At 65.9% G+C, this 110,607-nt stretch carries 120 protein-coding genes and 3 tRNA genes (2 of these 123 only partly in view); 59 read left to right on the top strand and 64 right to left on the bottom strand.

Features of this window, described 5'->3' with window-relative positions; translation table 11 throughout:
- The 3 genes in view from EI982_RS03505 to EI982_RS03515 are tightly spaced (at most 48 nt apart) and all read right to left on the bottom strand, a layout consistent with a single transcriptional unit that may run on beyond the window.
- Nucleotides 1-608, bottom strand: the 5' portion of a protein-coding gene (locus EI982_RS03505; protein WP_157688158.1) for a sulfite exporter TauE/SafE family protein. The gene continues 379 nt to the left of window position 1, outside the view; the window shows 608 of its 987 coding nt (coding positions 1-608); it begins with the start codon at nt 606-608; its stop codon lies off the left edge, out of view.
- A 30-nt stretch (nt 609-638) separates the two neighbouring features.
- Nucleotides 639-1,202 carry a carboxymuconolactone decarboxylase family protein gene (locus EI982_RS03510; protein ID WP_157688159.1) on the bottom strand — a complete coding sequence of 188 codons (564 nt, stop codon included), beginning with the start codon at nt 1,200-1,202 and terminating at the stop codon, nt 639-641.
- Nucleotides 1,203-1,250: 48 nt separating this feature from the next.
- The gene (locus tag EI982_RS03515; protein ID WP_157688160.1) at nt 1,251-1,472 is read right to left on the bottom strand and encodes a hypothetical protein; all 222 of its coding nucleotides are present in this window, start codon (nt 1,470-1,472) and stop codon (nt 1,251-1,253) included.
- A gap of 106 nt (nt 1,473-1,578) precedes the next feature.
- Between EI982_RS03515 and EI982_RS03520 the strand changes: the two genes are divergently transcribed.
- The 3 genes from EI982_RS03520 to EI982_RS03530 all read left to right on the top strand — a co-directional run bounded on the left by EI982_RS03520 (nt 1,579) and on the right by EI982_RS03530 (nt 3,582).
- Nucleotides 1,579-2,592: an NAD(P)/FAD-dependent oxidoreductase gene (locus tag EI982_RS03520; protein WP_157688161.1), complete on the top strand. Its 1,014-nt coding sequence runs from the start codon at nt 1,579-1,581 to the stop codon at nt 2,590-2,592.
- A 140-nt stretch (nt 2,593-2,732) separates the two neighbouring features.
- The gene (locus EI982_RS03525; protein WP_157688162.1) at nt 2,733-3,038 is read left to right on the top strand and encodes a putative quinol monooxygenase; all 306 of its coding nucleotides are present in this window, start codon (nt 2,733-2,735) and stop codon (nt 3,036-3,038) included.
- Nucleotides 3,039-3,225: 187 nt separating this feature from the next.
- A complete protein-coding gene (locus EI982_RS03530; RefSeq protein ID WP_157688163.1) occupies nt 3,226-3,582 on the top strand; it encodes a DsrE family protein in 357 nt (118 codons plus the stop codon).
- A 184-nt stretch (nt 3,583-3,766) separates the two neighbouring features.
- On the opposite strand, the gene EI982_RS03535 is transcribed toward EI982_RS03530, so the two are convergent.
- From EI982_RS03535 to EI982_RS03545, 3 genes are all read right to left on the bottom strand, one after another.
- Nucleotides 3,767-4,042: a MoaD-like domain-containing protein gene (locus EI982_RS03535; RefSeq protein ID WP_157688164.1), complete on the bottom strand. Its 276-nt coding sequence runs from the start codon at nt 4,040-4,042 to the stop codon at nt 3,767-3,769.
- A gap of 108 nt (nt 4,043-4,150) precedes the next feature.
- On the bottom strand, nt 4,151-5,131 hold the full coding sequence (locus EI982_RS03540; protein ID WP_157688165.1) for an alpha/beta fold hydrolase: 981 nt from the start codon (nt 5,129-5,131) through the stop codon (nt 4,151-4,153).
- 87 nt (nt 5,132-5,218) lie between these two features.
- Nucleotides 5,219-5,671, bottom strand: a complete 453-nt coding sequence (locus EI982_RS03545; RefSeq protein ID WP_233255282.1) for a hypothetical protein — start codon at nt 5,669-5,671, stop codon at nt 5,219-5,221.
- Nucleotides 5,672-5,840: 169 nt separating this feature from the next.
- Between EI982_RS03545 and EI982_RS03550 the strand changes: the two genes are divergently transcribed.
- Nucleotides 5,841-7,265 carry a dihydrolipoyl dehydrogenase gene (locus tag EI982_RS03550; RefSeq protein WP_157688167.1) on the top strand — a complete coding sequence of 475 codons (1,425 nt, stop codon included), beginning with the start codon at nt 5,841-5,843 and terminating at the stop codon, nt 7,263-7,265.
- Here EI982_RS03550 and EI982_RS03555 read toward each other — a convergent pair.
- Together EI982_RS03555 and EI982_RS19120 are read right to left on the bottom strand one after the other, a co-directional pair.
- Nucleotides 7,259-7,558, bottom strand: a complete 300-nt coding sequence (locus EI982_RS03555) for a helix-turn-helix domain-containing protein (protein ID WP_157688168.1) — start codon at nt 7,556-7,558, stop codon at nt 7,259-7,261. The genes EI982_RS03550 and EI982_RS03555 overlap by 7 nt on opposite strands.
- Before the next feature lie 100 nt (nt 7,559-7,658).
- Nucleotides 7,659-8,006 carry a DUF3179 domain-containing (seleno)protein gene (locus EI982_RS19120; protein WP_394352061.1) on the bottom strand — a complete coding sequence of 116 codons (348 nt, stop codon included), beginning with the start codon at nt 8,004-8,006 and terminating at the stop codon, nt 7,659-7,661.
- On the opposite strand from EI982_RS19120, the gene EI982_RS03565 reads away from it, so the two are divergent.
- The 4 genes from EI982_RS03565 to EI982_RS03580 all read left to right on the top strand — a co-directional run bounded on the left by EI982_RS03565 (nt 7,946) and on the right by EI982_RS03580 (nt 11,307).
- Nucleotides 7,946-8,845 carry a universal stress protein gene (locus EI982_RS03565; protein WP_157688170.1) on the top strand — a complete coding sequence of 300 codons (900 nt, stop codon included), beginning with the start codon at nt 7,946-7,948 and terminating at the stop codon, nt 8,843-8,845. The two genes, EI982_RS19120 and EI982_RS03565, sit on opposite strands and share 61 nt — an antisense overlap.
- 144 nt (nt 8,846-8,989) lie before the next feature.
- Nucleotides 8,990-10,285 (top strand): Glu/Leu/Phe/Val family dehydrogenase, encoded by a 1,296-nt coding sequence (locus tag EI982_RS03570; protein ID WP_157688171.1) that lies wholly within the window; start codon nt 8,990-8,992, stop codon nt 10,283-10,285.
- A 365-nt stretch (nt 10,286-10,650) separates the two neighbouring features.
- Nucleotides 10,651-10,881: an AF_0619 family ribbon-helix-helix protein gene (locus EI982_RS03575; RefSeq protein WP_157688172.1), complete on the top strand. Its 231-nt coding sequence runs from the start codon at nt 10,651-10,653 to the stop codon at nt 10,879-10,881.
- A 9-nt stretch (nt 10,882-10,890) separates the two neighbouring features.
- Nucleotides 10,891-11,307, top strand: coding sequence for a PIN domain-containing protein (locus EI982_RS03580; protein ID WP_157688173.1), 417 nt, complete (start codon nt 10,891-10,893; stop codon nt 11,305-11,307).
- Nucleotides 11,308-11,656: 349 nt separating this feature from the next.
- Here the strand turns inward: EI982_RS03580 and EI982_RS03585 are convergent, their stop codons facing one another.
- The 3 genes from EI982_RS03585 to EI982_RS03595 form a co-directional block, all read right to left on the bottom strand.
- Nucleotides 11,657-11,821, bottom strand: coding sequence for a hypothetical protein (locus tag EI982_RS03585; RefSeq protein WP_157688174.1), 165 nt, complete (start codon nt 11,819-11,821; stop codon nt 11,657-11,659).
- Nucleotides 11,822-12,027: 206 nt separating this feature from the next.
- Nucleotides 12,028-12,351, bottom strand: coding sequence for a DsrE family protein (locus tag EI982_RS03590; RefSeq protein ID WP_157688175.1), 324 nt, complete (start codon nt 12,349-12,351; stop codon nt 12,028-12,030).
- Nucleotides 12,352-12,390: 39 nt separating this feature from the next.
- Nucleotides 12,391-12,681 (bottom strand): DUF7553 family protein, encoded by a 291-nt coding sequence (locus tag EI982_RS03595; RefSeq protein ID WP_157688176.1) that lies wholly within the window; start codon nt 12,679-12,681, stop codon nt 12,391-12,393.
- Nucleotides 12,682-12,943: 262 nt separating this feature from the next.
- On the opposite strand from EI982_RS03595, the gene EI982_RS03600 reads away from it, so the two are divergent.
- Nucleotides 12,944-13,579: an IS6 family transposase gene (locus EI982_RS03600; RefSeq protein WP_157688177.1), complete on the top strand. Its 636-nt coding sequence runs from the start codon at nt 12,944-12,946 to the stop codon at nt 13,577-13,579.
- A 78-nt stretch (nt 13,580-13,657) separates the two neighbouring features.
- Here the strand turns inward: EI982_RS03600 and EI982_RS03605 are convergent, their stop codons facing one another.
- The 5 genes from EI982_RS03605 to EI982_RS03625 all read right to left on the bottom strand — a co-directional run bounded on the left by EI982_RS03605 (nt 13,658) and on the right by EI982_RS03625 (nt 18,450).
- Nucleotides 13,658-14,431: an SAM hydroxide adenosyltransferase gene (locus EI982_RS03605; RefSeq protein WP_157688178.1), complete on the bottom strand. Its 774-nt coding sequence runs from the start codon at nt 14,429-14,431 to the stop codon at nt 13,658-13,660.
- Nucleotides 14,432-14,456: 25 nt separating this feature from the next.
- A complete protein-coding gene (locus tag EI982_RS03610; protein WP_157688179.1) occupies nt 14,457-15,662 on the bottom strand; it encodes a methionine adenosyltransferase in 1,206 nt (401 codons plus the stop codon).
- Nucleotides 15,663-15,880: 218 nt separating this feature from the next.
- On the bottom strand, nt 15,881-16,699 hold the full coding sequence (locus EI982_RS03615; protein ID WP_157688180.1) for a nucleoside phosphorylase: 819 nt from the start codon (nt 16,697-16,699) through the stop codon (nt 15,881-15,883).
- Nucleotides 16,700-16,729: 30 nt separating this feature from the next.
- On the bottom strand, nt 16,730-17,344 hold the full coding sequence (locus EI982_RS03620; RefSeq protein ID WP_157688181.1) for a class I SAM-dependent methyltransferase: 615 nt from the start codon (nt 17,342-17,344) through the stop codon (nt 16,730-16,732).
- Nucleotides 17,341-18,450 (bottom strand): cysteine desulfurase family protein, encoded by a 1,110-nt coding sequence (locus EI982_RS03625; protein WP_199243718.1) that lies wholly within the window; start codon nt 18,448-18,450, stop codon nt 17,341-17,343. Before EI982_RS03625 ends, EI982_RS03620 begins: the two co-directional genes overlap by 4 nt.
- A 160-nt stretch (nt 18,451-18,610) precedes the next feature.
- On the opposite strand from EI982_RS03625, the gene EI982_RS03630 reads away from it, so the two are divergent.
- Nucleotides 18,611-18,940 (top strand): ArsR/SmtB family transcription factor, encoded by a 330-nt coding sequence (locus EI982_RS03630; RefSeq protein ID WP_157688183.1) that lies wholly within the window; start codon nt 18,611-18,613, stop codon nt 18,938-18,940.
- On the opposite strand, the gene EI982_RS03635 is transcribed toward EI982_RS03630, so the two are convergent.
- A complete protein-coding gene (locus EI982_RS03635) occupies nt 18,937-19,626 on the bottom strand; it encodes a hypothetical protein (protein WP_157688184.1) in 690 nt (229 codons plus the stop codon). The genes EI982_RS03630 and EI982_RS03635 overlap by 4 nt on opposite strands.
- A gap of 32 nt (nt 19,627-19,658) precedes the next feature.
- Nucleotides 19,659-19,919 (bottom strand): glutathione S-transferase N-terminal domain-containing protein, encoded by a 261-nt coding sequence (locus EI982_RS03640; protein ID WP_157688185.1) that lies wholly within the window; start codon nt 19,917-19,919, stop codon nt 19,659-19,661.
- A gap of 426 nt (nt 19,920-20,345) precedes the next feature.
- Between EI982_RS03640 and EI982_RS18660 the strand changes: the two genes are divergently transcribed.
- The 3 genes from EI982_RS18660 (at nt 20,346) to EI982_RS03655 (ending at nt 22,478) form a co-directional block, all read left to right on the top strand.
- On the top strand, nt 20,346-20,549 hold the full coding sequence (locus EI982_RS18660) for a hypothetical protein (protein WP_157688186.1): 204 nt from the start codon (nt 20,346-20,348) through the stop codon (nt 20,547-20,549).
- Between the two features lie 16 nt (nt 20,550-20,565).
- Complete coding sequence (locus tag EI982_RS18665) at nt 20,566-21,060, top strand: hypothetical protein (protein ID WP_157688187.1); 495 nt, start codon at nt 20,566-20,568, stop codon at nt 21,058-21,060.
- Between the two features lie 845 nt (nt 21,061-21,905).
- A complete protein-coding gene (locus EI982_RS03655; protein ID WP_157688188.1) occupies nt 21,906-22,478 on the top strand; it encodes a hypothetical protein in 573 nt (190 codons plus the stop codon).
- Between the two features lie 101 nt (nt 22,479-22,579).
- Here the strand turns inward: EI982_RS03655 and EI982_RS03660 are convergent, their stop codons facing one another.
- Both EI982_RS03660 and EI982_RS03665 read right to left on the bottom strand, forming a co-directional pair.
- On the bottom strand, nt 22,580-23,164 hold the full coding sequence (locus EI982_RS03660) for a hypothetical protein (protein ID WP_157688189.1): 585 nt from the start codon (nt 23,162-23,164) through the stop codon (nt 22,580-22,582).
- Between the two features lie 48 nt (nt 23,165-23,212).
- Nucleotides 23,213-23,590 (bottom strand): hypothetical protein, encoded by a 378-nt coding sequence (locus EI982_RS03665; protein WP_157688190.1) that lies wholly within the window; start codon nt 23,588-23,590, stop codon nt 23,213-23,215.
- Between the two features lie 135 nt (nt 23,591-23,725).
- On the opposite strand from EI982_RS03665, the gene EI982_RS03670 reads away from it, so the two are divergent.
- The 5 genes from EI982_RS03670 (at nt 23,726) to EI982_RS03690 (ending at nt 28,311) form a co-directional block, all read left to right on the top strand.
- The gene (locus EI982_RS03670) at nt 23,726-24,214 is read left to right on the top strand and encodes a hydrogenase maturation protease (RefSeq protein ID WP_157688191.1); all 489 of its coding nucleotides are present in this window, start codon (nt 23,726-23,728) and stop codon (nt 24,212-24,214) included.
- A 64-nt stretch (nt 24,215-24,278) separates the two neighbouring features.
- A complete protein-coding gene (locus tag EI982_RS03675; protein WP_157688192.1) occupies nt 24,279-25,406 on the top strand; it encodes a hydrogenase small subunit in 1,128 nt (375 codons plus the stop codon).
- 2 nt (nt 25,407-25,408) lie between these two features.
- Nucleotides 25,409-25,651, top strand: coding sequence for a hypothetical protein (locus EI982_RS03680; protein WP_157688193.1), 243 nt, complete (start codon nt 25,409-25,411; stop codon nt 25,649-25,651).
- 1 nt (nt 25,652) lies between these two features.
- Nucleotides 25,653-27,629, top strand: coding sequence for a nickel-dependent hydrogenase large subunit (locus EI982_RS03685; RefSeq protein ID WP_199243720.1), 1,977 nt, complete (start codon nt 25,653-25,655; stop codon nt 27,627-27,629).
- Nucleotides 27,630-27,633: 4 nt separating this feature from the next.
- The gene (locus tag EI982_RS03690; RefSeq protein ID WP_157688194.1) at nt 27,634-28,311 is read left to right on the top strand and encodes a hydrogenase maturation protease; all 678 of its coding nucleotides are present in this window, start codon (nt 27,634-27,636) and stop codon (nt 28,309-28,311) included.
- Here the strand turns inward: EI982_RS03690 and EI982_RS03695 are convergent.
- From EI982_RS03695 to EI982_RS03715, 5 genes are all read right to left on the bottom strand, one after another.
- Nucleotides 28,296-28,637 carry a DUF7124 domain-containing protein gene (locus tag EI982_RS03695; protein ID WP_157688195.1) on the bottom strand — a complete coding sequence of 114 codons (342 nt, stop codon included), beginning with the start codon at nt 28,635-28,637 and terminating at the stop codon, nt 28,296-28,298. The genes EI982_RS03690 and EI982_RS03695 overlap by 16 nt on opposite strands.
- Before the next feature lie 200 nt (nt 28,638-28,837).
- Nucleotides 28,838-29,608: an ATP-binding protein gene (locus tag EI982_RS03700; RefSeq protein WP_157688196.1), complete on the bottom strand. Its 771-nt coding sequence runs from the start codon at nt 29,606-29,608 to the stop codon at nt 28,838-28,840.
- Between the two features lie 133 nt (nt 29,609-29,741).
- A complete protein-coding gene (gene hypE, locus EI982_RS03705; RefSeq protein ID WP_157688197.1) occupies nt 29,742-30,779 on the bottom strand; it encodes a hydrogenase expression/formation protein HypE in 1,038 nt (345 codons plus the stop codon).
- The gene (gene hypD / locus EI982_RS03710; RefSeq protein ID WP_157688198.1) at nt 30,776-31,942 is read right to left on the bottom strand and encodes a hydrogenase formation protein HypD; all 1,167 of its coding nucleotides are present in this window, start codon (nt 31,940-31,942) and stop codon (nt 30,776-30,778) included. The genes hypE and hypD overlap by 4 nt, the downstream gene beginning before the upstream one ends.
- Complete coding sequence (locus tag EI982_RS03715) at nt 31,935-32,309, bottom strand: HypC/HybG/HupF family hydrogenase formation chaperone (RefSeq protein ID WP_157688199.1); 375 nt, start codon at nt 32,307-32,309, stop codon at nt 31,935-31,937. Before EI982_RS03715 ends, hypD begins: the two co-directional genes overlap by 8 nt.
- Before the next feature lie 57 nt (nt 32,310-32,366).
- Between EI982_RS03715 and hypF the strand changes: the two genes are divergently transcribed.
- From hypF to EI982_RS03735, 4 genes are all read left to right on the top strand, one after another.
- The gene (gene hypF, locus EI982_RS03720) at nt 32,367-34,727 is read left to right on the top strand and encodes a carbamoyltransferase HypF (protein ID WP_157688200.1); all 2,361 of its coding nucleotides are present in this window, start codon (nt 32,367-32,369) and stop codon (nt 34,725-34,727) included.
- A gap of 158 nt (nt 34,728-34,885) precedes the next feature.
- Nucleotides 34,886-35,275 (top strand): tRNA (N6-threonylcarbamoyladenosine(37)-N6)-methyltransferase TrmO, encoded by a 390-nt coding sequence (gene tsaA / locus EI982_RS03725; RefSeq protein WP_199243721.1) that lies wholly within the window; start codon nt 34,886-34,888, stop codon nt 35,273-35,275.
- A gap of 46 nt (nt 35,276-35,321) precedes the next feature.
- Complete coding sequence (locus tag EI982_RS03730; protein ID WP_157688201.1) at nt 35,322-35,690, top strand: winged helix-turn-helix transcriptional regulator; 369 nt, start codon at nt 35,322-35,324, stop codon at nt 35,688-35,690.
- A gap of 44 nt (nt 35,691-35,734) precedes the next feature.
- Entirely contained in the window at nt 35,735-36,484 is a 750-nt protein-coding gene (locus EI982_RS03735) for an ABC transporter ATP-binding protein (RefSeq protein WP_157688202.1), read from the top strand.
- On the opposite strand, the gene EI982_RS03740 is transcribed toward EI982_RS03735, so the two are convergent.
- From EI982_RS03740 to EI982_RS03755, 4 genes are all read right to left on the bottom strand, one after another.
- Nucleotides 36,481-37,326 carry an ABC transporter permease gene (locus tag EI982_RS03740; protein WP_157688203.1) on the bottom strand — a complete coding sequence of 282 codons (846 nt, stop codon included), beginning with the start codon at nt 37,324-37,326 and terminating at the stop codon, nt 36,481-36,483. The two genes, EI982_RS03735 and EI982_RS03740, sit on opposite strands and share 4 nt — an antisense overlap.
- Before the next feature lie 15 nt (nt 37,327-37,341).
- Nucleotides 37,342-38,427 carry an ABC transporter substrate-binding protein gene (locus tag EI982_RS03745; protein ID WP_157688204.1) on the bottom strand — a complete coding sequence of 362 codons (1,086 nt, stop codon included), beginning with the start codon at nt 38,425-38,427 and terminating at the stop codon, nt 37,342-37,344.
- Nucleotides 38,428-38,720: 293 nt separating this feature from the next.
- Complete coding sequence (locus EI982_RS03750; protein ID WP_157688205.1) at nt 38,721-39,683, bottom strand: hypothetical protein; 963 nt, start codon at nt 39,681-39,683, stop codon at nt 38,721-38,723.
- Nucleotides 39,684-39,872: 189 nt separating this feature from the next.
- Complete coding sequence (locus EI982_RS03755; RefSeq protein WP_157688206.1) at nt 39,873-40,865, bottom strand: AAA family ATPase; 993 nt, start codon at nt 40,863-40,865, stop codon at nt 39,873-39,875.
- A gap of 2,378 nt (nt 40,866-43,243) precedes the next feature.
- Here EI982_RS03755 and EI982_RS03760 point away from each other — a divergent pair.
- The 3 genes from EI982_RS03760 to EI982_RS03770 all read left to right on the top strand — a co-directional run bounded on the left by EI982_RS03760 (nt 43,244) and on the right by EI982_RS03770 (nt 45,801).
- Nucleotides 43,244-44,083, top strand: a complete 840-nt coding sequence (locus EI982_RS03760) for an IS5 family transposase (protein ID WP_199243722.1) — start codon at nt 43,244-43,246, stop codon at nt 44,081-44,083.
- Nucleotides 44,084-44,329: 246 nt separating this feature from the next.
- Complete coding sequence (locus EI982_RS03765; protein ID WP_157688208.1) at nt 44,330-45,286, top strand: hypothetical protein; 957 nt, start codon at nt 44,330-44,332, stop codon at nt 45,284-45,286.
- A 167-nt stretch (nt 45,287-45,453) separates the two neighbouring features.
- Nucleotides 45,454-45,801, top strand: coding sequence for a hypothetical protein (locus EI982_RS03770; protein ID WP_157688209.1), 348 nt, complete (start codon nt 45,454-45,456; stop codon nt 45,799-45,801).
- 549 nt (nt 45,802-46,350) lie between these two features.
- Here EI982_RS03770 and EI982_RS03775 read toward each other — a convergent pair.
- Nucleotides 46,351-46,425: transfer RNA gene (locus EI982_RS03775), tRNA-Arg, on the bottom strand.
- A gap of 259 nt (nt 46,426-46,684) precedes the next feature.
- Between EI982_RS03775 and EI982_RS03780 the strand changes: the two genes are divergently transcribed.
- Together EI982_RS03780 and EI982_RS03785 are read left to right on the top strand one after the other, a co-directional pair.
- Nucleotides 46,685-47,296 (top strand): RAD55 family ATPase, encoded by a 612-nt coding sequence (locus EI982_RS03780; protein WP_157688210.1) that lies wholly within the window; start codon nt 46,685-46,687, stop codon nt 47,294-47,296.
- 38 nt (nt 47,297-47,334) lie between these two features.
- Nucleotides 47,335-47,757 carry a CoA-binding protein gene (locus EI982_RS03785; protein WP_157688211.1) on the top strand — a complete coding sequence of 141 codons (423 nt, stop codon included), beginning with the start codon at nt 47,335-47,337 and terminating at the stop codon, nt 47,755-47,757.
- Nucleotides 47,758-47,766: 9 nt separating this feature from the next.
- Here the strand turns inward: EI982_RS03785 and EI982_RS03790 are convergent, their stop codons facing one another.
- From EI982_RS03790 to EI982_RS03810, 5 genes are read right to left on the bottom strand one after another with little or no spacing between them, the layout of a single operon-like run.
- On the bottom strand, nt 47,767-48,084 hold the full coding sequence (locus EI982_RS03790) for a DUF5798 family protein (RefSeq protein WP_157688212.1): 318 nt from the start codon (nt 48,082-48,084) through the stop codon (nt 47,767-47,769).
- 46 nt (nt 48,085-48,130) lie between these two features.
- On the bottom strand, nt 48,131-49,177 hold the full coding sequence (locus tag EI982_RS03795) for an ABC transporter permease (RefSeq protein ID WP_157688213.1): 1,047 nt from the start codon (nt 49,175-49,177) through the stop codon (nt 48,131-48,133).
- The gene (locus EI982_RS03800; protein WP_157688214.1) at nt 49,170-51,032 is read right to left on the bottom strand and encodes a PrsW family glutamic-type intramembrane protease; all 1,863 of its coding nucleotides are present in this window, start codon (nt 51,030-51,032) and stop codon (nt 49,170-49,172) included. Before EI982_RS03800 ends, EI982_RS03795 begins: the two co-directional genes overlap by 8 nt.
- Entirely contained in the window at nt 51,029-51,925 is an 897-nt protein-coding gene (locus EI982_RS03805) for an ABC transporter ATP-binding protein (protein WP_157688215.1), read from the bottom strand. Before EI982_RS03805 ends, EI982_RS03800 begins: the two co-directional genes overlap by 4 nt.
- A gap of 47 nt (nt 51,926-51,972) precedes the next feature.
- On the bottom strand, nt 51,973-52,713 hold the full coding sequence (locus EI982_RS03810; RefSeq protein WP_157688216.1) for a competence/damage-inducible protein A: 741 nt from the start codon (nt 52,711-52,713) through the stop codon (nt 51,973-51,975).
- Nucleotides 52,714-52,901: 188 nt separating this feature from the next.
- Here EI982_RS03810 and EI982_RS03815 point away from each other — a divergent pair, with 188 nt between their 5' ends.
- Nucleotides 52,902-53,174 carry a hypothetical protein gene (locus EI982_RS03815; protein ID WP_157688217.1) on the top strand — a complete coding sequence of 91 codons (273 nt, stop codon included), beginning with the start codon at nt 52,902-52,904 and terminating at the stop codon, nt 53,172-53,174.
- On the top strand, nt 53,171-53,653 hold the full coding sequence (locus EI982_RS03820) for a hypothetical protein (protein ID WP_157688218.1): 483 nt from the start codon (nt 53,171-53,173) through the stop codon (nt 53,651-53,653). The genes EI982_RS03815 and EI982_RS03820 overlap by 4 nt, the downstream gene beginning before the upstream one ends.
- 24 nt (nt 53,654-53,677) lie before the next feature.
- Here the strand turns inward: EI982_RS03820 and EI982_RS03825 are convergent, their stop codons facing one another.
- Entirely contained in the window at nt 53,678-54,538 is an 861-nt protein-coding gene (locus tag EI982_RS03825) for a 3-hydroxyacyl-CoA dehydrogenase family protein (protein ID WP_157688219.1), read from the bottom strand.
- Between the two features lie 182 nt (nt 54,539-54,720).
- Between EI982_RS03825 and EI982_RS03830 the strand changes: the two genes are divergently transcribed.
- The 6 genes from EI982_RS03830 to EI982_RS03855 all read left to right on the top strand — a co-directional run bounded on the left by EI982_RS03830 (nt 54,721) and on the right by EI982_RS03855 (nt 60,719).
- Entirely contained in the window at nt 54,721-56,310 is a 1,590-nt protein-coding gene (locus tag EI982_RS03830; RefSeq protein ID WP_233255285.1) for a protein kinase domain-containing protein, read from the top strand.
- A 75-nt stretch (nt 56,311-56,385) separates the two neighbouring features.
- The gene (locus tag EI982_RS03835; RefSeq protein WP_157688221.1) at nt 56,386-57,198 is read left to right on the top strand and encodes a class I fructose-bisphosphate aldolase; all 813 of its coding nucleotides are present in this window, start codon (nt 56,386-56,388) and stop codon (nt 57,196-57,198) included.
- Entirely contained in the window at nt 57,198-58,046 is an 849-nt protein-coding gene (locus tag EI982_RS03840) for a class 1 fructose-bisphosphatase (RefSeq protein WP_157688222.1), read from the top strand. Before EI982_RS03835 ends, EI982_RS03840 begins: the two co-directional genes overlap by 1 nt.
- Before the next feature lie 95 nt (nt 58,047-58,141).
- Nucleotides 58,142-58,543, top strand: a complete 402-nt coding sequence (locus EI982_RS03845; protein WP_157688223.1) for a DUF5658 family protein — start codon at nt 58,142-58,144, stop codon at nt 58,541-58,543.
- 36 nt (nt 58,544-58,579) lie between these two features.
- On the top strand, nt 58,580-59,410 hold the full coding sequence (locus tag EI982_RS03850) for an HpcH/HpaI aldolase/citrate lyase family protein (protein ID WP_157688224.1): 831 nt from the start codon (nt 58,580-58,582) through the stop codon (nt 59,408-59,410).
- Nucleotides 59,411-59,465: 55 nt separating this feature from the next.
- The gene (locus EI982_RS03855; protein WP_157688225.1) at nt 59,466-60,719 is read left to right on the top strand and encodes a Glu/Leu/Phe/Val family dehydrogenase; all 1,254 of its coding nucleotides are present in this window, start codon (nt 59,466-59,468) and stop codon (nt 60,717-60,719) included.
- 23 nt (nt 60,720-60,742) lie between these two features.
- On the opposite strand, the gene EI982_RS03860 is transcribed toward EI982_RS03855, so the two are convergent.
- Entirely contained in the window at nt 60,743-62,155 is a 1,413-nt protein-coding gene (locus EI982_RS03860; RefSeq protein ID WP_157688226.1) for an erythromycin esterase family protein, read from the bottom strand.
- A gap of 150 nt (nt 62,156-62,305) precedes the next feature.
- On the opposite strand from EI982_RS03860, the gene EI982_RS03865 reads away from it, so the two are divergent.
- From EI982_RS03865 to EI982_RS03885, 5 genes are all read left to right on the top strand, one after another.
- A tRNA-Arg gene (locus EI982_RS03865) sits at nt 62,306-62,378 on the top strand.
- A gap of 114 nt (nt 62,379-62,492) precedes the next feature.
- The gene (locus EI982_RS03870) at nt 62,493-62,750 is read left to right on the top strand and encodes a DUF7553 family protein (RefSeq protein WP_157688227.1); all 258 of its coding nucleotides are present in this window, start codon (nt 62,493-62,495) and stop codon (nt 62,748-62,750) included.
- A gap of 134 nt (nt 62,751-62,884) precedes the next feature.
- Nucleotides 62,885-64,783: an arginine--tRNA ligase gene (locus EI982_RS03875; RefSeq protein WP_157688228.1), complete on the top strand. Its 1,899-nt coding sequence runs from the start codon at nt 62,885-62,887 to the stop codon at nt 64,781-64,783.
- A 40-nt stretch (nt 64,784-64,823) separates the two neighbouring features.
- Entirely contained in the window at nt 64,824-65,426 is a 603-nt protein-coding gene (locus EI982_RS03880) for a thermonuclease family protein (RefSeq protein WP_157688229.1), read from the top strand.
- A 198-nt stretch (nt 65,427-65,624) separates the two neighbouring features.
- Nucleotides 65,625-66,248: an METTL5 family protein gene (locus tag EI982_RS03885; protein ID WP_157688230.1), complete on the top strand. Its 624-nt coding sequence runs from the start codon at nt 65,625-65,627 to the stop codon at nt 66,246-66,248.
- A 40-nt stretch (nt 66,249-66,288) separates the two neighbouring features.
- On the opposite strand, the gene EI982_RS03890 is transcribed toward EI982_RS03885, so the two are convergent.
- From EI982_RS03890 to EI982_RS03900, 3 genes are all read right to left on the bottom strand, one after another.
- Entirely contained in the window at nt 66,289-67,953 is a 1,665-nt protein-coding gene (locus EI982_RS03890) for a rhomboid family intramembrane serine protease (protein WP_157688231.1), read from the bottom strand.
- 92 nt (nt 67,954-68,045) lie between these two features.
- Nucleotides 68,046-68,324, bottom strand: coding sequence for a UPF0058 family protein (locus EI982_RS03895; protein WP_157688232.1), 279 nt, complete (start codon nt 68,322-68,324; stop codon nt 68,046-68,048).
- Between the two features lie 167 nt (nt 68,325-68,491).
- Nucleotides 68,492-68,704 carry a ribbon-helix-helix domain-containing protein gene (locus tag EI982_RS03900; RefSeq protein ID WP_049936177.1) on the bottom strand — a complete coding sequence of 71 codons (213 nt, stop codon included), beginning with the start codon at nt 68,702-68,704 and terminating at the stop codon, nt 68,492-68,494.
- Nucleotides 68,705-68,875: 171 nt separating this feature from the next.
- On the opposite strand from EI982_RS03900, the gene EI982_RS03905 reads away from it, so the two are divergent.
- From EI982_RS03905 to EI982_RS03945, 9 genes are all read left to right on the top strand, one after another.
- Entirely contained in the window at nt 68,876-69,469 is a 594-nt protein-coding gene (locus EI982_RS03905; protein ID WP_157688233.1) for a sulfite oxidase-like oxidoreductase, read from the top strand.
- A 36-nt stretch (nt 69,470-69,505) separates the two neighbouring features.
- Nucleotides 69,506-70,843 carry an isochorismate synthase gene (locus tag EI982_RS03910; RefSeq protein WP_157688234.1) on the top strand — a complete coding sequence of 446 codons (1,338 nt, stop codon included), beginning with the start codon at nt 69,506-69,508 and terminating at the stop codon, nt 70,841-70,843.
- Nucleotides 70,840-72,612 (top strand): 2-succinyl-5-enolpyruvyl-6-hydroxy-3-cyclohexene-1-carboxylic-acid synthase, encoded by a 1,773-nt coding sequence (gene menD, locus EI982_RS03915; RefSeq protein WP_157688235.1) that lies wholly within the window; start codon nt 70,840-70,842, stop codon nt 72,610-72,612. Before EI982_RS03910 ends, menD begins: the two co-directional genes overlap by 4 nt.
- 37 nt (nt 72,613-72,649) lie before the next feature.
- Nucleotides 72,650-72,997: a hypothetical protein gene (locus EI982_RS03920; RefSeq protein WP_157688236.1), complete on the top strand. Its 348-nt coding sequence runs from the start codon at nt 72,650-72,652 to the stop codon at nt 72,995-72,997.
- 38 nt (nt 72,998-73,035) lie between these two features.
- Nucleotides 73,036-73,974 (top strand): 1,4-dihydroxy-2-naphthoyl-CoA synthase, encoded by a 939-nt coding sequence (locus EI982_RS03925; protein WP_157688237.1) that lies wholly within the window; start codon nt 73,036-73,038, stop codon nt 73,972-73,974.
- Between the two features lie 64 nt (nt 73,975-74,038).
- Nucleotides 74,039-74,536: a hypothetical protein gene (locus EI982_RS03930; RefSeq protein ID WP_157688238.1), complete on the top strand. Its 498-nt coding sequence runs from the start codon at nt 74,039-74,041 to the stop codon at nt 74,534-74,536.
- Between the two features lie 58 nt (nt 74,537-74,594).
- A complete protein-coding gene (locus tag EI982_RS03935; protein WP_157688239.1) occupies nt 74,595-75,770 on the top strand; it encodes an inorganic phosphate transporter in 1,176 nt (391 codons plus the stop codon).
- Between the two features lie 40 nt (nt 75,771-75,810).
- Entirely contained in the window at nt 75,811-76,752 is a 942-nt protein-coding gene (locus EI982_RS03940) for a 1,4-dihydroxy-2-naphthoate polyprenyltransferase (protein ID WP_157688240.1), read from the top strand.
- Nucleotides 76,749-77,819 carry a mandelate racemase/muconate lactonizing enzyme family protein gene (locus EI982_RS03945; protein WP_157688241.1) on the top strand — a complete coding sequence of 357 codons (1,071 nt, stop codon included), beginning with the start codon at nt 76,749-76,751 and terminating at the stop codon, nt 77,817-77,819. Before EI982_RS03940 ends, EI982_RS03945 begins: the two co-directional genes overlap by 4 nt.
- A gap of 126 nt (nt 77,820-77,945) precedes the next feature.
- On the opposite strand, the gene EI982_RS03950 is transcribed toward EI982_RS03945, so the two are convergent.
- The 3 genes from EI982_RS03950 to pyrB form a co-directional block, all read right to left on the bottom strand.
- Nucleotides 77,946-78,833 carry a hypothetical protein gene (locus tag EI982_RS03950; RefSeq protein ID WP_157688242.1) on the bottom strand — a complete coding sequence of 296 codons (888 nt, stop codon included), beginning with the start codon at nt 78,831-78,833 and terminating at the stop codon, nt 77,946-77,948.
- A 340-nt stretch (nt 78,834-79,173) separates the two neighbouring features.
- A complete protein-coding gene (pyrI, locus tag EI982_RS03955) occupies nt 79,174-79,665 on the bottom strand; it encodes an aspartate carbamoyltransferase regulatory subunit (RefSeq protein ID WP_157688243.1) in 492 nt (163 codons plus the stop codon).
- Entirely contained in the window at nt 79,662-80,576 is a 915-nt protein-coding gene (gene pyrB / locus EI982_RS03960; RefSeq protein WP_157688244.1) for an aspartate carbamoyltransferase, read from the bottom strand. Before pyrB ends, pyrI begins: the two co-directional genes overlap by 4 nt.
- 212 nt (nt 80,577-80,788) lie before the next feature.
- Here pyrB and EI982_RS03965 point away from each other — a divergent pair, with 212 nt between their 5' ends.
- Entirely contained in the window at nt 80,789-81,838 is a 1,050-nt protein-coding gene (locus tag EI982_RS03965) for an RNA-guided endonuclease TnpB family protein (RefSeq protein ID WP_157688245.1), read from the top strand.
- 83 nt (nt 81,839-81,921) lie between these two features.
- On the opposite strand, the gene EI982_RS03970 is transcribed toward EI982_RS03965, so the two are convergent.
- The 4 genes from EI982_RS03970 to EI982_RS03985 all read right to left on the bottom strand — a co-directional run bounded on the left by EI982_RS03970 (nt 81,922) and on the right by EI982_RS03985 (nt 85,094).
- Nucleotides 81,922-82,407, bottom strand: coding sequence for a GIY-YIG domain-containing protein (locus tag EI982_RS03970; RefSeq protein WP_157688246.1), 486 nt, complete (start codon nt 82,405-82,407; stop codon nt 81,922-81,924).
- 2 nt (nt 82,408-82,409) lie between these two features.
- The gene (locus EI982_RS03975; RefSeq protein ID WP_157688247.1) at nt 82,410-82,595 is read right to left on the bottom strand and encodes a hypothetical protein; all 186 of its coding nucleotides are present in this window, start codon (nt 82,593-82,595) and stop codon (nt 82,410-82,412) included.
- The gene (locus EI982_RS19215) at nt 82,580-83,092 is read right to left on the bottom strand and encodes a DUF7504 family protein (protein ID WP_449271827.1); all 513 of its coding nucleotides are present in this window, start codon (nt 83,090-83,092) and stop codon (nt 82,580-82,582) included. Before EI982_RS19215 ends, EI982_RS03975 begins: the two co-directional genes overlap by 16 nt.
- Before the next feature lie 1,929 nt (nt 83,093-85,021).
- Nucleotides 85,022-85,094, bottom strand: a tRNA-Arg gene (locus EI982_RS03985).
- Nucleotides 85,095-85,203: 109 nt separating this feature from the next.
- Between EI982_RS03985 and EI982_RS03990 the strand changes: the two genes are divergently transcribed.
- Entirely contained in the window at nt 85,204-85,632 is a 429-nt protein-coding gene (locus EI982_RS03990; protein WP_157688248.1) for a high-potential iron-sulfur protein, read from the top strand.
- Nucleotides 85,633-85,731: 99 nt separating this feature from the next.
- Here the strand turns inward: EI982_RS03990 and EI982_RS03995 are convergent, their stop codons facing one another.
- Both EI982_RS03995 and EI982_RS04000 read right to left on the bottom strand, forming a co-directional pair.
- Entirely contained in the window at nt 85,732-86,424 is a 693-nt protein-coding gene (locus EI982_RS03995) for a type 1 glutamine amidotransferase domain-containing protein (RefSeq protein WP_157688249.1), read from the bottom strand.
- Nucleotides 86,425-86,632: 208 nt separating this feature from the next.
- Nucleotides 86,633-87,010 (bottom strand): universal stress protein, encoded by a 378-nt coding sequence (locus tag EI982_RS04000; protein ID WP_157688250.1) that lies wholly within the window; start codon nt 87,008-87,010, stop codon nt 86,633-86,635.
- 338 nt (nt 87,011-87,348) lie between these two features.
- On the opposite strand from EI982_RS04000, the gene EI982_RS04005 reads away from it, so the two are divergent.
- Nucleotides 87,349-88,497, top strand: a complete 1,149-nt coding sequence (locus EI982_RS04005; protein WP_157688251.1) for a M20 family metallopeptidase — start codon at nt 87,349-87,351, stop codon at nt 88,495-88,497.
- Here EI982_RS04005 and EI982_RS04010 read toward each other — a convergent pair.
- From EI982_RS04010 to EI982_RS04030, 5 genes are all read right to left on the bottom strand, one after another.
- Nucleotides 88,470-89,525 (bottom strand): GNAT family N-acetyltransferase, encoded by a 1,056-nt coding sequence (locus EI982_RS04010; protein ID WP_157688252.1) that lies wholly within the window; start codon nt 89,523-89,525, stop codon nt 88,470-88,472. The genes EI982_RS04005 and EI982_RS04010 overlap by 28 nt on opposite strands.
- Before the next feature lie 12 nt (nt 89,526-89,537).
- Nucleotides 89,538-89,981: an Hsp20/alpha crystallin family protein gene (locus EI982_RS04015; protein ID WP_157688253.1), complete on the bottom strand. Its 444-nt coding sequence runs from the start codon at nt 89,979-89,981 to the stop codon at nt 89,538-89,540.
- Between the two features lie 97 nt (nt 89,982-90,078).
- The gene (locus EI982_RS04020; protein WP_157688254.1) at nt 90,079-90,267 is read right to left on the bottom strand and encodes a hypothetical protein; all 189 of its coding nucleotides are present in this window, start codon (nt 90,265-90,267) and stop codon (nt 90,079-90,081) included.
- Nucleotides 90,268-90,359: 92 nt separating this feature from the next.
- Nucleotides 90,360-91,343: a sodium:calcium antiporter gene (locus tag EI982_RS04025; protein WP_233255287.1), complete on the bottom strand. Its 984-nt coding sequence runs from the start codon at nt 91,341-91,343 to the stop codon at nt 90,360-90,362.
- Nucleotides 91,344-91,617: 274 nt separating this feature from the next.
- The gene (locus EI982_RS04030; protein ID WP_157688255.1) at nt 91,618-91,998 is read right to left on the bottom strand and encodes a winged helix-turn-helix domain-containing protein; all 381 of its coding nucleotides are present in this window, start codon (nt 91,996-91,998) and stop codon (nt 91,618-91,620) included.
- A 158-nt stretch (nt 91,999-92,156) separates the two neighbouring features.
- On the opposite strand from EI982_RS04030, the gene EI982_RS04035 reads away from it, so the two are divergent.
- Nucleotides 92,157-92,813 (top strand): helix-turn-helix domain-containing protein, encoded by a 657-nt coding sequence (locus tag EI982_RS04035; protein ID WP_157688256.1) that lies wholly within the window; start codon nt 92,157-92,159, stop codon nt 92,811-92,813.
- 70 nt (nt 92,814-92,883) lie between these two features.
- On the opposite strand, the gene EI982_RS04040 is transcribed toward EI982_RS04035, so the two are convergent.
- From EI982_RS04040 to EI982_RS04055, 5 genes are all read right to left on the bottom strand, one after another.
- Nucleotides 92,884-93,330, bottom strand: coding sequence for a pyridoxamine 5'-phosphate oxidase family protein (locus tag EI982_RS04040; protein ID WP_157688257.1), 447 nt, complete (start codon nt 93,328-93,330; stop codon nt 92,884-92,886).
- 75 nt (nt 93,331-93,405) lie between these two features.
- Nucleotides 93,406-93,576, bottom strand: coding sequence for a DUF7560 family zinc ribbon protein (locus EI982_RS18260; RefSeq protein ID WP_199243725.1), 171 nt, complete (start codon nt 93,574-93,576; stop codon nt 93,406-93,408).
- An 86-nt stretch (nt 93,577-93,662) separates the two neighbouring features.
- Nucleotides 93,663-94,490 (bottom strand): ZIP family metal transporter, encoded by an 828-nt coding sequence (locus tag EI982_RS04045; protein ID WP_157688258.1) that lies wholly within the window; start codon nt 94,488-94,490, stop codon nt 93,663-93,665.
- 109 nt (nt 94,491-94,599) lie between these two features.
- Entirely contained in the window at nt 94,600-96,120 is a 1,521-nt protein-coding gene (locus EI982_RS04050) for a globin-coupled sensor protein (RefSeq protein ID WP_157688259.1), read from the bottom strand.
- An 85-nt stretch (nt 96,121-96,205) separates the two neighbouring features.
- On the bottom strand, nt 96,206-97,084 hold the full coding sequence (locus tag EI982_RS04055) for a universal stress protein (protein WP_157688260.1): 879 nt from the start codon (nt 97,082-97,084) through the stop codon (nt 96,206-96,208).
- A 313-nt stretch (nt 97,085-97,397) separates the two neighbouring features.
- Here EI982_RS04055 and psmA point away from each other — a divergent pair, with 313 nt between their 5' ends.
- A complete protein-coding gene (gene psmA / locus EI982_RS04060; RefSeq protein WP_157688261.1) occupies nt 97,398-98,192 on the top strand; it encodes an archaeal proteasome endopeptidase complex subunit alpha in 795 nt (264 codons plus the stop codon).
- Between the two features lie 40 nt (nt 98,193-98,232).
- Here psmA and EI982_RS04065 read toward each other — a convergent pair whose 3' ends face one another.
- The 4 genes from EI982_RS04065 to EI982_RS04080 form a co-directional block, all read right to left on the bottom strand.
- Nucleotides 98,233-98,583 carry a helix-turn-helix transcriptional regulator gene (locus EI982_RS04065; RefSeq protein ID WP_157688262.1) on the bottom strand — a complete coding sequence of 117 codons (351 nt, stop codon included), beginning with the start codon at nt 98,581-98,583 and terminating at the stop codon, nt 98,233-98,235.
- Nucleotides 98,584-98,640: 57 nt separating this feature from the next.
- Nucleotides 98,641-99,429 carry an NRDE family protein gene (locus tag EI982_RS04070; RefSeq protein WP_157688263.1) on the bottom strand — a complete coding sequence of 263 codons (789 nt, stop codon included), beginning with the start codon at nt 99,427-99,429 and terminating at the stop codon, nt 98,641-98,643.
- A gap of 33 nt (nt 99,430-99,462) precedes the next feature.
- The gene (gene folP, locus EI982_RS04075; RefSeq protein WP_157688264.1) at nt 99,463-101,904 is read right to left on the bottom strand and encodes a dihydropteroate synthase; all 2,442 of its coding nucleotides are present in this window, start codon (nt 101,902-101,904) and stop codon (nt 99,463-99,465) included.
- 70 nt (nt 101,905-101,974) lie between these two features.
- Nucleotides 101,975-103,786, bottom strand: a complete 1,812-nt coding sequence (locus tag EI982_RS04080; RefSeq protein ID WP_157688265.1) for a flippase activity-associated protein Agl23 — start codon at nt 103,784-103,786, stop codon at nt 101,975-101,977.
- 90 nt (nt 103,787-103,876) lie between these two features.
- On the opposite strand from EI982_RS04080, the gene ribH reads away from it, so the two are divergent.
- Genes ribH through EI982_RS04095 form a run of 3 tightly spaced genes read left to right on the top strand, consistent with a single transcriptional unit; the run spans nt 103,877 to nt 107,433 of the window.
- The gene (ribH, locus tag EI982_RS04085) at nt 103,877-104,287 is read left to right on the top strand and encodes a 6,7-dimethyl-8-ribityllumazine synthase (protein ID WP_157688266.1); all 411 of its coding nucleotides are present in this window, start codon (nt 103,877-103,879) and stop codon (nt 104,285-104,287) included.
- Nucleotides 104,284-105,480 (top strand): pyridoxal phosphate-dependent aminotransferase, encoded by a 1,197-nt coding sequence (locus tag EI982_RS04090; RefSeq protein WP_157688267.1) that lies wholly within the window; start codon nt 104,284-104,286, stop codon nt 105,478-105,480. Before ribH ends, EI982_RS04090 begins: the two co-directional genes overlap by 4 nt.
- Nucleotides 105,481-105,534: 54 nt before the next feature.
- Nucleotides 105,535-107,433 carry a DEAD/DEAH box helicase gene (locus EI982_RS04095; RefSeq protein WP_157688268.1) on the top strand — a complete coding sequence of 633 codons (1,899 nt, stop codon included), beginning with the start codon at nt 105,535-105,537 and terminating at the stop codon, nt 107,431-107,433.
- Between the two features lie 101 nt (nt 107,434-107,534).
- On the opposite strand, the gene EI982_RS04100 is transcribed toward EI982_RS04095, so the two are convergent.
- Entirely contained in the window at nt 107,535-108,431 is an 897-nt protein-coding gene (locus EI982_RS04100) for a DUF4349 domain-containing protein (protein ID WP_157688269.1), read from the bottom strand.
- Nucleotides 108,432-108,708: 277 nt separating this feature from the next.
- Here EI982_RS04100 and EI982_RS04105 point away from each other — a divergent pair, with 277 nt between their 5' ends.
- Both EI982_RS04105 and EI982_RS04110 read left to right on the top strand, forming a co-directional pair.
- The gene (locus EI982_RS04105) at nt 108,709-109,452 is read left to right on the top strand and encodes a DUF7260 family protein (protein WP_157688270.1); all 744 of its coding nucleotides are present in this window, start codon (nt 108,709-108,711) and stop codon (nt 109,450-109,452) included.
- 56 nt (nt 109,453-109,508) lie between these two features.
- Nucleotides 109,509-110,607 carry the 5' portion of an aminotransferase class V-fold PLP-dependent enzyme gene (locus EI982_RS04110; protein WP_157688271.1) on the top strand. It continues 2 nt past the right edge of the window, so the window shows 1,099 of its 1,101 coding nt (coding positions 1-1,099); its start codon is at nt 109,509-109,511; only part of the stop codon is in view: it crosses the right edge, with 1 base visible at nt 110,607.

The raw sequence follows: 110,607 nt of genomic DNA on the forward strand, positions 1-110,607 counted from the left end.
AAGGTCGCGCCATCGGCCGCCTCGACGACCGTCGTACCCCGGCCCGCGTTCTTTCGTTCGAGGAACTCGTTTTCTTCCTCGCCGGGAACGCACTCTTCCGGCGGGTCGTGGAGGCCGAGGAAGGCCCCGAGTCCGAGGAGGCCGACGCCGAATGCGAGCGTCAGAAGCGTCGTCGGAACGTAGTGCGCGGCGAGTGCGCCAACGACGACGGACGGGACGGCACCGAGGAGAAGCCACTTCGCCGTCGCGTAGTCGACGACGCGCTGCCGGACGTAGTTCAGGAGGCCGTTCCCCATGCCGAACACCTCGGTCATGAGCCCGGCACCGATGGCCTGCGCCGGCGACAGGCCGACGACGAGAATGAAGAAGGGGCTGAAAAAGAGGGCACCCGAGACGCCCGAGGAGAGCGCGATCATCGAAAAGAGGATCGATGCCGGGAACACCCACCAGTGCGCGAGGAACTGATCGACGGGAAACCCGGCGGGAAACGAGAGACTCGCGAGTAGCGATCCAGCCGTCCCGACATCGAGTGTTCCAAGCGCGACGAGCGGAACCCCCACTCCGAGTACAGCGACGAGGTGCCCAGCACCGACGGCGCGATCATCCATCATGTATGTCACCGGGAGTTCATCGAGCAGTCACGCGTCATCGAATAACTCCGCCACGGTGTCAGGATCGGGATGCCAGCCGACGAACTCGCCGCCTTCGAAGGGCAGATCGACGGACGCAATGTAGTTGCACAGGCCGACGTAGAAGTCGACGAGGAGGCCGATCGCGACGATCTCCGCCGACGAGTAGTGTCGTTCCAGCGCGTCGTGGATGGGGCCGGTCACGGTCCCCGATTCGACTGCGCGGGCGTACTGGAGCAGGACGAACTCCGCGTCGTCGAACGGCGAGAGGTCGTTGCCCCCGATCGCTCGCATCTCCTCGATGGTAACGCCCTTGTCGCGGGCGATGTCGACGTGCTGGTGCCACTCGTATCGGGCGCCGCGTGCTCGCGCCACGGTGAGGATGACCAGTTCCTTGCGACGCTGACCGAGCTGTTCGTACAGCGTGTTCAGATACTCGAGCGTCGCCTGGAGAATTTCGGGGTTGTGCGCCCACACCCGGAAGATGTGGCGGTCACCGAGGTAATCGTCCGTGAACAGGTAATGGTACTCTTCCGGAATCTCGTCCAGTTCGAGTAGTGGTAGTCGTGACATTGGTTTCGTCTATTTGTGGTTTGATTGGTTACGATACTATCCAGTGATTCACGCGAGGATGCCGGTCCCCAGGAACCCGACGAGGACGACGCCGTAGACCCTGTGAAGGATCATTCCCGGCGTGGCGTGGTCGTTCGGTTCGCCACCAGCGAATTTCTCGACGAGAGCAGCCGTCGGCTGTGAGTCGCCATCGCCTGGCATCATCATTACGGCGGTCATGACGATCGTCGCGAGCAACCCACCGACCAAGCCAGCGGTGATCGAGGCCATGAGACGGTGTACGGTACGACAGACGTGTATTAAACCGAAGCGCGGGCGTTTAACGCCGGCACACACTCGGGATAGTACGTTTAGATCCCCCACCGACGGTCGTCGTATGGCTGTAGACCAGCAAGCGTACGAAGTCGTCGTCGTCGGTGGCGGACCAGCGGGGCTGTCGACGGCACTGTACAGCGTGCGACTCGGGCACGAAACAGCACTCGTCGACCGTGGCGGGGGCCGGGCAGCGATGATGAAAGACGTTCACAACCTCGTCGGAACGACCGAAGAGACGAGCGGGATGGAGCTCCTGCAGATCGGGAAGGAGCAACTGGAGGAGTACGGCTGTACGGTACTCTCGGATCGAATCGGATCGGCCGGCCGGACTGACGACGACCGGTTCCGCCTGTGCGGCACCGACGTGGACTACGTGGCCGACGCGGTCGCGCTGGCGACGGGCATGAACGACGTGCGACCGGACCCGCCGCTCCCTCGAACCGGTCGCGGGCTCCACTACTGCCTCCACTGTGACGCACACATGTTCGCGGACGAGTCCGTGTACGTGATGGGGTACGGCGAGAGCGCGGCCCACGTCGCTGCAATCCTGCTCAACTTCACCGACGAGGTCGACCTACTGACTCGGGGTGACGAGCCAGCGTGGAGCGACGACACCGACGAGATGCTCGACACACATCCGATCGACGTGATCCACGAGGACGTGACCGGTGTCCAGAACGGGAGCGACGGATGGCTGAAGGCGCTGGAATTCGAAGGGGGAGCCGTCCGCGAGTACAAGGGTGGCTTCGCGCTGTACGGCGCCGACTACAACAGCGGGCTCGCGACCGACCTCGGCTGTGAACTGAACGACGACGGGACCGTGGAGGTAGACGACCACGGGCGGACGAGTGTCGACGGCGTCTACGCGATCGGCGATCTCACACCCGGGCACAACCAGGTGCCGATCGCGCTAGGAGACGGCGCGAAAGCGGGGATTTCGATCCACTGGACGTTGCGGGATTTCCCGCGAGATCCCGACCTCGTCGAGGAACAGGGGCCCGTTCGAAGCGACGAAGTGCCCGGGATGCCGGACGAACTCCTCGAACAGGCCACCGAGTTCCACACGTACGATTAGGTGTGTGAGTCCGTCGTCGATCCCCGCGGCGGTCGCCACACCGCGGAACCCCGGCGAGGATGCGAACCGATCGATCTCGTGCAACGGTGCCGCACGCCTGCCGGGCCTATATACACCCTCGCCGTTCGGGTAGGAGTGCAATGCTCGTCGTCCATGCGACGTTTCCGATCGATCCGAACCACCGCGACCGAGCGGTCGAACTGATGCGAGAGCTCGCCGAAAAGTCCCGGGCGGAGGATGGAATCATCGACTATCGGGTCAACACGGATATCGACGACCCGAACCTGTTCCGGTTCGTCGAACGGTACGAGAGCGAAGCGGCGTTCGGCGCACACGTCGAAACGGATCATTTCGGCGAGTTCGAGGCGGCACTCCCCGAGTTGCTCGACGGTGAGCCCGACGTAACCCGGTTCGACGTCGAGAGCGTCAGCGACGTCGAACTCTAGTCCTTCCGGCCGCACGTCGGTCGAATCCCGAAACCCATCCCCGACCGCGGTCTCTACTCGACTGGCCTCGAAGTCCCAGTATCGAGTCTGGCCTTCGACGGGGGCCTTTTAAATCGAGTGGGACCAGGTGTGCGGATTGCACAGCCACGCGTCCCCTATATGAGGCGGCGGCGTACCAGGAGCCGGAATGGTGAAAGCAGCAGTTATCGTTCTCGCAGGCACCGACTCACACGCCGACCAAGGCCGTCTCGCGAACGGGCTCGAAACGGCCAAGGAGTTCGCCGAGACGGACGGCGACGACGTCGAACTCATCTTCGACGGAGCCGGGACGCAGTGGATTCCCGAACTCGAAGACGAGGACAGCGACTACCACGAACTCTATCGGACGGTTCGGGACGATACCTCCGTCTGTGACTACTGCGCCGGCGCGTTCGGCGTCGACGACATCGTGAACGACGCCGGACTGGTCACGCTCGACGACCACGACGGGCACCCGAGCATTCGGTCGCTCGTCGCCGACGGGTACGAAGTTATTACTTTCTGATAACTGTCGTCTCTAACACCGCGCGTGAACGTAGAGACGGACCATTCGAGGACAGTCAGTCGATTGCGGACTACCGACGATTACGGATCGTCGTCCAGCGTACGACGAACTGATTCGATACGTGATCGGATCGACCGACACTCAAGTGTCGAGTATAAATTAGAGATACGTTTTACTGCGGCGCTTATCCGCCGGCACGCATCGCTTTCTGGGCGAAGCGTTCGATAAGCGAATCGAGGGCGTTGGGGTCACCCTCGAAGATCAGGTCGACCTGCGTCAGCGAAACGGACGGGCCGATCCCGACGGTCTGTGAGGAGAGCGTCGCCGTCCAGTCGTCGGCAGCGACGCGGTCGTCGTCGACCCGTTCTGCGCCCAGGTTTTCGAGATAGGTGATCGCGAGCCGTTCCGAAATACCGCGGAACGAACGCTCCCGTCGCACCCAGTTCTCGTTCGCACTCATGCGCTCTGCATCCCCCGAAGAGGAATTCGTGCTCGGAAATCCATACCGTCGATGGAAGCTCCGGTATAAAAAGCCACGCGGCGGCGTGCAACGACGGTACACGACCGATCACAGGATTTCGGGGAATCCCATGTACCGGTCGGCGAGGACGTCGGCGCCCTGGTGTTCGGTGACGAAGTCGATGATCGCGTCGGCGCCGAGGTGGGGTTGATCCACCAGCGCGAGGTGGCCCGCCTCCTGGAGTGGCTGGATGCGAACCGGTGCGTTCGTAATGTCGTATCTGAATCGGAACCGGATCGCCGAGTCCATCATGATGTCCTGCAAGCCCCAGAGGAGCATCGTCGGGGCGGTGATATCCTCGTAGGGAACGTCGAGCATCCAGTCGGGGTCGAGCGACGCCCCACGAAGTGCGAGGGCGCGAATGGCGTCGAGTTTCGGCGAGCCGTAGCCGGCGTCGCCGTTGAGCTGTGAGCCGCCAGCGGCGTAGTCGACCGTCTCGTACGGTTCGCGGAGTTTCCGCAGGTCATGGGTCGTCCGTGCCGTCGGAACGTCTTCTTTGACCGCCCCGCCCCGGAAGTTGCTCGGGTCGTGCACCATCGTCCGGAGGGTCTGGACGAGTTTCATCGGGAAATCCGCGACGGCCTTCCGGAACTCCTCCTCGTCGTCGACGAAGGCCAGCCGGCCGATGGATTCGATCTCCGCGACCGGCCAGTTGTCGTAGGCGACCGGGTCGACGGCGACACAGATGTCCGTCTTGTCCGGGTAGCGAGCGGCGAAGTCGAGCGCGATACCACCGCCCCAGTCGTCGCCGGCGACGATCATCGAGTCGTGGCCCCACTCGTCCATCAACTCCGCGATGATGTGGGAGTCGTTCTCCCAGGAGTACTCCCAGTCGTCCAGTGGTTTGTCGCTCTTTCCCATACCGATGAGGTCGATGGCGTACGTCTGGAAATACGGCGAGAGGAGGTCCTGAATCGGTTCCCACTGGGAACTGTTGGTGGGCACGCCGTGGACCATCACGATCGGTGGTCCCTCGTCGCCGTCCGTTCGGTAGTGGATCTCGTGTCCGCGTACGGTTGCTGTTGGCATTGCACATACTCGGACGCAGCGTGGTATCTAATACCTGAAGCGACGTTGGGACGGCGTTGCACAGACGACGGCGGAGGGAAAAACGACCTACGTCGACATCGCGTACGCGATGGCGAGGGGAATCGCGTAGACGACGTGGCCGATCGTCGAGACGATCGTCGCCGGGAACGCGACGTTCGGGAACGGGGGCGCAGCGGGGAAGCCGACGGCGGCGAGCCACAGCGGCATCACGAGCGCCGCGAGGACGAGCGTCGTCAGGATGCCGTAGACGACGCCCAGACCGATCGCTCCGGTGAACTCACGGGCAGGTTCGCGTAGCGGTCCGAACTGGACGAGCGCGACGTACACGAGACCGAGGACGACACCGTGGAACTGGTGGATCGCCCAGCCTGCGAGCAACGCCGGGCCGTCGATACCGTACATGGCCGGGATTACCACCTCCAGCAGCGGGGCCGGCATGACGAACATCATCATCAGCCCGAAGAGGATGCTCCCGACGAACCCGCCGGCCGCTCCGGCGATCCATTGATCCGACGTCACGGACGATACTGACGAGGCCGTTGTGGTTTCAGTAGCCATAGTTATCTCCACTCCTGATCACGTGCTCTGGACTAATAATCAATTCGCTAACCATTTGGTGAGTAGGTTACCACGAGGAAATGTCGGAATGCAACCGGACGTTCATACTCGAAGACGTGTGAACGGACGTATGGAAGAGTTCGACTTTCTGGTGATCGGCTCCGGGTCGGGTCTCGACGTCGCCAACGTTGCAGCGAATCAAGGGCAGTCCGTCGCCGTGGTCGAGAAGGGGCCACTGGGCGGCACCTGTCTCAATCGCGGCTGTATCCCATCGAAGTTACTGCTCTATCACGCGGACGTCCTCGAAACGGTCGAGCGTGCCGGGGCGTTTCACATCGACGCTCGCGTCGAGGACGTCGGGTTCGCCGACATCGTCCGGGAAGTGAACGAGGAAGTCGAGGCGGACGCGGAATCCATCCGACAGGGCCTTCGCTCGTCGTCCCAACACAGCCTGTTCGAGGGAGAAGGACGGTTCGTCGACGACCACACGGTCGAAGTCGTCGACGGCGAAGACGACGGGGCCCGACTCCGGGCCGAGACGATCCTCATCGCGGCGGGATCACGGCCGGCGATTCCGTCTATCGACGGTATCGACGAGGTCGATTATGTGACGAGCACGGAGGCGCTCCAACTCGAAACGCCCCCGGACCATCTCGTGATCGTCGGCGGTGGCTACATCGCGGCCGAACTCGGCCATTTCTTCGGGACGTTCGGCAGCGACGTGACGATCATCGGCCGTCGACCGAACCTGCTTCCGGAGGCCGACGACGAAGTCGCCGAATCCTTCACCGAACGGTACGCCGACCGATTCACCGTCCACACCGGCCACACTGCGACCGCAGTCTCCGAGAGTAGCGGAACCGTGTCCGTCGAGGCACAGCCGTACGAATACGGAGACGATGGGGGTATCGTCGACGACGACACAAGCGTCACCGTGACGGGCGACGAGTTGCTGATCGCCGCCGGGCGCGTGTCGAACGCCGACACGCTGAACCTCGATGCCACGGGGGTCGAAACCGACGAGCAGGGGTTCGTCGAAACCGACGAGTACCTGCGGACGGCCGCCGACGGCGTGTGGGCGCTTGGCGATATCGTCGGCGAGTACCTGCTGAAACACAACGCCAACCACGAAGCACGGACCGTCGCGCGAAACATCTTCGGGAGCGACCTCGAGCCGATCGATTACAGCGCGATGCCCTTCGCCGTGTTCGCCTCGCCGGAAGTGGCTGGCGTCGGCGCCAGCGAGAGCGACCTCCGAGCCGAGGGACGGGACTACGCGACCAACACCTACCGATACGAGGAGACCGCCCGCGGCGACGCGATGAAAGCCGAAGGCTTCGTGAAGGTGCTCGTCGACCTCGACGGGGAAATACTCGGTTGCCACATCGTCGGCCCCGACGCCTCAACGCTCGTGCAGGAAGTCGTCGTCGCGATGACGGCCGGCACCGGAACCGTACAGGACATCCGCGAGAGTATTCATATCCACCCGGCCCTCCCCGAAGTCGTCCAGCGGGCGTTCTCCGGGCAGTTCACCCGCGGCGGACACGATCACTGATTGCGCGGGGTGGACTGGGCTGGTCCCCTTCTCGTACCCCTAGGCGGTCGTAGCGAGTAGACGCGCTGTCGGGCGTCGGCGAACGAGATTCGGGAGGTCACCACATCCTGGTCTTCGAGTTTCCGCAGTGCGTAACGAACTGTTCGGTCCGGAAGTCGCGTCGATTCGACGAGTTCCGCCTGTGTGAGACGGCCCTCGTACTCCAGCGTCTTGGCGACCAGTTTCGCGCTCGGCGGGAGTGCTCGTAACGACGATAGTTCCGGCGACGACGGGACGGTAGTCTGACCAACCATTAGTATCAGCGACGACGGGAACAGTATTAACCCCGTATCGGCTGTGCATTGGAGCTACACGCTCGGATTTGGCCGTCTCATACGAATCTTCGTAACCGTATCACGCGCTCGATGTCGCCTCCGACGTGAACACGCGGGTATCCGGTCTGAACGCCGCCCAGCTGAACCAGAAGAGGTCGTCCCAGTGGGGATGTCGGTCGAGCGTCCGCCCCGCGAGCTCCCCAGCGACGGCCTCCCCCGAGAGTGTCCAGTACGTCCCAGTCTCGTCGTCCCGAGCGACGGCCTCGCCCGGACCGTCAGGCGCGGGACGGAACGTGAGGACCTGCTCCCCGACCCGTCGATGAACGGACCCGCTGATTTTTGTAAGTCGACTCTGATGTACGGAGTATGCATTCGCCGTCGCTGGGTGGATTACTCGCAACCGACGGTGAGACGCCCGATGCGACATCCCACGTGGTAGGGCGATTCGATGGGAATCAGATTCTCGTTCCGCTCCTCACCCGAGCGGTTCCTGCGCTGACCGATCAGTTGAAAGTCGCAACGACGCTCGCACGCGCGACGGACGCCTCGCTGACGGTCATCAATCCGGTTAGTACTATCTCAGGGATACCTAACGAATATCATCACGAGATATCCGACGGCGACGAAGCCGACCTTCTGGAGTGGGTGTTCGATCAGACCACCGAGTCGCTTCCACGAGTGAACGGGGATTGTGTCTACACCCGCGGTGTCGTGACCGGCGTCCTCCAAGCAGTCAGAACGCGAAACGTGGATACCCTCATCGTGCCCGGGAGCAGCCGTGAGCGTCGCCTCCGCATGGGCATCACCGAACGGATTGCGGCCCACGCCGATGCAGACGTGGTCGTCGTGAACGGTCGGACCGGATTCACGGATCCGGCATCGATTCTCCTCCCGATTGCTGGCGGCCCTCACTCGGGGCTAGCCGCCGATGTGGCAGCCTCTATCGCTACCGGCTCCGACGCTTGGATCGACATCCTACACGTCATCGACGATGACGCACCCGATCAGCGGCGAAACGAAGCCGAAGAGTTGGTAGACGACATCTACCGTTGGATCGGCCGCCCGGACACTACGACGAAGTGGGTGCTCGAGACGACAGACACTCTGGCGGCGATCACCGACCAATCGCGGTGCTACGACCTCACGATCATCGGCGCTCCGACGAAAGGCCGTCTGCGGAAGTTCATGTTCGGGTCGACGAACCAATCCGTCCGGAAACATGCCGGAAGCGTCGTGCTTTCGGCCCGAAACAACAGTCGACGCTAATCCGAATTCGCCGCAGAGAGCTGTGCGGTGTGTGACCTCGTTGTAGTCTCGGTCCGGGATCATAGCACGTGCCGTGTGAACTGCGTTGCACACTCGCCGGGACTATTTGTCGTGTTTCAGTGAACGAACGATCGGTGACAGTCGATGGATACTGACCTCGGACCCACTGGGACGGAAACGCTCTGTGACGTGTGTACGACCGAACTGGATCGTGTATCGAAAGTCGGACGGCTCGCCGATCGGGAACTGGACCTCCTCCGACAGCCCAAACGTCGTATCAACGTGAACATCCCGATACGGATGGACGACGGGAGCGTGGAGGTGTTCCCCTCCTTCCGGATCCAGTACAACACCGCCCGTGGACCGACGAAAGGTGGGATTCGGTACCACCCGTCGGTGAACGCCGACGAAGTCGACGAACTGGCCTTCCTGATGTCGCTGAAGTGTGCCGTCGCCAACATCCCGTTCGGCGGCGCCAAAGGGGGGATACAGGTCGACCCGTCGCGGCTCTCGGAGGGCGAACTGGAGCGCCTTTCGCGAGCCTACATCAACGAGTACCACCGGAACATCGGCCCGGAGACGGACATCCCCGCGCCCGACGTGAACACCGACGGCCGGATCATGGCGTGGATGCGGGACGAATACGAGTCGATCACCGGGGGGCAGGCACCGGGCGTGATCACAGGGAAACCGGTCGAACTCGGCGGGAGCGAGGGCCGCGAATACGCGACCTCCCTCGGTGGGGCAGTGATCCTCGACGAGTTCGTGGACGAGGTGGAGATGACACGGGAGAGAACGACCGTCGCGGTTCAGGGGTTCGGAAACGTCGGCTCCTACCTCGCGAAGTTCCTTCACGAGCGCGGATACGATGTCGTTGCGGTCAGCAACGTCGACGGCGGAATCCACGATTCGAGCGGCATCGACATGCCGGCGCTGTTCGATGCGTACGAGTCGAGCGACGACCTATTCGAGTTCGGTGCGGCGGAGATTACCAACGCCGACCTGTTGACACTCGACGTCGACGTGCTGATTCCGGCCGCCATCGAGAATCAGATCACCGAGGCCAACATGGCGGAGGTGCAGGCGGACGCAGTGCTGGAGATGGCCAACGGCCCGACGACGTCGCGGGCGGATGAACACCTTACCGAGCGGGGGATTCCGGTGATCCCGGACATTCTCGCCAACGCCGGCGGGGTCACGGCGTCGTACTTCGAGTGGGTGCAGAACACGACGAACGAGTACTGGACGGAAGAGCGGGTGCGTGAGAAGTTGGCGACACAGCTCCGAGAAGCATTCGCCGACCTTCGAGAGATCAAAGTGGCGTCCGAGACGACACGCACCTGGCGAGAAGCGGCGTACACGCGCGCCGTCGAGAGCGTGTTACAGGCAGAGGCGTACCGGGGCAACGTCGCGAGGGCCGACGCCGAACGATCGGACTGATCACCGTGTGTCGGAGCCGGTCGGCGTAAACCCACTTTCCTGCGATCGGGTAGGAATCACGTTCAATGGCCCAATGATTAGATCCATTTGATCGCGGTATAGATGTAGCGAACCACGGGATGAAACCGCCATCGGTCGGAATCGTTCAGTAGCTGAACGAAATCAACGGCAGTGCGTTCAGAGCCGATGACATCGACGATTACCCCGTCGTTGTCGTGCGATTACGACCGAGAAATCGGCGATGGGCGCTGCAGGCGCTCGGTCGGTCGCTGAACGATTTCCCTTGCTGGGCCTGAAACGGTGGAAATCGAGGGTTGCTGGACACATCAAAAGACACAGTATTCTGTGATTTCATAGTATCCTGTATGCCTTCGATCACGGTCAATGTCGACGACAACCTCAAAGAGCGAATGGAGAAGCATCCGGAGATCAACTGGAGCGAGGTCACGCGGCAGGCTATCGAAAAAAAGATCGACGCGCTCGAAGTGATGGACGAACTTACCAGCGAAAGCGACCTCACCGAGAGCGACGTTCGGGATATCGCCGACAAAATCAACGAGAGCGGGCGGAAGCGTGTTGACGAGGAACCGACGTAGAGCCGACGAATGAAGCTGGTCGTCGATGCCAACGTCGTCATCTCCGCGCTCGTCGCCGATTCGAAAACGCGGGAACTCATCGTCACGCTAGACCCGGACCTCCTGACTCCCGCGCTCGTCCACGACGAAATCGAGAACTACGAGGAGTTGATCGCGGAGAAATCAGGGATGGACCCGAACCGAGTAGCGCAGTTCGTCGACCTCCTGTTCCAGTACATCGAGATCGTTCCCGTCGACGAGTTCCATCCGGCTATTGGGGAGGCGAACGCAGCGATCGGCGACATCGACCCCAGCGACGTGCTCTACCTAGCTTGTGCGATCGCCAGTGGTGCGGCCATCTGGAGTGACGATTCCGACTTCGACGAACAGGACGTAGTCGAGCGGTACTCGACGAGTGACGTGATCGACTCGTTCGACACACGCTGACGGAATAGTGGATCAGTTCACACGTCGAATCCGTTCCGCCTGATACGGATTATTGTAACTGTTTACCGGTGGTTCGCCGGACCACGCTGGCGAACCACCGGTAACGACTTACAATAAACAGTATGAGTTCCTCTGCCAACTCATCGTCAGTATCCGCTGAATATGTGCCCTTCATTTTGCGGACGCCGGTATCACCTATACAGAAGTTGTCAGGTGGATGCTGCGAGATACAGAGGATCTAGTCAGCAAAATCCGATTGGACATTCCGACTACGATGACCGAAACAGGCGTTAAGAGGGGATGAACAGATCGATCGATACCCAACGACGGGAAGTTCCGGGCCAGAAGGTCACTCTACTGGTTCAACCGTCTCTTCGCCGCAGTGGGGACAGTACTCATAGTTGTCAGCTACTGGCTCCTCACAGGATCGGCAGACGTACTCGGCCTCCTCTCCCTCTACGAACGTCTGTTTCGCTTCCTCGAACGTCTTTCCGGCTTTCTTGAATAGACTCATTGTTTGAAGAAGGTGGGGAAACCGAATAAGCATTTGGCAGAATATCGAATAGGTACCGATCTCCCCAGAGTACAGTAGACTTGCTGAATATGTGCTCTCTTTCAGCACGGAATCAACGAACTGCCCGATAGCTGTCAGTAAGAGCGTGACCGATACAGAGTATGTAGTCAGCACGATGGCGGCGTTTAGCCGTCTATCCGAGTTGTCTAACTGAAGGTGAGGACCTTATCAGCATCCTCAATGATTCGAAGATATTCGTCCATCGATGATCGTGCCCGGAGTTCGTCTTCCTCCAACCCTCTCGAATCCATACACGTTCCACAAGCAGCCAACTCGCCTCCGTTCTTAGTATATTTCAACAATGCCCCGTGGGGATTGAACTTTTCGTGCTCAGCATCGGGAGCTTCGACGCAATTATTGACGAGAAACGTCTCGACGGTATGGCCGGCATCAAGCGCCTTGTTCGCGAGCCGGAACACATTCCAAATCCGTTCGGGATCGTTCGTTTCGAGAACGAGTGCGAGTTGCATACTGGATCAGGAATCGCCGGTCGAGGAACCTGTGCCTCCTCAGTGTTGTTTCATACCGCGGTCGTCGAGCGTTCCGAGAAACGAGAGGATGTGTTCCCTCGCTTCTGCTAGGGCGTCTGTGACAGTTTCCTCGTCTGTGTCATCCTTGATCTCTCGGAGCTTGGTCTGAATTCTATCGAGGGCTCCGAGTGCCGGGGTCGCATCGCGGTCAGCCTGTGCCCGTAGCTGTGATCCGAGCTGCTCAAGTCGATCTCGTTTGTCACTACTCGTGGTTGCGTCACGGGCTGTCTCGACCGCGTCGATCGCCCGCACCAGCAGGTCTCGGGACATTGCTACCCGTCGCGCTCTAGCGCTTCGAGTCGTTGTTCGATCCGTTCCAGTTTCTCGTCGATCCCCCTTCGCCCTTCGAGACGTTCCGGCTTGCGTCTCTGGGGACCACAACAACAGCAGCCACAGCCGTGTCCACGATGCCGTGGAGCGGTTCGTCTACACCTCATAATAGATTGTATTATGCGAATATAGTTAAATCTGGTCCACGTCCATCCGGTAGCGTTGCGATAAGGAACGAGGCGGTCAAAGATGTGAGTGATCTATGCTCTCGTTCGACCGCCTCAGTGGCGATAGCGGTTGCATCGAGTTAGAATTTCTGGAGCGAGAAGCGACACCCGAGCCGGCGATGAAGCTCGGTATCCGACTCCACTTGGCTGGACTATCACTTTCGGATACCGTCTCGATTCTTGAGAGGTTGGGTGTCGAACGCCATCGAAGCACCGTGCATCGATGGGTGCAGAAGGCCGATTTACAGCCGACAGACGGTGCTGACCCGAATCACGTTGCGGTCGATGAAACCGTGATTCAACTCAACGATGAGCGATATTGGCTGTATGCTGCTGTCGATCCCGATACCAATCGCCTGCTCCATGTTCGACTCTATCCGACGAGAACCACCGCGATCACCTCGATGTTTCTCTCCGAACTTCGCGAGAAACATCAGGTAGACGACGCAGTCTTTCTCGTCGACGGTGCACCGTGGTTGCAGGCGGCCTGTCACCGACACGGGCTCCGATTCCAGCATGTTACACATGGGAATCGGAATGCCGTCGAACGTGTCTTTCGTGAAGTAAAACGGCGAACTAACCAGTTTTCAAATACGTTTAGTCACGTCGACCCCAGTACCGCTGAAAACTGGTTACAAGCGTTTGCCTTCGCATGGAACCAGCTTATCTAGACACTACCGTCCATCCAATCATCAATTCACCCCTGGCGACTCGCTTCAACAATCACGACCCAGAGTCACTCGAACACATCACGAGAACTCGATTTGATCTCCCGGAGACGGATCCCCGAAGCGGTTCGCAGCGGAGCCTCCCCGCTGAGAGATCTCCAGGTAACTATCGTCGCCACCGGTCGACCCGGGAGCGAGGACGAGCTTCCCCTGCTCGACACCGAAGACACCACTGGCAACCGAGACCGTGTGGCTCTGGCCGCCGAGGTCGATCTCGACACGATCCTGATCGAGATCGAACTCGGACGCCCGGATGGAGGTCTTGATGTTCCCGTATCCGTCCACGTGACAGACGGTCTGGTGTGGTGACTCCGGGATTTCGTCGAGCCGTTTCTCTTCGGCAACCGACGACAGATCACCGTTGGCGATCTCGGCCACCTTCTCCGGGAAATAGTCCCTGGAACGGAATTGTGAGCCACTGATCGCGACGTCGATTCGCCGCAGGGTCGCTATCTCCTCTTTGACGAACGAGAAGTTGTAGCCGGCGTCGACAGCGACGACCTCCAGACCCGATTCGAGCTGGGCATAACAGAGGTCTCCCCCTTCATTCGCATCACGCGGTCCCGGATCGTCAGTTCTGGGCGCCGTATTCGAGTAGATGAGGAGGTCATCGAAGGGCGGATTATGAAGTCCCAACTGTTCGATCCAGAACCCGGTCGCGACAGTCGAGAGCGGTGGAACCGTCGTTGGGTGGATTTCCAGCGAGGAATCCTCGTATTTCAGTCGATGGATGACTTCAGAGAATGCCGGATCGCCGATGCCGTAGTCGGCGATCAAGTGGATGAAGGTGCTCATGTGAGTGGTACCAGTGGTGTCTCCGTTAGAACGTCGTGAGGTCGCCGTTGATGACGCGTTCCGTCACATCCGTCATGTTTGCCAGCTGGCCGTCGATGATCGACGTGACGTCCGCTTCGACCTCGTCGACGGTGAGACCGTCCTCAAGGACGACGTGAGCGTCGGCAACCTGTGGGTCGTCGATCGGCGTGTTGATCTGGCTTAACAGCCGGATTCGGAGATCCTCGATCCCGTCGACCTCCGCAACGACGGCCTGTGCAATCTCGGTTGATAACAGGTTGTAGATCTTCCCGACGTGGTTCACCGGGTTCTTGCCGCTCGACGCCTCGATCGACATCGAGCGATTGGGGGTGATCAGGCCGTTGACGCGGTTTCCTCGTCCGACCGACCCGTCATCACCGTGCTCTGCCGAGGTTCCCGTGACGGTGAGGTACACCGATTCGGAATCGTATTCGTCTGCGGCGTTGACTGTGACAGCAACCTCCCGGTCTGTATACTCCGTGGCGATTCCCTCAACGTACTCTCGGACGCCGGCTACGGCCTCCTTGTACGCCTCAAAACTTTCTACGTACTCGTCGATGATTGCCGCCGCAACAGTCAGAACGATCCGATCGCCCTCGCGGTTCCCCATGATCTTGATATCGGGGCCGATCTCGGGATTCTCGGCTGCGTAGTCTTCGTTCAAGCGGCGCTCGGTATTCAATACGAGTTGTTCCGTCTCCGTCAACGGTGCGTGACCAACCCCGAAGCTGGTGTCCATAGCCACTGGCACGTCGGGGCCATCTTCTCTGAAGAACCCTGTCAGGTCGCCACTTCCCTCACCGAGTTTCGTATCGACGACGATGTCGGTGCCGAAGTCGAGTCGCGGGATGTGTTCGGCGAGATATTCTCGCGCAGCGTCGAGGGCGATCGACTCAGTCGGGATTCGTTCGCCTTCGAACCGCTTCGTCGCCCGTCCCACGATTAGGAGATGGATCGGCGATTGCATCTCACCACCGCCATACTCCGGAGCGGATTCTCCCGCGGCGAGCTGCGTTTCGTCGGTGTTGAAATGGAGCACGCGTCCGAACCGGTCGAGGTACTCTTGTGAGAGCCGTCGCGCAACGTGTTCGGCAACTCCATCAGAGATCGAATCTGGGTGACCGATTCCTTTTCGCTCAACGATCTCCGTGTATTGAGATTCGACTGGCTTGTGCGATGCTTCCTCGATGTGGATATTCCGTTCTGTCATCATTGGTAGCGTGACTACGTTCGGCTCCCGCGGCTTGTGAAGGGTCGAGGTTGAGACGATGTTCGATCGCTCTGTAGGGAATCGATTCGACCCTGATGACCATAGCTCACAATTCAGAGCTCCCGTTGGAACGCGACTTCTGGCTGAATCAATGCTGCGTAGTGATTATAATATGCGAATATAATAAAATTAGTCCGCACCCTGTGATGTGCGCTCTATCATTCACTCGTGTCCGAGGATCTCCAGCCTCTGATGGTGGACTCAATAATCTCTAAGGCTGCAGTACTCCCGTTCGCATCGCCTTTCTCGAAGTCGCCATCTCCCTGTCCCATCTCGTTAGTCACGTAGGCAAAACACACGACGGGCTGGTTCCGTTCATCGGCGAACGTATAGAGCGCGGCAGCTTCCATCTCGACCGCGAGAATGTCCACCGAGCGAGCTCGCTCGATGGCCGTTTCCGTCTCTCGAAACGGCGCGTCCGTCGTCCAGGTCGCGCCTGTGTAGACTGGGCGGGTGGCGGACTGACAGGCTGATGCGACCCGATCACGGAGATCGGCGTCCAGGGTTGCATACCGGGCTGGGGAGTGGTAGTGGTGACTAGTCCCCTCGTCGCGTAGTGCTCTTTCGATGAGCACGAAATACGGTGGGTTGTCCTTCGGGACGATTTGGCCGGAGGAAGTCACGCTCACGAGAAACTGACAGCCGGCGGCGAACAGCTGTTCGGCGACCAGGACCGCGAACGACGCGCCGACCGCACAACCGATTATTCCGACCTCCTCGCCGTTCAGCTCGAACCTGTAGAGTTCCGTGTGATAGCCGGGCCACGTCGTGTCCGCTTCGGCACGGCCAGTCGATACCAAGTGTCGGACGATGTCCCCATCGGGATCGAGGACACAGATGTCGGGGACGGATCGCTCAGGGAGGTCTTTCTGGCGACGCGCTTCTCGGATCAGGGATTCCGGGGTAAAGACCGATGGTTCATCGTACCGCTTCGCCTCGAAAAGCGGCGAGTCAGATCGCTCGTCAGAATCAGCCATCAGGTTCTCCGTGGACCGCTGTCGCCAAGGTCATTTTGAATCTCCGATAGGAGTCCCCACAACCGCAGTAACCGCAGCGGTGGTTGGATCGCTGCTCTCGACGACGGTTTCGTCGGCGATGCCCAGGAAGTACTCCTGTGTTCCGTCGACGGTGTCCAGCACTCTGTCGGCCAGCGCCTCGGAGTCGCGATGAACCATCTGCTGGAAGTACGATCCGTCTCGCTGGAGATTGGACTGGACGTACTCGGACCGCGTATTCAGTATCAGCGCGACGATTCTGCCGCCCGGTCGGAGCACACGAGTTGCTTCCTGGAGAACAACATCGACCTCCGAAATGAACTCCAGCGTCGCCACGAAGACGACGGCGTCCACTGCATCAGTTTGTACCGGAAGTGTTCGCGCATCGCCGACCAGAAACGGCGCAGGAGTACGCTGCCGTGCCGTCCGTACCATCGCCTCTGATATGTCGATGCCGACGATATCGTAGTCGGTGAATCGCTCTTCGAGCGAGCCGATGCCACAGCCGACGTCGAGGATCTGATCATCGGGAGCTACATATTGCTCGATGTATGCGGCCTCACGGTCCATCACCGCCGAGCCGAACTCGCTCTCACAGAACCGCACGAAGCTCTCGACGTCGCTCATGCCGGGACTTCGTGAAGCACTTCTTGTAGCTTTTCGGTGACGTACGCAACGTCTTCGTCGGTCGTCTCTCGGCCCATCGAGAAGCGGACGGCACCCATCGCCAAGTCCGGGTCGACGCCCATCTCGATGAGGACCCGTGATGGTGACGGGCCGCCCGAGTGACAGGCCGAGCCACCGGAGACGGCGATGTCGTGGTCTGCAAGGGCATCGATTAGTTGCGCCCCGGATTGTCCCGGGAAGCAAAGAATCGCGTAACCTGGGAGTCGATGCTCAGGATGGCCAATCATCTCAGCATCCGTCGTCTCCCGAACGGTGGCGACGAATTCGTCACGCAGTCGCGACAGTCGGCTGTGACGCTCGTCCATATCGGCTCTCGCGAGGTCAGCGGCTTTCCCCATCCCGACGAGTCCGGCGACATTCTCGGTGCCGCTTCGGAGACCGTGTTCCTGGCCCCCACCGTGAATGAGGGATTCGATATCGACGCCGTCGCGAACGTATAGCGCGCCGACGCCGTTCGGCCCATAGAACTTGTGAGCGCTCAGACTTGCCAGGTCCAGCCCGAGGTCGTCAACGTCGACCGGAATCTTCCCGGCCGATTGGACGGTATCTGAATGGAAGTACACATCGTACTCGTCCGTTATTTGGCCGATGGCTTCGAGTGGCTGAATGACTCCGGTCTCGTTGTTGGCGTGCATGACGGACACAATCACCGTGTCCAGCCGGATGGCGTCCTCGATGTCATCAGGGTCGACACGGCCGTCTGGTCCTGGTGACACTCTCGTGACGCTGACACCGTGATTCTCGAGCCAGTCAGCGGTCTCGATGACCGCCGAGTGTTCGATTGTCGTCGTGACGACGTGGTCCCCATCCACCGCGTCGACGACACCTTTGATCGCGAGATTGTCCGCTTCGCTACCGCCGCCGGTGAATACGATGTGGCCCGGGTCGGCTCCCAGAAGGTCGGCAACGGATTCGCGCGCGTTGGCAACGGCAGCGGCCTCCTCGCTCGCGTAGCTCGCCGACGGGTTGAACGTGTGCGTCTCCAGATACGGTTGCATCGCCTCGATAACGTCCTCGTGGGGATACGTCGTCGCGGCGTGGTCCATGTGGATCATATTTGTGAACGGGGTGTAGGGGGAGTTCCTACGGGACGCTGAACGGTGTCGTCCCTGCACAGAATATATTTGAATATGCGAATATAATAAGAGTGTGGATTCCCCACGGGCAGAAGCGAACGCACATATTCGTGGGGTCGAATATAGAGCTATGACCGATCCAGACGACGCCCTATACGAGCGCCACGCCGAGTTCTGTAAGATGTTCTCGAATCCGAAGCGCCTGCGGATCCTCCATCTTCTGAAAGACGGCGAATACAGTGTGGGCGAGATCAGCGATGAGACCGGTGTTTCCCAACCAACGGTTTCCCAACACCTGCGGAAGATGCGCGATCAGGGCGTCGTAACCAAGCGGGGTGCAGGACTCAATAATTACTACTCGATTGCCGACGAGCGGATCATCGAGGGCATGAACACGATGCGTGACGTGTTGCTTGACCAGATGGCCGACGACGCGGCCGTCTCAGAACAGAACGGCTAACAGATCGTTTTCGGATCGACCTCGCCGGTCTCGTCCATCGCCTGTTCTTGGGCTTTCCACGCGATATTGAGGAACGCATCGGCGGTCTCCTTGACGGTCGTCACGGCAGAGGCGTCGGCTTCGAAATACCGGGAAAGCAGCTGTCTCCCACGTTCGATGGCGTCTTCCTCGGGTGGGACGATGGTATCTCGGTAGAGGCTGGCTGTTTGTGGATCGGCGTTACCGGTGGCGACCAGTGTCGCCTGCTTGTCCTTGACGACGCGAAGTTTGGGAGCGACGACGAACCCTGCGGTGAGCCGGGCGACCGGGTCGGTCAGGTCGGCCATGAACTGTAACGTTTCGCCGTGAAGCTCGTATTCGGCGGGTTCGGGATCGACACCGCGGCTTCTGAGGTGATCGGTCGCAGCCTCGTACTGATCGACGGATCGGCCCGCCTTCCACGCCGCGGCGAGTGCGACATCAGCGTCCAGCCCCGTAACGTGGTGCTGGTCGGCCCAGTTACTGTAGAGGACAGCGCTCTGGACGGACCGCCACCGCGCGATGCGTAACAGCGTATCGACCGACAGGTCCCCTCGCGTGTCTGCCGTGATACCACCGGACGTCGCCAATTCCTTGATCTCGTCGTCGGTTGTTTCTAGGATATCCTCGAACACAGCCGACTGGTCCTCCTGTTCTCCTTCGATCATGTACGTACTGGTCTATGTCTCGACATTAGCCGTTATTCGTAGTGTTCTTCGAGATATTCGACGATGTCGTCACTCTCGTACATGGTCACGCCGCGCTCGGTATCGACAAGATACGGGATCTGGTCTTCGCCGCCTGCCGTGAGTTCATCGTAAGTGACGTCGTTGGCCACGTCACCGCCCTCGTCGCCGGGGAGACGGGGATTGTGGGCGACGTACGAGACACCGAGCTCCGACAGTTTCGCTCTAACCTTCGCGCAGTGTGGACAGCCTTCGGACTGATAGAGTTCCAGCATGGATTGCGATAGATAAGAAGATGCGAATATACTAAAGCGTTAACTCTCAGACTGGCAGCGACATCTCCTATCCGTTGGTCTACAAAACGATCAAGATACGGGAACATGAAAACGAAAATTCTGAGCTAAAGAAGTGAATTGGGCCCCCTAGCTAATCATTCAGTCAATAACGGGTGTATTCTCTTTATATACGAGATGCTTACTTCAACATTTGTGGGTTCGTATTAAGTTAAGTACTGTATCCTACTGATAGATATGCGCCCTCTATGCAGCACGGCCCGTGAAATCTACCCCGAGGCTGTCAGGAACCTCGTGCTGAATGTAGAGGGTGGATTCAACGAAGAGAGATACCGATAGTAGCATTTCGGCCGATGAAACAGCGGCCAGGTGATTTTGAGTATGACCAGCGAAACACGATACTGAGTCATGCGCGAACGACCCTGTCCGGATTGTGATGTCCAGATGGAACAGACGAACGTAACCGCTGAGGGCGTCGGTGACCTGTACATCGAAACTGAGAGAGACGGCGGTATCCTCGACCGCCTCGGCGTCGGGTATCAAACTCCACTTTCTGCATGTCTTTGTCCGGAGTGTGGGCTCACTCGACTCTATGCGGACCTCTCTGAGTAGTCAGGGGAGAAGACGTATGCCCTCTATCGAGTCGTTCCCGACGAAACGCGGTACAGTACGGTTCACTGAGGAGTACGTGTACTTCCAAGAGTCCTTTTCGGGGTATCTTAAGTCACTCTACCGAGACTATTGGCAGCGCGGAACGTGGTGGTCTAGTAGTGCCCTTGTCGCCTACGCGTTTGCGTTTCCAATCGGTGTCTGGTGGGTACTCAGCGCGGTCCGCGATGGCAACTTTCTCCACATCGCTGCCGTTGGTGGATTGATGCTCGTACTTTGGGGAGTGAATTTCGCACGCGGGTTCCGATCGCCGGACCGAATTCGACTTGATACAATCGAGCAGGTCTCTGCAACGGATGGCATAAAAGGCCTGACACGTCCTCGACTCGTTGTTAGATACACTGACGGGGGAACGACCTATAAACGCCGCGTGAACCTCCCATCACTTTACACGAGTGGTGGAGAGACAGTATACGAACAGGCACAGGAAGCGTTTACCGAGCGCGGATTCTGAACGGCGCCATTTATCGGGCGAGGACATCCGTTGAGAGGGTATAGCAATGCTGTATACGCGCGCTGTATTCAGCAGGCCTCCAAAATCATCTCGGATATCAAAGGATTCGATACGGGGAATCGCCCTTGGTCGCTAGTCTACCGCAGATTCGGGTCTACTAGTAGATTCTCGATGTGGAACGCCCGTAACTAACAACTGCCAGTAGATCCGACGATCGAACCACGACTCTAATACTTCGTTTTCAGGTACCACCCAGGTATCTCGGATCCCCTACGTCGGAACCATCACTCGGCGACGGTACGGAGTTCCGTTACCAACCACTCCCAGTTCTCGAAGTTGCTGGGATCCAGTTGCTCGTGACCGAGTGATGGTCAACGAGCCAATGATTAGCAGCCATGCGCCACGCCGTAGAGACAGCGAACCAGAGGACGAAACCGCCGTCGGTCGGAATCGTTCGGTAGCTGAACGAAATCAACGACATTGTAGTCAGAGACGATGATATCGACGATCACCCCGTCGTTATCGTGCGATTACGAACGGGAAATCGGCCATGGGCGCTGCAGGCGCTCGTTCGGTCGGTGAACGAAGTCCCTTGCTGGGCCTGAACCGATCGAAATCGAAGGGTACTGAACACACTGAAGATCACTGCTGGGAAGATGTCACGGTCGCCTCGACAGTGCTGTCGCCGGGTGGCTGATCAGCCGTGAGGACAGCGAACTTGGTGGAAGCGTAGCGAGCACACACAGAACCGACTCAGAGCAACCCCGAAGAGTTGATTGCTGCCGTGCACCCCGGCCCGATCATGGACCACAGACTCATGTTCGTCATCCACGAAGGGAGAATCGATGACCGACCGAGATGACGATGCGGACGCGGACACCTCGGACGCGGACCGCCCTGAGGACGATCAAAAAACCAACGTCGACGTCTCGGATGCGGGGACGGTCGAGCCGAAAGACCCGACCTGGGAGAAGCCGTCGGTGGACGACATTCCCGAATTCGAGACTGGCGGTCGGGGCCGCTCATACGAGATGCAGTCGGACGTGACGGCAGGCAAACCGAACGACGCCCGGACACCGGACTCGACGCGACTCGGCGGAACTGACACCGAAGCGTACATCTCGGCACTGGAACTGTGTGCGCGCTTGCCCGACGAGTTGCGCCTGCCCGAGCAGGCGGCCGACATCGTGCCGACCGCGTTCGAGGCCGAACTGGAACAGGAGATTCAGGCCTTCGCCGCCACGGAGTTCGACAACCCGACGCCACACGTCGAAACGCTCTGCTTCGTCGAGGCCGACGGCGACATCTGGTTGAAACTCCGGCTCGGTGCTCCGCTCGAGACGTTCGACCAGCTGGCCGATCGGACCGTGGAGCTGCGGGAGTACGCGCTCGAAGAGCTGGATTCGTTTCTCGAGTGAGACTGGGCGTCGCTGCCGATCACCGGTCGAGACCTACCACGTCAGGCGATCGTGTCGTGACCGTCCGGCCACGTGGCACAGGCTACTGCCCCCGACGCTCGTTATCCGCGTCCGATGCTCGCACGCCGGATGCCGAGATGCGCTGGTGGGTCCTCGCCGCGTAGCTCGGGGGGCACGGCGTCGCCCTGTGTCTCCGCACGGTCCGGCACGACGGTCCGCCCGTCCGGCCGACTGAGAAAGAACGGCGCCGTCGACATCGACGCCCGCCGGACTTTTTGACGCCACGTCGACGCATCGTGCAGGTAACACCCGAACGAGAACCGGCCGTAGCTCATGGCTTCGGCTTTATCACTCATCACGTCCGCTTCGTCGGTTTCGAACTCGGCGTCACACATCCACGCGACGAACGGCGGCCCGCCGGCGAGCCGGCCAACGAACGCGTCCCAGCCGGCGCCGTCGTCGAAGACGACCCACGCGTGTCGGTCGCCGACGGCGTCGACTTCGATACTGAATCGGTCTCCCTCCCAGACGAACGTCGCCTCGTGGCCGGGGACGCGTGCGCCACGGTGGTGGTAGACGACTCCCGCGACGTCGTGCGCGACGGCCTTGGAGACGCGTAGCGCCCCGTTGCTCCGGAGTCGGTCACGAAACTGCGGGAGGGCGTAGAGTTCCTCCGAGTCGCTCATCCCAGCGGCCACCCCGACTGAACGGCGACCGTCGGGACGCCGACGGGCTCACTCCGTCGTCGCCGTTTGGCACACATCGTCCTCGTCCGCTTCGGGGTCGTGACACCAGCAATCCGGACCACACTCGACGTGTGAGTGCCCCTCCTCGACGTGACCGAACGTATCGGCGAAACGTCGCTTGGCCTCGTACTCGCCGCGGTCAGTTAACCCGTACCCACTCGTCGTCCGTTCGAGCAGTTCGTCGTCGTCCAGTCGGTCGAACGCGGTGCGAATCTCGTCGTCCGTCGCCTCGAGAAACGCGCTGAGGTCCGCCGGTTCGATGGCGTTCGAGATCTCCTCCTCCCGGAGCATCCAGTACGTCGCTTCGAGGATCTCGTCGCGGAGCACCACGGCGTCCAACGACTCGCCGTTCGATTCGGAATCCATATGATCCTGTACCGATGTCAACTGAAAAAAACTACCGCCGGTTTCGCCCCTGTGGGTGCGGGTATCTCCGATTACGGACGCCGTTCCGCCGATACCGGGGCAAGAGCCAAAGTGGGCTGTGCCGATGGATACGATATGGAGATACTGGTCGCGTGTATGGGCAATCTCCTACGCGGCGACGATGGATTCGGCGTGGCAGTGGCGGATGCGCTCCGTGACCGGGACTTTCCGCCGTCGGTCGACGTCGTCGAGGTCGGAATTTCTGGCGTCAGTATGGCACAGGAGTTACTCGACGACTACGACGCGTTCGTCCTCGTCGATGCGATGGAAACGGGCGACGACCCCGGAACGGTCAGTGTCAGCCGAGCGTCAGTTCCGGATATCGACCAGTACTCCGACCGCGAGATTGCGGGCTTTGCGGCGGACATGCACCAGACCGATCCATCGAAAATCCTCGTGTTGGGCGAGGCGCTCGGCGTCCTGCCGGATGTCGTCGTCGTGGTCGGCTGTGAGCCGACCGAGACCGACGAACTCACCGACCGATTGAGCCGCCCCGTCCGCGAGGCGGTGCCGGAAGGCGCCGATCAGGTCGAACGGATCGTCGACGAACTCGTTCACCAGTGAGCGTGTACCCCGGCTAGTCGGTGGGCATGCATATTTAACACAGTAGGAACATGTACAGGTGAGTATGAGTGCAGGTGGCAAACCGCCGGAGGCCGACGCCGCCTCCGAACCGACGGAACTCGACGCTATCGACGTGTTCTGGCTCCCCGGGGAAGCCTGCGACGGCTGTTCGATATCGACGCTCGGGGCGACGGACCCACCGATCGAGGACCTCCTCCGTGGACACGTCCCGCATCTGCCACAAATAAACCTTCACCACCACGAACTGGCCGTCGAATCCGGGACCGCATACGTCGACGGGATGCGGGATGCCGTCGCCGGCGAACGTGACCCGTACATCGTCGTCGTCGAGGGGAGCGTTCCGAACGAACGGCTCATCGACGGCGACGGCTACTGGGTGTCGATGGGGAAAGACGAGCAGGGCGACCCGATCCGAACCGTCGACTGGCTCGACAGGCTGGCACCCGGCGCCGCAGCCGTCGTCGCCATCGGAACGTGTGCGACGTGGGGAGGTGTCCCGGCCGCCCAAGGGAACGTCACGGACGCGATGGGGACGATGGACTATCTGGGTCGAGACTACCGGAGCGAACTGGGCCTCCCGGTGATCAACGTGCCCGGCTGTGCGCCCGTCGGGGACAACTTCATCGAAACGGTCGCCCATCTTCTCTTACACGTCGGCGGATTCGGGCCACCGCCCGAACTCGACGAACTCGGGCGGCCGACGTGGCTCTTCGGCGAAACGGTCCACCGGAACTGTGAGCGTGGATCGTACTACGAAGAAGGCGACTTCGCCGAGGAGTACGGAAGCGAAAAGTGCCTCGTCAGCAAGGGGTGCTGGGGACCGACAGTCAAATGTAACATGCCCTCCCGCCGAAACATCGAGGGTGTCGGCGGGTGTATGAACATGGGAGGCAAGTGCATCGGCTGCACGATGCCCGGATTCCCGGACAAGTTCACGCCGTTTTTCAAAAAGCCGCCGGGATCGAAAGTATCGACCGTCAGCTCCTCGATACTGGGAGGAATCATGTCTAAACTCCGACAAAAATCGATGAAGAACCTCGATACGTCGACCCGGTGGGAGAACCCCGGGCTAACCGAGCGGATGTACCAGTGGCAGCTCAAACGCGGCTCGAACTACGACCCCGACCGCGGACTCGAACGCCGACCCGGAGGGAAGACGGGAGACGACTGACCATGTGCTTGGACAAGTTTCCGGTCGAATTCGACGACGAGGGGAACGCCCGCCTATCGGACTCCATCGAGGCGGACGGGACGGCGTTCCTCGGAGACGTGACCGTCCCCGAGGACGAACTGACTCCGGAAGAGCGGTTCGGGGCAATCGTCGAGGAGTTGCCGGACCGGGCCGTTCAGCGCTTGACCACCTCGGAAGCGACGGGAACCAGTGAAACGGACGAGAGTACACCGCAGACACCCTGATATGTTCGAGAATTTGCCGATAACGCGGGCCGACGACGGATCATACCGAACGGTCGACGGCGGCACGTTCCGCGTCGACGAAACACACCGCTCGACGGCCGACCGGGTCGCCGACATGACCGGCGACGACGCCGCGGTTCACCCCGACGGTGCCGGGTTGAGCGAAGCCGATCCGGAGCGCGACCAACAACTCCACGACATCGACATCGACCCCGTGACGCGGGTCGCCGGCTCACTCGCGTTCCACGCCAACGTCGACTTGGAGGAGCGGACCGTTCGCGAGGCACACGCACAGGCGACGCTGTTCCGGGGCTACGAGATCATTCTCGAGGGCCGCGACCCCCGTGATGCCATCGACCTCTCGAGTCGAGCGTGCGGGGTGTGTGGGGCCGTCCACTCCATCTGTTCGTCCATGGCACTCGAGATGGCGCTGCCAGTCGAACCGCCGCCGATGGGGGTCTGGGCACGGAACATGGGGCAAGCCGCCGCTTTCCTCTACGACAACTCCCTCCACCTGCACCTGTTGGCGGGACCGGACTACTCGGCGGCGATGATGGCGGATACGAACCCCGATCTGCTCGCGACGGCCCGCGAGACGGCGGCGCCCCACGCCGATATTCACGGCTACGAGACGGTCGGCGAGATTATGGAGGGATTGAATCCACTGGAAGGCGACCTGTATCTCTCGGCACTCGAGAAGACACGCGACGCCCGCCAGATGGCGTCGCTCATGCTCGGCAAGTATCCACATCCGTCGACTATCGCTCCAGGTGGCGTGACGACGACCCTCTCGCGGTCCTCGTTCACGCAGTTCTACACCCGCTTAGACGATATGTTCGACTGGGCGAAGCAGGTGGCCTACCTGTGGGACGACCTCATGGACTTCATGCTCGAAGAGCAGTCCGGATTCGAGCACGTCGGCGAACATCCGAAAAACATGATCGGAACCGGCGTCTACGACGATCCAGACGTCTACAACGCCCGGTACGAAGATGCCGACGAGTGGGGGAACGCTCGACTCGCGACGCCGGGAGTCATCGTCGACGGCGAGCTGGTGACGACCAACCTGACGGAACTCGACATGGGGATGGAAGAGTTCGTCGACCACGCCTACTACGAGGACTGGACAGACGAGGCAGTCCCGTTCGAAACGTCACCAGCCGGCGATCCGCTCAGTCCGTACCACCCGTGGAACAAAGAAACGCGGCCGAAACCGGACGGGAAGTCTTGGCGGGAACGGTACACGTGGGGCACGGCGCCGCGCTGGGACCGCCACACGATGGAGTGCTGTCCCCACGCCCGTCTGTGGATCACCGCTCTCGCCGAGGAGGTCGACAATCCCTTCATCCGACCAACCGGCGATGGCATCGAGTTCGACCTGCCGGAGGCGGAACTCGAAGAGATGACGCTTCGGTGGGACGTTCCGGACCGCCTCAACGCCGCCGAGCGACTCCGCGGAAAAGCCTACGCGCTGGCCCACCACGCGCTCGTGTGTTATACGGGCTTCATCGAGTCCCTCGAATTGTTGAAACAGGGCGAGGACGCCGTTCACAACGAGTTCTCGATCCCGAAGCGCGGCACCCAGCGAGGGGTGGGATTCTGGGAGGCCGGCCGTGGGTTCCTCACTCACCACCTCACCCTCGAAGACGGTCTCATCGATAACTACCAGATCGTTACGCCGAGTACGTGGAACTCGTCGCCGACCGGTCCGTTCGGACAGTCCGGCCCCTTCGAAGTCGGGGCGATGAACACCCCGATCCTCGAGGACTTCGACGGAGAGGAGGACTTCTCGGCGATCGATATCCTTCGCGGCGTCCGGAGTTTCGATCCGTGTATGCCCTGTACAGTCCATATGTACACGGCCGGCGGGGACGACGTCATCAGCGAGAACGTGACGATGACGACCTGTGGCTGTTCGACCGGCTCGGACGACAAACCGGCCGAGGTCACGCTGAGAGAGATGCTCGCCGACGACTGAAGACATGCGTGACAGCGATGGATCCGGGTCGCTCGATCCACAGTCGGCCGCGGAACGCGGCCAGACAGTCAGCGACCAGCCTCGTCCGGGTAGCGGCCACGGTCACAGCAAGGGTCGGTCGTACGGAACGACGGCCGGCCTGATCGCTGGCGATCGGAGCGCGTCCCAGCTGGTCGTCGGCGTCGGCTACCCGTACCTGAGCGATCTGGCGGTCGGCAACGTCGTCGCGGACCGACTCGGGAAGTGCCAACTCCCCGACGTCGCCGTCGCGGACTGTAGCCACACGCCGATCGCGGCGTACCAGACGATCACGGTGGGCGAGTACGACACCGTCGTGGTCGTCGGTGCCCGCAAGCGGGGTGATGGACTGAACACCGGCACTCCATCCGCCGATCCTGGTCGGATACACACGTATCCGACGGCCGACGTGCCGGTCCCGGAGAGCGACATCGTCGACCGGCTTGCGGAGTGTGCGATGGGTAGTAACACCGTCGAAAACGTCGTGATCACGACGAAGGCGCTCGGCGAATTCCCCGCCGATTCGACCGTCATCGATATCGAACCGGAGTACGATTCGTGGGGGCTCACCGTCGACGAATTCAGTCCGTCGGTCGCCGATCGCTTCGACGACCTCCTCGACCGGGTGCTCGAGTGTCTCGAACGGGACTACTCCTTGGAGTGACGCGCCCATCCGGCCTTTTCAGCCGCCTCGCTGAGCGGAAGGAACTCCAAGCCGAGCGACCGTGCGGTGCGTCGGTCCTCGTCCGATCGGCCGACGAAGACGTGACGCTCCGTCGGAAATCGCTGGCGAACGCTCGCGAGGTCGGCGATCGGATCCTCGCCGACGAAGTCGACCGCCACGTCTCGACGGTCCAGCTCAGCGAGGAGCGCCGTCGGTGATTCGTCGGCGACGATACCGACGTACCTGGTCCAGCGGTTCGCGTCCTCCACCGCCGCGGGCGGGTCCGATAGCTCCGCCAGTGCGGCAGCCCGGAACACGAGCGTCATGTCGGTCGATCCCTCGGGGGACATGCGTTACGGACGGTGTGTCGATACGCTCCTGTCGTTCGCACCCTGTGCACTCTCGTTCCGACTCGACGGACGAGCAGTCGTCTCGGCTCGCCCATGATACGGATTACTGTAACTGTTTGCCGGTGGTTCGCCGACCGTCTCGGCGAACGACCGGTACTGACTGCCAATCCCCCCTCTCAGTCGTGTGCCGACAGGAGGTCGTCGGCCAGGTTTTCGACCGCGGTGACGGCCGGCGCGCTCGGATCGTAATCGTATGGAGCGGTCCCCTCCTGATCGGCCCGTCTCACTGCATCGTCGTACGGCACGACCGACGTGATCGTGAGGTCGTTGTTGTCGCAGAACTCCTCGATCGCCGCCCGATCGTCGTCGTCACGGACTTTGTTCGCGACGACGTTCACCTCGGGGATACCGAGTTCCGCCGCCAGATCGCGGGTACGTCGCCCCGTCTCCAGCGACTTGTAATACGGCTCGACGACGACGAGCAGGGTGTCTACGTCCTTGGTCGTCCCGCGTCCGAGATGCTCGACCCCGGCGACCATATCCATGACGGTCACTTCGTCGCGGGTCTCGACGACCCCCGAGAGCACTTCCCGCGCAGTGGAGTGGGCCCGGCACATGCATCCGCTTCCGGCGTGATCGACCTCGCCCATCTTGAGGAGTTGAATTCCCTCCGGCGCCTCCGTCCCGTGCTGCTCGATGATCTCCTCGGGGGATTTGCTCAGCTCCAGTTCCGTCTCCCCACTCGGTAACTCGACGCGTTCGAGTAGATCGTTGGGGACCGGGGGAACCGACTGTTCGCGTGGCACGCCGACGGTCAGCGAGAGGTTCGGATTCTCGTCGTCGTCGATAGCGAGTACCTCGTACCCCTTCGATGCACAGGCACGCGCGAGCGTCCCGGAGATCGTCGTTTTTCCGGAACCACCTTTGCCGGAGACAGCTACCTTCATTAGCTGTGTCATCGCATTACCATGATAAAAAATATTCCCCGGAGGTGAACGGATCGTCCGGGGTGGTGTACGTCACCGGCGGTTCGCTGGCCCGTCCTGTCGAACGGCCGGTGAACAGTTACGTCGACCCGTCTCAGCAGATTCGTGGTGCTGGTTCGGTCGCCGGTTCGCGCAAGTACCGCGTCCCCAGACCCGTATCGAGGAGGACGCGCCCGTGTTCGTCGTCGATGGCTTTCCCGATGGCTGCGGCGTCTTGGCCGTCGGGATGCGAGCGAAGCGCCGCGAGCACGTCCGCCGCCGCCGTCGGTCTGACGCCGAGGAGTGCGATCCCCTCGTTTGCGATCTGAAGCGGGTTCAGGCCGAGCATTTCGCTGGCCCCCTTCACGTCCGAGGGGACGGGAATCCGGTCCTGTCTGAGTTCGATCCCGACGCCGCCTTTGGTCGCCATCTCGCTCGCGGCGCCGGCCAATCCCATCCGCGTCGGATCTTTCATCGCCGTGATGTCCGCCCCAGCGACCGACAACGCACGGTCGACCACGCCGTTTATCGGCCGTACGTCCGACTCCACCGTCGTCCCGAAGTCGATCCCTTCACGCTCCGCGAGTAGTGCGACGCCGTGGCGCCCGACCTCACCGGTACTCACGAGCACGTCGTCCGGGGAGAGGCCGTCGTCGCCGACGACGTGGTCGGCCACGCCGACACCGGTCGTGTTGACGACGATGCCGTCGAGGTCACCGTGGCCCATCACTTTGGTGTCCCCGGTGACGATTGCGGCGTCGGCCTCGCGGCACGTCCGCGCCATCGAGTCCGCGATCCGTTCGAGGTCCGATTCGGCGTAGCCGGCCTCGACGACGACGGCACTCGAGAGCGCTCGGACGTCCGTCGCACCCATGACTGCGAGGTCGTTGACGGTCCCCGAGACGGCGAGTCGGCCGATGTCCCCGCCGGGAAAAAACGGCGGGTGGACGACGTGACTGTCCGTCGTGAAGACCACGTTTCGATCGCCGATCGGCACGACTGCGCCGTCGTCCATCGCCTCGCGTCCGATGTCGAGAGAGTCGTCGGGGAGACCGGCGGTGAGCACCTCCGAAACCAAGTCGCGCATCGCCTTGCCGCCGGCCCCCTGTTCGAGCGTTACGACCGCGTCGGAGTCGAACTCCTCGTCGGTCATAGATCGGGGCGCCCACCGTACTCGTGCCAGATCTTACAGGTCCCTTCGCTCGAAACCATACACGCACCGACGGGGTCTTCGGGAGTACACTCCTCGCCGAACATATCACAGTCCGTCGGGTCGGCGCGCCCGGCCATGATATCGCCGCAGATACAGTCGTCAACGAGCGACGAGTCGCTCGCAGCGAGCGACGCGGTGTCTATCTCGAACTGCTCGCGTGCGTTCACGTGCGCGTACTCGTCTTGGAGGACGAGATTGGCGTCGGGGATGTGTGCGATCCCGCGCCACTCGCCGCTCTCGGTCGTGAAGACGTCCCACAGCTGATTCTGTGCGGGTTCGTTGCCCCGTTCGGTGACACACCGCGGGTAGGCGTTTCGGACCGTCACCTCCCCGTCACGGATGTCTCGCAACAGCACGACGAGGCCCGCGAGAATGTCGAGTGGCTCGAACCCACCCACGGTGATCGGCGTGTCGGTCTCGTCGACGAGTTCCTCGAACAGCCCCCAGCCGGTGATCGTGGCCGCGTTCCCGGCCGCGAGGAACCCGTCGACGTCGGTTTCGGGCATCGCAGCCACGACCTCCATGGCAGGCGGGACGTACTTGTGGGCGCTCAGCACCCAGAAGTTCTCAGGCGGGTCGTCCCTGACGATCGCCGCGGTCGGCGCCGCGGTCGTCTCGAATCCCGTCGCGAAGAAGACGACGTCGTCGTCGGTCTCCTCGGCAATGTCGACCGCTTCGGCGGCGCTGTAGACGACCCGGACGTCCGCCCCCGCTGCCCGAGCGTCGCTCAACGAGGCGGCCGTCCCGGGAACGTGGAGCATGTCGCCGTAGGTCGTGATGGTGAGGCCGGCGTTCGCCAGTGCGACCGCTTCGTCGACTTCCGGCATGTCGGTTACACACACCGGACAGCCCGGCCCCATGCGGAGATCCAGTCCGTCGGGGAGCATACTCCGGAGGCCGAACTTGGCGATGGACTGCTCGTGGCTGCCACAGACGTGCATGATGCTGACCTCGTCCGCGTCGATGTCCGCGACGAGTTCCTCGGCTCGCTGGGCCAGCGCGTCCGCCTTCTCGGGGTCACGGAACTCGAGGGCGTTCTCGCCGTCGCTCGGCCCTGCCACGCCACCGGTCGGCCCCTCGGGAACTGGCTCACGATCAGACATCGATATCGAGTTCCTCGAGCAGGTCTTCGGCGTCCTCCGCGTCGGCGGGCTCAGCTTCGTCGTCCCCCGGGGGCGCACCCGACGTCGACGGCGTCGAACCGGCCGCTTCGACTTCGTCGATGAGGTCCTCCCGGAGCATGTCGTCCGGCCCGCCCCCCATCATCGATTCGTAGAGCGTCAGCGTCTCGTCGATCTCCGACTCTGGAATTCGACGGATCGCGAACCCGACGTGGTTGAGGATGTAGTCGCCAGGTTCGACCGGTTCGTCTACCGTGTCCAGCCGGACTTCCTTCTCGACGCCCCAGAAGTCGACGTCGGCAGTGAGGCCGTCGACCTGTGTGACCTGCCCGGGCACTCCGAGACACATAGTTGCTGACAACTAGTCACACATTCATTTATACCTTCGCGTCCCCTGATTCCGGCGATGAAACGCGCTCACGTACAGGTAGACGGCGTCGTCCAGAGCGTCGGATTCCGACCGTTCGTCTACCGCACTGCAGTCGATCTCGGACTGCGGGGCTGCGTGCGCAATCTCGGGGACGCCGGTGTCAGCGTGACGCTCGAAGGCCCCGGTGACCGGATCGACGCCTTCCTCCGAGAGCTCGAGACGAACCCCCCACCGCTCGCGACGGTCGAAAGGGTCACCGTCGATACAGAACCCGTGACCGAGTACAGCTACGAGTCGTTCTCGATCGTGGACTCCGAAGACCGAGGCGCCGGTGGCGGCACCGTTCCTCCGGACACGGCCGTCTGTGAGGCCTGTTTAGCCGACATCCGGGATCCGTCGTCGCGGTTTCACGACTACTGGGCGACGGCCTGCGTGGACTGTGGTCCCCGGTTCACCGTGATCGAGGAGTTGCCGTACGACCGCGAGACGACGTCGATGGCGGCGTTCCCGCTCTGCTCGGACTGTGCCGACGCGTACGCCTCTCCCTCGGATCGACGGTACCACGCCCAAGCCATCGCCTGCCCGTCCTGTGGGCCGCAGTTGGCTTTTCAGCCACACGACCGCAGTGTCGACCCCCCAGCCGTCGGCGAGCGGACCGGCATCGACCCGCTCCCGCAGCGGTCGTCACTCGTCGAGGGCGACGGCCAGTCGCTCGACGCCGCGGCCCGGACACTCGACGAGGGAGGAATCGTCGCGGTCAAAGGCATCGGCGGCGCGCACCTCGCCTGCGACGCAACCCGTCCGGACGCCGTCTCGACGCTCCGAGACCGAACTGGGCGGCCGGCGAAACCGTTCGCGGTCATGGTCCCGTCGATGGACGACGTCGCGACGGTAGCGTCCGCCTCGTCGACCGAACGCGAGTGGCTTCGATCCGCGCGCCGACCCATCGTCGTTCTCGACCAGCGTGGGGACGCCCTCGCGTCGAACCTCGCACCCGGGCTCCACACCGTCGGCGTCATGCTGCCGTACAGCGGCGTCCACCACCTCCTGTTCGATCGCGTCGACGACCCGATCGTCGTGACGTCGGCCAACCGCCCCGGATTGCCGATGCAGTCCTCGAATCGAGCGATTGTCGAACAGTTGTGGGACGTAGCGGACGGGTCGCTACTCCACACTCGCCGGATCGTGCAGCGGTGTGACGACTCGGTCGTCAGAGCCGTCGGTGGGAGTCGGACGTTGCTCAGGCGGTCGCGCGGCCACGCCCCGCTGCCCGTTGCAGCCCCGACAGCCGACGACGCGGACGTGCTCGCCGTTGGACCGGAGCGAGACGTCACCGCGGCCGTACTCTCCGGCGACGAGTGTTACCTCACACAGCACGTCGGGACCGTGACCGACCGCGAAACGTTCCGATTTCTGCAGGCGGCGATCGACCACTTGCTCGCGCTCACCGGCACCGAGCGTCCGTCGGTCACCGCCCACGACGCGCACCCGTCGTTTCGAACCACGGAGTACGCGGCCGACCGCACCGCGGACCGGACCGTCGCCGTGCAGCATCATCACGCTCACGCCGCCAGCGTGCTCATGGAACACGACTGTCCACGCGCGGTGTGTATCACTGCCGACGGCGTCGGGTACGGGCCGGACGGAACCGTCTGGGGGGGCGAAGTGCTCGACGCGACCCTCACCGACGCGGACCGGGTGGCTGGGCTCGCTCCCGTCCCGATGCCCGGTGGGGACCGGGCGACCGAGTTCCCCGTCCGGTCGCTCGTCGGCCTCCTGTACGACCGGGAAGGCGTCGATATTCAGGCGCTCGTCGACGCTCTTGACTGGTCGCCCCCGAACGCAGACGAACCGCGCGTCATCGAACAGCAACTCGAGGCCGACGTCAACACGCCCGTGACGACGAGCGCCGGTCGGTTTCTGGACGCGGTCGCCGCACTCGCCGACATCTGTCACGAGCGAACGTACGAGGGCGAACCCGCGATGCGTCTGGAGGCGGCTGCGACCGACGGCACACCCCGCGACGTCACGGTGCCGTACACGACGGCCGACGGCCGACCGGTCGTCGACACGCCGCGGGTGGCCGAACTGCTCGTGGAACTGCGGCGGGACGGCACGCACGCGACGGACGTGGCCGCGACCGCTCAGCGGATCCTGGCCGACGGCTTGGCGGACCTGGCCGTCGACGCTGCCGCCGAACGCGGCATCGACGCCGTCGGATTTACCGGCGGGGTGGCCTACAACGACGCGATCAGTCGCCGCATCCGTCAGCGGGTCCGGGACGCCGGCCTCGCGTATCTGGACAACGACGCCGTCCCACCGGGTGATGGCGGGGTCGCGTACGGACAGGCCGGCGTCGCGGCCGCGACGGTGCGAGATGGCGGCGTGGACTCGTAACCGTCGTCTTACCGCTCCGAACGGCGGCGTGGCCGATCCGGAGTGCACCGTTCGCGGTCGCCTTGTCATCCCGAAGCCCGCCACGTTGCCCGGTCGACTTCCTCCCGCGCCCCCGGCATCCGGTGTGCCTTTGTTCGTCGTGAGCGAACACCAACTCGATGGACAACGTTGACCTGACACTACGTCCGGTCGGCGTGGCACACACGCCGTACGACACGCCGGATGCTGCGCCCCACCAAGGGTTCGCCGACGACGCCGACGCCGAGATAGAGATTTTCGACGAGTACGCCGACGCGCTGGCTGGCATCGCCGACGCGATTCGCATAACGGTCGTCTACTGGGCCCACTTGGCTGACCGGACGAGTGGAACGGAGTCGGACGGGCCCGGAGCCTTCGCCCGCCGCTCTCCGGATCGGCCGAACCCGCTGAGTATCTGCGTGTGTACGGTGTACGATGTCGACGGCCAACGGCTCGAAGTCGGCGGTCTCGACGCAGTAGACGGATCGCTGGTCCTCGATCTGAAACCCAGTCTCCAGACGGAACGATAGGTCGAGTTGCCGATCCACTTTTTAGCTGGGTCCCGTACGTTCGGGTATGGCAGAAAACGGGTGTGGGTGCTGTACGCCGAACGTCTCGACAGGGATGACCTGCTACTGCCCCATTGACGAGTTGCTGGACGTCGCGAGTCGGAAACACACGCTTGCGATCATCGGTCTGCTCGCAAACGACGGTCCCAAGCGCCACTCGGAAATCGCCGACGTGCTCAATGTGAACAGTTCCTCGGTTCTCGCGAACCGGCTGCGCGAACTGACGGAGGTTGGCCTCCTCCAACGGCGGAGTTACGACCGCGTCCCGCCACACGTCGAGTACTCGCTCACCGCCGATGGCCGGGCGTTCGAGCAACGCCTTCGACCCCTGCTGGAGTGGGCGACCAGCGACGGCGTGCCCACTAACCCGGAGTAAGCGGTCCCCGAGTGGACCGGACAGCTACCCGTAGGAGACCCACAATGACACGACGACACCCGATCCGGCTGGACGGCATCGAGAAATCGTACCCGACGGAGGGTGGATCCCTGCGCGTCCTCGACGGGATCTCCCTCGACATCCGGGACGGGGAGTTTCTCAGTATCGTCGGCCCGTCGGGGTGTGGCAAGAGCACGCTACTCAACATCATCGCCGACTGGATCGCTCCCGACGCCGGTACGGTCGAGATCACTCCATCGCGATCCGATGTCCAGATCGGCGTCGTGTTTCAGGAGCCGACCCTGCTCGACTGGCGAACGGTGCGCCAGAATCTGGCGTTCGCCCTCCGTGGTCTGGGTGTGCCCGAAGCGGCGCACGACCGGGAGACCCGTGCCGCGCTCGAGCTCGTCGGGCTTTCCGAGAGTGCTAATCAGTATCCGCCCACACTGTCCGGCGGAATGCGGCAACGTGTGAACTTCGCTCGCGCGTTCTGTGTCGGTCCCGACGTGTTGTTGATGGACGAACCCTTCAGTAGTCTCGACGAACTCACGGCGCGTGCGCTCCGGGAGCGCGTCGTTGATATCTGGGACGACGAACGGTTCACCGCCGTCCTCGTCACGCACGACATAGCCGAAGCCGCGTACTTCTCAGACCGGGTCGTCGTTCTTTCCGACACCCCGACGGTCATCGAGAAGACGGTCGACATCGAGGGCGACCAACCACGGGAGCCACAATCCGAGGAGACGCTCGAACACGAGCGCCGCATTTTGGAGGCACTCGGTGTTCCGACTTAACTCTGTAACAGCGACGTCTGATTCATTTCGTCGGGTTGCCAGCGGGTGAGGTGGGCCTCGATCCGTTTGATGAGCAGAAACTCCAGCCCGGCCATCACGAGAACGAACGACAGCGTCCACGCCATGACGCCCGTCAGCGAAAACAGGTCGAACGAGTCGCGGAGTTTCTGTCCGATCCCGTTTCCGAGGCCGATCCACTCGACGATGACGGCGATTTTCCAGCCGATACCCAAGCCGAACCGGGTTGCTGCGAGGAGGTACGGGGCGAGTTGCGGGAGCACGACGTCACGGAGCATCATCCGCCGCGTAGCACCGAACACCTGACCCATTTTGATCAACTCGGCATCGAGATTCTTCGTTCCTTCCCAGACGTTCTCGGTCATCGGCGGGGTGATGACGATGACGATGGCAACGATGCCGGCGACCTCGGTGAACCCCATCACGAGCAACACGATGATGGAGACGGCGAGCGCAGGGACTGTCAGTCCCACGAGGACGAACGTTTCGAAGAACCGTTCGGCAGTTTCGTCCACGCCCATGAGAATCCCGATGCACGAGGACAACAGAAGCGCGACGACGAACGCCCCGACGACCCGAAACAGCGTTCGTGACAGATGAAAGACGAACCGCTCGTTACGGATGATGTGTCCCGTCTCCAGCAACACCGGCCACGGACCTGGAAACACGATCGGCTCGAAAAAGAGGGCCACGAACCACCAGAGCCCGAGGAGGACGAGGGCCGAAAGCCCCCGCGTTGCGACTGTGGACCATCGAGCCGTCAGTGCGCGGAGCCACCCCGGGGGTCGCCCCACGGAGTCACGATTCGGTTCGGGACCGGACATCGACTCGCGTTCCGGTCAGCCGGATCGCGGATCGACGAACAACTCGTCGACATCCGGCTCCGACTCTAGCAGGCCCTCTTCAGCCGCCAGGCGCACCACCTCTTTCCCGGATTCGCGCAGTTCGGTCGCGAATTCCGTCGGATAGATCGGGGAGATACGCTCGATGGCTAAGTCTACTTGGCTGTCGGTCTGCAGTCCCAGCATATCGGTATAGCTCTCGAATACCGTCCGCTTGTTGTCCTGAATGTACTGTCCCGCTTCGAGCAGGCCAGTCAGGAACGTGTCGAACGCGGCCCGCTTTTGATCGATCGTGGACTGGTAGGTCGCCACCTCGACGAGCGGCATATCGGTCCCCCGTCGCTCGTTCCAGCGGTCGTTGAACACGAAGAACTCCCGATACTCGTCCGTGGCGAGGAGCCTCGTTGAAAAGGGCTCGACGCCGATCATCGCGTCGAGTTCCCCCTTTTTCATCTGGCCGAACAGTACCGGTGGCGGACCAAACTGGAACTCGAAGTTCTCGTGGTCCATCCCCTCGAGCGCCAGCAATAGCGCGAAATGCGTGAACGGGGCCGTATTTCTGGGCATCGAACCCAGCGTAGTTTCCCTGAGATCCTCGACGCTGGACAGACCGACCCCTTTCCGGGCGATGATCGAATTGAACGATCGGGCGACGGGCTGGAGGAGACGCACGTCCCCACCCTGATGCGCGAGCCGGGCTCCCGAAATGACGGGGAAGGTCGACGACTCGATAGCCCGTCCTTGGATCTTCGTGAACAGTTCCGGCGGTGGACCGAATTCGAGGCTGAGATCTATCTCGTCGTCCGATACCAGCCCCTGATCACGAACGACTCGGGGACTGACACCCGCCGCCGCTGCATTCGGCGTCCCGAACGTGATCGGTGTCGGCATTGTCGTTGCAGTCGGGGTATCAGTGGCCGCCGGTGACTCGCCCTCGCCTTCGCCCCCGCCTTCGCTTCCGCCTCCGCCGCCCCCACCGGCACACCCAGCGATGCCTCCGGTAACCGCGAGCCCAGATATCGTTTTCAGCACGCGTCGTCGGTCAGTCTGCCAGTCTGCTGCGTCCGAAATCCTGTCGTGCATATCTCGTTGGTGTGGGTTTCCGCACTAACTTCGGATCGGCGAACCTTGCCACTTCGTATGACCGATACTAATTTTGATATATAAACTTGAATATTGTTCGACGCGGGCCACGCTTGCGGGCGTTCGCGTCGACCGATACCGATCGTAGAAACGTTCCGCCGGCTTCGCGCTTCCGCGGCGCAAGCGGCCGGCGATATCCACCGTTCGTTCGCATCGGAGTCGGCAAACGGCTCGGGTACCAGTTCGGGACGGCAGGCCGCTCGTGGCTATCCAGACGACTGGTTGAAGAAAGGCTACGTTGTTGCGCGAGTTGGGGCGACCCGCTCTTTCCACTCCGGCGGCACGGGCTCCATGTCGGGGTAGTAGGCCCAGACGAGGCCGAAGAACGCGAGTCCGAGGCCGGTCCACGTGAATAGCGTGTCCACCATCTCGCCGATCGGCGTGGCGGGGACCGACATGCCGGCCATTCCGAGTAGTCCCCCGTTCGCCGGGAACCCGTACAGGCTTCCCGTGATGAAGAAGGCGACCACCAGCCCCAGCAGGGCGACGCCCGTCTGTTTCCACGCGCGGCTGTAGAGCGTGTACGCCAGAATACCGAGCACGGCGACCAGCATCACGCCGTCGGCGCCGAGGAATTTGGTCTGGTTGGTTGCCGACGATCCGGTCAGCAGAACCATGCCGGCACCGGCGAGGCCGGTCACACCACAGCCACCACAGACCGAGGCGCCGGCGAGGCCGGCTGCGACGCCACCCTTCGTTGACCCGAGATCGAACTCCCGGAGATACGAATCGTAGACTGCACCGAAAAACAGCACCGTCCCAGTGATGTACAGAAGGGCCACCGGCACCAGTCCCAAGGGATTTATCAGGATGTCCCCGGCCGGGAACATCCCGAACTTGGGCGATCCGAGAAACTCGCGAGAGCCCCCGATTGCCGTTGACGTGACGAACAGCCCCGAAGCGACGTAGCCGGCCCACATCGTCGCCAGCGCACCGAGTCCAAGTAGCGCCGGCCTCCGACCGGCCCACCGGAATCCTTTCCAGACGAATGCCCCCCCGATGACGAGAACCCCGGTCATCAACCAGACGGGACTGACCGTGCTCAGGCCAACGAGTGCCGCCCCGCTCGCCAGGAAGCCGAGTACCATCGCCTTGCAGGTAATCGCCGCCGCCCCTGCACCGATGGCACATGCACCGGCCGTTCGTGTACACGTTCCAGTTTCGGTCGACGTGTCGACGTTCGTTTTCGTAGACATCCGTTGCTCACGCTCCTGTTTGACGCACTAACTTCGGTTCCCCGAAGTGTGCGCGATTTGTTATCGTACAATCACTTAGTTTTTACTGGCCCGACACGAGGAACCGGCCCCTACTTCCCGTTTGCGCAGTGTGTTTCACGCACTCGGCCGCGGTGGTATCGGGCTTCCACCGTTCGCATTCTGGGGCGTTCACTGATTCTGCTCGGGGTTCCCTCCCAGTCGCACGTACTCGTTATCCGCGTCTTGTAGCATCGACTTCTTGTGCTCGAACTCCTCGATCAGGTGGCCGACGGAGAGTTCGCCCGGATCCTTTACTGTCGACTGGTTCCGCGCGAGTGCCGATAAAACGCTCTTTCGCATCCGCCGGCCGGAAAACCCGCTGGACAGTTCGACCAGTCGGTCCATCTCCGATCCCGTCGCCGAGAGTTGGGTGTCGAACGTCTCCCGCAGACGGGCGAAGATGTCCTCAAGTATCCTGCGACGGTGTTCGGGCGCCGGATTGCCGATGAAGATCTGTTCGTCCGTTCGGTCGAGAAAAGCGCTGTCGACGGCGTTGGGCTGGTTCGACGTCGCGATGACGTACACGTTGTTCAACTCTGCCACCGTATCGAGTGCGTCCAGCGCCGTGTTGACCGCCCGGATCGCGTCCATGGGGTCCGTCTCGGTGAGATCCTGCCGGTTCGAAAAGAGCGACTCGACCTCGTCGAGTAGGACGATCTGGTATGCGTTCCCGCCTTCGGCGTCCGCCACGACCGCGTCGAAGGCTTCCTCGACCAGTTTGGGGCTATCACCGTGGTCGCTGGAGAAGAGGTGACGCACCGCGATCTGCTTGAATATGACCTCTTCGATACCGAGACGGTCGCGATCGAGGTTTCTCGCAAGTTCGTCCGCCGCTCCCTTCGCGAGCGTCGTCTTTCCCGTTCCCGGCGGACCGGAAAGGAGAACGGCACCGTGACGGCTGAGTGTCATCTGCTCGAAATCGGCGGCCTGCAACTGCTGTTCCAGCAGCCCGTAGTTGATGATCTTGTCTTTATCCTGTTCATCGATGTAGATCCGCTCCCAGAACTCCCGCCAGTCGACTTCGGTCAGATTGTACTCGCGGACGAACTCCGGACTCCCACCCTTCTCGGCGTCCTCTTCGCTGGCATCTGCCGAATCGAGTAGTCGACGAACTCGCTCCATCACGAGGGATCACCGCCACGACTCGTTCGCGTCACCGTTCCCGACCCGGTCGCACTTCGACGACCGCTCGGCCGAGATCCGGTGCTACTTCGCGTTCGGGGATATTCACTCATGAATCGATCTTCCAGTGTGAGATGCATGTCATCAGCCGTTGGATCACCGTTCGTGGATCGTTGACGACACCGTCCCCGGCACGATCACCGCCAATTCTGCAGGCGTCGACGGGGCCGACCCACGGGCGACGAGGGCGACATCCGTCCACACTTAGTTTGGACCTGGTCATCCATCGGGAACTCATCTGAGATTTTTCCAGTCGGACTGTATCTCGACAACTATTTAATAAATTGGTAGCACGTGACGGATCACTTCCTCCCTGAAAGACGCTGCAAACGATCGGTCGGGGGTAACTGCAGCCTTTGGGCCACGTCCCGTTACCGCCTCGGAGAGCGACTGATACTGTCGGCTGTAACTGTTTCAAGATATTCGCCATCTCGGGATGTGAATATCTTGATTGATTTACAGCTGACAGATGAACCGGTTCTACGGCGCTCAGTCACCGCGCCAACGGACAGGGCCAGCAGGACGGACAGGTGGGGGAGGGAACGACCCGCACTACCTGTTGCTGGTGACACCGCTCCCGGAGCGGAATCTCTACCGGACGTGTCGGACGCCGTCGACGGATCGCGGCGCATGCGGAGTGACCGGTGTGTTCGGCGTCTCGGCCTTGGAATCCCGCGATAACTTCGCGCGCGATCGTTCAGACCCACCGGCCAATTCGCGGATTCTTGCGGCGAGAATGCGCACCGTCAGCTCCTGCGAGCGGTCCGGCGGGCTCTCCGACCTCACGTCGTCCCCGAACTCCAGGGGGAGCGTCGATAGCGATCCCCCGTTTCCGTCCCACGGGAGCTATCGAACGACGGACCGCACTCGTCCGAGCCCCGGATACGATGCCGAGCCACGAGCGCGTTCAACCGTCCTGGGCCGTGAGACGGGCAACGACTATCGACCGCGTGACTGCTATCCGCGGTGTGCGATCATCGTTGAGTGCCGCCACTGTGGACTGACCGTCTCTCCGGATATTGACTCGTATCCAGCATGCGGTGCAACAGACTTCTGCTGCTACGAGATTCCTGAATAGGGAGTCCTGCCGAAATTATCGGCAACTGAGACGATGCATTCGGAGAATCAGCTCTGATCGCTAGTCTACCACAGACTCGTGTCTGCTAGTAGGTTCTCGACGTTGAGCGTCCGTAATTAACAACTGCCAGTAGATCACACGATCGAACCACACCCTGGATACTTCGTTTTCGGGTATTATCGGTGCTTTCTCGGATAGCCTTCGTCGGAACCCTCACTCGGCGACAGTGCGGAGTCTCGTACCCAACTACTCCCAGCTCTCGAAGTTGCTGGGGCCCAGTTGATTGCAGCCGAAGGACATCAATAACCCAATGATTAGCAGCCATGCGCCACGCCGTAGAGGCAGCGACCCAGAGGACGAAACCGCCGTCGTTCGAAATCGTTCGGTAGCCGAACGAAATCAACGGCAGTGCATTCAGAGACGATGATATCGACGATTACCCCGACGCTGTCATGCGATTACGAACGAAAATTCGGCGATGGGCGCTGCAGGCGCTCGGTCGGTCGGTGAACGAAGTCCCTTGTTGGGCCTGAGACGGTCGAAATCGAAGGGTACTGAACACGCTGAAATCACCGCTGGGAAGATGTCACGGTCGTACGACGGCTCCCCACGCGCTCTTGGAAAGGATGGTGCGAACTCCAGCGATCGCCGGTGGACGTCATCGGTATAACCACGGTAGCCAGCGCTCTACAGACGTGTGTACTAATAGATTCTCGATGTGGACCGCCGTCTCCCCTGTTGTCCCTCTCTCGGAGCAAGGGGTTCACAGTTGAGAACTGCTATTAGGTCACCACGGCGGCGCACCAGATACATATTGAACATCTCGCACGGACGGTGTGGCGTCCTCTGCAAGATGTGCGCACTGCAACCGTAGTGCCTGCAGTCATCCCGTTGTTCTACCCCCCAAACTTATCCGCGACGCTCTCAGTGCTTCAGCACACGCCCCGCTCTCCACTTTGGTAAGGGAACCTCGTCGCATGCCAGTCGGCAGTCGTTGGACTCACACTCTATCCGAAGCCCTTGACAAGAACATCCTGATCAACTGACTCGCACCCTGTATGCAGCACGATTACTGAAACTGATCATATATCTGTCAGCAGTGTCGTGACCAATACAGAGGGTGGGCCTTGTTTAGACGGATAGACTCGGTCGTCCTGAAGAACGTGGAACTAGTATCGACACACTAGTAGTTCCAACGAAGTACCAAATCTACTAGGAAGTGAAGCGGGACGGATTGGGTGTGCAAACCAAGACCTCCCGCTTCGCAGAGATGGTTGTCTCGCTCTCCAAAAAAGCCGTCGCTGGCGAGCCAGCTCCGGCATACCGACCCGGGAAAGAGGGGTATGCCGACTGGGTGATTCTCGCTGTTCAGGGCTTCAAAGAGTATCTCAACCACGATTACCGGAAGCTGATGGATGTTCTGCGAGAAATGCCGAGAGTCGCGGAATCGCTTGGTTTGACGGTTGAGACACTCCCTCACTTCTCGACCGTGTGTGCGCGGAAGCAAGCGATTCCGATGAAGCGGTGGCGGGCGATCCTTGACGCGTCGGGTGAACTGTACGAACTCGGAGATGTCCAAGCAATCGACGCAACCGGCGTGGATCGTGTCCAAGCGAGCCAGCACTACGCGAAACGGACGGATTACACGTTCGAGGCGGTGAAGACCACGCTGCTCGTCGATTGTGAAACAAGTGCGATTCTAGATATACACTGCTCGATGAAACAACCGCACGATACCCAGGTCGGTTGGCAAGTGCTGGTGCGGAATCTCGACGATTTAACGGCTGTGGCGGCGGATAAAGGATACGACTGGGAAGCACTTCGCACGAGGTTGCGTGCTGAAAGTATCACACCTCTGATTCCGCAACGCGGCCCAGGTTTCCGAGGGTGGGCGAGAAACCTACTCATCCTCGATCGGGCGTACAACCAGCGTTCGAACGCTGAATCGGTGTTTTTCGGTCTGCGGCAGCGATACGGTGAGACGCTCTGGGCGAGAACGTGGTTCGGTCAATTCCGCGAACTTGTCATGAAATCAGCGGTGCGAAACATTGAACGCGCGATCGAGGTGGCTGACCGCTGAACGCTGGCGTCTAAACAACGCCCAGAGGTTGTATGCAGCAGTTGGACGTTGTTTGTTTCAGAACAGTAGAGACGAAAAATTCATTAAGTAGGTCTGCTCTCTTAGCTTATTGCACCTGCGAACCATACTTAGGAATGACGTAAATATCTCATATTGTTGACCCTATTCAAATCATGAGGCTATCCCGGTAAACAGCGAAGCAGAACCAGCAAGTTAATTGAATGCAATATCCTGATCTCTTCAGACGTGCCTACACTCAAACAGAAGAAAAACGGTGACTATATAATTCATAAAAACACGTCTAACGTGGCTTCTGCACCACCTGTCAGTACCTTTCAGGTGGATCAGTTGGCGGTTAGTATATTAGCTGAAACGGGTGTTACCCACGAGGATTACCTTGATGGAGATCTCTTCTGGAGCCTCTATGAGATGAACCTCTTAGAGACCAGTGGGGATAGTTACGAGCCCACTGTCCCAGAAGATGTTAATCTGGACAGTTTTTCAGGTCTTAAGGGGTTAACCGAGATTGAGAAGGCCAGATTCGTCTCAAAACTATTACAATCGCACTGTATAAACCGCCTTGCCGAATCTGAAGCAGTACTAAATATCGTCGAAAGTATTGATCAGATCATCATTGGTGATATTGCGTCATCAAATGTTATTGAGACGATCAAAGACGAACTACGCGAACCGGTACAGAAAACGCTATCTCCGACACCATTTAATACAGAATTCGTCTTCTCAATAGCCGAGACGCTTTCTGATGAGATTGGTTCTCCATCAAGGGAAGCAAGCGGGCCGCTAATTTGGAGCATTTACTTTAACCAATTTTATCAGGGGTTCGACAATATCGAGGAAGTGCTAACTGACATTAGAGAGTCTTCAAAAGACGCGATTCAGTTCGAATTTGATGACTTTGTCGTGGCTCTAACATGTGAAACGTGGTATTTCGTGGGTCCAAAAGGTCTAGATAACGTTTCGAGCGGCGTGAGTAAACGGCTACCCTCCTACGATATGCACGAGGTGTTTCTGACAGAAATCCCTCTAATTTCCCGTGAGTTCTTACGACAGCGGTTTACATCACGCGGCAAGTATGCGATCTCCCTCGGAGAGGTGCTGGAAGCCGGGTACGAAGAGAATCATGGATACCTCGTCATCCTTCCTTCTAGCAAGTCTCTCTCGTTCCCAAAGATTGTCATGTGAAAATTGTCCCTTCTATCGATATGTTATTTGTCTGTACTTATTGATTCGACGCCGGTCTCTTGACCGATACGCGCTCTGTATTCAGCACGACTTCTGAAACGTATCACCAACTGAAGGTTCAACAGAGCCCATCGAATTTATATTCACTTCCTTCGCGATCTCTTGTAGTGATGTCCGGACTCGGCCCAACCGAGACGACAGATAGGTCGATCACTGTCGTTCTGTTAGATGATAGCCGTGAGCGGCGTGACTGCTCGTCGTACGAGGAAGCGATCGCGATCGTGAAGGATGAACTCGAGTCGGGAGTCGTCGCGAAGATCGAGAACCACGAGGGTGATATCGTGTTTACCTCGGCGGAGATGTCGATCGACGACTGGGAGATAGAGTGGCGACAACAAAAACGTCGACTCTCGGTCGAGACTGAAGAGCACGTCTGTCCGTACGATAGTGTTGGTTGTGTCTTCGACGATCTCTGCGTTCAGTGCAAGATGGACAAGGTTCGAGACAGCGTTTGAGGACTCGGCGACGGTGGTGCAAGTCAACGCCAAAGCTCGATTGGTGTCAGAACAGATGGGATCTCCATTTGACGGGCCCTTATTCAACTCAACAGAGCCCGCGACACACCGAATATAGTAGCGTGGTATGATCACTCGCCTCCTAATTGACTGTCTGTAACTACCGGAGCACCTTTGTGCGCGTGCTAGCTGGCGGAAGACGCCTGCCGATAGACCCGACCAGCGGGGGTTGCTTCGTTGGCCATCAGTTATACCAGCCTATTTCCAGACACTGTGAGAACAGAGGTGAAAGATTCGCGTTCTCCACCTCGATCTTATTTTGGTTGTTCCACGCCGCCCGAACAAGATTCCGCACCCACAGCCACTGCTCGGTTCAACGGCCCAATGATTATGCCCTTCTTCGCCCCGTTTAGATGTAGCGAACCGCAGGACAGCACCGCCGTGTTTCAGAATCGTTCGATAACCGAACGAAATCAAACCCGCGTGCCGGGGGTCATTTTATAAGAGACCCACCGCCGTCTGTCGGATTTGGATCGTTCGGAAAACGAATGGGCGCTGCAGGATTTGAACCCGCGACAATCTGGTCCGAAGCCAGACACTCTGTCCAGGCTGAGCTAAGCGCCCCGCATCCACATGGAACTCGACGACCGATGATAAATGACGCGATTCGTGGCGGGCCGTATCGGGACCGTAATACCTGTCGGGGACGAACGTGCCGGTGGCTGTGGTTTCTCCGTATCGCCTTCTCATCCTCCGATTCTGCGCAATCAAAAAGAATATTACCGGCTCACTATATGTTCATACTACCTCATGATTTCCGGTGAGCCGTGTCGTCCGCAGGGAGAGGGGTATCCCCACATAGCGATCCCTGCGAGGGTTCGAGATGTATGACCTTGGCCCGCCGCTCGGCGTCGAGGTCGAGCCGGGGACCAACCTCCTTCTCTCCGGTCCCGCACTCACCGGCAAGAAAGGGTTCGCGTTCGACGTGCTCGCGAGCGGGATCCGGAACGGCGACGGTGCCGTCGTCGTCAGCAACACCGACGGCGCCAAGCGAGTGTTCGAGGACTTGGGCGAGCGCGTCGACTACGCCGACCATCCCGTCGCGGTCGTGGACTGTGTGACTAAACAGCAAGGCGTCAACGAGGTCCGCGACGACACGCAGGTCCGGTATACGTCCTCGCCCGTGGACATGACCGGCGTCGGGATCAAGTTCTCCGAGATCCTCGAGGAGTTCTACGAGAAGCAGGGAGTGGAGCGAAACCGAGTGTTTCTGGACTCGCTGTCGACGCTCCTGATGTACTCCGACCTCCAGACCGTGTTCCGGTTCCTCCACGTCTTCACCGGGCGGGTCCAGAGCGTCGGCGGTCTCGGTCTCTACGCCATCGACTCCTCGGCGCACGACGACAAGACGATGAACACGCTGAAACAGCTGTTCGACGGTCTGATCGAGACCCACGAGGACGGCGAGCCGACGGCGAACCTGCCCGACCGGTAGCGGACGATTCTTGCCGGCGCGGCCCCTACCCGACGGCCATGACCGACGCCACCGACGACGACATCGAATCGCTGCTCGACGTCGACACCATCGCAGTCGTCGGGTGTTCGGGGACGCCCGGCAAGGCGGCCCACGACGTTCCGGCCTACCTCCAGAGGCAGGGGTACGACGTCGTCCCGGTCAACCCGAACCGCGAGGCAGTGCTGGGTCGGCCGGCGGCCGACAGCCTCGCCGACGTGGACGAGGCGGTCGAACTGGTCGACGTGTTCCGGCCGAGCGAAGCGGTGAGCGGCGTGGTCGACGAGGTCCTAGAACGGGTCGCGACGCGCGGGGACGTTCGCGGCGTCTGGCTCCAGCTCGGGATCCGCGACGACGACGCAGCCGCCCGTGCCCGCGAGGCCGAGTTGCGCGTCGTTCAGGATCGCTGTCTGAAGGTCGAACACCGTCAGCGCCGCGAGTGAGCGACGGGATCAGGCGTCCGTCGTAGCGTCGGCCGCGTCCTCGTCGTCGGTGTCGCTGTCCCCCTCGGCGGCGCCTTCCTCGGCGTCGACGACGTGGACTTCGGCGGTGATCGCCGTCGCGTCGATGCCCCGTTCCTCGGCGAGTGCCTCGAGGAGCGCCCGCTGTTCGGCCAGTTCTCGGTCGAGGTCGTCGACCCGGCTCTGTGTCTCGATGACCGTCTCCCGCATCTCGCTCACCTGCTCTCTGAGCTGGTTCAGGCGGGCGTAGACGTCCTCGGCCATGTCGGCGACCTGCTGGAGCTTCTTCGCCGTGCTTCCGAAACCCATACCCGTTCTCTCTCGTGGTGCCTTGAGTGTGTTTCGGGGGCGGCGCCTACTCGCCGACGCCGATCCGTGGCACCGCGCGCCGGAGACCGAGGTAGGCCGCGACCCCGAGGGCGACGTAGCCGGCGACCAGCAGCGGATACGTCGGACCGACGCTATCGACCGCGAGGCGGGCGACGGAGTTGACGGGGTTCACGGGCAGGAGCGTCGCCCCGCCGAAGGCGACGAGGACGCCGACGGAGTAGAGGAACTGCGCCGCTCGCCGGTCCGGAGCGAGCAGGGCGATGGTCGCCCCGAGCGTGACGACGAGCAAGGCGAGCGCGGCGACGACGACGAGCACGGCCACCGGATGGTGGACGCTGGTGCCGTTGAAATCGAGGAGGGCGATCCAGAGCGCCGCCTGTGCGGGCGCGAGCCCCGCTGCGGCCCACACCTTTCCGTCGACGATGTCGACGACGGAGACGGGGGCGACCCGCAGGAGTTCGAGCGTCCCACGTTCGACCTCCTCGGTCAGCGAGTCGACGGTCATCGACCCGCTGATGAAGACGGGGAGAAAGCAGAGCAGCGGGAGCAACACGGTGTAGCTGAACCCGTAGTACGGCGAGGCGCCGCTCCGTGGCGGGAGGGGAAGCGGCGTCGACGACAGGTGCGCGGACCGGTCGGCCCGCTCAACGCGCTCGAAGGTCGACAGCGCGTCCCGCAGCTGGACGACGATGACCGTCGTCCGCACGTTGCCGTCGGGCACCGTCGCCGAGACGAAGACCCGTCCCGCCCGCCGGTCCGCCAGGAGAACGGCATCCACCTCCCCGCGGTCGAACGCCGCCCGCGCCGTCGTCTCCGAGGCGTAGCGCGTCCCCGATATCGACGGCCGGTCGTCGAGGGTCGCGAGCAGGTCGTCGCCCGCGTCGCCGGTGACGGCCACTTCCGTCTCGAACCCCTCGACGCTCCCGGGGTCGTACAGCGAGACTAAGCCGACGACGAGAAACGACGAGAAGGCGGCGATGAACAGCTGGATGAGCAAGGCGAGGACGATGGTCTTCTCGGAGCGCAGGGTCGCCAGCTCCCGCCGGGCGATGGTGAGGCGTGGATCACCCAAGGGCACTCACCACCGCGAAGTTGTACGCCGCGTGAACCAGGGTTGCGGGCACCAGCGCCGCCAGATACCAGTTGCGGGAGCGACTCGCGCCGAGCGCCGCGATGCTCGTCGTCGTCGCGTGGAGGACGAGCGGGGCGAGCAGGAGCCCGAGTGCGGCCGCCGAGCCGACGCCGACCGGCGTGAACGCCGCCCGGCCGAGCGCGAGGTCGGGGAGTCCGACGAACTGGACGACGGCGGTGAGCTTCTCGCCGAGGAAGAAGCCGAGGCCCGAGAGCGAGCCGAGGACGAGCGCGGTCCGCAGACCGCGGCGGTCGGCGAAGTCGTTCTCGAAGCCCGCGTAGACGTGGACGCTCTTTGCCACCTCCTCGACGCCGGCGACGACGAGCAGGAGGAGGGGAATCGAGACGTCCACGGGGAGGACGAAGAGGACGGCGATGGCGAGCAGTTCGGCGATGAACACGAAGGGAATCGAGAGCGCGCTCAGGACGGCCATCGAGCGTGGCCCGGCGATCCGGCTGTCGAGCGCGTCGAGGAACTTCAGCGGGACGGGCCGCTGGGTGAACATGTCCTCCTCACGGTAGACGCCGACGCCGAGGGTGAAGAGGACGGCCGCCCCCACGTAGAAGGGGCCGGTCGAGAAGGCGTACTGGGCGGCGGTGACGCCGGTACCCTGCAGGTCGTGGACGACGAGCGTCAGCGGCGAGATGAGGGCGATTGGCGTCACGTTCGTGAAGATGGCAGGGACGAAGGCATAGGAGGTGAGAAAGACGGAGATGGCGACGGTGACGAAGGTGAGTTCCTTGAACGACCGGGCGAACATGCCGCCGACGAAGGTGGCGGCGAGATAGAGGGCGGCAATGGGCGCGACGGCGGCCACGCTCGTCACGCCGCCGCCGATGGCGACGGCGATGACAGCGGTTAACCCCACGAGCGTCGCCAGATACGGCAGGGTCTTGCCGGCGACGATGGCCGCCGGGGAGACGGGCGCGACGAGGAGGAGTTCGCCCCGCCGGTTGATCCGCTCGTTGAGGATGCTGCTCCCGTAGGGCTGGATGACGAAGTTCATGGGGACGAAAAAGACGAACGCGAGGACGAGCGCACCGAAGGGAAAGGGCGGGGAGATGTCGGCCGGCGAACCGGAGTTGCCGCCACCCAGGAGGTCGCCGCCGAGAAACGGCACGCCGAGCGAGCCGGAGTCGCCGCCCGCGGCGATGCCGTCGCCTGAGTCGCTCGAATCGGCGGTCCCGTCGTCCCTATCCTGACCGGTCCCGCCCCCGTCGGCAGTCGGATCGTCGGCGGTACCTCCGTCCCCGTCGCCCCCGTTATCTGTCGTCCCGTCCCCGCCAGTGCTGGCGGTGGCGGAGCCCCCCGTACCGCCCCCGCGATCCGTGTACTGGAGCGTGACGACGACCGGGAACGCCGCGGAGACGTTCCCCTCCTCGCCCATCCGCCCCAGGTTGTGTCGACGGACGGCGCTCCGGAACGTCGACAGCGCGGCCTCGGCCTTCCGGGAGTCGGCGACGTAGAACCGGTCGCCGCGGACGACCACCTCGACGCTGCGGCCGAGCGAGTCGAGGTCGGCGTCACGGGCCGCGAGCGCCGGACTCTCCCGGACCACCTCGTGGTAGGGGCTGTCGGTCGCGACGCCGATCCGGTAGACGTCGCGGTCGAGGGCGGCGCCGCCGGTCGCGAGGGTCGCCCCGCCGACCGCCCCCGCGAGGAGGAGGGCGACGAGTCCCAGCGCCGCCGTCCGCCGGTCGACGACGCCGGCGCTCCGCCCGACCTCCCAGCGGGCGATACGGGCGACCGCGCGAAGGCCGTCGCGGAGTCGGTCGGACGGCGACGACGCCGTCACTGCGCCCCCCGGGGGCCGTCGGCCGTGTCGGCGGCCAGATCCAGGAAGATCTCCTCCAGACTCGGTTCGTCGGTGCGGATGTCGACCACCTCGCCCCCCGCCTCGCCGGCCGCCTCGCGGACCCGCTCGACGGCGTCCATGTCCGCGACGGTCGAGACGTGGCGGTCGCCGGCCGGCTCCGTGTCGAACGCGGGGACGGGGACCGACGTGAACACGCGGTACTCGGTGGTGCCGTACTGCTCGCGGATCTCGGGGACGGTCCCGCGGGCGACGATCTCGCCGCGGTTCATGATCGCCACCCGGTCACAGACGCTCTCGACGTGATAGAGGTTGTGCGCGCTGAACAGCACCGTCTTGCCGGCGTCGCGGAGTTCGCGGACGAACTCCAAGACGTAGTTGGTCGTCAGCGGGTCGAGCCCGCTCGCCGGTTCGTCGTAGACCAACACGTCGGGGTCGTTCACCAGCGATCGCGCGATGGCGACCTTGCGTTTCATGCCCTTGGAGACGTCGCCGAGGCGGCGGTCGCGATGGTCGAGTTCGAGGCGGTCGAGTGTCCCCTCGATCCGCTCGGTCGCCGTCTCGCTCGGGACGTCGTAGAGGTCGGCGAAGAAGTCGAGATACGAGCGGGCGGTCATGTCCTCGTAGAGCGGCGACTCCTCGGGGAGGAAGCCGAGCGAGCGGCGCATCTCGGGATCCTCGGCGTCGAAGCCCGCGACGGTCGCCGAGCCGTCCGAGGGCTCGATCAAGCCGGCGATCATCTTCAGCGTCGTCGTCTTCCCGGCGCCGTTCGGGCCGACGATGCCGAAGATCTCGCCCCGATCCACGTCGAACGTACTGCCGACGACGGCGGGGAAGTCGCCGTATGTCTTCCGGAGGGAGTCGGCCTCGATCATCCCTCGGGGGGAGGGACGGCGAGGGGTTAAACGCACGGCTCGCAGAATCAGTCGTGATTCTCCTCGACGACGTCGATCCGCTCGTGGAGCCACGCGGCCGCGGCGTCGACCGTCGCCTCGTCTTCGGCCGTGATCTTCAGTCGGTTCCGATCGCCGCTGCTCGGGTAACTCCCGACGGTGACGTCGAACCGCTCCCGGACGCCCGCGAGCGCCTCGACCATCGATCCCTCGGGCTGTGGAGTGTAGAGCGTCGTCGAGAGGGCGTCGCCGCCGAACTCGCCGGCCACTAGTTCGAAGAGCGCGCGCATCTCCGCGGGCACGCCCGGGAACGCGTAGACGTCCCCGAGGACACAACCGGGGCAGAGCCCCTCGGGGTTGACCAGCGGGCGACTCCCCTCCGGTAGCGCCGCCCAGGCGTCGACGTCGATGTCGAGGTCGTGGGCCTCGACCAGGTCGGGGTTTCGCTCCCGGTAGGTGGCGACCGTCTCGATCACGTCCTCCCGGACGGCGGGGGCGACGACCAGGTCGCGGTCGAAGGCGTCGGCGATGGCGTCGGCGGTCACGTCGTCGTGGGTCCCGCCCAGCCCGCCGGTGACGACGACGGCGTCGAACCGGTCCGACCACTCGCGGACCGTCTCGGCGATCAGGTCGCGGTCGTCCGGGACGGTCAGGATGCGTGCGACCGACGCGCCCGCCGCCGTCAGTCGCCCCGCGAGCCACGTCGCGTTCGTGTTCTCGGTGTCGCCCGCGAGCACCTCGTCGCCCACGGTGAGGATGGCGACTTCCATCGCTCGTCTCCATGGTGGCCGCCACCAAAAGGCGTCTGGATCGGCGGTCACGCGGACGGCTGCCGGCTGCGGGGCGACCGGATTCCCGGCCCCTCCCCGGCGTCACAGTAACGGTAAAGGCGATGTAGTGTCACGTGTCCAATCTATCGGGTGGCCACGACGGTCGCCGGACGACGGGACTGCCTACCATGAGCGATTCCACGGCCGATCCGCGCTGTCCGAACTGCGGCGGACCGATCGGCCGGACGGCGACCTACTGCATGCACTGTTCGGCCGACCTCACCGAGGAGCGGGCGGCCGCCGACGCCGACGACGACGGCGTGTGGGACGAGGCCGAGGCGGAAGCGGGGACGGAGGCCGCGACGGATTTGAGTGCCACCCCCCCCGGGAGTCGTCGGCCGGCGGTGCGACCCTCACAACGTACGGCCGCCGGATCGGGGATGCGCTCGGCGGGGCCGTGACCGGCGCCACCGGCGGGGAGAGCGCCGACGGACTCCTCGCGCCCGACAGCCTCGTCGACGACACGCTCACCGTCCTCGTCGGCGTCGTGGGCGGACTCGTCGTCGGCGTGGTGGGGACCGTCGTGCTGGGACTGATCACGGGCAGCGGCTGGGCGGTCCCGTTCGGCCTCGTCGCGTGGCTGGGCGCCACCGCGTATCTCGTCCGTCGGCGGACCGTTCAGGGTGCGGTCGCGAAAAGCGGCTACGCCGTCGCCGTCGTCCTCCTGTGCGTGCCGGTGATCGCGCTCAGTCCGGCCCTCCCGGTCGACGGCAGCCTCGGGGAGCGCGGCAGCCTCTTCGTCGTCCTGCTTCTCTTCGTCGGCGTCCCGGCCGGCGTCGCGGCCGCCGTCGGGCTGGTCGCCTCGCGGTTCGTCCCCGACGGGGTGGACGGGAGTGCCGGCGGGACCGGCGGCGGGGATGGGGGCGACGCAGGCGGGTGATCGTACGCCCGACGAGTTCGACGCTCAGTCGTACTCGTAGAAGCCCTGGCCGGTCTTCCGGCCGAGGTCGCCGGCGTCGACCTTTCGCTTGAGCAGGTACGGCGGCTTGTAGCGGTCGCCGAGTTCCTCGGCGAGCGTCTGACTGGCGTCGAGACAGACGTCGAGGCCGATGTGATCGGCGAGTTCGAGCGGTCCCATCGGAACGTTCGTTCCGAGTTTCAGGCCCGCGTCCATGTCCGCCTTGCTCGCGACGCCCTCGTCGTAGGCACGGATGCCCTCGTTGATCCACGGCATCAGCACCCGGTTGACGACGAATCCGGGTTTGTCGTCGGACTCCCAGGTCGTCTTCCCGAAGTCCTCGGCGAGGGCGTGCGAACAGTCGACCACCTCGTCGGCCGTCTTCTCGCCGACGACGAGTTCGAGACCCTCCATGATCGGCGCGGGGTTCATGAAGTGGAGGCCGACGACGAGTTCGGGGCGCTCCGTCGCCGACGCGATGGTGGTGATCGAGAGCGTGGAGGTGTTCGTCGCGAGAATCACGTCGTCGTCGACGGCGTCGTCGAGGTCCGCGAAGACCTCCTGTTTGATCTCCATGTTCTCGACGGCGGCTTCGATGACGTAATCGCAGGCCGCGAGGTCCTCGAGGTCGGTCGTTCCGGAGATCCGATCGACGGCGGCGTCGGCCTCCTCGCGTGTCAACTGCTCTTTCTCGACGAACCGGGAGAGGCTGTCGTCGATGCGGTCGAAGCCGTCCGCGACGAGATCGTCCTCGATGTCCCGCATCACCACGTCGTAGCCGGCGGTGGCGGCGACCTGGGCGATGCCGCTGCCCATCGTGCCGGCGCCGACGACCCCGACCGTGTCGATGTCGCTGAGTGTTCGCATGTCCGCTCCTGTGCGGGGAACGACTGTAAGGGTAGCGACCGCGAAGCGAGCGGACGCATCGGTCGACGTCGTCGCCGTTCGACGGCACGTAGCCCCCACCGCTCCGGTGGGATCCGTCCCTCCTCCCTTCGCGACCCCTCGTTTTATTTGGGTTTCCCTCGGCATACCGTCTGTCTCGAATGGTGGGCCCCGATCAGCACGAACGGATTCCGGCGGCCGTGTCGCCCCTCTCGATAGCCGACTTCGATTACGAGGCACTGACCATCGGTGAACGGATCGGCACCGGAGGCGACGCGGACGTGTATCTGGCGACCGTCGTCCGCGACGGGACGGAGTTCCCGGTCGCGGTGAAACAGCCCCGGTTCGAGGGGACGCTCCACCGCCGCGTCGTCGAGGCGTTCGAGGCGGAGGCCGAAACCTGGGCCCGTCTCGACGACCACGACAACGTCGTGTCGGTGTACGCGTGGGGAACGGATCCGCTCCCGTGGATGGCACTGGAGTACATGGACGGCGGAACGCTCGACGCGAGGCTCGGGGCCGAGGACCCCGCCGAGGCGCTCTGGCTGGCCGGGCGCATCGCCGAGGGTGTTCGTCACGGGCACCGTCACGGTGTGGCACATCTCGACCTCAAGCCGACGAACGTCCTGCTCCGGGAGACACCACCGGAGACGTGGCCCTACCCGAAGGTGAGCGACTGGGGGCTGGCGAAGCTCCTGCTCGATCACTCGAACAGCGTCGAGGGGTTCTCACCGGCGTACGCGGCACCGGAACAGTTCGACGCGGACGAGTACGGCGGGACGGACGACATCACCGACATCTACCAGCTCGGCGCGGTGGTGTACGCCCTGCTGACCGGCGAGCCACCCTTTACCGGATCGTCGGCGGCCGTGATGCGAGGCGTCCTCCAGGAGCGTCCGGTGCCGCCCTCCGAACGTCGGCCGTCGCTGCCACCGGCGGTCGACGAGGTGGTGATGACGGCACTGGCAAAGCGGAAGGCCGACCGATACGACGGCGTGTTGCCGATGCGAAACGAGTTGGATCGGCTGTTCGAGGCGACCGTCGCCGACACGAGCGGTTCCGTCGCGGGCGCGACCGCCGGAGCGGCGGCCGATCCCTTCGAGACCGCGGCGAGAGCCAACCAGCACGGCGGTGGCGCCGAGCGAACGGAAACGGGCGTGTCGTCGGAGTCGAAGTCGTCCGAGAACGAGAGCGAAGGTGGCGGGTTCGTCACCCGTCGACGTGTGCTGGGGGTTCTGGGTGTTGGCGTCGTCGGTGCGGGAGGGTGGCTGACACGGGCGGAACTGGGGGACGACCGAAGCGGCGCGGCGGGAGTGCCCGCCGAGGATACGGCGACACCGCCGCCGCCGACACGGACGGCGACCGATACCCCGGAGCCGACGTCGACGGCGACGGCCACGGCGACGTCCACGCCGGCCGGCGAGGCGGACGCGACGATCACCGTTGGTCCCGGCGGCAGTCTCCAGTTCGAACCGGAGACGACCGCCGTCTCGCAGGGCGATACCGTCGAGTTCGTCTTCGACTCCGGCGGCCACAACGTCTCGGGTCACCCGGACGCCGCGAGCCAGGTGGAGCTTCCGGAGGGTGCGGAGCCGTTCGCGAGCTACGACACCTCCGCCGCCGACGTCAACCACGTCTCGCTCAACGAGGCCGGGACGACTTACCGGCACACGTTCGAGGTTACCGGCCAGTACACCTACGTCTGTGTCCCCCACGTGTCCTCGGGGATGGTCGGCAACCTCACGGTCCGGTGAGATTCCGGCGGCTGTCGGCCACTCCTCGTCGCCGACCACACGCTTTATGTGTGAATTCGACGGAACGTTCTATACATGATCCCCGGTGCTGACTCCGCGATCACCCGCGACGGCAAGGCACTGATCCTCGCGTACGACCACGGCCTCGAACACGGTCCGGTCGACTTCGAACCGGTTCCGGAGACGACCGACCCCGCGACGGTGTTCGACGTGGCCACCCACGACGCGGTGACGGCCATCGCGGTCCAGAAGGGCGTCGCCGAGGCGTACTACCCCTCCTACGAGGACGACGTGCCACTCCTGGCGAAGCTCAACGGGACGAGCAACCTCTGGATGGGCGAGCCCGACTCGTCGGTCAACTGGTCGGTCGACTACGCGGCCGAACTCGGCGCCGACGCCATCGGCTTCACCGTCTACGGCGGCTCGAACCACGAGGTCGAGATGTTCGAGGAGTTCCGCGACGCCCAGGAACGGGCCCGCGAGCACGACATGGGCGTCGTGATGTGGTCGTACCCGCGCGGACAGGGACTGAAAGACGACACGAGCCCCGATACCATCGCCTACGCCTCCCGCCTCGGCCTCGAACTCGGCGCCGACATCGCGAAAGTGAAGTATCCCGGGTCGGCCGACGCCATGAACTGGGCCGTCGACAGCGCGGGCGACATGAAAGTCGTGATGAGCGGCGGGTCGAAGACGAGCGACGAGGCGTTCCTCTCGACGGTTCGCGAGGCGATGGACGCCGGCGCCGACGGGCTGGCCGTCGGGCGCAACGTCTTCCAGCGGCAGAACCCGGAGGCCATCCTCGACGGTCTCGAGGCGGTCATCTTCGAGGACGCGTCGGTCGACGAGGCCCTCGCGGCGACCGGCGGCATCGAAGCGAGCGACTGATGAGTCGGGACGATACGGTCGCCGAGATACGCGAGGCGGTCGCCGAGACGGCCCCGACGATTCGCGCGGGACTCCCCGGTCGCCGGGAGAAGGGGGACGCCGAGAACCCGACGGGCGACCGACGGTTGGCCGCCGACGAGTACGCCGACGACCTGCTCGAGGACTGCCTCGGCGGCATCGACGGCGTCGGCGAGTACGCCAGCGAGGAGCGGGCGGCGGTCGTGGACACGGGAACCGGGCTCTCCGTCGCGGTCGACCCCCTCGACGGCTCCTCGAACCTCAAACCGAACAACGTCATGGGGACTATCGTCGGCGTCTACGACGCCCCGCTTCCCGCCCGGGGACGTGACCTGATCGCCGCGGGCTACGTGCTCTACGGTCCCCTCACCACGATGGTCTTCGCCGAGGGAGCATCGGCCACCGAGTACCTGATCGAGGAGGGAGTCGCGTCCGAACTCCGGACCGGCGTGACCCTCCCCGAGGACCCGACCGTCTACGGGTTCGGCGGGCGGGTCCCCGACTGGCCCGACGACTTCGCGGCCTACGCCGAATCGGTCGAATCCGAACTCAAACTTCGCTACGGCGGGGCGATGATCGGTGACATAAACCAGGTGCTCACCTACGGCGGGGTGTTCGCCTACCCCGGTCTCCGATCCGCGCCCGAAGGGAAACTCCGCCTCCAGTTCGAGGCCAACCCCGTCGGATACGTGATCCGAGCGGCGGGCGGCCGGACCTCCGACGGCGACGGATCGATACTCGATATCGACCCCGACGGCCTCCACGACCGGACGCCGACCCACCTCGGCAACGCGTCGCTGATCGAGCGGCTGGAGTCGACGCTCGACTGACCCGGGCCGTCGATCGACGCCTTTCTCGCCGTAATGAGTCATTTCCATCCCGTACGCGCCGTATACTCACGGGGGTCGTCACCGTGTGACGGTGTATGGCAATCGACCGGACGAACTCGACGAACGCCCGGCGCCGGGGGACGGTCGGCCCCGCCGTCGGCGGTGCGTACGTCACCGCCGTCGCCGCTCGGACGACGGCGTACGCGACGTGGCTCTGGGCGCTCGCACTCGGCGCCCTCACGCTCGACGCCGCGCTCACCGTCGTCGGCCTCCGCCTCGGCCTGACCGAACTCAATCCCGTGGCCGCCGGCCTCATCGCCGACGTCGGCGCCCTCCCCGCGCTCGTAGCGTTGAAAGGCGGCGCCGTCGGCGTCGGTCTCGCTGGCCGAGCCGTCCTCCCCGCCGAGTACCGTGGCCTCGTCCCCGCGGGATTGGCACTCCCGTGGACGGTGGCCGTCGTCGTCAACCTCCTCACCGTTGGCGTCGTCCTCCTCTGACCGCGGATTCATGTCCCGGGCCGCCCAGAGCCCGGTATGGCCCGCCGAACCGTCCTGTTCACGCCGGGCGACCGTCCGGAGCGGTGCCGTACGGCGCCGACCACCGGCGCCGACACGGTCGTGTTCGACCTCGAAGACGCCGTCCCGCCGGCCGACGTGGCCGGGGCGCGAGCGGCCGTCGGCGACCTCCTCGCCGACCCCGCGTTCGACCCCGGGGGAACGGAGGTGGTCGTCCGCGTCGGACGGGCGCCGGCCGACGACCTCGACGCGCTGACGGGCGCGGCGTCGTCGCGGCTCGACGGCGTGATGGTACCGAAAGCGACCGTCGAACGAGTGGCGACCGTGACCGACGCGCTCGCGACCAGGGACCTGTCGATCCCGATCCTCGCGCTGATCGAGACGGCGACCGGCGTCCTCGACGCGCGTGAGGTGGCGGCGGCCGACGCGGTCGACGCGCTCTGTTTCGGCGCCGAGGATCTCGCGGCCGACCTCGGCGCGACCCGGACGCGGGAGGGAACGGAGGTACTGTACGCCCGTGAGCGCGTCGTCGTGGCGGCGCGGGCGGCCGGCGTCGACGCCGTCGACACCGTCCACACCGCCCTCGACGACGACGAGGGCCTCCGCGCGGCGACCGAGTTCGCCGCCACCCTCGGCTACGACGGGAAGATGGTGATCCACCCCGATCAGGTGCCGGTCGTCGTCGATGGATTCACCCCCGACCCCGAGCGGGTCGCGTGGGCTCGGCGAGTGCTCGACGCCCGCGAGGCGGCCGACTGTGGGGTCTTCGAGGTCGACGGCGAGATGATCGACGCGCCGCTTTTGGCGCAGGCGGAGCGGATCCTCGACCGGACGGACACCACCGACTGATCGCCCTCACTCTGTCGAAAGGTCTGTATTGTAGGAGGGCAAATCGCCGGGCCAGATGGCGGACATCAACCCGTTCGAGAGTCTTCAGGAACAGATCGACGATGCAGCGGCTTACCTCGACGCGGACGCCGACGTGATCGAGCGACTCAAACACCCCGAACGCGTCCTGGAGACGACCCTCTCGGTCGAGATGGACGACGGGTTGGTCGAGCAGTTCCCGGCTTACCGCGTCCAGTTCAACGGCGACCGCGGGCCGTACAAGGGCGGCATCCGGTATCACCCCGACGTCACTCAGGACGAGGTGACGGCGCTGTCGGGGTGGATGGTGTACAAGTGCGCCGTGGTGGACATCCCCTACGGGGGCGCGAAAGGCGGCATCGCGTTCGACCCGCGGACGTACTCCGCGAGCGAACTCGAACGGATTACCCGCGCGTTCGCGACCGAACTCCGGCCGCTCATCGGTGCGGATCGGGACATCCCCGCGCCCGACGTCAACACCGGCCAACGGGAGATGAACTGGATCAAGGACACCTACGAGACGCTGGAGCGGACGACCGAACCCGGCGTCGTCACCGGGAAGGCGCCCTCCTCCGGGGGGAGCGCCGGCCGGGTCGAGGCCACGGGCCGCTCGACGATGCTCGCCGCCCGGGAGACCTTCGAGTACCTGGGACGGGGTATCGACGACGCGACGGTCGCGGTGCAGGGCTACGGCAACGCCGGGTCGGTCGCCGCGTCCCTCCTCGACGACGCGGGCGCGACGGTCGTCGCGGTCAGCGACTCCAGCGGCGGCGTCTACGCGGCCGACGGCCTCGACACCGCGGCGGTCAAGGACCACAAACGCGAAACTGGTTCGGTCGTCGGCTACCCCGGTGCCGACGAGGAGTTGACGAACGAGGCGTTGCTCACCGCCGACGTGGATCTGCTGGTGCCCGCGGCCCTGGAGAACGCCGTCGACGCGGACATCGCTCGCGACGTGCGGGCGGACGTGATCGTCGAGGCGGCGAACGGCCCCCTCACCCCCGACGCCGACGACGTCCTCACCGACCGCGACGTCTACGTTGTCCCCGACATTCTGGCGAACGCGGGTGGCGTGACCGTCTCCTACTTCGAGTGGGTGCAGAACCGACAGCGGTTCGCCTGGACCGAAGCGCGCGTCAACGACGAACTCGAACGCGTCGTCACCGAGGCATTCGACCGACTGGTCGACACCTACGAGTCCGTCGACGTGCCGAACCTTCGGACGGCCGCGTACGTCGTCGCCATCGAGCGGGTCGCCGACGCCGCCGACGACCGCGGTAACTGGCCCTGAGATCGGCCGAACCCTCCGCCGGGTCACCCCTCCGAAGCGAACGAGGCCGGCGTGACGTCCCGGACGAAAGCGACCCCGTCGTAGACGGCGTCGGGGGCCGCCGGCAACGGCACGGCACCCCGATCCGCGGCCCGCGGGACCGAGACGCCGACCTGCGACGTGTCGTCGAGCCACCCGTCGATCGGCGCCCGTCGGCGTGCCGTCTCGAAATCGAGGAACAGCGACGACTCCGCCGCCTCGACGAGTGTGGCGGCGAGCGTGCCGGGGACCGGTCCCTCGAGGTCGTGGGTCCCGAAGGCGGTCCGCTCGGGGCCGGTCGGTGCCCTGAAGCGGCCGGTGCCGAACAGACAGCCGAGGGAGTAGTAGTCGTCACCGTACTCGTCGGCCAGGTGCTGTCCCATGCGGGCGGCCTCACCCGAACCGTCGTTGCGCATCGTGTGGTTCGTGCTGCCCAGGACGACTGCCCGGTCGGCACCCGTCCAGTCGCGGAGCCACGAGACGTTCTCGGCCATCGCGGCGTCCCTGACGCGCTTGCCCTGTGTGTACCGCTCGGCCCGGAGGGCCGCCTGGAACCGCAACCCGCGTTCGAGCGTCCGGACGTGCCGGCGGGCGAGCCGCCACTCGGCCGTCGACGTCTCGGCGACGTAGGCGTCGCGACGGGCCCGGAGCCGGTCCCCGAGGGAGTCGAGCAGGTCGAGTCGCGCTTCGGTCAGGAGGTCGGCATCGTGACGCTCGTAGAGCGGCCGGGTAAGCGGCATCAGTCGCTCGTCGATTCCGTCGAGATACGCCGGATCGACCCGTTCCAGGTAGGATCGTACCGCCGTCGCGTTCACGTCGAAAAACTGGGCGTCGTACCCCCGGACCACCGCTCGGTCCGTGGCCGGCCGTCCGGCGTTGAACTCCCGCAACCATTCGAACAGACGCCGGATCGCGTCCGTTCGCCAGAAGTAGAACTCGATCGACCCCATCGCGGCGTCGAGGTCGACGTCCGCACCCGCGACGTAGCGGTCGACGGGACCGAAATCGCCGATCGTCCCCTCGATGGCGACCAGTCGATAGCCGTGATCGGCGACGAGACGCCGAACGAGCCGGTGTGCGAAGCCCTTGAACTCGCTCACGCCGTGTGAGTTCTCGCCGATACCCACGATCGGTGACTGAGCCAGGCGAGTCGCGACCGGCCCCAGCCCGTCCGCGGACGCGTCCGGATCGATGGCGACCGCTTCGCTGTCGATGGCGTCGATCAGCGCCGCGCGCTCGTCCGGATTCTCTGTTGCCTCCGTCGACCGCGGGGCCGTCGCCGTCGGATCGGCAGTCCGCGTCCGCGACGGCGTGGTCGCGTCCTCGCTGTCACCGCCCGTACAGCCGGCGACCGCCCCGGCGAGCGCACTGATCGACGCGAGGGCTCGTCGTCTGGAGAGCTGCGTTCGGGGACCCATAACGTCCGGACCTGTCGCCGTCCGGGTGATATATCTCCCGACGATCCTCCGAGCGTGAGACCGTCGGCCCGCGGGCCGTTCCGTGACGGCCCCCTACCGACGCCCGATCAATAGGTATATACGTGATTCCGGGCTACGTTGGATCGACGTGTCCCGGTAGGGTAGTGGACTATCCTCTTGGCTTCCGGAGCCAGGGACCGGCGTTCAAATCGCCGCCGGGACGCTCACTTCGTTCGGTCACGACGAGCCCCCAGGTAGCCGTGGGGACGCCGCCGGGACGCCCTCTCCGTCCGGCGAGCCTGAAGATATTTCCGTCCACCGGATCAACCTCGACAGTATGCGGACGCTACGGGAGGTGAACCGGCGGTTGATCGACGCCATCGAGGAGCCACCCGAGACCGGCGAGGAACGGCGACTCGACAGGCTCGCCGCGACGCTCTGGGAGCGCGCCAGTCGCGGGGAGGGCCTGGACGCCGGGTATCGCTGTCGGGTTCGGTACAAACTGCGAACCATCGCCGAGACTACCCACGACGCTCGGGCGCGACACTTGGAACACGCCCGCGAGTTGCTCGCGGAACACGCCGAGTCCGGGTGACCGCCAACGGCGACGGTCGGGGCGACGCCACGGCGTCGCGGCGGTCGGCGTGACGGCACGACGGTACCGTTTAGCCTCCGACGCCGGCGATGTAGTGAGATTTATCCGGCAGTAGGGGCGAGAATTTCCGAAGAATGCTTGGAGCCATCAAGCGCGAGCTGTTCGAGGGGATACGCGCCGCGGTCGCCGATGCGGGCTACGGCCGCGACGTCGAGCCCTCGACCGTCGAGTTGGAGGACTTCGACGACGAGGAGAAGGGGGAGTTCTCGTCCGCGGTTTCCTTTGCCATCGCGGCCGACGCGGGGGCGAACCCGATGGCGGTCGCGGCGGACATCGCCGACCGACACCGCGAGAGCGGACTGCCCGACGGCATCGACTCGGTTACCGTCGAGAACGGCCACATCAACTACCACCTCGACGTGGACCGGATGGCTCTGCGGACGCTGTCGACGATCGATTCGGAGGGGGCGGCGTACGGGACGCGGGAGCGGGCCGACCCCGACCGGATCGTCGCCGACGTGTCCTCGCCGAACATCGCCAAGCCCCTCCACGTGGGGCACCTGCGGAACACGATCCTCAGCGACGCGCTGATGAACGTCCTGGAGGCACGGGGGCACGACGTGACCCGCGACAACCACCTCGGCGACTGGGGCACCCAGTTCGGCAACCTCCTCCACGAGTACGTCGAATTCGGCGACGAGGCGGCCTTCGAGGACGACCCGATCGCCCACCTGCTGGAGCTCTACCAGCAGTTCGAGCAGCGGGACTCGATGCTGGAGGACGTCGAGGCGTTCGACGCCGTGACCGACGAGTTCGACGAGGCGGTCACGACGGAGCGACAGTACCACGTCGATGACGGCAAGGAGTGGTTCGCGCGTCTCGAACGCGGCGACGAGCAGGCGGTCGAGCGCTGGGAGCGGTTCCGCGAGGCGAGCGTCGAGCGGTTCGAGCGGGTCTACGCCGAACTCGGCGTCGACTTCGACCTCTGGTTGGGCGAGAGCTTCTACGCCCGCGAGGGGTGGAACGATCTGGTCGTCGAGAAGGCCCTCGACGAGGACGTGGCGATGCGCGGGCCGGACGGCTCGGTGTTCATTCCCATCTACCCCGACGAGTACGGCGACGCGGGCGACCCGGAGACCGCGTCCGTCGACCCGTCGCTCGACCGGGCCCGCGAACTGCTCGACGAGGCCGGAAGCGTCGAGGACGCGGACTTCGACGCCTTCTACATCGTCAAGTCGGACGGCTCGACGGTCTACGGGACGCGCGATCTGGCGACCATCGAGTACCGGGTCGGCGAACTGGACGTCGACCAGTCGGTCTACGTCGTCGCCAGCGAGCAGAACCGCTACTTCCAGCGCCTGTTCGTCGCCGCTCGGAAGATGGGATACGACGAGGTCCACCTCGAACACATCGACTACGGGATGATCAGCCTCCCCGAGGGGAGCATGTCGACCCGCGGCGGCCAGATCGTCACCGTCCGCGAGGTGCTCGACGCGGCCCGGGAGCGCGCCCGCGATATCGTCGAGGAGAAGGGCCGCGACGTCGACGGGGACGAGGTCGACGCCATCGCCCGCAAGATCGCGCTCGCGACGGTCAAATACGGGATGGTCGCCTCGAATCGCGGGAAGGACATCACCTTCGACATCGACGAGGCGGTGTCGCTGGAGGGCGACACCGGTCCCTACGTCCAGTACGCCACCACCCGCGCGTACAGCATCCTCGACGCGGCGGAGACGGTCCCCGCCGTCGACGCTATCGACCCCGAGACGTTCAACGACACGGACCACAACCTGCTCCATCAGCTCGGGCGCTACCCGCTCGTGCTCGAACAGTGCGAGGAGCGATACGACGCGGCGCCGCTCGCCCGCTACCTCCTCGATCTGGCACACGTGTTCAACTCCTTCTACCACAAGAACCGCGTCCTCGACGCCGAGGACGCGGCGGAGGAACGTCTCGCCCTGACCGACGCGACCGCACGGGTGTTCGAGAACGGCCTCGGTCTGCTCGGCATCGACACGCTCGCCGAGATGTGACCACCGGGGCGCTTTTGTCCGCGGACGCCGACGACGAGTCGTGAGCCGGCGTCGTGCGGTCGTCGTCCTCCTCCTTCTCGTGAGCCGGCGTCGTGCGGTCGTCGTCCTCCTCCTTCTCGTGAGCGCCGGCTGTCTCGGGGTCGGCCCCGTGCCGTCGGACGAAAGCGGGGGGTCGACCCGGACGCCCGAGAACGGGACCACCGTCCGCGTGACCGACGTCGTCGACGGCGACACCCTCGACGTGCGGTTCCCGGACGGGCGGACCGACACGGTGCGACTGCTCGGCGTCGACACGCCGGAGGTTCACGTCGAGAACGACCCCACGGAGTTCGAGGGCGTGCCCGACACCGAGGCCGGACACCGCTGTCTCCGGCGCCAGGGCGAGGCGGCGACGACCTTCGCCGTCGACCGACTCGCCGACCGGGAGGTGACGCTCCGGTTCGACGCGACGGAGGGGCGACGCGGCGGCTACGACCGACTCCTCGCGTACGTCCTCGTCGACGGCGAGTCGTTCAACGCGGCGTTGCTCGAACGCGGCCACGCGCGACTCTACGACTCCTCGTTTCGGGAGCGGGCCCGGTACGCGGCGCTCGAACGGACCGCCCGCGAGGAGCGACGCGGCCTCTGGTCGTGTGCGGCCTGAGGACGTCGGAGCGTGTGATCGCCGAGCGAACTACGGCCCCGTAACACCCGGTATCCGCACTCTGTGATTACTATTGCGCATTCACAAAGACTTTAGTATAACTAGAAAATATGTAACGACGAGTATGACACCCACACGGTCCCGGAGGCAGGCGACGGACGAACGGACGACGTGGGTCCGTGGGGGGGTGGGTCGATGATGGCGACGAAAGCCGAACTGGCCGGACAGTTGGCCGTGGTCGCCGGCTTCGAGAACCCCCAGGCCGCCCTCGAACAGTACCCGACGCCGCCGGAACTGGCCGCGCACGTGGTGCACGTGGCCGACCTCAACGACGACATCCAGGGACGGACGGTCGTCGACCTCGGCGCGGGGACGGGGATGTTCACCCTGGGGGCGGCGCTGCGCGGTCCCGAACGGGCGGTCGGCGTCGAGATCGATCGCGACGCCCTCGAGGTCGCCCGCGAGAACCGACGCCGTGTCGGCACACGCACGGAGATCCACTGGGTCCAGGCCGACGCCACCCGCGCGCCGATCCGTCCGGACGGCCCGACGACGGTCGTGATGAACCCGCCGTTCGGCGCCCAGTCGGGCAACGAACACGCCGACCGGGCGTTCCTGGCGACGGCCGCCGAGATCGCCGAGGTCTCCTACTCGGTCCACAACGCCGGCAGCCGGGAGTTCGTCGAGGCGTTCGCAGCCGACAACGGCGGCGAGGTGACCCACGCCTTCGCCGCGCAGTTCGACCTCGACCGGCAGTTCGACCACCACGCCGCCGACCGCCGGGAGATCGACACGGAAGTGTTCCGGATCGAGTGGTCCTGACGCCGGTGGCCGGGTTCCCGGCGCGCGGTCGGCGCGCGGACTACTCGTAGGTCTCCCGTTTGGCGACCCGGACCCGCGTCCCGCCGTCGACGGCGTAGACCCGTCCCTGGACGTTGGCGAACTCCAAGCCGCCGACCGACCGCGTCTCGTTGACCGCGGGCATCGGCGCCACGGCCGATCGGTTCCCCAGCGAGACGTTGAGGCGGAACCCTCCGGGCGCCGCTTCGAGGGTGACGTTCCGGCCGGCGATCACGGGGTCGGCCCGCGCCGGCGGCGAGGTGTAGGCGGTCACGTTCCGGTCCCCGTGCGCGAGGTCGACCCGGTAGACCGTTCCGCCGCCGACGGCGTCCCATCCGGTCCGCCGGACGCGGACCGAATCCCGCCACCCGACGCCACCGACGCGGACCCGCGTCGTCCCGGTGAAGTCGAGTCGTCCCTTCGAGACGGCGGTCATCCAGATGCCCCGGTCGCGGTTCCTGACGATCACCCCCGAGGTGTTGACCTGCGTCGTCTCGCCGAACGCCTCCACGTCGACCACCGACACCATCCCGTTCGGGACGTCCTCCGCGTAGGTCACCTCGTAGCCACGGACCGTGAGCGGGTCGCTCTCCCCGGGCAGGTCGCCGGCCTGGGTCGTCATCAGGTTGACCGGGACCGCCGGCCCGGCGATGGCGGCGGTACAGAACAGCAGAGCGGTGGCTCCCACCTGCCACCGCGGGACCGACCGGAGCGCGTCCGGACGCCTCGGCGCCGACAGGAGCGGCCGTGCCGAGGCCGCGACCGTTCCGGCGACGAGCGCCGCCAGCAGGACCACCAGCGCGAGCCCCGCCGCCCGATAGAGGACGTACGTCTCGCCGCCGCGATACCAGTAGACCGCCCACAGCGACTGTCCGACGCCGAACAGCGCGACGCCGACGGCGACCCGAGCCGCCGACGGCCGCTTGGACCCGCTCGACCGGAGGAACCACACCCCGAGGAGGACGCCCGCGAGGAGTCCGATGGCGTGTCCCTGGATGGCGATGTCGGACCACCAGGGCGCGGAGTAGGAGGGGCCGGCGCTCGCCGACAGCGTGGGGGTCCGGAGCGCCCGGTAGAGCGTCCGGAGACCGTTGCCGACGCTGAGGGCGACGACCGTCGCGATGGGGTAGCGAACCAGCGCGAACCCCGCGAAGGCGAAGACCACCCCCGAGAAGCCGATGACGGGGCCGAGGGAGAACGCGGCGGTGAACAGCCCCACTGCGACGACGGCGGCCGGAAACGCCACGAACGCCCGCACGTAGGGGTTGGTCAGCGACGAGGTGAACGTCTGCGTGCCCCGTTCGCGGGGGAAGTGACCCCACGCGTACTCCGCGAGCGGAGCCAACACGAGCGTCCCGACGAGGTTGCCGACGAGATGGCCCGCCCCGGAGTGGGCGAAGCCGGCGGTCAGCATCCCCAGCGGGTAGAGGTACGACCACGCCCGGAAGGGGATGGTGACGGGGGCGTACCAGTCGCCCCAGCCGCCCTGGACGAACAGGTACACCACGAGGACGATTCCGACGGAGACGAGCGTTCCCCACGGAACGCCGAGGACGAACCGCGAGCGCAGGCGGGCCCCCCACCGACCCCGCGGGCGGTCGAACGCGACGACGGCGGCGGCGGCGAAGAGGAGGGAGAGGACTACCGCCAACCGAAAGAGGGTCGCCGCGTCCGGGAGGCCGAGCATGTCCCTCGTTCACGCCCCGGCCGTAATGAATCCGACGGGCGACGGGGTGGCCGTCGCTCGGCGGGTCGGGGCGTCGCAGGTCCGGTCGCCGACTACAGTTTGTTCTCGGCGTCCTCGGCGAGTTCGGCCATCCGCTTACCGACCCGGCCCGCGTCCGAGAACTCGTCCTCGCTCATCGCCGTCGCCAGCGCGTTGCCGAGGACGAACACCGCGTGTTTGTGCTCGCTTTTCGACTTGTGGACGTGTGAGGGGTCGACGCTCAGGGACTCGTACGGCTCGAAGAGTTCGGAGTCGACGGTCTCCTGACTCCGGAAGTAGTTCATGATCGTCACCATCTGCTCGTGTAGTTCGAGGAGTTCTTCCTTGTGCATACACCCGCGTACGGACGAAGGCCGGTTAAGGATTATTGCGCCGCCCTCGCATACACGTCGGCGCTGGGGACCGTCCGCGGCGGCTCATACGGATTATTGTAACTGTTCACCGGTGGTTCGCCAGGACAGTCCGGCGAACCACCGGCAATGATTTACAATACACAGTATCAGAACACGTACTCGTCCTCGTGACCCATCATGCCCTCGTCCTCGAATCCGGGCTCTTCCTCCTCGATCGGACCGCTCGTCTTGTACGCCCGGAGCCCCGTCGAGAGCAGTTCCTGGATGGCTTCCTCCCGGTTGACGAACTCCCCTTGCTCGATCAACTGGGCGATCTGCATCTCCAGGTGTTCCGGGACGGTTATTTCCACGTTCGGCATTTGGACGTTCGAGGGTTTGGAAGGGGCGTATTTAAATTCTGCGGGGGAAAGCCCGACATTCAAAAACAGAATATTCGGCGACTGAATCTTATTCTCGGTTTGTCTTAACTGAATTTATCAAATCGTACAATCCACCGACACGCATACCTGTCTCCGGCCGCCACTGGCCGTATGGTCGAAGACGTCACCGGACTCTACCGGGAGTTCGGCGACGAGCGTCTCCCGCCGGGACAACACCGAACGGAGGGGTTTCCGGTCCTCTCGAAGGGGAACGAACCGCGGGTCACCCGCGAGGAGTGGTCGCTCACGCTGAGCGGCGCCGTCGCGGAGCCACGCACCCTCGACTGGGAGGCGTTCACCGCTCTGGGTGTCGAGACGCAGCGACAGGACTTCCACTGCGTGACGGGGTGGAGCCGGTTCGACTGCGAGTTCACCGGGGTCCCCTTCCGGACGCTCGCCGACCACGCCGGCGTCGACCCGGACGCCGAACACGTCCTCTTTCACGCTGCGGACGACTACACGACCGACCTCCCCCTCGACGCGTGTCTGCGTCCCGAGACGCTCCTCGCGTTCGAGTTCGACGGCGACCCCCTCCCGCGGGAGCACGGCGGCCCCGTCCGCGTGGTCACACCCCACCGCTACGCTTACAAGGGCGCCAAGTGGGTCACCGGTATCGAGTTCCTCACCGAACCACAGCGCGGCTTCTGGGAGCAGCGGGGGTACTCCGTGACGGCGAACCCCTGGCGGGAGGAACGCTACGGATAGTTAGGTAAAAGAGTGCGGCGGCCTCACGGATTTATAATGGGTGTCCCGCGAAGCGACGAGACGGGAACGCGTCTCGTCAGTCGGTCGATCCGGGCGTCGGTCCCCTCGCTCCGTGTCGCCCTCGACGCGTTGCCGGCGCCGCGGACGTTCTGGACGGGACCCGACGAGGCGACGGTCGTCGCCGGCGGCGTGGCCGCCGAACTCACCGCGGACGGTCGGGACCGCTTTGCCGCCGTCCGCGAGGGCATCGATCGGGTGTTGCGCTCCGGCGACGTCCACGCCGGTACCGAGGCCGCCTGCCCCCGTCTGTTCGGGGGCTTTGCCTTCCACGACGACGGCGGCGACGGCTCCGTCTGGGCCGACTTCCCCGGCGCACGGTTCGTCCTCCCCCGGGTGCAGGTGACCGAAACCGACCGTGGGACGTGGTTGACGGTCAACGCCGTCGGCCACGACGCGACGGCCGGCGCCGTCGAGGAACGCCTCGACGCCGAGCGCGAACGCCTGGCGGGCCTCGACGACACGGACGCCGGCCCGCCGCCCGAAATCGTCTCGCGGACGCGCACCACCCCGCGGGACGCGTGGCGCGACTCCGTCGAGGCCGCCGTCGAGCGCATCCGCGCCGGCGACCTGCGGAAGGTCGTCCTCGCGCAGGCGCTCGACGTGACCCTCGACCGGCCGCTCTCGGTGCCCGACGTCCTGGCGCGCCTGGGGTCGACCTACCCCGACTGTTATCGCTTCCTCGTCGAACCGACGGCCGGACCGGACCGGCCGAGTTTCTTCGGCGCCACGCCCGAGCGACTCGTGAGCCGCCACGGCCGCACGGTCGCCACGGGGGCGCTGGCCGGCACGACGGGCCGCGGCGACACGCCCGCCGAGGACGACTGGCTAGCCGAGGAACTGCTCGACGACGAGAAGAACGTCCACGAACACGAACTCGTCGGGGAGACCATCCGCGAACAGCTCGCCCCCTTCGCCTCCTCGATCACCGCCGGCGAGCGGAGCGTCCGTCGCCTCGAGACGGTCCAGCACCTCTTTACACCCATCACGGCGACGCTGGATCGGGACACGCACGTCCTCGACCTGGTGGAGGCGCTCCACCCTACGCCCGCCGTCGGGGGGCTCCCCCCGGAGCGGGCGCTGGCGACCATCCGCGAGACCGAACCGTTCGACCGCGGATGGTACGCCGCCCCGGTGGGCTGGGTCGACGCCGCCGGCAACGGCACCTTCGCCGTCGCCATCCGCTCGGCGCTCGCCCGCGACACGTCGACCACGCTCTTCGCCGGCGTCGGTGTCGTCGCCGACTCCGACCCGGACCGCGAGTGGGACGAGGTACAGCTCAAATACCGCCCGATCCTCGACGAACTGGAGCGATGAGCGCGCCGAACCGCAACGTCCTCTGGGGGCGGACGCTGGTCGACGAACTCGTCCGCGGGGGCGTCGAGAGCGTCGTCGTCTCCCCGGGGAGTCGCTCGACGCCGCTCGTCACCGCCGTCGCGGACCACGACGACCTGACGGTCCACTCGGTCCTCGACGAGCGGTCGGCGGCCTACTTCGCGCTCGGTCGGGCCCGCCGTACCGGCGAGGTGACGCCCCTGATCTGTACCTCGGGGACCGCCGCCGCGAACTACCACCCCGCGGTGATCGAGGCCGACCGCGGACGCGTGCCCCTCCTCTTGCTCACCGCCGACCGCCCGCCCGAACTCCACGACAGCGGCGCCAACCAGACCGTCGACCAGGAGAAGCTGTACGGCGACGCCGTCCGCTGGTACGCCGACCTGCCGGAACCCGAGGCCGAGGAACGGAAGCTCCGCTCGCTACGGACGACCGCCGCCCGCGCGCTCGCCGCGGCGACGGGGACGCCCGCGGGGCCGGTCCACCTGAACTGTCGGTTCCGCAAGCCTCTGGAACCGACGCCCGTCCCGGGCGACGTCCCCGCGGACCTCGACCCGCTGGCCGCCGCCGGACGCGGCGACGACCGGCCGTTCGTGCGGACGACGACGGGGACGCCCCGACTCGACCGCGTCGACGTCCGACCGCTCGTCGAGGCCCTATCGGTCGAACGGGGGCTGCTCGTCGCCGGACCGACCGATCCGCCGGGGGTCGACCCCGAGGCGATCACCGCTCTCGCGCACGCGACGGGCTTTCCGATCCTCGCCGACCCGCTCTCGGGGCTCCGCTTCGGTGGCCACACCCGCGTGACGACGACCGTCGGCGGCTACGACGGCTATCTCGACCCCCGCGTGACCGACGACTGGCCCGACCCCGAGGTGGTCGTTCGGGTCGGCGCCTCGCCCACTTCGAAGCGACTCCGGGGGTACCTCGCGCGGACCGGGGCCCGGCAGTTCGTCGTCGATCCCGCGGGCGGGTGGCGCGAGGCGGCGTTCCGGGCGACGGATCTGATCGTCGCCGACCCCTCGCGGCTTGCGGCCCGGCTGGCGGAACGCGTCGGGGGGCCGGACGCCCCCGCCTGGCGCGAGCGCTGGGCCGAAGCCGAGCGGGTCCACCGCGAGACGGTCGGCGACGCCGTCGACGACGGCGCGGGCGGCTACTTCGAGGGGGCGATCCTCGGTGACGTGGCCGACCTCGCGCCCGAACCCGCGACGCTGGTGGTGTCGAACTCGAACCCGGTCCGGGACGCCGACCGGTACGCGCCGCCCGTCGCGGCGAACTACACCGTCCTCGGCAACCGCGGCGCCTCCGGCATCGACGGCGTCGTCTCGACTGGCCTCGGCGCCGGCAGCGCCACGGCCGATCACCTCACCCTCGTGGTCGGCGACCTGGCCTACTACCACGACGGCAACGGTCTGCTGTCCGCGCTCCGGTGTGGCGTCGACGCGACGGTCGTACTCGTCAACAACGACGGCGGCGGCATCTTCCATCGCCTCCCCATCGAATCCTTCGACCCGCCGTTCACCGAGTCGTTCAAAACGCCACACGGCCGCGAGTTCGAACCCACGGCCGATCTCTACGACCTGACGCACGTCGCGGTCGACGACCGCGAGGCGTTCCGGGAGGCCTACGCCGACTCGGTGGAGCGCGAGGGGACCGACGTGATCGAGGTGCGGACCGACGCCGAGGCGAGCCAGCGGACCCGGGAGCGGCTGCTGGAGGCGACGGTCGAGACCCTCGCCGACGGGGAGTGAACGGGATTTATCCGCTCGCGGCCGGTGACTCCGACCGATGCCCTCCACGATCCGCACCTGGCAGTTGCCCGCCCTCGTGGCCGCGTTCCTCGTCGTCGCCTACGCCTTCGTGGTCGCCAACAACCTTCTCCTCGGCGTCTTCGCCGCCGCCCTCCTCTACCTGCTCGCGTGGGTGATCGACCGGGCGTCGTCCGGGAACCCGCTCGAGGACATGACGCGGGCGCGGCGGCTGGCGACCGGCGCCGTCGTCCTAGTCGTTCTCGCGTACTCGGTCGTCGTCGCGGCGTCGGTCCTGCTCGGCGTCCTCGTCTCGGCGACGGTCGTCGCCGTCGCCTGGATCACCAGTCCCCTCGGGCCGGTCGCGGGGTGGCTCGACTCGCGGTGAGGTGAATCTTTTTGCGCGCGCCGCCCCGCCCTCGGAGTATGGTTTCCGACCTCTTCGATCCGGACCGCTGGACGGCCGTCACCGACGAGTTCGACGACGTCACCTACCACCGCGCGGACGACGTCCCCGCGGTGCGGATCGCCATCGACCGCCCCGCGGTGCGCAACGCCTTCCGCCCCCGGACCGTCGACGAACTGTACGCGGCGCTGGATCACGCCCGCCAGCAGGCCGACGTGGGCGCGGTCCTACTGACCGGCAACGGCCCGTCACCGACGGACGGCGGGTGGGCGTTCTCCGCGGGCGGCGACCAGTCCATCCGCGGGGACTCGGGCTACGAGTACCGCGGGGACGACGGCGCCGATGCGGCCGACGGTACCGACGCCGACACCGGGGACGCCTCGCTGGACGCCGACACGCCGACGGTCGGGCGCCTCCACGTCCTCGAAGTCCAGCGACTGATCCGGTTCATGCCCAAGCCCGTCGTCGCCGTCGTCCCCGGTTGGGCCGTCGGCGGCGGCCACTCCCTGCACGTCGTCTGTGATCTCACCATCGCGAGCGAAGAGCACGCGAAGTTCCTCCAGACCGACCCGGACGTGGCCTCCTTCGACGGCGGGTTCGGCTCCGCCTACCTCGCCCGACAGATCGGGCAGAAGAAGGCACGCGAGGTGTTCTTCCTCGGCAAGACCTACGACGCCGCGGCGGCCGCGGAGATGGGGATGGTGAACGAGGCGGTCCCTCACGACGAACTGGAGGACGTCGCGCTCGACTGGGCCGAGACGATGACGGACAAGAGCCCCACCGCGATGCGGATGCTGAAGTACGCGTTCAACCTCGCGGACGACGGGATGGTCGGCCAGCAGGTGTTCGCCGGCGAGGCCACCCGGCTCGCCTACATGACCGACGAGGCTCGGGAGGGGCGGGACGCCTTCTTGGAGGGGCGGGATCCGGACTTCTCCGACGTGCCCTGGCACTACTGAGCGGCCCAGCGTCGGGGAAAGCGAGAGGGTATATGTACGAAGCCCACATTTCTGGTCGTAACTGATGAATCCGAGCCGCGTGGACTTCTTCGTCGATCTGGCGTACGGGCTGTTGATACTCCTCGCGGCGGGCCTCATCCTCGTGGTCGGGACGAACGTCGGCGTCGCGTTCGGCATCGGCGCGCTGGTGTCGTACGTCGTCCACGTCGTCTGGAAGATGGCCCGGTTCGACCCCCAGTGGATGACCGAGGAAGTGACCGAGAAAGTCGAGGAGACGCTCACCGAGGAGATGACCGAGAGCGTCGAACAGACCGTCGCCGAGGAGGTGACCGAAGAGGTAACCGAGGAAGTGACCGAGAAGGTCGAACAGACGGTCACCGAGGAGGTCACCGAGAACGTCGAGCGGACCATCTCGGAGGAGGTCGGCGACATCATCGACCAGCTCGAGCAGGTGAACCAGCGGGTCGATCGGCGGCCCCGAACCGATCAGATCGGGGAGATGACGAAAGGGGAAGGCGAGACAGAAGCCGGGGCCGGCAACGGGGAGTCGGACGACAGATGAGCGGACGACGACAGCTACATGAGGCCGGACGACCGATCCCTCCGACCGGTAGCGACGCATGATCGGGGCACTCCTCTTGGTCGGTTTCGGGGTCGCGCTGTTCGTCGGGTTCAACATCGGCGGTTCGAACACCGGGCCCGCCTTCGGCCCGGCGGTCGGGGCGGGTGTCATCTCGAAGCTATTGGCCGGCGCGCTCATGGCCGTCTTCTTCTCGGTCGGCGCGTGGACCATCGGCCGCCGGGTCGTGAACACGCTCGGCCGCGACCTGGTGACCGACCCCGGCGTCTTCACCGTCGAGTCCAGCATCGTCGTCCTCTTTTTCATCGGCGGGGCGCTCTTCGTCGGCAACTACGCCGGCGTCCCCGCGTCGACGTCGATGACGGCGGTCGGCGCCATCGCCGGCTTGGGCGTCGCCGCCGGCGAACTCGACTGGGCCATCATGGGCGAGATCGCGGTCTGGTGGATCGTCGCGCCGCTCGTCGGCTTCTGGGTCTCCGGTGTCGTCGGGCGGTATTTCTACCCGACGATCAACCGCTGGGTCGCCATCGAACGCAGCGACGGGCCGCTCCTGACGCTCGATCGCTCGGGGGCGGTCCCCACCCCACAGGCGGGACCGAACTCCACCCGCCGCGAGGTCGTCGGAACGGTCGTCGTCATCGGCATCGGTTGTCTGATGGCCTTCTCCTCGGGCACCTCGAACATCGCCAACGCCATCGCGCCGCTCTACGGCGCCGGCGTCGATCTGAACCTCCTGATCCTGCTTGGCTGTGCCGCCGTCGCCGTCGGCGCGCTCACCATCGCGCGCCGGACGCTCGACACCCTCGGCAACGACATCACCGACCTGCCGCTGACGGCCGCCATCGTCGTCGCGGTCATCTCCTCGGGCATCGTCATCGGCCTGTCGGCCATCGGCATCCCCGCCTCCTTCGTCATCATCGCGACCATGTCCATCGTCGGCCTCGGGTGGGGGCGGGCGACGCGGTCGACCACCGTCTCACAGGGGGTCCGCGGCGAGGAGACGCCGAACGTCTCCGTTGGTGCGCTGACGGCCGACGAACCCGGCGAGGAGGCACCCGACATCGGCGAGGAGGAACCCGCCGAGACGCCGAGCGCCGCCGACCTGTTCGATCCGGAGACCACCGGCCGGGTCGTCCTCATGCAGAACGTGGTGCCGCTGCTCTCGACCGTCGGCGCGTACGCCACCTTCCGGGTGCTGTTCGCCGTCTGGTGGTGAAACGGCACTCTTTACGCGGTGGCGTCCCCATCGGTCGACGATGAGCACACAGGAGATCAGCCGTCGCCGCGCGTGGGTGATGGCCGCCCGGCCACAGACCCTCCCGGCGACGGCCGCGCCGGTCGCCGTCGGCACCGGTCTCGCGGTCGGGCACGGGGTCGCCGACCCCTTCGCCGCGGCCGCCGCGTTCCTCGGCGCCGCCCTCATTCAGATCGGCACCAACTTCGCCAACGACTACTACGACGCCGTGAAGGGGGCGGACACCGAGGACCGCGAGGGATTCACCCGCGTTACCCAGTCGGGGCTCATCTCCCCCGACGCGGTCAAACGCGCCGCCTACCTCACCTTCGCGGCCGCCGTCCTCGTCGGGACGACGCTCGTCTACGTCGGCGGCCTCCCCATCCTGATCGTCGGCCTGCTCTCCGTCGCCGCCGGCTTCGCCTACACCGGCGGCCCCTACCCCCTCGGCTACCACGGCCTCGGCGACCTCTTCGTGTTCGTCTTTTTCGGCGTCGTCGCCGTCACCGGCACCTACTACGTGCAGGCGGCGGCGACGCTCGCGGCCCCGTTCCCGCTCTCGATCCCCCCCGGAACCCTCCCACCGGTCGCCGTCGCCGCCAGTCTCCCCGTCGCCGCGCTGTCGACGAACATCCTCGTCGTGAACAACGTCCGCGACATGGAGACCGACGCCGAGACGGGTAAACGCACCCTCGCCGTCCGCCTGGGCTACCGCTGGAGCCGCGTCCAGTACGTCGCCCTCCTGGCGCTCGCGTACCTCGTCCCGCCCGCGCTGTGGCTCGCCGCTCCCGCCTCGCCGGTGGTCTGCCTGCCGCTCGTGACGCTCCCGCTCGCCGTCTCGGTGGCCCGGACCGTCGGCGGCCACACCTCGGGCGAGAAACTCAACCCGGCGCTGGAGCGAACCGGCAAACTGCTCGCGGCCCACGCCCTCCTGTTCGGCGTCGGCCTCGCTCTCGGCGTATGAACCGCCGCGATTTCGGCCTCGACCTCGCGACGCCCCTCGATACGGCCCGCGGTCGCATCGAGCGACGCGAGGGGACGCTGCTCGGGCTCGGCGCCGACGACGCCCGCGGGGTCGGCGAGGCGACGCCCCTGCCCGGGTGGACGGAGTCGCTCGCCGACTGTCGGGCCGCGCTCGACGCGGTGGCCGACGCCGAGGCGACGCTCCTCGACGCCGTCGACGACGCCCCGGACCCGCTATCCGGGGCACCCGACGCCGTGACCGACCCGCTCGCCGACGCGCCGGCGGCCCGTCACGCCGTCGAGAGCGCGCTTCTCGACGCCGCGGGCCGCCGCAACGGCCGGTCGCTCGCCGGGCTGTTCGCCGACGACCCGTCGTCGACGGTACCGGTGAACGCGACGGTGGGCGACGCGGAGCCGTCGGCGACGGCCACGGCCGCCACGGCGGCCGTCGACGCCGGGTTCCACTGCCTCAAGGTGAAAGTCGGCGCCGGATCCCTGGAACGCGACGTCGAGCGCCTGCGCGCCGTCCGGGCGGCGGTCGGCGAGCACGTGTCGCTCCGGGCGGACGCGAACGGCGCGTGGGACCGCGAGACGGCCGCCGAGGCGGTCGACACCCTCGGGCCGCTGGATCTCGCCTACCTCGAACAGCCGCTCCCGGCCGCGGACCTGTCGGGGCACGCCGCGCTCCGGGGCCGCGGCCTCGACGTGGCGCTCGACGAGACGCTGACTGCGGTGTCCGTCGAGGCGGTCCTCGACGCCGGCGCGGCCGACGTACTGGTCCTGAAGCCGATGGCCCTCGGCGGCCCCGGCCGGGCGTTCCGGGCGGCGACCGCGGCCCGGCGGGCGGGCGTCGACCCGGTGGTGACGACGACGTTCGACGCCGCGCCGGCACGGACCGCGGCGGTCCACGTCGCCGCCGCGGTCCCCGGGGTCCGGCCCTGCGGGCTGGCGACGGGCGACGCCCTCGAATCGGATCTCGTCCCCGATCCGGCGCCGGTCGAGGCCGGCGCGGTGACCGTCCCCGAGGGCCCGGGCGTCGCCGGGGCGACCTTCGAGGACCTGGTGTGACCACCGCCGAAGCTATACGAATCCGATCCGAACGGGGGGTATGTCGACTGGTCGCCTGCTGTACGCCCTCGGACTGTTCGCCGTCCTCGTCTTCTCGCTCGGCATCGCCGTCGTCTGGGCGCTCTCCTACGGGCCGCTGTGATCGGCGGCATCCGCGTCGCCGTCGGCGTCCCGCCCGGCGTCGGCTCCGTGGGAGACACCCTCGCGGCGGTCGGCCCGAAGCCGTCGGATCGCCGCCGCGGCGTTGCTCGCGTCGTAGCCGAAGCAGACGGCGTCGGCGTAGGCCGCCGCGACCTCCGTCGCACCGACGAGGGCGTCGACGTCGACGTCGACGGCGTACAGTTCGATCGCCAGCCCCGAATCGAGCTCCGCGAGGCGGCTCTCGAACCCCTTGGCGATTGTCTCCAGCCAGTAGGTCGTTCCGTACGCGGTGTCGTAAAGCGGGACGACGAAGCGGTCGACCGCCGGTGCGAGCGCCTCGATATCGACGCCGCTCCGGGAACGCAGGTGGCCGGGATAGGGGTCCGGATAGAGGGTCACCGCGAGGTCGCCCGGCACCCGATCGCGGACCGCAGTGACGAAGTCGGTGACGACCGACGCCCGCCAGTCCTCGCGGTCGTCGAACTCGCTCGCGGCGAAGCGCTCGTCGCACCGCTCGCAGCGACAGTAGCCGTCGCGCGGGAAGCCCACGTCGTCGAGACGGAGGTCCGGTCCGGCCGCGACGCAGTCGTCGACGATCTCCAGCAATCCCTCGCGATACTCCTCGTGGGTGGGACAGACGTACGACCAGTCGAAGTAGGGCCGCTCTCGGGTCGCGGGCCGACCCTCGGCGTCGACGGCCGCGAGCGAGGGCTCGTCGCCGACGGCGGCGTTGTCGCCGAACGCCGAGAGCATGTTGACGCCGGCCGACTGGGGCGCGGCCGCCCGTCCCGTCACGTCCTTCACCTCGTAGTAGCCGACGTCGAAGACCGACCACTCCAGTTCCTCGGCGTTCCGCGTGACGACGCCGTACATACCCGCCGGTAGCGGGCGTGTGGGCGTAAGTGGTTCGGGTACGCGTCGGGGCTCGCGTGGCGGTCCGTCACGGGACCGATCGGCGGACTCCGCGGCTAATCGTGTTCCGTGACCGGCGGAGCCGGCGCTCCTCGGCGTGGCGGCGAAAGAACGGGGGATCACAGGGCGGTCGACGCCCGACGAGTCGACGGACGTCCCGCCGAAGGCGACGCGGTTACTCCTCGACGTCGACCTCGACCGGTTTCTTGTCGCCCGAGAGCAGGACGTAGCCGATTGCGATCAGTGCCAACACTAGGATGAACTTTGTCTTTCCGGACATGGTACCCCCTTGGACCACCGGTCACAAAGCGGTTTCGCCCGACCCGTGGGCGTCGATGTGTTCCGCGACGTCACCCCCGCGGACGATAGTGCCACAGTAGGAGCACCGAACGCCGTCCTCCAGCACCGCGAACGCCGTCCGAACCGGTTCGTCGGCGTTCGTGATGCAGTTGTGGTTGGGGCAGACGAGGATGCCGGTCACCGACTCGGTGCGCTCGACGCGGTTCTTCTCGATCACGTCGAAGTCGCGGATGATGTTGATCGTCGCCTCGGGCGCGATCAGGGAGAGGACGTCCACCTCCGACTGGCTGAGTTCGCGCCCCTCGACCTTGACGACGTCCTTCAGGCCGAGTTTGTCGCTGGGGACGTTCATGCCGATGCTGACGCTCTCGCCGCCGCTGCCGTCGATGCCGAGGATGGCGAGGACGTTCAGCGCCTGACCGGCGGTGACGTGGTCGATGACGGTGCCGTCGCGGATCTTGCTGACGCGGAGTTCCTTGTCGGTGTCGCTCATGTGTCTCCTCCAAGCAGGCCGTCGAGCAGGGCCATCCGAACGGGGACGCCGTTGTGGGCCTGTTCGAAGTACTTCGCGCGCGCCGTCTCGTCGACCTCGGGCGCGATCTCGTCGACGCGCGGTAGCGGGTGCATCACGGTCAGATCCTCGGAGGCGTCCGCCAGCACCTCGTTGTCGATGCGGTACTCGCCGGCGACCTCGCGGTACTCCCGTTCCTCGGGGAACCGCTCCCGCTGGATGCGGGTGACGTAGAGGACGTCCAACTCCGGGAGGACCTCGTCGAGATCGGTGTGTTCTCGGACCTCCGCGCCCGTCTCGTGGAGGTCGTACCGGACGTTCCGCGGCAGGCGCAGGCTCTCCGGGCTGATGAAGTGCTGACGCACGTCGAATTCGGTGAGCGCGTGGGCGAGCGAGTGGACCGTCCGCCCGTACTTCAGATCGCCCATGATGCCCACCGTGATGTCGTCGAGTCCCGCGTTCTCCCGGATCGTATAGAGGTCGAGGAGGGTCTGGCTCGGGTGCTGGCCGGCCCCGTCGCCGGCGTTCACGAGGGGAACGTCGACGAACTCCGAGGCGAGTTTCGCGGATCCCTCGCTCGGATGTCTGAGGACGAGCGCGTCGGCGTACCCCTCGATCACCCGAACCGTGTCCGCGAGGCTCTCGCCTTTCTTCACCGACGACGACTCCACCGCACCCATGTCGATGGTGTCGCCGCCGAGACGCTTCATCGCCGTCTCGAAGCTCATCTTCGTCCGCGTGCTCGGCTCGAAGAAACACAGCGCGAGCACGCGGCCGGCGTGCCGGCCGCGGACGATCCCGGGGTCGGCGTCGATGGCCGCCGCGTGATCGAGCACCGCCTCGATGTCGTCCCGGGAGAGGTGGGCCGCGCTGATGAGGTGGTCCCGTAGCATTACGTGTGTGAGCCACCCGCGGCGTCTTGAATCCCTCGGCATCACGGCACCGTCGGGGCGCTGCCGCCACTGCCGGCTTACGGAAATGCGAGGAGAAAGCCCCGCCCTTCAGGGCGGGGATGAATCCGACAAACGACGACACAATCCACCGACGATAGCACAGCCTGCTATTCCAATAGATACTTTAGACAGCATACCTAATTACAAGTGTAATGGTCACGGTGACCGTCACCGCGAAGTTCCACAATCCATCCCTCTCACGGCGCAAAGAGTGGCAACACGCCACTCGCCTCTACCGTGACACCAAGCAATTCTGTATCGACGGATGGGAGAACGGCGACTTTGGCAAATCCGTGACCACGGCTAGCATCGACAACGACCTCTACTCGGCAATCCAGAACCAAGCCATCCGGGAGGCAAAATCCGACCATAATAAGGACGGAGCGGTTCGCTACCGAGAGAGTCAGCCGTTCGCCGTCAACAACCAGAACTGGGAAATCGACACGACTGAGAACGGCACGGTCGTCGTCGGCTTCCCATGCGTCTCTCAATGGTGGTACACCCCGATAGAGGTGTACGACGACATTGCCAATCCAGTAGACCGACTAGTCGAAGGTGACGCCGACAAGACTCGTCTACAGGTCTACCGTCGCGGAGACGACTGGTATTGTACGTTCAATATCGAGTACGACGCCGATACGTCGGGCGAGACGCCCATCGGTGTCGATATTGGTGAACGACACATCCTCGCTGTGACTGCCTACGATGAGGACGAGTCGATGCTGGTGTCTGGTGGTGAGGCGAAGTACGTTCGACGCAAATATCGTTCCCTACGCGAGTCGCTATCGAAAGCGGGTGCGCTTCGCGCACGCAACCGCGTGGGTGACAAAGAACAGCGTCGGATCAAAGACATGAACCACAAACTCTCCCGTCGCCTCATCACGTTCGCGGAACAGTTCGAGAACCCCGTCATTCGGATGGAAGATCTCGAAGGCATCCGCGAGAACAGTTCGTGGTCGGGCGTCCACTCGTGGCACTTCCACCAACTCCAACAGTTCATTACGTACAAAGCCGAACGCGCTGGTGTTCGCATTGAAAAGGTCGATGCGTACCATACCAGCCAGCGGTGTTCGGCGTGTGGTTCGATGGGAACCCGTGATGGCGACCACTTTTCGTGTACGGAGTGTGGCCGTGGACGACACGCCGACCTGAACGCTTCGGAGAATATCGCACAACGGGAGGAAGAACCATGCACGGCGTAACAGTTCGGCTGACGCGAACCGTGCTACCTCGCTGGTTGAATAGCCAGTCGTCGTCATCGGGCTACGCCCGATTGCCCGTGGAACTACGTTCCACGCCGTTGACGCCCGCAGATTGCGGGGAGGAAGGCCCAATTGACAGGGCTACACGCGCTGGAAAGCACGTCCGTGGTCACAACTGGACGGCGACCTTCGACGGCCCACGCGAAAGCGTACTTGAGGCCCGAGGAAACGCGCAACCTGAATATCCCCTTCGGGGAATCCCCGCCCTTTAGGGCGGGGAGGATGTCAACCCCGCCCACGTACGTCCCACGCTGGGCACCCCGATGCGTCCGCAGGCGCTCCCACAGGGTGGAGCCGCTCCCCCGCGAGACGGCGTGGGTCCCGACCCGCGTGAGACGGGGGAATTCACCGGTCACCCGGGTCTCGTCGGCCGAAAAGACGAAGTAGACGCCCCGATCGGGCCAGTCCATGTAGCCGTCGCAGTCCCCGAGCCGTCGCGCGCCGCCGATCCGCCGTTCGAGGTCGTCGAACAGCGAGTACAGTCGGTCGAGTAGCGCGGTCCGCGCCACGGCTACGGGGGCCGCTCGGGGAACGCGTCCCGGTCGATCTCGCGGTCGGCGCCGGTGGACGGATGGCGTTGCACGGTGTCGACGTTCGACGGCTCGGACATCAATCCGTCGCCGACCGCCGCCGTCAGTGCGCGGGCCGTCGTGAGTCCGCCGGGAGCGGTGTCCGTCCCGATCAGAACGCGTCCCACGCCGTCGGCCGCCGTCCGAACCCGCGGACGCGGAACTGCAGGTCGCCGTCCGTCCCCCGGAGTTCGATCACGCCGTCGAACTGTCCGGTGATGGTGTTGACAACCTGTGGGTCGTGGCTATCGTCGTCCAGCGTGTAGACGCCGAGTCCGCCCGTCTCCGCGATCCGCTTGGTGTAGACGTAGAGGAAGTTGAACACTTTCTTGCTGTTCATGTACTGCAACAGCGTCGACACCGAGATCAGCCCGTACCGGATATCCGAGACGCCACGGTTCTCGAACTGCCGGAACAGCTTCGCCGTCCCGACGCTGATACCGGTGAGGTCGCTGGGCGAGGAGACGTGTTCGGTCGTCGCGTCGACCACCGACCGGCCGTCGCTTCCCGAGGTGTCGATGATGCCGATCCGGGCCGGATCCAGCGAGTCGACGTGCCGATGTACGACGGCGGTCCGGACGACGTTGGCGACGCGGACGCGCCGGCCATCCGGAGCGAGGACGATTCGGTCAGACGACCCTTCACCGTGACGTGAGCGCGGACGGAATCACTGGTCGGGGTCCGCGAGCGGCGACGGTCGGCGGTATTTTCCGGCCGATACCACGGTGGCGGTACGAGGGTCACGTTGCTGGGCGTGATCCGTAACGTGATGGTTCGCCTGACTGGCGTGGAGTCGAGAGAGACGACCGTTCGAGCGTAGCGCATCCCGTGGACCAGTCCACGCTCGTCGACGAGGAGGGTTCCTTCGTCCGCGCCGGACGTCGTCGAAGCGCTCCGAATCTCGATCCAAAGGTACGTCCTCCCACCGCGCTCGAAGGAGCCGGTGACCGCCGTATCCGTTCCGGATAGCGCCCGTCGGAGGAGAGATGCGGTTCGAACGGCGAACGGATCCGTGTCGGGGGCGGGTCCGATGACACGGTGGTCCGCGTCGAGGGCCGACGAATTCGAGACGGGGGGCGACTCGAAACGAACGTTACCGTCGGCGTCGGTGTTCGATCCTACGCGGACGATCCGTTTCGTTCCGTTGGCGTACGTCGATGCGTTCGCAACTCCGGACGGGGGCCAGCGGAACGTCCCGGCAACCCGCACCGTCGATCGGTGACGGGCGGGCGTCTCGACGACCGTCCGTTCCCACGCGACGGCGGTTCGCTGTCCATCGACGGATTCCCGATTCGTGACCGAGAGCCGGTAGGACTCGGCCGAGAGCGTCGAGTAGTGGGCGGCGGCCAGCATCGAGACGTTCTCGACGCCGTCGACGCCGACGCCGGGCGGATACGACTCTTCGAGAACGACTTGACGCCCCGAAGCCGAGTCCTCGATCGAATCGGCGTTCTCGGACGAGGATCCGCCGTCAGTCGCCGTTTGGTCGTCCGCGAGCGGCGTCTCCGAATCCTCCGACGCGTTCTCGACGCTCGGAGTCTCGCCGGCTGAGGCCGACCCGGAGGAATCATCGATGGGTACGACGGGACCGGTTGCGAACGGAGCGACGGCGACGATGGCAGACGTGAGGACGAGGGCGAGCACGACGGCGACGATGGAAACGGACGACAGCGCGACGACCGTTCGGCGGTCACCGCCTCCGTCGTCGTCGTCCGGACCGTCGTCAGCCGACCGGGCGAGAGCGTCGTCGGTCCCCCCACCCGACGATCCGGTCGAGGGCTCCGTGGCGGATGGCTGCCGAACCTTCCGGCCGTAGGTATCGTCGACGTCATCGGCGGGGACGCCTATGTTAGAGACAGTCAACCCGACGGCGTCGGGTGACGCGTCAAAGAAGCGGTGACAGAGTCGAGTTCGGTCATCAGGGGTCACGGCGTAGCGCAGCATCTCCCGGAGGTCTTCGAGCGGCAGTGGCGCCACGCCGTCGGTCGCCGTCACTCCGGGTGGGGCGACCCGCTGCGGGTCGGCCCCCTCGAACGGCGGTCGGACGGAGACGATGACACCGACGCGCTCGCCCTCCCACCCCCGGGCGTCGTAGACTGCGGCCACGAACGAGGCGCGTTCCCCAGGGTCGAGATCGTCGAGGGCTACCTCGAACTCGACGCGAGGCCGGGACACGTCAGCACGTTGGAATCGGCGGACAAAACCCTTCGCCCCGCACCGTCCGAAGGGCGATTCCGAGCGGAGAAGGCCTCGAGACCACCGGCCACGAACCACGGCGTGATCGTCGTGGGTTGGATACCCGGATGACACACGCACTCGGCCACGCGCATCGAGCGAACGGAGTGAGTGAGATGGGCGTGGCGGGATTCGAACCCGATTGCGAATCCTCGCTGGCGCTCGGATTCGCGTGGTTCGAACTCCGGTAACCGTTTTCGATCTCGATTCGCTCGGACAGAACAGCGGGCGTGGCGGGATTCGAACCACGGTCGTTTCGCTCCCTGATTCGAATCCCTTACGGTACACTGTTCGACCTCGCTTCGCTCGGACAGAACAGCGGGCGTGGCGGGATTCGAACCCGCGATCGAGAGGTTAGGAACCTCTCGCCCTATCCGCTAGGCCACACGCCCTGCCGGCCGTAAACGGGACGTGGACAAAAAGGTCGGTATCCCGTCCCAGCCACGTCCCTTTGACGCTCGCACCATACATTATTCATGCTTCCGACCCCAATCGGCTATCATGGAAGATCGAGCAGCCGATACCGAACGACGTCGACTTCTCGCACTGGTCGGAACGGGACTCGCCACGGGGCTGGCCGGCTGTTCCGGCGGTGGCGACGGCGGCGATGGCGGCGACGGCGGCGGCGACACGGCGACGGCCACCGCGACGGCCACCGCGACGGAGACGGCCACCTCGGGCGGCGAGGACACCGTTCCGTCGGAGTACGAGACGGCCACCGCCATCGGCGGTGCCCAGCGGAATCCCGACTCGCTCTCCTCGAAGTCGGCGGTGAACTACCAGTCCGAGCCAAAGGACGGCCAGAAGTGTTCGAACTGCCAGTTCTACATCGAGGACAAGAACGGCGACGGCATGGGGGCGTGTACCCTCGTCGAGGGCAACATCGACCCCGAGGGCTACTGCGTCAGCTACGCCGAGTACGAGGGCTAGTCCTCTAGCCTAGCGGATTCATCGGTCGGCGTGCCCCCGACGACGTGCCGTCGAGCGGGGATACGGACGTATGGTCCCGCCACCAGCATACGGCACAGCCTACGCCCCGCCCTCGACGCCGAGTTCCGCGAGCAGCGTCCGGGCCGCCGCGGCCGAGGACGCCGGTCCGCGGGCAGTCACTAGGTCGCCGTCGACGGTGACCGACGTCTCGGCGTCGAGTTCGGCGTCCCACTCGGCGCCCGCCGCCCGCACCTCGTCTTCCACCCAGTAGGGAAGCTTGCGTCCGTCGGGCATCAGGTCGTGGTCGTCGACGATGCCCTCCTCCCAGGCGTTCGGGAAGCCCGTGACCCGTCGTCCGGCGACGAGGAAGTCCCCGTCGGCGTCGCGGGTGAACGCGAGGATGCCGACGGCGTGACAGACGACGAGCGCCTTCGTGTCGCCGCCGTCGACGGCCTCGCGGAGCAGAGCGCGGGCGTGGCGGTCCTGGTTGATGTCCCACTCGGTTCCGTGGCCGCCGGGGAAGACGACGGCGTCGTGGTCGGCGGCGTCGACAGCGGTCACCCCTTCGGGGTCGTTCAGGCGCGGGTCGGTCTCGTGGACCTCCCGGACGCGTTCGGCGGTCTCCGCCCCGACGTTCGCCGGATCGACCGACCGCTCGTCGACGACCGGCGGCCCGCCCGTGGGCGTGGCGACGGTGACCTCGACCCCCGCCTCGTCGAGCGTCGTCAGCGGCTCGATACACTCCTCTCCCCAGTACCCCTCCTCGCTGACGACGAACAGTGCGGATGGCATGCACCGACCGCTACGGCGCTGAGACGGAAAGGCGTTCGCGATCCGGGGATGACCGCCGGGACGAGCGACTCACGCCTCGAGCGTCGGGAGACGGACCACCGCCGAGGGTTCGGACGTCGCTCGGAAGGCTCCAGCGGACCGGTCGGTCGTCGGGTCGGACGGACCGTCTCACGCGCCGGTGGCCGCCAAAAGATGTGTCGAGGTCGCGTTACTCCTCGTCGGAGACGAAGACGACGGTGGAGTCGGCATTCAACAGCACGAGCTGGGAGACGCTGCCCATCAGTGCCTTGCCGATCGGCGTCTGCTTCTGCGGTCCGAGGACGATGTAGCTGGACCTACGCTCCTCCGCCTCGTTGAGAATGCGCGGCGCGGGCTCGCCGAGCGCTCCGACGGCCGTGACGTTCTGCGGGTCGTCGAGCGCCAGCTTGACCGCGTTCTCGGCGATCTCCTTGGCGGTCGACTTCGACTCCGTCTCCGGCTGGACGTTGAAGACGACGAGCTCCTCGTCGAACGCCTGAGCGAGTTCGTAGCCGCGCTGTACCACTCGGCTCTCGTCCGCGCTGTCGACTGCAGCTAAGACTGACATGGCACATCTCTGTCCTATCGGTATCTAAATAAATGTTGGTGATGAATGTCATTCGGCTGGGAGGACAGCGAGAGCTCCCCGTGTCAACGCCGTAGCGTCGTGTCGCTGCCGGAAATCGTCGGGAATGGACCCATCAGATGAGACACAACACACCCGTCGTGACGACACCGGACCGGCGGATACGGCGGGAAGAGTACCCATCAGTCCCTCCATGGGTTCGGTCGCGGCGACACTGACCGCGCTCGACGGCGGCCGAACTCGTGTCGTCGATACGATCGGGGCACGGCGGGACCCCACGCCGAGACAGATTCAAAAGGTCGAGACGCGAAGCGGTCGGTATGGTCGTGTACGGCGACGTCGCCGGAGCGTCGCTCGGGGAGCGGGTGGCCGAGACGACCGCCGATCTCGTGACGTACCGAACCACCGAGGACCGGCCGGGGGAGATCGAGGCCTGTCTCTCCGCGGTCGCCGACTTCTTCGCCGACGCCGACGTGACCGTCGAGCGCTACAGCCACGACGACACCCCCTCACTGGTCGTCTCGCTCGACGGTTCGTTGACTCCCGACGTCGTCTTCCACGGCCACCTCGACGTCGTTCCGGGCGCCGACCGCCTGTTCACGCCACGGTACGTCACCGAGGGCGAACTCTCGGGGCGGGGGACGGCGGACATGAAAGGGGGACTCGCGGCGATGATGCACGTGGTACGTGACCTCTCGCGGACTCCCGATCCGCCGTCGCTCGCGCTGATGGTCGTCACCGACGAAGAGCGCGGCGGCTACGACGGCGCCCGCTACCTCCTCGAGGAAGTGGGGTACGACCCCGCCTTCTGCATCACGGGCGAACCGAACAACCTCGCGGGCTACATGGACATCGTCCACCGACAGAAGGGGGTGATCCGGATCGACCTGCGGGCGACTGGCGACCCCGCACACGCCGCGACACCCGAGCAAGGCGAGAGCGCCATCGAGACGCTGATGGCGGCCTACCCCGCCGTCGACGCGGCCGTCGACGGGGTGGCCCGGGACTACGACTGGGAGCCGACCGTCAACTACGGTCGCATCGAGGGGGGGACGGCAGTCAACCAGGTCGCCGACGCCGCTCGTCTCCAGCTCGACGTGCGCTATCCGGACGCCGAGGCCCGCGACAGCGTCCTTGGGGCGCTCCGTGATATTTCCGACCTCTCCGTCGAGAGCGTCGGCCACGGCGCCCCCGTGGACACGGCCCCCGACGATCCGTACGTTCGTGGCCTGCAACGTCACGCCGAACGGGTACTCGGACGGGAGGTCGATCTGGTCCGCAAACCGCACACGAGCGACCTGCGACACTTCGCGACCCACGGGGTGCCGGGCGTGGCGTTCGGGCCCGAGGGCTACGGCTCTCACGAGAGTTACGAGTATCTCGTTCTCGACAGCCTCCCCGACTACTGTCGGACGCTCGCCGCCTTCGCCGCGGACGCACCCTACAGTTCCAGTTCGAGGTCCCAGTAGCGGTCGTGGGCCGCGACGACGCGGTAGTCGAGGCCGAGCGTGTCGATGAGTGCCTTCACGTCGTCGACCACGGCCACCTCGGTCGGCGTGTCGTCCGGTGGGTGCTGGAAGACGAAGGCGTCACGGCGGTCCCCGTCGCGGCTCAGCCAGTCGGGGACGAACCCCGCGGGCGAGAAGCCGTCCGCCTCCAGCGGTTCGTAGAGCGCGATGAGCCGGCGGGCGTTGGCATCGACCGGGACCATCAGGTGGACGTCCTCCTCGCGCATCGCGGCCCGAATCTCCGCCTCCGTGCGCGCCCACGACTCGTCGCCGCCGGCGGTCACCTCCCAGAGGAAGCCCCGCTCCCGGGAGAGTGCCATCTCGACCTGGTCGGCCTGGGGGTAGGTCACCGTGTTGACCGTGCGGATTCGCCGCCCGAGCAGGTCCAGCGACGCGTTCGCCAGCGTCCGCTCGACGACGTGGCGATACCGCTCGGGCACGTACACGTCCCGCTCGTCGTAGTCGATGCTGGGGGTGTAGAGGGTGATGACCTCGCTCTCGTTGCGGGGGCCGAAGTAGCCCCCCTGGAAGTCCTTGTGGATCGAGAAGGGAGCGAACCCGCGTGCCAGCAGGTTGTGTTGGGAGGCGGGATGGGAGGTGACCGCCGCCGAGTACACCAGCCCGGAGAACGCCTCGTCGGCGTGGAGCACGTTCAGCCGGTGTTTCAGGAGCTCGCGCCCCAGCCCCCGTCCCTGGTGGTCGGGGTGGACCGCGAGTTTGCAGATCTGGGCGTTCCCCTCATCCAGCGAGTCGTACTCGATGGTCGCCGTACCGGTGACGCCGTCGTCCGTCTCGGCGACGAACGCCGCGACGTCTGGGTCGCCCAGGAGGGTCGACCGGACCGCCGCCGTCTCGACCAGCGGGTAGTCGGTGTCCGCCGGATACGCCGCCGCGTACACCGCCGCGACCTCGGGCGCGTCGTCCCACTCGATCCGTCGGATCGTGTAGCCCGCCGGCAGGTCCGGCACGAAGGGCCGCTCCTCGTCCATCGGCCGCTCCCGTCAGTTCACGTCGATCCGCGTGCCACGCGAATCCGGATCCGACTTCGGCATCCGGACCGTCAGGACGCCGTTGTTGTAGGTGGCCGTGATGTCGTCCTCGTCAACCGCCGAGGGGAGATCGATCGACCGTGAGACCGACGTCCGCCGGCGTTCGCGCCGGACGTACTCCCCGCCCTCTTCCTCGGTCTCCTCGTCGCGCTCGGCGCCCACCCGTAGCGTTCCGTCGACCACTCGGACGTCGATGTCGTCCGCTTCGAATCCCGGGAGGTCGCCCGTCAACACGAGTTCCTCGCCGGTGTCCTCGAGGTCGACGCGCATCCCGGCTCCCGCCGACGTCGGCAGGTCGGTCTCGGCGGGGTCCCACGTCCGTGCCGCGCTCTCGAAGTTCTCCTGCATCCGGTCGAACAGTTCCTCCAGTTCGTCGAACGGGTTTCGTCCGCTCATACCTGTTACTGACGCGACGCTAACTAAAATCCTACACGGTCGTTCCTGGGAACCGGGACCGGCCAGCGCACCCGCTTGGGCGGGGAGCCACGATGTGTCACCCGCGAAAGAGCGCGAGCAGCTCGTCGACCACGGACGATTCGGCGACGACGACGTACCGGTTCCCGGCTTCCGGTTCCGTGTCCGCCCGAGCGACCCCCGTCCAGTCGTGGTCGGACACGACCAGGGATCCCCGCGGGAGGCTGATCTCGTCGAGCGTGTGGCCGGCGACCGAGGGCGACGCCACACCCCGTCGGTGGGTCTACACGGCCGCACGGATCGAGGGGACCGTCCTCGTTCTGTGGGCGCTTCGGCGGGGCCGCGGAGGGGGCTGACTGCTCACGCGCTCGGCAACGCGCCCGTGACGCCGACGGTTTCGAGCACGAGCCACCCCAGAAAGCCCCCGTAGACCACCAGCAGGACGACGGCCTCCCGGAAAGTGAGCGCCAACCCCGTCCGCAGGAGGGTAAAGAGGACGAGCGTCGCGACGGTGAGCGAGGCCATCATCGGCACCGCAGCGGCGAAGTCGACGGTGGCCGTCCCGGCGAGCAACACGCCGGCTGGCACGGCTATCAGCAGGTCGAACGTGTTGCTACCGAGGACGTTGGCGACGCTCGTGACGTCGCCGCCGGCATCCCCTCTCGCGGCCCGGAGGCTCACGAACAGGTCCGGAACGCTCGTCCCCGCGGCGACGACGACCATCCCCCAGACGAAACTCGGCGTGCCGAACATCTCGCCGAAGCCGATGGCCGCCCGGACCAGACCCTCGACGGCGATGACGATCAGAACGACCCCCGCCCCGAGTTCCAGCCACCGCCGCCCCACCGCGACGCAGTCGTCCGACCCGCCATCGTGATCGGCGAGATCCTGATACTGGGTGAAGACGTAGACACCGTAGAGCGCCACGGGGAGTAGCGCCAGGGGTCGGGTCACCGTCCCGGCCAGCCCACCGCCCGGCACCGGGTTGTAGATGACGGCGAACGCGAAGGTCACGAGGAGGGTCGCCACGGAGAGCATGTAGAACTGCGCTTCCTTGTAGACGAGGTGCCGACTCGCGGTCAGTCGTCCCCGGCGGGACAGGGTGGCCGCGGACGGGATGACGAGGACGTTGAACACGGCCGACCCCACGATAGCTCCCACCCCGAGGTCGAACTCCCCGTGGAGGAGCGTCGCGAGCACCACGCTCGAAAGCTCCGGGGCGCTCGACCCGACCGCGGCGACGACCGCACCGCGCACGATGGGCGGCATCCCGTAGTGGTGCGCGAGTCGCTCGCCCGACCGGTCGAGATAGTCGCTCCCCTTCCAGACGACGGCCGTCGACACGACTGATACTGTTTATTGTAAGTCATTACCGGTGGTTCGCCGAGACGGTCCGGCGAACCACCGGCAACCAGTTACAATAATCCGTATGAGAGGACCAGATACCAGGCTCCCGACGGAGGCCTCATCGGGGGGCGCTACTCCGTCGACCGGGAAACCTCCTCCGGCGGCGACGGGAGTTCCTCGCCAGTCGCGTGGGTCGTGCGGAATTAGTCCGCCGGTTCCACGGCGGACACCGGGCGGCGTGCACGGTCGGGCGGGTGGCGTGTGTCGGGGATCAGCGACGCGTCGCCGTCCGGGAGGGGTCCCGGTGGGAGACGGTGAGGACGAACCCGTCCTCGTCGTCGACGTCGACGTCGACGCTCTCGACGCGACGGACGTACTCGCTCGCGTGTTTGCCGTCGGGGCAGAGCCGCGTCCGCTCGTCGAGCAGGCCCACTTCGGTGAGCGTGTCTACCTTCCGGTACGTCGTCGAGAGCGGGAGGTCACAGGCCTCCGAGAGTTCGCGGGCCGACAGCGACGTCTCGCTCGTCGCGTCGAGCACCGTTCGGCAGTCCGGGTCGTGGAGGGCGTCGAGCACCGCCTGCACTTCCTCCGCGTCGTCGACGGTCGATTCCTCGGGCGTCTCCTTGCGGCGAGCGGTGGTTGCGATAGCCATCGTCGGTCGGGTTCGTGTATCGGCCGAGCCCCGACCAACCTTCACCCACGATATCGGGGTGATTTATAAACTAGTCGAACCCGTTGGTGTGCTAGTTAATACCACGAGACGGTCGTAGAGGGGCACACTTAGGAGGTTCGACCGCAAATCCCCGCTCGATGGGCACCGGCATTCGGGCGGAGCTGAAAGTCGACGCGGACGGCACCTGTCCCGTCGCGGACGCCGCCGCGGAGGCGGGCGAACCCACGTTCTCGGTTTCGAAAGGGACGAATCCGGGTGCGTCGGGTCACGTCACCGAGGAGTTCATGCTGAAGGACGCGGGCGATGGGGTGGTGTCCGACACCGAGACGCCGGTCGACCCCGTGTTCACCTACGGGTCGAAGACGGTGTACCGGTTCAGCCGCTCGCAGGGGCAGGGTTGTCCCTGCGAACGCGTCGAATCGTTCGACTGTCCGGTCGTCGACGTCCACACGCGGGACGGCTGGCTCTATCTGGTCTTTCACGCCGCGGATATGACCGAACTGCAGGATATCATCACGACGCTGCGGGAGGAGTACCCCGCCGTCGACATCCGTCGGCTCCTCCGCTCGCGAGGCGATCCGTCCGATCACGACCTAGTGTTCGTCGACCGTGGACGCCTCACCGACCGACAGCGTGAGGTTCTCGAACGCGCCCACGAGATGGGATACTTCGAGCGCCCGAAGGGGGCGAACGCGGGCGAGGTGGCTGCGGCGCTCGACATCTCCCGATCGACGTTCACCGAACACCTGAGTGCCGCTCAGTCGAAACTCCTCGATGCGATCCTCGAGGAGTAACTACTGTGACCGTTTACCGGTAGCTCGCCGGACTGTCCCGGCGAACTACCTAACGACGTACGAGGGGTAGTCACTGCTCGACGTCGATCCGGCGGCCGCTCAGCTCGTCGGGTTCGAGTTCGTAGAGATCGATCGTCAGATCCGCCTTCGGTTCGCCCCACATCTCGAACAGCGGTCGCTTGGCCGAACCGTACCGCTCGACGTGATCGGCCGTGAGTTCCGATTTGGGGAGGTGTTCGAGTCGACCGTCGGCGATGACGCTCCGGTAGGTCGTCTCGTCTTCCTCGTAGACGACGAACCGGACCCGTGGGGAGTCGGTGAGAAAGCGGCGTTTTCGACTCTCGGGCGTAGATGCCAGTCGCATGCAGAACTGTCGGGGCCCCGCGTCGTATCCGTACGAGATCGGCACCGCGTAGGGTTCGTCCCCGCGGGCGAGCGAGAGGACACCCGTCTCGTGGCGTCCGAGGAGGGCGTCGGTTTCGGCCCCCGTCATCACGGTCTGTTGCTCTACGGTCATCGATGGCGTCCCTTGGAGGAACGGCTGGCGGGTGTTTATATTTGTGCAACTGACTCGGCGAGGCTCACGCCGCGATCAGCACTCGGCGTCGCCGTCCGGTTCCGGGGTGGAGAACGCGCTCCGAGGGACGGCCGTTCCACAGACCACACAGCCGTGGTTCAGGAGCGCCTCCCGCATCGGCGCGTTCACGGCCATGGATTCGCCACAGGACGGGCAGTGGAACGTCAACTCCGTTCCCCCGGTCATCATCGGATCGGTAGAACGGCCTCCGGTATATGATACCCCCGTCTTTCCAGTGCCGTGGGAACTCTACCCGGGACCGGTGCCGTCCATCACGCTAGGGCGATGTCGAGATAGAGCATCACGATCACGCCCGCGAGCGTCCCGAGGGTCGCGACCCGTTCGTTCCCCCGCGTGTGCGTCTCGGGAACGATCTCGTCGCTGATGACGAAGAGCATCGCGCCGGCGGCAAAGCCCATCGCGTACGGCAGCAGTGACGACACCGCCCCGACGGCGTACGCGCCGATGATCGCCAGCGGGATCTCGACCACGCCCGAGCGGATCCCGGCGAAGACGGCGTAGGTCCGCCGATCCAGTCCCGCGTTGATCGCCGCGACCGAGACCGCCAGTCCCTCGGGTACGTTCTGGATGCCGATGGCGAGCATCAGCGGGATGGCGGTCGCGAGGTCGCCGCTCCCGAACCCGACGCCGACCGCGAGTCCCTCCGGCATGTTGTGGAGGGTGATCGCGAGGACGAACAGCACCACCCCGGCGAACCGCTCGTCGTCGACGGGCAGGTCCCGGCCCGGACTCGCCGCGTCGGGCCGTCGCCGCCCCGATACGAGGTAGTGGGCGTGGGGCACCAGCGAGTCGGCCCGGTCGAGGAAAAGCGCCCCCAGGGCGACCCCCAGCAACACGGGGATGGGGTCGCCGTTCGCGTACGTCTCGATTCCGGGGATGATGAGGCTCGTGAAACTGGCCGCGAGCATCACCCCCGCCGCGAAGCCGAGCGCGCCGTCGAGGCTCCGCTCCGAGGGGTCCCGCCAGACGAAGACCAACGACGCCCCGAACAGGTTGAACGTAGCGATGACGATACCGCCGACGACCCCGTGGATCAGCGGATCGGTCCCGAACAGACGTGTGAACGTCTCGATCACCACAACACGAACCCCTCCCTGGTACTCCCGCTCACACGCCCGACTACTCGGCGGGCGGTATTGAACGTACCCGCCGGGCACCGAACGGGTCGACCCGGGTGGCGGCGGCCGATCACTCCGATCCCAGACGCTGTACCGCCTCGTCGACCTCCCGAATTCGCTCGGTCTGCTGTTCGTTGGCCGCCGCGACGTGTTCGACCTCCGCAGCCACGCGGTCGGCCTGTTCGACCAGTTCGTCGATCATCCCCGCGACCTGCTCGGTCGACGCTGCCTGGTCGTCGGTCGCGGTCGACACCTCGCGGATCCCCTGTGAGGCGTCGGCGACGGCGTCGACGATCGACTCCAGTTTCGTCATGGCCGATTCGACGCCCTCGACCCCGCGTTCGACCTCCGCGGCCGTGGACTCCAGACTCTCGACCGCGTCTTCGGTCTCGGATTTGATGTCGTCGACCATGGTTTCGATCTCGCCGGCGTGTCGCTGTGACTCCTCGGCCAACCCCTTGACCTCGTCGGCGACGACGGCGAAGCCTTCCCCCGCTTCGCCGGCGCGGGCCGCCTCGATGGAGGCGTTGAGCGCCAGGAGGTTCGTCTGGTCCGCGATGTCGTTGATGACCTCGACGACCTCGTCGATCTCGTCGACCCGCTCCTCTAGGTCGTCCACGTCCGCCGTCACCGCGTGTGCCGACTCGCTCACCGATCGCATCACTTCGATGGATTCGGTCGCCGCCTCCCGGCCCTCGGCGGCGAGGTCCTCGGCTCGTTCGCTGGTCGCCGCCACTTCGTCCGCCGTGGAGGCGATCTCCTCGACCGTCGCACTCATGTTCGAGACCTCCCCCGCGACCTCGCCCATGGTGTCGGCCTGTTCGTCCGCCAACTCGCTGATCGATCCCGCGCTCGCGGCCACTTCCTCCGCCGAGTCGCGGAGCGTCGCCACCGGATCCGCGAGGTCACGTTCGACCTCCTCCATCAGTCGCTCGTGGTCCTCGATCGTGTCCTGCAGTTTCTGGCTGTAGGAGTGGATGTACGTGTCGGCAACGACCTGCATATCGAGGTTGAGAAGACGGAGGACCGCGAGGGTTTCGGCGAGACCCTCGTCGAGTTCCGCGCGGACGGCCCGTTCGACTGCGTCCTCGTCGGCGTCCGTCTCCGTGGCGAGGCGGTCGACGAGACGGTCGCCCGTCCGCTCCATCAGGAGCGGCAGGAGGAGGTCGTAGTAGACGCCGTACTGGCCGATGTACTGTTTCATCGGCATCTCGAGGAGGTCGTGGAGCTTCCCGATCCGCGCGCGGTTGCGGATGTAGTCCATCCCGTACTCGCCGTCGGCGAGCGTGACCAGATACGCGGACTGGGTGCGTTTCAGTTGCTCCACCTCCTTCTCGGAGCGGTCGATCACGGACCGGGTCTGTTCGTACTGCGTCAGGTTCTCGTAGAAGTCGTCAGCGATCCGATCGGCCTGCTCGCGGAACACCCCTTCGAGATCCCGAAGACGACGGGCGTCGTCCTCGTCGAAGCCGATGAACTCCTTCCGCCAGGCGATTTCGTCCTCGTCGAGACCACACTCTTGGACGAGAGCGTCGGCCGAGATCCGGTCGTTCAGTCCACCGCGGCCGAACGCCGACTCGAAATCCTGCATGACTGGACCGTCGACGGGTCCGGGCGATAAAGCTGTCTGCCGATTCCAATCGATGATAATCCCCGGCCGAACCGGGTGCCGACCCTTACGACGTCGCCGTTCCGCGGACCGTCAGGACCGGCACCGGCGAGGCCCGCACGAGTTTCTCGGTGACGCTTCCCAGTACGTACCGATCGAATCCGGTCCGACCGTGTGTGCCGGCGACCACGAGGTCGACGTCGTGATCGTCGACGTACGACCGGACGACGCGGGCGACCGACGTGCCGAGTTCGACGGCCGTCGCCGCCGGCGTGACGCCCGCCTCGTTCGCCGTCGCCGTCGCGGACTCGACGACGTCGGCCGCGCTCTCCTCCAGCGACTCGACCGCGATGTCGGTCCGGACGTCGATACCGAGACTCGTCACGTCGACGACCGAGAGGAGGTGAAGCCCCGCGCCCTCGGCCGCGGTCAGGTCGAGGGCCAAGTCCAGGGCCGCGTCGGCGGTGGCACTCCCGTCGGTGGGCACCAGGACGTTCCGGTAGGGATGTCGAACCCGTACGTCGTCGTCCGGGCGGAGCGTGAGGACGGGCACGTCGGCGCGGCGGATCACCCGCTCGGTCGTGCTCCCGAGGAGGAAGCGTTCGAGGCCCCGTCGCCCGTGTGTGGGCATGACGATGACGTCGACGTCGTTTGCGGCCGCGTAGTCGACGACGGTGCTGTAGGGCTCGCCCTGCAACACCTCGGTGACCGTCGCGACCCCCCGGTCGCTCGCCCGCCCCGCCGTCTCCTGTACGACCCGTGCCCCCTCGCGTTCGAGCGCGTCGATCACTTGCCCTTGGATCTGTGTGACGCTGTCGCGGGTAGTATCGGCCACGTTGAGGACGTACACCGTCGCGTCGTGGGCCTCGGCCAAGTCGAGTACGTGTCCGAAGGCCGCCTCCGCCCCGTCGCTGCCGTCCGTCGGGAACAGTATCGTGTCGAACATACGACACGGGACGCGGGCCAACGACAAAAGCAAGGGGGTGATCCCCACGGCGTCGGAGGACGGGGCGGTCGGGGTGGCTCCCCCCGTAGATCGGCCGTGACAAGAGCCGTACTCGGGGACGTCGCCGTCCCGGATTCGCTCGGCCGGACGCACCAAGTAAGAAAGGTATTTAGGACGCCGGACCGGAGTAGCGACGCGAGAGACGCGTCGTGTTCGAGCACGACCGCCGGTGGGTCGCCGTCCACGGAGGGCGGGACCTGACCGGCGGCCGTCGCGGGCGCGACCGAACTCGATTTCGAGTCAACGTGATACAATGCAGGGACAAGCCCAACAGCAGGCCTACGACCGCGGGATAACGATCTTCTCGCCCGATGGCCGCCTCTATCAGGTCGAGTACGCCCGAGAGGCCGTCAAGCGAGGGACAGCGAGTATCGGCATCCGAACCGAGGACGGCGTGGTACTGGCGGCGGACAAGCGCTCCCGGTCGCCGCTCATGGAGCCGACGAGCGTCGAGAAGATCCACAAGGCGGACGACCACGCCGGCATCGCGTCGGCCGGGCACGTCGCCGACGCGCGCCAGCTCATCGACTTCGCCCGCCGGCAGGCCCAGATCAACCGCCTCCGGTACAGCGAGCCCATCGGCATCGAGACGCTCACGAAGGAGGTCACCGACCACATCCAGCAGTACACGCAGGTCGGTGGTGCCCGTCCGTTCGGCGTGGCCCTCCTCATCGGCGGCATCGAGGACGGCGAGCCGCGCCTCTACGAGACCGACCCCTCGGGGACGCCCTACGAGTGGAAGGCCGTCTCGATCGGCGCGAACCGCGGCGATCTGCAGGAGTACCTCGAGGACAACTACGAGGACGGCCTCGACCTCGACGGCGGGATCGCCCTCGCGCTCCGGGCGCTCGCCACCAGCAACGACGGCAGCCTCGAACCCGCGGGCGTCGACGTGGCGACCGTCAGCCTCGACACCGAGGCGTTCCACGAACTCGACAACGACGAGATCGAGAGTCACCTGAGCGACTTCGATCTGTTGCCCGACGAGGACGACGAGGACGCCGACGCCGACGAACCGGCGGACGACGGCGACGACGGCGAGGAGTAGACGCCGGATCGGCGCGCTCGATCCCTTCTTTCGGCGGCGATCAGTACTCTTCGTACGCCAGGTTCATCAGCCACTGCGAGAAGGCGTCGCTCCGGGGATCGACCTCCTCCTCGCCGATGAACGGCGACAGCATGTCGCCGGCCATCAGCAGGGAGAAATTCAGATCACGGGCCGTCGGCATCAGGAAGTACGTGTTGTGTCCCTGATAGACGGTCTCCTCGCGGCGGATGAGCCCCGCTTCGACCAGCGACTCGGCGATGCGACTCCCCTTCCGCGAGGAGATGTCGAGTTCCTTCCACAGTTCGCTCTGGTGGATGCCACGCGTTTCGAGGACCAGATCGAGTGCCGCCCGCTCCGCCTCCGACAGGTCGGCTTCCTCGGCGGCGCTCATCGGCGCACCTCCAGGTCGACGATCCGATGCATACACCCACAAACCGTTGCGGCGGGTTTAAAGCTGACTTTCGTCCGTCTCGACGCGGCGGTACGGCGTCTCGCAGGGCGGCCCGTCGGCGAACCGGTAGGTTCCCCCGTCGTCGTCGAGGCGGAGCAGCGAGGACGAGCGGGTGCCGTAGCCGTCCGCGTGGATGCAGACGCCGAACTCGTGGTCGCCGAGGACCGTCCCCGCCCGGTCGAGCCAGGCGTCGGCCGCCTCGCCCGGTTCGGGCGTCAGCGCCGCCCGCACGGCGCGGGCGTTGGCGGCCTGTTCGGCGGCGCGGTTCGGGTCGCCGTCGTCGTCATCGTCGGGGCCGGGCGTCCGGAAGGCGTCGACGACGGCCCCGCCGCCGCCGAGCGCCGCCCCGCTGTTGACGACGACGTGAACGCCCGGGTCGAGTCGGTGGGTCCGGAGCCGGCCGTCCCACTCGAAGAGGAAGGCGCCGCTCCGGTCGGCGACGACGAGGTTGAAGCCGTCGTACCCGTCCGTCTCGACCGCCCGTTCGACGAGGCGGGCGGCCGAGCGCGCGTCGGGTTCCCGGAGCGCGTCGTCGACGAGCAGCCCCCGCGACCGCTCCGCGGTCGGGTTCGCCATCGGCCGGTTCGTGATGCCGACGAAGAGGCCGGCGTCGTTGTAGCCGATCCACGTGCCGCCGGCCTCGGCGTCACGCGGTGCGATCACGGCCGGGGTCGAGCCGGTCCACTCCGGCGGCTCCGCGGGCCGGTCCCGTCGCTCGTCCCGGTTGGCGGCGACGAGCACCGGCGCGTCGACGAACGTCTGCCAGGCGAGGGTCAGGGTACACACGCCTCGGGGTAACGGAGCCGGCGACTTAAGCTATCACTCCCGCCACGCCTCGGGTACGTCCGCGGCGTCCGCCGTCGCGACGGCGGTCCGCACCGCGGCCACGTTCTCCGCGACGTCGTGGACGCGCACGATGTCGACGCCGCGGTCGACCGCCAGCGCCGTCGTCGCCACCGTCGCCGGCAGGCGCTCGCCCGCGTCCTGTCCCACGTGGCCGAACATGGACTTGTGGGAGTGACCGAGGAGGATCGGACAGCCGAGCGCCCGGAACTCCGCGAGGCGGTCGAGGAGTTCGAAGTTCTCGACGTTCGACTTCCCGAAGCCGAGTCCGGGATCGACGATCACCTGCTCCCGGTCGAGTCCCGCCCGCTCGGCGAGGGCCACCCGCTCCGCGAGTTCGTCGATCACGTCCGAGACCACGTCGTCGTACGTAACTGCACGGTCGGGCACGACCGGCGCGTCGATGCTGTGCATCACGACGACCGGCACGTCGTGTTCCGCGGCGACGAAGCGCATCTCGGGGTCCGCGAGGCCGGTCACGTCGTTGAGGATGTCCGCGCCCGCCTCTAGGGCTGCCCGCCCGACCGCCGCCTTTCGGGTGTCGATCGACACCAGGACGTCGAGGTCCGCGAGCGCGTCGATCACCGGCCTGACGCGGTCGATTTCGTCCTCCACTGGGACGGGATCGGCGCCCGGGCGCGTGCTCTCGCCGCCCACGTCGATCACGTCGGCCCCCGCCTCGACCATCGCCTCGGCGCGCTCGACGGCCGTCGTCGGGTCGAAGTACTCGCCGCCGTCGTGGAAGCTGTCCGGGGTCACGTTCAGGATGCCCATGACCGCGGGGCGGTCCTCCCAGGGGTAGTGCGTGGGCGCGTCGTCGCCGACGCCGATCCGGTCGCGCAGGCGGTCGACGACGCCCGTCAGCGTCCCGTCGAGCGCGTCGGCGAGCGCGCGGAGGTCGGCACGCGTGCCCGCGATCACCGCCTCCCGGAGTTCGCGGCCGGTGCGGTACTCCGCGGTGACGGCGATCGCGCCGGTCCGACCGGCCGCGCGCTCGACCGCCCGCGCCTCCCGCCGGTCGAGACGGACGGTCACGACGCGGTGGACGCCCTCCTCGGCCACGCCGGCGGGGGAATCCGCGTTCGAGCGGTCGAACACCGCCCTCGCGTCCTCGACGGTGTCGACCCGGCGCCCCACCGCCAGCCGCGACCACGTGCGACGGGCCTCGGCGACGGCGAAGAGCGACCCGACGACGAGGACGCAGTCCCCCGGGCCCGCCGCCGCCCGGGCGTCGTCGAGGGCGGCCGCCACCGTCCCCGCCGTGGTCACGTCGCTCGCGCCGGCCGCCCGGAAGGCCGCGGCCAGCACCGCCGGGTCGGCCGCCCGCTCGTGTGCGGGTGCGCAGGCTCGCACGGACGCCGCCGCCGGGAGTTCGGCCGCCATCTCGCGGTGGTCCTTGTCGTGCATCGCGCCGACGACGAGGTGGAGGTCGTCGTAGTCGTACTCGTCGAGGGTCGCCGCGGCCGCGCGGCACGCGCCGGGGTTGTGGGCGCCGTCGAGGACGACCAACGGATCGCGCTCCATGACCTCGAACCGGCCGGGCCAGTGGGCTCCCCGCAGGCCGCGTGCGACGACGGCGTCGGTGACGCGGTCGCCGCCGACCTGTCGGGCGAGCACCGCGGCGACGCCGGCGTTGCGCGCTTGGTACGACCCGGGCACGGGAATGCGCGTCTCGACGTCCAGGTCCGGGCCCGTGACGCCGACGCCCGCCTCGGTGTGGTTGACGAGGCCGTCGTAGCTGACGGTCACGTCCGGCGACTCGTCGGCGAAGCCGACGGTCAGGGCGTCGGTCGCGTGGCGGCGGACGGCCGTCCGCGCCTCACCGCTCGCGCCCGTCACCAGCGGGGCGTCCTCGGCCTCGACGGCGACCTTCTCGGCCGCGATCTCGTCGAGCGTCTCGCCCAGGATGCCGGTGTGCTCTAAGCTCACCGCCGTCACCGCGGCGGCGACGGGATCGACCACGCTCGTCGCGTCGAGGCGGCCGCCCATCCCCACCTCGAGGACGGCCACGTCGACGTCGGACCGGCCGAAGTGCCAGAGCGCCATCGCCGTCAGCGTCTCGAAGGAGGTGAGCGGGTCGCCCTCGACCGCCCGGTCGACGAGGAACGGGCGGACCCGCTCGACGAACTCGACGACTTCGGACTCGGGGATTCGGCGCCCGCCGACCCGGATCCGCTCGCGGACGTCGTCGAAATGCGGCGAGGTGTACAGTCCGACCCGGTAGCCCGCCGCGCCGAGGATCGACTCGGTCATGCGGGCCGTGCTCCCCTTGCCGTTCGATCCGGCGATCTGGACGAACTCGACGCCCTCGTGAGGGTCGTCGAGGTGGGCCAGCAGGTCACGGATCGACTCCGTGCCCGGATCGAGCGCGAACCGGCGGAGGTCCGACAGAAAGTCCGCCGCGGCGTGATAATCCATGTCCGAGGAGTCCGCGTCGGGAGGGTTTTAGTCCCACGGTCGTGGCCGAACCTACCGAACGGGCGGTCGGTTACGCGTAGCCTCGCTCGCGCGCCCGGTCGAGGGCGTCGTCCTCGACGAACACGACGATCTCGTCGTTCCAGAGCCGGAAGTCGTGCCGGTGGGTCGAATAGCCCGTGATCTGTCGGTCGACGACGTCCTCGTCCCAGCTGGCGGCGACGATCACTGGCGGCGGATCCGACCCGAGCGTCTTGTCGTCCGGGGGTGTGCTCGTCACCGCTGCCCCGTAGCGTTCGAGATACCAGGGCAGCGGGAGCCGCGTGTGCCAGGACGGCCCGCCGGGGCGTGGCTGGTCCAGCGACCCCTCGTCCGTGACGTGGAAGCGGACGTCGCTCGGGTTGCCGGGCGTGTGCGTGCCGACGAACAGGACGTCCGGGCCCTCGTCGTCGACGCGGACCACCCCGCGGACCAGCGCCAGCGTCTCCTTGAGGTCGTTCTCGGGCTGCGCCCACTGGATGACTTCCCCGGCCTCGTCGTCGTCGGTGCTGTTCGTGTACGTGGCGTTGGCGCCGACGACGCCCGCGACGGCGCCACAGAGCAGGAGCGCCGCGAGCGCCGCCGAGGGCGTCCACGCGGCCCGGAGCGTGCGCACCACGTCGCTCCCGCCCCCGCCGGCGCGGGAGCGTGCCCGTTCGACCGCCGTCCGGACCTGCCGGGCGAGGGTGGCGACGCCGACCGCCGCGGGGACCGCGAGCGGAACCACGGCGTGGACGGCGGCCCACGGCGCCCGGATGTCGGTCGCGATGGGGTAGCCGACGATGCTGACCGCGCCCCAGTAGGTCGCGAAGGCGACGAGGCCCCGCGATCCGGGCGTGTCGACGTCTACGGCACCGTAGCCGTCGGCGACGAACCCGACGACGGCGAAGAGGACGACGAAAGGCGCCCCGAACAGTAATGTTTCGAGGTAGTCATAGAGGAAGGGCAGATAGTCGTGGCTCTGGTGGCTCCCGGAGACCCAGAGGTCGAAGAAGGACTCCCAGGAGCCGACGGTGGCGCTCTCGACGACCCCCGGGAGGCGGGCGGGCGCCGCGAGGGCCCCCCACAGGTCGGGCCGCGGTGCGTAAAAGAAGGCGACGACGGCGACGAAGACGACGACGGCGGCGACGAGGTGGGCGACCGCGAGGCCGAGTCCGCGACGGACCGACCCGCCCCACGACGTCAGGCGGTAGGCGGCGGCCGTCCGCCACTCCGTGCGGACGAGGGTGACGACCGACGCCCCGTCGCGGGCCCGCCGGTACAGGCGGTGGTCGACGAGGAGGGCGCCGGCACCCAGATAGCAGAGGAGGTAGACGACGGCGTTCTCCTTGGTGGTAAAGGCGAGACCGAGGAGGGCCGCGGCGGGGTAGAGGTAGCGGACGTCGCCCCGGTCGAGGCCGCGGACGAAGACGGCGAGCGCCGCGAACGCGAAGGCACCGACGAGGACGTCGTTGCGCATGAACCGGGAGTAGTAGACCAGCAGGGGGTTGGCCGCGAGGACGAGCGCGAGCGCGACGACCTCTGTGTCCCGCAGTCGGTCGCGGAGGAGCCACGCCGTGAGCGGGAGGCACCCGCCGACGAGGGCGACGATCAGGCGGGCGCTGAAGTCGCTCGCCCCGAGGCCGGGCACCGAGAACATCCAGTCGTTGACGACGAAGAGGAAGGGACCGTGGACGATGGGCCGGTAGGCGAACTCCCCGGTCTCGTGGTACCGGAGGATCCAGTAGCCGACCCGACCCTCGTCCCAGTGGAAGATCCGGGCGCCGAGGGCGAGGAGCCTGACGGCGAGCGAGAGGGCGGCGATGGCGAGTACCGCCCGGAGGGTACGGCGGCCGTCGGAACGCATCGCTAACCCCTGTCGCCTCGGCGGTAACAACTCTTTCCCTTGACGGCCGGGAGGGCAAGGACTTTGCCACCCCGCGCCGAGGCGGCGCACATGATCAGGCTGGGACTGGTGGTGGCGGAGTTCAACGCGTCCGTCACCGAACCGATGGCGGACGCGGCCCGGGACGCGGCCGCGTCGGCCGACGGGGACGTGGAAGTGACGACGGAGCTGTCGGTACCGGGGAGTTACGACACGCCGCTCGCGGCCGACCGACTGGCGCGCCGCGACGACGTCGACGCCGTGGCCGTCGTCGGCGCCATCGTCACCGGCGACACGGACCACGACCGGGTGATCGGCGACGCGACGGCGCGGGCGCTGACCCGCGTGAGCCTCGACCGCGACACCCCGGTCACGTTCGGCGTGTCCGGGCCGGGGATGAGCGGCGCCGAGGCCCGGGAGCGCGTCGAGAAGGGAGCGGAAGCGGTAAACGCAGCCGTCGAGATGGTACGCACGTTACCATGACCGACTTCGACTTCGCCTCGCGCGTCGACCGCGTCGAGCCGAGTGCGACGCTCGCAATCAGCAACCTCGCGAACGAACTCGAGGCCGACGGGATCGACGTCGTCGACCTCTCGGTGGGCGAACCCGACTTCGACACGCCGGAGAACATCAAACGGGCCGCCGAGGACTCCCTCGCCGCCGGCGATACGGGCTACACCTCCTCGAACGGTATCCCCGAACTCCGCGAGGCAATCGCGGAGAAACTGCGAGCCGACGGGATCGACTGCGCGGCCGACAACGTGGTCGTCACGCCGGGCGGCAAGCAGGCGCTCTACGAGATCTTCCACACCCTGATCGACGGGGCTGACGGGCGAAGCCCGTCCGCTAGCGGGACGTCGTCCCGCACTGGCGACGAGGTGGTCCTCCTCGACCCCGCGTGGGTGTCCTACGAGGCGCAGGCGAAGATGGCCGGCGCCGACCTCTCGCGGGTCGACCTCTCGCCGTACGACTTCCAACTCGAACCCGCGCTCGACGACCTCGCCGAAACCGTCTCCGACGACACCGAACTGCTGGTCGTCAACTCGCCGTCGAACCCCACGGGCGCCGTCTACTCCGACGCCGCCCTCGAAGGGGTCCGCGACCTCGCGGTCGATCACGACGTCACGGTCATCTCCGACGAGATGTACGACGAGATCACGTACGGGGTCGAACAGACCAGCCTCGGCTCGCTCGACGGCATGGGCGAGCACACCATCACCGTCAACGGCTTCTCGAAGGCCTACGCGATGACGGGCTGGCGGCTCGGCTACTTCTGTGCGCCCGAGTCGTTCGTCTCGCAGGCCGGCAAGATCCAGTCGCACTCGGTGTCGTGTGCCGTCAACTTCGTCCAGCACGCGGGGATCGAAGCCCTGCGGAACACCGACGAGGCCGTCGGCGAGATGCGCGAGGCCTTCCGCGAGCGCCGCGACATGCTCGCCGACCTCTTCGCCGACCACGGCGTCGACGTCCCCGTCGGCGACGGCGCCTTCTACATGATGCTCCCCGTCAGTGACGACGATCAGGCGTGGTGTGAGGGCGCCATCGAGGACGCCCACGTCGCTACGGTGCCCGGGAGCGCCTTCGGGACGCCCGGCTACGCCCGCCTCTCCTACGCGGCGAGCACGGAGCGCCTCCGCGAGGGCGTCGAGCGGCTGGCCGACGGCGGCTACATCTGAGGCGAGCGGCGGGCGGCCGGGGGTTTAGGTACGACCCCGCCCCACGTCGACACGATGCGCGTTCGGGACCTCCCACTGTCGGCGGCCCTCGTCGATCACTTCGAGTCGCGGGGGATCGAGGAGCTCTACCCCCCTCAGGCGGCGGCCGTCGAGGCGGGCGTCACGGAGGGCGAACGGCTCGTCGCCGCCGTGCCGACCGCCAGCGGCAAGACCCTGATCGCCGAACTCGCCATGCTGACTGCGGACGGCCCCGGCCTCTATATCGTTCCGCTCAGGGCGCTCGCCCGCGAAAAATACGAGACCTTCTCCGAACTGCCGGGCGTGAGCGTCGGCATCTCGACCGGCGACTTCGACGAAGCCGGCGAGGACCTCGGCGAGAACGACGTCGTCGTCGCCACGAGCGAGAAGGTGGATTCGGCCATCCGCAACGGCGCCGACTGGATCGCCGACCTCGCCTGCGTCGTCGTCGACGAGGTCCACCTCGTCGGGAGCGAGGGCCGCGGCCCGACCCTGGAGGTGACCCTCGCGACCCTCCAGCGGCGGGCGCCTGGTGTCTGCATCGTCGCCCTCTCGGCGACGGTCGCCAACCCGGAGGAGATCGCCGACTGGCTGGACGCCGAACTGATCCAATCGACCTGGCGACCGGTCGACCTCCGGACCGGCGTCTACGCCGAGGGATCGGCGACGTTCGACGACGGAACAGAGTTGGCCCCGACGATCGCGGGCGACCCCGAGGACGCCACCGACGCGACGGACGCCCTCGTCTCGGGAGCCGTCGACGACGGGGGACAGGCCCTGGCGTTCGTCCGGTCGCGCCGCGAGGCCGAGACGCTCGCCGAGCGCCTCGCCGGGTCGGGCCTGGGAAGCGCCCCGGACGTGGCGAGCGAGATCCGCGACCTCGACGGCACCGAGACCGGTCGCCGCCTCGCCGACTGCGTCGACGACGGCGTCGCCTTTCACCACGCGGGGCTGCGGAGCACCCATCGGATCGCCGTCGAGCGGGCCTTCCGCGACCGGACCCTGCGGGTCATCTGTGCGACGCCGACCCTCGCGGCGGGCGTGAACGTCCCCGCACGCCGGGTGGTGGTCCGCGACCAGCGACGCTACACCGGGTCGGGCATGGAGTGGCTCCCCACGCTGGAGGTCCACCAGATGTGCGGGCGGGCGGGGCGCCCCCACCTGGATCCGTACGGCGAGGCGGTGCTGGTCGGCGACGCGTCCACCCGCGACGAGCTGTGGGAGCGGTACGTCGACGCCGACCCGGAGCGGGTGGAGTCACAGCTGGCCGACCCGAACGCGCTCCGGACGCACGTCCTCTCGGTCGTCGCCTCCGAGTTCGCGGCGTCCCGCGAGGGTATCCTCGACGTGCTCGACGCGACGTTCTACGCCCACGGGACGCCGACACGGGAACTGGGCAGCGTCGTCGACACGGCGGTCGCCGACCTCGTGGAGATGGGGATGATCGCCGAGGGGGCGTCGCTGTCGGCGACCGACCTCGGCGACCGCGTCTCGAAGCAGTACGTCACCCCCGAGACGGGCGCCCGGATCGTCGCCGGCCTGCGGACGGCGGCGGGGATGGACGCCCCGACGGCGCTGACGGCGCTCGAAATCGTCTGTGATACGCCGGACATGCAGGACACCTACCTCGGGAACCGCGAGCGGGCGGACATGTACGACTTCGCGCGGCGCCACGCCGACGAGTTCACGACCGGGATGAACGAGACGGCGGACTTCGAGGGCTGGCTCACCGCCGTGAAGACGGCGCGGGTCCTCCACGGGTGGGTCGAGGGAGCGAGCGCGGCGGACCTGGTCGAGCGGTTCCGCATCGGCCCCGGCGACCTGGAGTCGCGGATCGAACGCGCCGCGTGGCTGCTCGGCGCGGCCGACGCCATCGCGGGAGCGGTCGAGGCCGACGCGGACCTGCCCTTTCGCGACCTGCGGGCGCGGCTCTGAGCGCGGGGGCGTCGGACGGGTCATACGGTTTATTGTAAGTCATTACCGATGGTTCGCCCAGCGTCCGGCGAACCACCGGTACACAGTTACAATAATCCGTATCAGAGGATCCGGTGTCGGTACCGGTAGAGCAGTCCCCCGACGACGGCGAAGGGCGTGAGGAAGACGAGGAGGTACGGCGCGACGAAGGCGGCGGCGACGACGGTCGCACGGAGGACGACGCCGACGCCCTCGACGGATTCGAGGAAGGCGGCGACGACCGGCGTGTCGTACCACCGGTCGGGTGCCGGGCGGTCGGGCCGGGGTTCGGTCAGTTCGACCGTGATGGTCGAGTAGGCGACCCGCCGCTGGATGTTCTGTAACTCGGCCTCCGTGCGCTCGATTTCGGTCTGGACCTCGGAGAGTCGGCGCTCGACCGCGAGGACGTCCTCGGTGTCGTTCGCCTCCGCGTAGAGGGTCCGCAGGCGCTCGCGTTCGGCCCGGAGGTTCTCGAGCCGCGCCTCCAGGTCGACCACCTGCTCGGTCACGTCCTGGGTCGAGGTTCGGGACGCACGGACCGTTCCCTCGCGCTCGATAGCGGCCATCGTCGTCGAGAAGTTCTCCGCGGGGACCCGCAGGACGACCCGGCCCTCGGTCCAGGTGGCGTCGTCGTCGCCGCGGACCTGCTGGGCCGACTCGCCGACGTAGCCGCCCTGTGACTCGACGAGCGCCGTCAGGTTCGACCGGCTCCGCTCGTAGTCGTCGACCCGCAACTCGACGGTCCCGGTTCGGATGATCGACCGGCTCGTCGCCGACGCGGCGGCGCCGTCGCCCCCGCCATCGCCGCCGTCGCCCCCGTCGGCCTGGGCGTCGACGGCGCGTTCCTCGGCCATCGACGCCTCGGTGAGGCCGCTGTCGCCCCCGCCACCGGCGTCCGCGCCCCCGGCCGACCCGCCACAGCCGGCAAGGAGGATCAGCGCCACGAGCAACACGGTGACCGATCGTCTTCGTCGTGCCATGGGCGTCCGTACTCGGGGCCGCCCCAAAACCCCTCTCAAGGCACAAACAGCCGTTTGACACTCCGCTCCCAGCGACTATTGTTGCCACGGCGACGCTCCGGGGGAGAACTGATACTATATACGATATTTTTATCGTGACACAACGGTGAGCAACGGACATGACAGGCGAGGACGCGCCCCGTGCCCCGCGTCGGCCGCGGGCGTCGACCACGTCCGGGCACGGTCCGTCCGCGAGCGTGGCGGTGAGACGGCCCGAACGGACGATCGGTGACCGCCGATGACGGCCCGCATCGAGCGGGCACGGACGGCCGTCGCCGAGGAACGAACCAGCGTCGCGGCGGAACGCGACGCCTTCGCGGCGTTCGACCGGCGGGTCGCGGAGATATCGGCAGTCGCGGCGTCGTCGTCGCCGCCGCTGCTGACCGATCCCCGGCCGTCGGGGGCGTCGCTCGAACGCGTCCGGACGGCCTACGTGGAGACGGTGATGAGCGTCCCCCACTACGAGACGGAGTACGACGACACGGTGGCCGAGAGCCTCGCGGCGGAGTTCGGCGACGACCTCGCGGCGGCGCTCGTCGGCGGATCGGCGCTGACCCCGGAGTTCCGCGACGCCGTCCGGGCGGCGGCCGCCGCCGCGGAGCGCGAGCGCGAGGCGTTCCTCGACGTCCTCGACCGCGAGGACGCCTCGCTCGCCCGCGCGGCCGACGACCTGTCCGCGGCCTGGGCCGACCTCGTCGCCCTGGACGACCGGCCGCTGTCCGAGCAGTCGTTCGACGATCTGTACGACCTGTGGGGATCCGTTCGCGAGGTGGAGGCGCGAATCGACGGACTCGGGATGCGCCGCCAGGAGACGATCCGGGGCCGGCGGAGCGAACTCCCGGGCGTCCCCACGGATCTGGCGGAGTACCTCTACGCCGACTGCCCGGCGAACTACCCGGTCCTCGCGGCGGTCGCGGACCGCGGACGGGCGGCGAGACGCGCCCGGCGACGGGTCGAGCGACGCCTCGCCACGACGGCCTGATCGCCCCGCCGTCCCGACGGGAAACGTTGAGGTGGCACCCTCCCCCAGGGACCGGTATGCGACCCGAAGACCTGCGTGCGGAGATTCCCGCCCTCGAACGCGGCGTCTACTTCAACACCGGCGCCTCCGGCCCGGCCCCGCGGCGCGTCGTCGAGGCGGCCGGCGACTTCCTCGAACACCACGAGTACGTCGCCCCCGTCGAGGAGGGAGCGTACCCCGCGGCCTTCGAGACGTTCGAGGAGACCCGCGAGGTCGTCGCCGACTTCCTGGGTGCCGATCCCGCGGAGATCGCACTCACCGAGAGCACGGCCGACGGCATCGCCCGGGTCGCCGCGGCCCTCGACTGGAACCCCGGTGACGTCGTCGTCCGCACCGACCTCGAACACTCCGCGGGGGTCGTCCCCTGGTGGAACCTCCGCGATCAGGGGGTCGAGGTCCGCGTCCTCGACACCGAGGCCGGTCGCCTCGACCTCGATTCGGTCGCCGAGGCCGTCGCCGACGCGCGCCTGCTCTGTCTGAACTCGATCACCTGGAATTACGGAACCCGGCTGCCGGTCGCGGAGATCGTCGAGATCGCCCACGACCACGACACGCTGGTGCTGGTCGACGGCGTCCAGTCGCCGGGGCAGGTCCCCGTCGACGTCCGCGAGTGGGGAGCCGACTTCGTCGCCGCCGCCGGCCACAAGTGGCTCCTCGGGCCCTGGGGGGCGGGATTTCTCTACGTCGACCGGTCGGTGGCCGACGGCCTCACGCCGGGGATCGCCAGCTACCGGAGCGTCGCCGACGCCAGTGCCGACGACCTGTCGCTGAAAGCCGGCGCCCCGCGACTGGAGGTGGGTACCACGTCGCCGGCGCCGTACCGCGGGCTGATCGAGGCCATCGACACGGTGGAGGCGCTCGGCTACGACACCGTCACCGGCCGGATCGAGCGCCTGACCGACCGCCTCAAGGCGGGGCTCGGGGATCGACTGCTGAGCCCCCGCGCGTACGAGTCCGGGCTCGTCACCTTCGACGCCGACGACCCCGAAGGACTGGTCGAGCGCCTCGCCGACGAGGGGATTCACGTCCGGTCGCTCCCCTACCCCGACGCGGTCCGGGCGTCGGTCCACGTGTTCAACACGGCCGCGGACGTCGACGCGTTGCTCGACGCGCTGT

The sequence above is a fragment of the Haloplanus salinarum genome, assembly GCF_009762275.1.
Taxonomy (GTDB): domain Archaea; phylum Halobacteriota; class Halobacteria; order Halobacteriales; family Haloferacaceae; genus Haloplanus; species Haloplanus salinarum.

Coding starts and splice junctions, on each gene's coding strand:
- EI982_RS03510 (WP_157688159.1), bottom strand. CDS start 1,202: ATGTCACGACTACCACTACTCGAACTGGACGAGATTCCGGAAGAGTAC.
- EI982_RS03515 (WP_157688160.1), bottom strand. CDS start 1,472: ATGGCCTCGATCACCGCTGGCTTGGTCGGTGGGTTGCTCGCGACGATC.
- EI982_RS03520 (WP_157688161.1), top strand. CDS start 1,579: ATGGCTGTAGACCAGCAAGCGTACGAAGTCGTCGTCGTCGGTGGCGGA.
- EI982_RS03525 (WP_157688162.1), top strand. CDS start 2,733: ATGCTCGTCGTCCATGCGACGTTTCCGATCGATCCGAACCACCGCGAC.
- EI982_RS03530 (WP_157688163.1), top strand. CDS start 3,226: ATGGTGAAAGCAGCAGTTATCGTTCTCGCAGGCACCGACTCACACGCC.
- EI982_RS03535 (WP_157688164.1), bottom strand. CDS start 4,042: ATGAGTGCGAACGAGAACTGGGTGCGACGGGAGCGTTCGTTCCGCGGT.
- EI982_RS03540 (WP_157688165.1), bottom strand. CDS start 5,131: ATGCCAACAGCAACCGTACGCGGACACGAGATCCACTACCGAACGGAC.
- EI982_RS03550 (WP_157688167.1), top strand. CDS start 5,841: ATGGAAGAGTTCGACTTTCTGGTGATCGGCTCCGGGTCGGGTCTCGAC.
- EI982_RS03555 (WP_157688168.1), bottom strand. CDS start 7,558: ATGGTTGGTCAGACTACCGTCCCGTCGTCGCCGGAACTATCGTCGTTA.
- EI982_RS03565 (WP_157688170.1), top strand. CDS start 7,946: ATGCATTCGCCGTCGCTGGGTGGATTACTCGCAACCGACGGTGAGACG.
- EI982_RS19120 (WP_394352061.1), bottom strand. CDS start 8,006: ATGTCGCATCGGGCGTCTCACCGTCGGTTGCGAGTAATCCACCCAGCG.
- EI982_RS03570 (WP_157688171.1), top strand. CDS start 8,990: ATGGATACTGACCTCGGACCCACTGGGACGGAAACGCTCTGTGACGTG.
- EI982_RS03575 (WP_157688172.1), top strand. CDS start 10,651: ATGCCTTCGATCACGGTCAATGTCGACGACAACCTCAAAGAGCGAATG.
- EI982_RS03580 (WP_157688173.1), top strand. CDS start 10,891: ATGAAGCTGGTCGTCGATGCCAACGTCGTCATCTCCGCGCTCGTCGCC.
- EI982_RS03585 (WP_157688174.1), bottom strand. CDS start 11,821: ATGAGTCTATTCAAGAAAGCCGGAAAGACGTTCGAGGAAGCGAAACAG.
- EI982_RS03590 (WP_157688175.1), bottom strand. CDS start 12,351: ATGCAACTCGCACTCGTTCTCGAAACGAACGATCCCGAACGGATTTGG.
- EI982_RS03595 (WP_157688176.1), bottom strand. CDS start 12,681: ATGTCCCGAGACCTGCTGGTGCGGGCGATCGACGCGGTCGAGACAGCC.
- EI982_RS03600 (WP_157688177.1), top strand. CDS start 12,944: ATGCTCTCGTTCGACCGCCTCAGTGGCGATAGCGGTTGCATCGAGTTA.
- EI982_RS03605 (WP_157688178.1), bottom strand. CDS start 14,431: ATGAGCACCTTCATCCACTTGATCGCCGACTACGGCATCGGCGATCCG.
- EI982_RS03610 (WP_157688179.1), bottom strand. CDS start 15,662: ATGACAGAACGGAATATCCACATCGAGGAAGCATCGCACAAGCCAGTC.
- EI982_RS03615 (WP_157688180.1), bottom strand. CDS start 16,699: ATGGCTGATTCTGACGAGCGATCTGACTCGCCGCTTTTCGAGGCGAAG.
- EI982_RS03620 (WP_157688181.1), bottom strand. CDS start 17,344: ATGAGCGACGTCGAGAGCTTCGTGCGGTTCTGTGAGAGCGAGTTCGGC.
- EI982_RS03625 (WP_199243718.1), bottom strand. CDS start 18,450: ATGGACCACGCCGCGACGACGTATCCCCACGAGGACGTTATCGAGGCG.
- EI982_RS03630 (WP_157688183.1), top strand. CDS start 18,611: ATGACCGATCCAGACGACGCCCTATACGAGCGCCACGCCGAGTTCTGT.
- EI982_RS03635 (WP_157688184.1), bottom strand. CDS start 19,626: ATGATCGAAGGAGAACAGGAGGACCAGTCGGCTGTGTTCGAGGATATC.
- EI982_RS03640 (WP_157688185.1), bottom strand. CDS start 19,919: ATGCTGGAACTCTATCAGTCCGAAGGCTGTCCACACTGCGCGAAGGTT.
- EI982_RS18660 (WP_157688186.1), top strand. CDS start 20,346: ATGCGCGAACGACCCTGTCCGGATTGTGATGTCCAGATGGAACAGACG.
- EI982_RS18665 (WP_157688187.1), top strand. CDS start 20,566: ATGCCCTCTATCGAGTCGTTCCCGACGAAACGCGGTACAGTACGGTTC.
- EI982_RS03655 (WP_157688188.1), top strand. CDS start 21,906: ATGACCGACCGAGATGACGATGCGGACGCGGACACCTCGGACGCGGAC.
- EI982_RS03660 (WP_157688189.1), bottom strand. CDS start 23,164: ATGAGCGACTCGGAGGAACTCTACGCCCTCCCGCAGTTTCGTGACCGA.
- EI982_RS03665 (WP_157688190.1), bottom strand. CDS start 23,590: ATGGATTCCGAATCGAACGGCGAGTCGTTGGACGCCGTGGTGCTCCGC.
- EI982_RS03670 (WP_157688191.1), top strand. CDS start 23,726: ATGGAGATACTGGTCGCGTGTATGGGCAATCTCCTACGCGGCGACGAT.
- EI982_RS03675 (WP_157688192.1), top strand. CDS start 24,279: ATGAGTGCAGGTGGCAAACCGCCGGAGGCCGACGCCGCCTCCGAACCG.
- EI982_RS03680 (WP_157688193.1), top strand. CDS start 25,409: ATGTGCTTGGACAAGTTTCCGGTCGAATTCGACGACGAGGGGAACGCC.
- EI982_RS03685 (WP_199243720.1), top strand. CDS start 25,653: ATGTTCGAGAATTTGCCGATAACGCGGGCCGACGACGGATCATACCGA.
- EI982_RS03690 (WP_157688194.1), top strand. CDS start 27,634: ATGCGTGACAGCGATGGATCCGGGTCGCTCGATCCACAGTCGGCCGCG.
- EI982_RS03695 (WP_157688195.1), bottom strand. CDS start 28,637: ATGACGCTCGTGTTCCGGGCTGCCGCACTGGCGGAGCTATCGGACCCG.
- EI982_RS03700 (WP_157688196.1), bottom strand. CDS start 29,608: ATGAAGGTAGCTGTCTCCGGCAAAGGTGGTTCCGGAAAAACGACGATC.
- hypE (WP_157688197.1), bottom strand. CDS start 30,779: ATGACCGACGAGGAGTTCGACTCCGACGCGGTCGTAACGCTCGAACAG.
- hypD (WP_157688198.1), bottom strand. CDS start 31,942: ATGTCTGATCGTGAGCCAGTTCCCGAGGGGCCGACCGGTGGCGTGGCA.
- EI982_RS03715 (WP_157688199.1), bottom strand. CDS start 32,309: ATGTGTCTCGGAGTGCCCGGGCAGGTCACACAGGTCGACGGCCTCACT.
- hypF (WP_157688200.1), top strand. CDS start 32,367: ATGAAACGCGCTCACGTACAGGTAGACGGCGTCGTCCAGAGCGTCGGA.
- tsaA (WP_199243721.1), top strand. CDS start 34,886: ATGGACAACGTTGACCTGACACTACGTCCGGTCGGCGTGGCACACACG.
- EI982_RS03730 (WP_157688201.1), top strand. CDS start 35,322: ATGGCAGAAAACGGGTGTGGGTGCTGTACGCCGAACGTCTCGACAGGG.
- EI982_RS03735 (WP_157688202.1), top strand. CDS start 35,735: ATGACACGACGACACCCGATCCGGCTGGACGGCATCGAGAAATCGTAC.
- EI982_RS03740 (WP_157688203.1), bottom strand. CDS start 37,326: ATGTCCGGTCCCGAACCGAATCGTGACTCCGTGGGGCGACCCCCGGGG.
- EI982_RS03745 (WP_157688204.1), bottom strand. CDS start 38,427: ATGCACGACAGGATTTCGGACGCAGCAGACTGGCAGACTGACCGACGA.
- EI982_RS03750 (WP_157688205.1), bottom strand. CDS start 39,683: ATGTCTACGAAAACGAACGTCGACACGTCGACCGAAACTGGAACGTGT.
- EI982_RS03755 (WP_157688206.1), bottom strand. CDS start 40,865: ATGGAGCGAGTTCGTCGACTACTCGATTCGGCAGATGCCAGCGAAGAG.
- EI982_RS03780 (WP_157688210.1), top strand. CDS start 46,685: ATGTATGACCTTGGCCCGCCGCTCGGCGTCGAGGTCGAGCCGGGGACC.
- EI982_RS03785 (WP_157688211.1), top strand. CDS start 47,335: ATGACCGACGCCACCGACGACGACATCGAATCGCTGCTCGACGTCGAC.
- EI982_RS03790 (WP_157688212.1), bottom strand. CDS start 48,084: ATGGGTTTCGGAAGCACGGCGAAGAAGCTCCAGCAGGTCGCCGACATG.
- EI982_RS03805 (WP_157688215.1), bottom strand. CDS start 51,925: ATGATCGAGGCCGACTCCCTCCGGAAGACATACGGCGACTTCCCCGCC.
- EI982_RS03810 (WP_157688216.1), bottom strand. CDS start 52,713: ATGGAAGTCGCCATCCTCACCGTGGGCGACGAGGTGCTCGCGGGCGAC.
- EI982_RS03815 (WP_157688217.1), top strand. CDS start 52,902: ATGAGCGATTCCACGGCCGATCCGCGCTGTCCGAACTGCGGCGGACCG.
- EI982_RS03825 (WP_157688219.1), bottom strand. CDS start 54,538: ATGCGAACACTCAGCGACATCGACACGGTCGGGGTCGTCGGCGCCGGC.
- EI982_RS03835 (WP_157688221.1), top strand. CDS start 56,386: ATGATCCCCGGTGCTGACTCCGCGATCACCCGCGACGGCAAGGCACTG.
- EI982_RS03840 (WP_157688222.1), top strand. CDS start 57,198: ATGAGTCGGGACGATACGGTCGCCGAGATACGCGAGGCGGTCGCCGAG.
- EI982_RS03845 (WP_157688223.1), top strand. CDS start 58,142: ATGGCAATCGACCGGACGAACTCGACGAACGCCCGGCGCCGGGGGACG.
- EI982_RS03850 (WP_157688224.1), top strand. CDS start 58,580: ATGGCCCGCCGAACCGTCCTGTTCACGCCGGGCGACCGTCCGGAGCGG.
- EI982_RS03855 (WP_157688225.1), top strand. CDS start 59,466: ATGGCGGACATCAACCCGTTCGAGAGTCTTCAGGAACAGATCGACGAT.
- EI982_RS03860 (WP_157688226.1), bottom strand. CDS start 62,155: ATGGGTCCCCGAACGCAGCTCTCCAGACGACGAGCCCTCGCGTCGATC.
- EI982_RS03870 (WP_157688227.1), top strand. CDS start 62,493: ATGCGGACGCTACGGGAGGTGAACCGGCGGTTGATCGACGCCATCGAG.
- EI982_RS03875 (WP_157688228.1), top strand. CDS start 62,885: ATGCTTGGAGCCATCAAGCGCGAGCTGTTCGAGGGGATACGCGCCGCG.
- EI982_RS03885 (WP_157688230.1), top strand. CDS start 65,625: ATGGCGACGAAAGCCGAACTGGCCGGACAGTTGGCCGTGGTCGCCGGC.
- EI982_RS03890 (WP_157688231.1), bottom strand. CDS start 67,953: ATGCTCGGCCTCCCGGACGCGGCGACCCTCTTTCGGTTGGCGGTAGTC.
- EI982_RS03895 (WP_157688232.1), bottom strand. CDS start 68,324: ATGCACAAGGAAGAACTCCTCGAACTACACGAGCAGATGGTGACGATC.
- EI982_RS03900 (WP_049936177.1), bottom strand. CDS start 68,704: ATGCCGAACGTGGAAATAACCGTCCCGGAACACCTGGAGATGCAGATC.
- EI982_RS03905 (WP_157688233.1), top strand. CDS start 68,876: ATGGTCGAAGACGTCACCGGACTCTACCGGGAGTTCGGCGACGAGCGT.
- EI982_RS03910 (WP_157688234.1), top strand. CDS start 69,506: ATGGGTGTCCCGCGAAGCGACGAGACGGGAACGCGTCTCGTCAGTCGG.
- menD (WP_157688235.1), top strand. CDS start 70,840: ATGAGCGCGCCGAACCGCAACGTCCTCTGGGGGCGGACGCTGGTCGAC.
- EI982_RS03920 (WP_157688236.1), top strand. CDS start 72,650: ATGCCCTCCACGATCCGCACCTGGCAGTTGCCCGCCCTCGTGGCCGCG.
- EI982_RS03925 (WP_157688237.1), top strand. CDS start 73,036: ATGGTTTCCGACCTCTTCGATCCGGACCGCTGGACGGCCGTCACCGAC.
- EI982_RS03930 (WP_157688238.1), top strand. CDS start 74,039: ATGAATCCGAGCCGCGTGGACTTCTTCGTCGATCTGGCGTACGGGCTG.
- EI982_RS03935 (WP_157688239.1), top strand. CDS start 74,595: ATGATCGGGGCACTCCTCTTGGTCGGTTTCGGGGTCGCGCTGTTCGTC.
- EI982_RS03940 (WP_157688240.1), top strand. CDS start 75,811: ATGAGCACACAGGAGATCAGCCGTCGCCGCGCGTGGGTGATGGCCGCC.
- EI982_RS03945 (WP_157688241.1), top strand. CDS start 76,749: ATGAACCGCCGCGATTTCGGCCTCGACCTCGCGACGCCCCTCGATACG.
- EI982_RS03950 (WP_157688242.1), bottom strand. CDS start 78,833: ATGTACGGCGTCGTCACGCGGAACGCCGAGGAACTGGAGTGGTCGGTC.
- pyrI (WP_157688243.1), bottom strand. CDS start 79,665: ATGAGCGACACCGACAAGGAACTCCGCGTCAGCAAGATCCGCGACGGC.
- pyrB (WP_157688244.1), bottom strand. CDS start 80,576: ATGCTACGGGACCACCTCATCAGCGCGGCCCACCTCTCCCGGGACGAC.
- EI982_RS03965 (WP_157688245.1), top strand. CDS start 80,789: ATGGTCACGGTGACCGTCACCGCGAAGTTCCACAATCCATCCCTCTCA.
- EI982_RS03990 (WP_157688248.1), top strand. CDS start 85,204: ATGGAAGATCGAGCAGCCGATACCGAACGACGTCGACTTCTCGCACTG.
- EI982_RS03995 (WP_157688249.1), bottom strand. CDS start 86,424: ATGCCATCCGCACTGTTCGTCGTCAGCGAGGAGGGGTACTGGGGAGAG.
- EI982_RS04000 (WP_157688250.1), bottom strand. CDS start 87,010: ATGTCAGTCTTAGCTGCAGTCGACAGCGCGGACGAGAGCCGAGTGGTA.
- EI982_RS04005 (WP_157688251.1), top strand. CDS start 87,349: ATGGTCGTGTACGGCGACGTCGCCGGAGCGTCGCTCGGGGAGCGGGTG.
- EI982_RS04010 (WP_157688252.1), bottom strand. CDS start 89,525: ATGGACGAGGAGCGGCCCTTCGTGCCGGACCTGCCGGCGGGCTACACG.
- EI982_RS04015 (WP_157688253.1), bottom strand. CDS start 89,981: ATGAGCGGACGAAACCCGTTCGACGAACTGGAGGAACTGTTCGACCGG.
- EI982_RS04030 (WP_157688255.1), bottom strand. CDS start 91,998: ATGGCTATCGCAACCACCGCTCGCCGCAAGGAGACGCCCGAGGAATCG.
- EI982_RS04035 (WP_157688256.1), top strand. CDS start 92,157: ATGGGCACCGGCATTCGGGCGGAGCTGAAAGTCGACGCGGACGGCACC.
- EI982_RS04040 (WP_157688257.1), bottom strand. CDS start 93,330: ATGACCGTAGAGCAACAGACCGTGATGACGGGGGCCGAAACCGACGCC.
- EI982_RS18260 (WP_199243725.1), bottom strand. CDS start 93,576: ATGACCGGGGGAACGGAGTTGACGTTCCACTGCCCGTCCTGTGGCGAA.
- EI982_RS04050 (WP_157688259.1), bottom strand. CDS start 96,120: ATGCAGGATTTCGAGTCGGCGTTCGGCCGCGGTGGACTGAACGACCGG.
- EI982_RS04055 (WP_157688260.1), bottom strand. CDS start 97,084: ATGTTCGACACGATACTGTTCCCGACGGACGGCAGCGACGGGGCGGAG.
- psmA (WP_157688261.1), top strand. CDS start 97,398: ATGCAGGGACAAGCCCAACAGCAGGCCTACGACCGCGGGATAACGATC.
- EI982_RS04065 (WP_157688262.1), bottom strand. CDS start 98,583: ATGAGCGCCGCCGAGGAAGCCGACCTGTCGGAGGCGGAGCGGGCGGCA.
- folP (WP_157688264.1), bottom strand. CDS start 101,904: ATGGATTATCACGCCGCGGCGGACTTTCTGTCGGACCTCCGCCGGTTC.
- EI982_RS04080 (WP_157688265.1), bottom strand. CDS start 103,786: ATGCGTTCCGACGGCCGCCGTACCCTCCGGGCGGTACTCGCCATCGCC.
- ribH (WP_157688266.1), top strand. CDS start 103,877: ATGATCAGGCTGGGACTGGTGGTGGCGGAGTTCAACGCGTCCGTCACC.
- EI982_RS04090 (WP_157688267.1), top strand. CDS start 104,284: ATGACCGACTTCGACTTCGCCTCGCGCGTCGACCGCGTCGAGCCGAGT.
- EI982_RS04095 (WP_157688268.1), top strand. CDS start 105,535: ATGCGCGTTCGGGACCTCCCACTGTCGGCGGCCCTCGTCGATCACTTC.
- EI982_RS04100 (WP_157688269.1), bottom strand. CDS start 108,431: ATGGCACGACGAAGACGATCGGTCACCGTGTTGCTCGTGGCGCTGATC.
- EI982_RS04105 (WP_157688270.1), top strand. CDS start 108,709: ATGACGGCCCGCATCGAGCGGGCACGGACGGCCGTCGCCGAGGAACGA.